This window comes from Bradyrhizobium sp. 195 (genome assembly GCF_023101665.1).
Lineage (GTDB): Bacteria > Pseudomonadota > Alphaproteobacteria > Rhizobiales > Xanthobacteraceae > Bradyrhizobium.
This window is the reverse complement of record NZ_CP082161.1, coordinates 3,770,122-3,882,273: the sequence shown is the minus strand read 5'-3', so window position 1 is coordinate 3,882,273 and position 112,152 is coordinate 3,770,122. Positions and strand designations below refer to the sequence as shown.

The following is a 112,152-nucleotide window of genomic DNA, read 5'->3' as shown; positions in this document are numbered from 1 at the left end:
CCATCGCGCCGACATCTCGCGCAGCGCGCAGCTCGATCTCCTAGGGGATCTCGGCCCCGATCGCATCGTCTCCGAATTCGAGCGGCTCATGGGGACCGTGCCCGAGCCGGCACAGGCCATGCTGCCGCACCTGATCATGCCGGCGCATCACGATGTCAGGCCCAAGGACGTGTTCGCGCGCCGCCTGCACGGCACGCTGGCCGCCGCAGCCGAGCGCAGCCCGGTCGATTTTCCGGAACTGCTGCTGACGCCGGGCGTCGGCGCGCGCACTGTGCGCTCGCTGGCGATGGTCGCCGAGGTCGTGCACGGCGCGCCCTATCGTTTCAAGGATCCCGCGCGTTTCTCGCTCGCCCATGGCGGCAAGGACCGGCATCCCTATCCCGTCCCGATCAAGGTCTATGACGAAACAATCCGCGTGCTGAAGGGCGCAATCCAGAGCGCGAAGCTCGGACGTGACGAGGAGATGCAGGCGATCAAGCGCCTCGACGACCAGGCGCGGCGGCTGGAACGCACGGCGCGCGGGCCGTCGGTCGAGGCCTACATCGCCGGCGAGCGCGCGGCGTCGCCAGATCTCGACGGTCGCTCCGTATTCGGCTGGGAGCGCGACCTCGCGCCGACAAAAAAGCGGACCGGCTGAACACCGGTCCGCAAGTTCAGCGGAGAACGCTCTCAGGTTTCGTCAGCCTCCGGCTTCTCGTCGAGCCGGTTGGCTGCGTGGTCCTGATATTGCTCGGTCTGGATGGACTTGCCGTCCATGCCGCGAATATCCGAATGCTGCTTCTTGTCGCGGTTGGACAGCACCATGTTGTCGCCGATCATCTCCTTGGGTATGTTGGTCAATGCGCCGGTGCCGTCGCCTTTGCCATGCATGCCGGATCTGAAGTGCGTTTTGCTGCCGTGCCCACCTGGCATCGGTTTCTCCTCTTACAGTGTTCTTCGTTAGTGCTTCCGTTGCGGGCCTTGCACCAAATCTCCATCACCTGCTTCCGCCCTTGCCGGCCTCATCGTGCGCGTGATGGGAGTCGTGTTCGCCTCCGCCACCCGAGACGCGGCTGTGGCTGCGCTGTGAATCATCCGCAGGCGGCTTCTTCACCTCCAACGGCGCCTTCGCGTTCTCATGTGATGCGCCGGGGCCGCCCTGGCGAATGCTGTTTGGTGTCTTGGTGGATGTCGACATGGAATGTCGCCTCCTCAGCGGTCTTGCTGGTATCCCTGATTGGTCGTGTTCTGCTTGATGTTGCCCTGCTCTCCCTGCTGGTCCGGATTTTCCGCGCGCTGTTGGCCGCGCGGGCCCTGATCAGACGGCATTTGCTTGGGGTCGCCAGTTCCCTTCCGGCTCTGATTGTCCGGCGGAACATTCGGCATTCTGCTGGTCATGATCCAACCTCCGTGAGATCTGGAAACCTCGGGCACGGAGCCTGTTCGGTGGCGCGCCCGCGGTCCCGGTGAACAACAGCAAGCGCTGCGCACCGTTCCTGGCGGAACACAATCAGCGACGATTTGCCGAAGCAGAAAGCTCAGTCCGCCCGCGCGAGGGAACGATCAACTATCATCCCTTCAGGCGCGGTACGTGTCCCGTGAGCCTCTGGCGTGACGGGAAGCTTTGCGATGGCACGAAGGCCCGGCCGCCTGCGCCAGTGGACCTGCGCTGGATCGACGGCGAGGCCGAGTTTCGGCCATCGCGCGAACAGCGCCTCCAGCGCGCAGGCCGCCTCCATTCGCGCCAGCTGATGGCCGAGGCAGAAATGGATTCCTGTTCCGAACGAGAGATGACGGTTCGGCTTGCGTTCGAGATCGAGGATTTCCGGACGATCATGCATCGCCGGATCCATGTTTGCTGCGGCGAGCATCACCATGACGCGATCGCCCTTCTTCAGGCGCACGCCTTCGACTACGACATCCCGCCGCACATAGCGCGGCTTGGAGAATTGCACCGGCGAAACAAAGCGCAGGAACTCCTCCACCGCGAGCCCAACGCGGCTCCAGTCCTGCTCCAACCAGTCGCGCAGGCCGGGACTTCTGAGGAGCTCATAGGCGGAACCGCTGATGAGATGCGTGGTCGTCTCGGAGCCGGCTGCAAGCAGCAGAAACACCATCGAGACCATCTCATCCGGCGTAATCTGGCCGCCCTCGCGCTCGACCTGCACCAGCTCGGCAATCAGGCCTTCGCCGCCCTGCGCACGCGCGATCTGCAATTGCCGTTCGAGATAGGCGCGCATCTTGCGGAACGCGAACAGCAGGCGGAAGAAACTGACGACATTGGTCAGCGAGGACATCGCGTTGGCCCAGGCGATGAATTTTTGACGATCGGCCAAGGGCAGGCCCAGGAGCTCGGAGATCACCGCGAGCGGCAGGATGCGCGCGTAGCGCTGCACGAGATCGGCAGGATCTTCATTCGCGAACAGCTCGCCCGCGAGACCGTCGGCGATGGCCCGTATGCGAGGCTCCATCGCGACGATCGCGCGACGACGAAAGGCCTCGTCCACGATGCTGCGCAGCCTCGTATGATCCGGCTCGTCCATCGTCAGCATGTTATTGGCGATGGTCCTGACATATCTCGGCATCCACCAGCGCAGACCGGCGACGTCGCCGTCCTCCTTGCGCAGCGTGAAGCTCGCGCCGTCCTTCAGAACCTGCGCGGTGGCGTCATGGGTCGTGGTGATCCAGACGTCGCCGACGAGAGGAAATCGTGTCGCGACCACGGGGCCGGACCTGCGCAGTGTCTCAATCGCCTTTGGTGGATCGCGAAAGAAGGCCTCGCTGGTGAAATCGAGGCGCACTGTCATGGGATCACCGGAGTGATTGCTGGTGTTGCGCCCAGATAGTATACGCGGGCCAGCGCACAAGGGGCGGAACTAGCGCGAGAAGACGACGGCCTATCCGCGTCCCGGCGAGCGCTGGCCGGTCTTGCGCTGCTGCTGCGTGTAGGCGTCCCAATGGCTCCAGCTGCCATTGCTGAGGCTTTGCAGGTCGGTGCCGAGTGGTCTGCGCGTGCGCTTGTCGTGATCAGCGACCACGCGCTCGGACTGCGCGATCTTGCGCTTGAGTTCCGCAATCGCCTTCTGGGTCTGGCCGTTCCGCTTCGAGGACGCGATCTCGCCCATCGTGAAGCGCGCAGTCTCGAGCGCCTTCAACTCGGCGCGGTTCTTCTTCAACTGGACCCGGTGCCAGGCGATGTTGCTGTCGCTGTCCGCAACCATGTGGGAACTCCGCTGATTCGTTCCCACATAGTATCGTGTGCCGAATCGACGCCGCAACGGGCGCCCGGTGGCGGAAATGCGGCCTTATTGCGAGACGATTCCGCGCCTAGCGCTCGGCGAAGGCCTTTTCGACGACGAATTGGGCCGGTTCGCCGTGGTTGCCCTCGATAAAGCCGCGCTCGCCCAGCAGCACGCGGGTATCCGCCACCAGCGCCGGGCTGCCGCAGATCATAACGCGGTCGTGGGCGGCTTCCAGGGCCGGCAGGCCGATGTCGGCGAACAGCTTGCCCGAGGTGATGAGATCGGTGATGCGGCCGCGGTTGCGGAAGGGATCGCGCGTCACGGTCGGATAGTAGATGAGCTGCTCGCGGATGTACTCGCCGATCAGCTCGTCCTTCGGCAGCGTCTCGTTGATCATCTCGCCATAGGCAAGCTCTTTGACGTGACGGCAACCGTGCAGCAGCACGACCTTCTCGAACCGCTCGTAGGTCTCGGGGTCCTTGATCACGCTCAGGAACGGCGCCAGGCCCGTGCCGGTGCCGATGAGGTAGAGGTTGCGCCCCTCCTCGAGGTTGTCGATCACCAGCGTGCCGGTCGCCTTGCGGCTGACGATGATCTCGTCGCCTTGCTTCAGATGCTGGAGCCGCGAGGTCAGCGGGCCATCCGGCACCTTGATCGAGAAGAACTCGAGCGTGTCCTCGTAATTGGCACTGGCGACGCTGTAGGCCCGCAGCAGCGGCTTCTCGCCGACCTTGAGCCCGATCATGGTGAATTCGCCGTTGCGGAAGCGGAAGGTCGGGCTGCGGGTGGTCTTGAAGGAGAACAGCGTGTCGGTCCAGTGGTGGACGCTCAAAACGCTTTCCTGATTGAAATTGCTCATCTCACCTATCCGTGTCGCGTCAATTGCGGTTTTCGAGGCGGGCAGCTATGCGTCGTTTGTACACGATCATTCGTGTACTAATGAATAATCCTGCTTGCTCCCGGGGTCAAGGCTGCCCAAGATCGGAAGCGTTGCAGTTAGGAATAAGGAGCTCCTTCCATGGCGCATGACGCACCCCAGGCCACCGGACCTTCGAAGCTCGTGGTCCGGAATATCGGCCTGATCCTGTCCGGCGCCCTGGAAAAGCCGATCCTGGACGGCGACACCATTGTCGCCGAGAACGGCAAGATCACCGCGATCGGCCGCTTCAAGGACCTCAACACCGAAGGCGCGACCACTATCGTCGAGGCGAACGGCACCACGGTCGCGCCCGGCCTGATCGACAGCCACGTCCACCCGGTCGCGGGCGACTGGACGCCCCGGCAGAACCAGATCGGCTGGATCGACAGCAATTTACATGGCGGCGTCACCACGATGATCTCGGCCGGCGAAGTACACATGCCCGGCCGCCCGCGCGACGTCGTCGGTCTCAAGGCAATGGCGATCTTCGCCCAGCGCGCATTCTGGAATCTGCGGCCTGGCGGCGTGAAGGTTCACGCTGGCGCGCCGGTGATCGAATGCGAGATGGTCGAGGAAGATTTCAAGGAGCTCGCCGCCGCCGGCGTCAAGCTGCTCGGCGAAGTCGGCCTCGGCGGCGTCAAGGACGGCCCGACCGCGCGAAAGATGGTCGGCTGGGCGCGCAAATATGGCATCCGGAGCACGATCCATACCGGCGGCCCCTCGATCCCCGGCTCCGGCCTGATCGACAAGGACGTGGTGCTGGAGGCCGACACCGACGTCGTCGGCCACATCAACGGCGGCCACACGGCGCTGCCGGACGACCAGATCCGCTGCATCTGCGAGGGCTGCAAGCGTGGCCTCGAGCTCGTGCACAACGGCAATGAACGCTCGGCGCTGTTCACGCTGCGCACCGCGCGCGAGATGGGCGACCTTCACCGGGTCATCCTCGGCACCGATGCGCCCGCCGGCTCCGGCGTGCAGCCGCTCGGCATCTTGCGCATGGTCTCGATGCTGTCCTCGCTCGGCGATCTGCCGGCCGAGATCGCGTTTTGTCTCGCCACCGGCAACACGGCGCGGATGCGCGAGCTCGACTGCGGCCTGATCGAAGTCGGCCGCTCCGCCGATTTCGTCATCATGGACAAGGCCCAGCACTCGCCGGGCAAGAACATCCTGGAGAGCGTCCAGCTCGGCGATCTCCCGGGCATCGGCATGACCATCATCGACGGCATCGTGCGCACCCAGCGCAGCCGCAACACCCCGCCCGCCGGCAAGGTGCCGGAGGTCGTGGCGAAGTGACGCGGCCGGGGCGGCGCGCTGTGGCCGCTCGAAGACGTTGAACTGGTCTCCTGCCTGCTGCGTCTAATGCGGACAGCCCGGCAAGGGCCGTGCGTTGCTGGAGCGTCGAGGAGACATGAAGAGTTCATCGCGGATTGCCGCCGGCGTCGCCGGTGCGGTGGCGGGCTATGTCGCGATCTTTCTGCTGTTTTCTCTCCTCGATCTCGGCAACCGGGCGGACCCCATCACATCGGGCCTGTTGGCCCTGTTCGTGTACTCTCCGATCGGCGCGATCGGCGGCGCGGTGCTCGCCAGCTGGCTGGTATCGCGTCCAGGCAAGAGCGCAAGCAATGGAGGCGTCGCGCGCAACAGCCTGAAGTCGCTCGGCGTCGTCGCCCTCCTCTGCGTCGCAGCTGCCGGCACTTATCTTGTTTACGCATATGCGACAGCAACGCCCTGGCTCAACCCTAACGCGGCTAATCCCCTTCTCGTGTTTGAGGTTCGTCTTCCGCCTGGCATTGCAGCGCCGACCTCACCGCAAACCATTGCCATCGAATTGCAAACCGACATCAACACCATGCCCGCCGAGCTGGCGCCAGCCGGCTTCCGTCGTGATGGCGAGCAAGCGGTCATCACGGGCGAAGTCGAACTCGCCTTTCGAACCTCGCACCGGCAACTCGCCGTGAACATCGAGGGACAGCCAAGCCGGATCTACCCGATCGGATTGTCGGCCAGAGCGCCCCATACGCCGGAATTCGGAACGTGGCGGCGCCTCAGCGATGGAAGCGAGATCCGCTATCGGGCGAAATGGCCCGGAAAAAGCTGATCGACCCGGTCAGCGCCGCCTCGGGATTTCACAACGCACATAGAATTGCCGCTTGGCCTGTCCGACCGGACCGTTCTCGATCACCAGCCGGCCATCCGCAGCGACCGAGATCCTGGGATTGGAGCGAAACTTCTCGCCCTCGCCTTCGCAGGCGAGCCGATCTCACGCGCTTTGGCATCGAGCACGGCGCGGGGTGACTGCGAGCCATTAGCACAAGGCCCGTGATCCACAGCCCTGATGCTGGTTGGCATTGCTAAGCGCTCGCCCACGAAACTGCTCGGGGCTCAGTACTTGGCAACCACTGGACTGCTACCAAACCTGTAGTTCAATCCAACTCGGGCGACATGATCTCGGACATCGCTGACCAACGTGCTAGCGGTGAAGCCTGGAGCAATGACGGTCTGTGAGATCGAGCCGAGATCCAGGTAGAGATACTCGGCCTTGACGCTCCAATTGCCCAGGAGTGCGGCCTCGACGCCACCACCAAGGGTCCAGCCGGCCTTCCTGTTGGTAAACTGCGAGGTGGCGTTTAGCGGGGGACTTTGCTGGTTCACTGTGGTTTTGATTTCACCGAAAGCAGCGCCACCTGTGACGTAGAACAAGGCTGGACCCGACGCGTATCCAAGTCGGCCACGCACCGTGGCGAACCAGGATACTTCCTGGGTGAAGTTCTGATACAAGAAACCCGCCGTGGGCTGACACAGCCGGCAGATAGTGTCGCGCTGGTCGGTCCCCTGGATGTCACCTTCCAGACCGATCACGGCGGCTCCCGATTGCCAATTGTAACCAATCTGGCCGCCACCGAGCACGCCGTCAGGCCCGATGGTAAGGCGGTCCGTGAGAACGCCGGCGAACGCCTGGGTCGTTGCATTGCGCCCGACGCCATAGCCCAAATTTCCGCCGAGATAGACACCTGTCCAGTTGTAAGCCGACGCACTCGCCCCTCCGCCTGACGGGACGTAGCCCTGCCCTCCAAAGCGATAGTTCACACCTACGCGTCCGACATGATTCCGTACATCACCCGACGCCACCTGTGTGGCCGGTCCGCCAAAAGCGACCGGGATAAGCTGGACGTTCGAAACATTGCCGAAGTCCGTGTACAGGTACTCCGCTTTCGCGGTCCAGTTCCCTGCCAGTGCAGCTTCAATCCCGCCGCCTGCGACCCAACCGGTTTTCGTGTTGTTTACGATGGCCGTTGGAGCTCCAAAACAGCAATCGATAATCTGTTTGATCTGGCCGTAGGCGACACCGCCCGTCGCGTAAAACAGCACCGACCCCGCGGCATAGCCGACGCGACCACGCAGGGTACCAAACCATGGAATCTCCTGGCCAACCCCACGGCCGATCGCAACCGCGCAGCTGAAGCAGTAGGTATCGCGCTCATCGGTCCACTGCCAGTCGGCCTCAACGCCCACGACGAGACTGTTGACCTGCCAATTATAACCTCCCTGAACGCCGGCCAGCACGCCGCGGGGCGCGAGTGTCGCACGATCAGTTGGCGGGGCTCCCAGGAATGGTTCGCTCGAATTGTGGCCGACGCCGTATCCGAAATTGCCGCCAACGTAGAAGCCGGTCCAATTGTAGAGGGTCGCCGTTACCGGCGCCTTCACAGGCATCCTCCCCAAATCAGCCGCCTTGGCCGCGCCGACCAAAGACATCGTCAGCGCCGCGCCGATTAGTAGGCCCCTCATGATTCCCCGCTCCGTATTTGAGCGGATTATTATCAGATCTCTACCCAAACATGTGTGACCGCAGAGCAACATCCGAAAGGAGAAACATAGCGCCATTCGGCCACAGGGGCAGCGCCGCAGCGCCCGCGGCAGTCATCTGAGTGGCCGCTCACCGCAGCTTGTTCAACAGCGCCATCAGCGTCTCGCGCTCCTTGGCGTCGAGCGGCGCCAGGGTCTCTCGGGTGATGGCGAGCGCATTCGGCGCGACCTTCTCCGCAACCTGCTGACCGGCACGCGTGAGGCTCACCAGCAGGCGCCGTCCGTCCTCGGGATCCTGGCTGGTCTCGGTCAGGCCGCGCGCCGTCAAGCGGTCGATCACGCCCTTGATGGTGGCGACGTCCATCGCAGTCAGCCGGCCGAGCTGGTTCTGCGAGCACGGCCCGGTCTCGGCGAGTTTCGACAGTGCCGCCCATTGCGTCGGCGTCAAATTGGTGCCGATATCGCGGGCGAAGATCGAACTGTGACGCTGCCAGACCTGGCGCAGGATGAAGCCGACCTGCTCGTCGAGCACGTAAGGCGGCTTTGCCAGCTTGATGCTCTTCTTCGCCGTGACGCTTCTCGCCATCCGCTCGCAGCCCTTCCCTTTGCCGTCACAACGATAGATGCGCGTCGCGGATATCCGGACGCGCGTCGAGCTCGGCCATGGTGCCGCCGAAGCAGACGCGGCCGCGCTCGATGATGTAGGCGCGATCGGAGATCAACCGCGCGAAATGCAGATTCTGCTCGGAGACGACGATGCTGACGCCCTCCTTCTTCATGGTCAGGATGGCATCGACCATCTGTTCCACGATCTTCGGCGACAGGCCTTCCGACGGCTCGTCGAGCAGCACCAGCGACGGATTGCCCATCAGTGTGCGGGCGATGGTGAGCATCTGCTGCTCGCCACCGCTCATGCGGCCGCCCGGACGGCCCCGCATCTCGCCCAGATTCGGAAACAGTGTGAACAGCTTTTCACGGGTCCAGTGCGGAGCGTTCGGACGCTTCGGCTGGCGGCCGACTTCAAGGTTTTCCTCCACCGTCAGGTCGGTGAAGATGCGCCGCTCTTCCGGCACATAGCCCAGTCCCTCGCGGACGATCTCATGGGTCGGTTTTGCCGAGACGTCCTTGCCCTCGAACATGATGCGGCCGGTTCGTTGCGCGACGAGGCCGACGATCGAGCGGAACGTCGTCGACTTTCCGGCGCCGTTGCGCCCGAGCAGCGCCACCACCTCGCCCTCGCCGACCTCGAAGCCGATGTCGAACAGGATATGCGCCGGGCCGTAATGACTGTTGAGCCCCTCGACGGTCAGCTTCATGCCGAGGCTCCCTCGCGGTGGCGGGCATCATAGACGAGGCCTTCGCCGAGATAGACCGCCTGCACCTGCGGATTGCCGCGCACCTCGGCCGGCGTGCCTTCGGCGATCAGCGTGCCGCGATTGAGCACGATGATCCGGTCGGCGTGCTCGAACACCACATCCATGTCGTGCTCGGTGAAGAGCACCCCGATCGACTTTTCGCGGGCGATCTGCGCGGTCAGCCGCATCAGATCGACCCGCTCGCGCGGCGCCATGCCCGCGGTCGGCTCGTCCATCAGGAGCAGCTTCGGCTGGTTGGCGAGCGCCACCGCAAGCTCGAGCCGCTTGAGGTCGCCATAGGCGAGCTCGCCGCACGGACGATCCGCGTAGCCGCCCATGCCGACGAGCTCGAGCAGCCGGCCGGCCTCGCCGCGATCGAAGTTCGGTGCCGAGCCGAGGAGGTTGAACAGCTGCTTCCCGTGCGAGATCAGCGCCACCTGGACGTTCTCGCGCACGGTCATGGTGGCAAAGGTCGCGGTGATCTGGAAGGTTCGCCCGACGCCAAGGCGCCAGACCTCACGCGGCTTCCTGGCCGTAATGTCTTCGCCGAGCAGGCGAACATGGCCGGTATCGGGCTTGTTCTGGCCGTTGAGCATGTCGAAGCAGGTGCTCTTGCCGGCGCCGTTCGGGCCGATCAGCGCCAGGATCTCGCCGGCGCGCAGCGAGAACGACACGCCGCGCACGGCATGAATGCCGCCATAGGATTTGGTCAGACCTTCGACCGCAAGAAGTGGGGGTGCATCGCTCATTCGGCGGACTCGATCGGCTTGGCAAGCAAGGGGGACCCGGGCGGCGATGCTTTCTTGCGACGCTGCGCCAGCATCTCCAGCATGCCGACGATGCCCTTGGGGAAGACGACGACGATCAGCATGATGAAGCCGCCAAGCACGAGCTTCGACAGATCGGTTTGACTGACCAGCCAGATGTTCAGCGCCTTGTAGACGATGGCGCCGATCACCGCGCCCGACACCGTCTCGACGCCGCCGAGCAGCACCATGACCAGTGCATCGACCGACAGCGAGATGCCAAGATTGTCAGGGAAGACGCTGCCCTTGAGATAGGCGAACAGCGCGCCGCCGATGCCGGCTGTCGTGCCGGCGATCACGAAGGCGGTCCATTGGATGCGCTTGGCGTTGATGCCGATCGCTTCAGTGCGCAGGAGCGAGTCGCGCGTGGCCCTGAGCGCATAGCCGAACGGCGAGAACACCATGGCCCGCAGCGCGACGGTCACCAGCGCGGCGACGCCGAGCGCCAGCCAGTAGAAGTTCGACGGGCTTGCCGCCCATTTTTCCGGCCAAACGCCCAGAATGCCGTTGTCGCCGCCAGTGACACTCACCCACTGGAACGCGATCGACCAGACGATCTGCGCGAAAGCGAGCGTCAGCATTGCGAAATAGACGCCGGAGAGCTGCACGGCGAAGAAGCCGAACACGGCGGCGCCCATGCAGCCGAGCAGCGGGCCGAGCAGCAGGCAGACGATCATCGGCAGCCCCGCCATCTTGGCGAGGAAAGCGACGCCATAAGCACCGAGGCCGAAATAAGCGGCGTGGCCGAAGGACGCGAGCCCGCCGACCGACATCAGGAAGTGCAGGCTGACGGCGAAGATGACGAAAATCGCGATCTCCGAGCCGACGGTGAGCAGATAATTGCCGGCGAACAGCGGCAGCGTCGCCGCGATCAGGAGTGCCGCTAGCGCGGCGAGCCGCTCATTCGATGTCAACGGCCGCCAGGGATTGACGGTGAGACCCGGCGTCTTGCGCGCGGGCGCCTCCGGCTTGCCGAACAGGCCCCAGGGTCGCACGATCAGCACCACGGCCATCACCAGGAAGACCAGGATGATGGAAATCTTCGGGAAGATCAGGATGCCGAAGGCGTTGAGCTCGGAGACCAGCACGGCTGCGACGAAGGCGCCGACGATGCTGCCGAGGCCGCCGATCACGACCACGACGAAGACCTCGACGATGATCCGCAGATCCATGGCATGATGCACGGCATCGCGCGGGATCTGGAGCGCACCGCCGAGCGCGGCCAGGAAGACCCCGACCGCGAACACCGACGTGAACAGCCATTTCTGGTTGACGCCGAGCGCTGCGACCATATCGCGGTCCTGCGTCGCCGCGCGCACCAAGACGCCCCACCGCGTGCGCTGGAACAGCAGCCAGAGAATGCCGAGCACGACCGGGCCGAGCACGATCAGGAACAGGTCGTAGCTCGGGATGTTCTGGCCGAAGAAATCGATGGCGCCCTTGAAGCCCGGCGCGCGGCGACCAACGAGATCGTCAGGCCCCCAGATCAGCACGACGAGATCCTCGACCATCAGGGTCAGGCCGAAGGTTGCGAGCAGCTGGAACAGCTCCGGCGCATGATAGATGCGCCGGAGCAGCACCATCTCGACGAGCACGCCGATCAAGGCCACGGCAAACGCGGCCATCACGATCGCGCCCCAGAAACCGAGCGCACCCGACAGGCGCTCCGTCAGCGTGAAGGCGATGTAGGCGCCGATCATGTAGAAGGCGCCATGCGCGAAATTCACGATCCGCGTCACGCCGAAGATGATCGACAGGCCCGAGGCCACCAGAAACAGCGACGCTGCGCTGGCGAGACCGGTCAGAAACTGTACGACATAAAAGGCCATCGGCGGTCCGGGTTGGGTCTGAATTTCAGCTCTCCCCGCTCTTGCGGGGAAAGGCGTCGTGGCTTCGTAGGGTGGGTTACGCCAGCGGACTGCGCTTCGCGCAGCCGCGGGCTAACCCACCCTACGGCAGCGGAGAATCAATCCTTCGGCCGCAGCTTCTCGACTTCGGCATCGCCAGGCAGATAGTCCGCGCCCTTCTTGTAGGACGAGTCCACCATCACGCCCTTGCCGTCCTTCAGCGCGGTCTTGCCGACGAAGGCACCGAGTGTCGACTGGTGATCGATCTTGCGGAAGGTGATCTCGCCGAACGGCGACGGCACGGAGAGGCCTTCTGCCGCGGCGATCAGCTTCTCCGGATCGCTCGAGCCGGCCTTCGCCAGGATCGCAGCCGCCGACTTGATGGTCTGATAGCCGACGATCGAGCCGAGACGCGGATAGTCGTTGTACTTGGCCTGGTAGGCCTTCAGGAACGCGTCATGCTCGGGAGTCTTGATTGAGTACCAGGGATAGCCGGTGACGATCCAGCCCTCGGGCGTCTCGTCCTTGAGCGGATCGAGATATTCGGGCTCGCCGGTCAGGAAGGAGACGACCTCGCGCCCCTTGAACAGGCCGCGGGTGTTGCCTTCGCGCACGAGCTTGACGAGGTCGGCGCCGAAGGTGACGTTGAGGATCGCTTCCGGGTTGGCGGCGGCAACGGCCTGCACCACCGGGCCTGCGTCGATCTTGCCCTGCGGCGGCCATTGCTCGTCGACCCACTGGATGTCCGGGCGCTTCTCCGACATCAGCTTCTTGAACACCGCGACCGCGGACTGGCCGTATTCGTAGTTCGGCGCGATCGTCGCCCAGCGTTTGGCCGGCAGCTTGCTCGCCGCTTCCACCAGCATCGCCGCCTGCATGTAGTTGGAGGGGCGCAGACGGAATGTGTATTTGTTGCCCTTGGACCAGGTGATGGCGTCCGTCAGCGGCTCGGCCGCGAGGAAGAACACCTTCTTCTGGTTGGCGAAGTCGCTGACCGCGAGGCCGATGTTCGACAGGAACGTGCCCGTCAACATCGCAACACCCTCGCTCGACACGAGCTCGTTGGCCGCGGTCTGCGCATCCGCCGGCTTGCCGCCGTCGTCCTTGGAGATGACGACGAGCTTCTTACCATTGATGCCGCCGGCCGCGTTGACCTCCTCGACCGCGAGCTGCCATCCCTTGCGGTAGGGCTCGGTGAAGGCCGGCAGCAGCGAATAGCTGTTGATCTCGCCGATCTTGATATCCTGCGCCATGGCCGAATGAGCCATGCCACCCGCCAACAGCGCAAACGCCGCGCCGACGAAATAGTTCTTTGCTCGCATCCCAACCTCCACCGTTAAAATTATCTTAGACCGTCTTCGCCTTTGATCTCCGCAACCGTCAGCCCGCCGACGCGCGGCAAAGGCCGGCCGCTGTCGGTGACAGCGACCGCGACCATGATCTCATTGGCGCGCGGCGCGTCGTTGATCTGTACTTCCATGCCATCGAAGTGACTACGCACGAAGGCTGCGTCCTTGTGACCGAGGGGAATGTCGAGCGTGGTGCCGGGCCCGCTGCGCTTCTTCGACGACGGAATCAGCGCGGCACCCTTGGTCAGCACCTTGCGTACTGGCGCGCCCATCTTCGGGTGAAGAATTGCAGCGGCATGTTCCAGCTCGCCGTTCTCGCCGACAGCCGCGGCCTTGCCATAGCTCTGCGCCTTGGAACCGTCGATGCCGAGAGCCGCCACCGCGCGCTTCGACAGCAGCTCGCCCAGCTCCTCGCCGATCGTGATTAGCGGCGAAAGGTCTTCGACATATTGCCCCGCGAAGGGATTTTCGATCACGGCGATTGCCGCGGCTCGCCGCGTCGGCGGTGAAACTTGCCGGCCCATCTCCATCTGCGTCTCTTCGACGACGGTGACGATCTTGCGGATGATCGCGCTCATGATTGTGTCCTCAGGCTCTTCCCTGCTCAGGCATGAACCGCGTTCTCCAGCTTACGTGGGCGCGCTTCTTGCCGTTCAATATCTTTCGGTCCGATGACAAGCATATCACCACAAAGCTGCAACACCGCACCCTCGATCAAGCCGCGATCGAACAATTGGCGTGCACATTCCGCGCCAGATTCGAGTGCTGTGGCGATCTCGTCGTGCGACAACGGGCCGACGTCGCGGGTGACGAGGCGTGGACCGAGATCGCTGTCGGGCTGAAGCTCGCTGGCCGGCTGACGGATGATGGCAGGATGTCCCGGCAGATCAACGGCATTGGCGATGACCGTCGCCGCCGCATCGGCTTGCGATGCCGTTGCGGCCAGCACCGTCACCGCGTCGGCAATCCCGAGCGAAAAGCTGCGGCCATGGCGCCCGCTGGTCGCGACGCCCCGCACCGGGTCGTCCGCCTCGACCCGCAAAGCTCGCATCACGCCATCACGATCGGGCCGATCCATCAGGCCAATCGAAAAATGCTCGCTCCGGCCGAGATGAAGGGCGATGTCGCCGCCATTGTTGACATAGGCCTGATTGAGCGTCGCAGCGCCGAGCATTGCGCCGAGAATCTCCTCCGCCACGCTGCCGGCAACGGCGGCCATCGGCGTGATGAAGCAATCAGCGGCAAAGGGCGCCACCGCGGCGTGCATACGGCGCGCCGCAACGCCCCTCAGCGCAGTCCGCCCCCTGGCAGCAGCGCGCAGCTCCGGCAACTCCGCGCAGAGCTCGTCGAGCAGCCCCGTGAACCGCCGCGCCGCAGCCTCATAGGCCGCGCGCACCTCTCCTGCCTCTCCCCTCGCCCCCACGATCAGATCGATCGGTCCATCCTGCAAATGCAGCCGCCGGCCATCAGACAGCAATGCGATTTGCGGGAGCCTTGTCATGCCCGGGGTCCCGGAATTGGATTCTGCCAGGGCAATTGCCGGACATCGTCGCCCCCCTGCACCTCGGACAGCGGCTTCACATAGTCCATGTGCCCGCCGAGCGCAGCGTAGTCCGACAGCTTCATCGTGAACTCGATCGGCGCGACCAGCGCCGGCGTCGGCACATAGCCGAACGCGCCCGCCGGCATCTGCGTGACATCGACCATGTAGGTGATACCCCCGCCCGGCCAGACATAGACCGGCGCGCCGCCGCTGGTGACGCGCGTCAGCGCGTCCTTCACCGAGCGCGTCAGCCGCACCGGGTTGTCGGTCACGCCCGCGCGCAGCGAGCCGCCAGCGCCGGCCATGAACAGCACCGTGCATAGCGCCGGCTCGCAATTCTCCTGGATGCGCTCGACGGAGAATTTCAAGTCGGCAGGCATCTCGGTCTCGACCGGCTTCAGGGCCTCGTCGAGCACGTAATAGGACGAATGCTCGCCGGTGGTGGAAACCATGAGCATGGTCAGACCGGCCTTGGCCTCCTTGGCATCGAACGGCCCAAGGATCGCCAGCGGATCGGAGATGTTGGTGCCGCCCCACCCCGTGCCGGGATCGGCAACCTGGAAATAGCGGCCGGGCGTCGAGCGCCGGCCTTTCATCTTGATGCCGGTGTCGGCGATATCGAGCAGCTTCCCGGCCTGGTGTTCGCTCAGCACGCCGGTGATGTGGTCGTCAACCACGACGACCTCGTCGACCTTGCCGTGCCATTGCTTGGCGAACATGCCGATCGTCGCCGAGCCGCAGCCGACGCGCATGCGCTCTTCTTTCACGCCGTTGACGATCGGCGGCTGGCCGGCCTGCACCACCACGCTCGCGCCACCGTCGATGGTCAGCTCCACCGCCTTGCAATTGGCAAGGTCCATCAGCGTGTCGCAGGTGACGCGGCCCTCCTTCTTGGAGCCGCCGGTCAGATGATGCACGCCGCCGAGCGAGAGCATCTGCGAGCCGTATTCGCTGGTGGTGACATGGCCAACCGCCTCGCCCTGCGCGCGCACCGTCGCGGTTTCGGGGCCGAGATATCGGTCGGTGTCGATCTTCACCTTGATGCCGCAATAGGAGAAGATGCCCTCGGTGACGACAGTCACCATGTCGACGCCGTCGACCTCAGCAGAGACGATGAAGGGCGCCGGCTTGTAATCGGGATAGGTGGTGCCCGCGCCGATCGCAGTGACGAAGGTCGAGGGCTCGTGGACGATCTTGCCGTCCCAATCTTCGGTGCGGCTGAACGGGACCAGCTTGCCGCCATGTGAGACGGTGCGCTCCAGGATCACATGCGGATCGACGCGGACGAGCTTGCCCTCGTGATTGGCGTAGCGGTCGCAGGCACCCGCCGCACCCGGCTTGATGTAGCACATCACCGGACATGCATCGCAGCGGATCTTGTCGATGGCAGCGCTCGTTGTTTCCATCACCATGTGAGAAGCCGGTTATCATTCGTATACGAACGATGGTGCGCGCGCTCCGGATGGCTGTCAAGCGGCGGTGCGGCGCAAAAGATGCGGCTGGCGCATAAAACCTCATTTGCCTATCCGCTCTGTCCACAAAGAAGGCAGTCGCGCTGCAGTGCGGCATGGACGGCTTGCACGTTTGTGTACAAACGGTATCGTCGCGACGTAAATTTGCGAGCACTTGGCCGCGAGCTTGGGAACGAGGATGCCGCAGGCACCGATCCGCCTCACCGTGAACGGCAGGATCCACGAGATCGCTGCGGCGCCAGAGACGCCGCTGCTCTATGTGCTGCGCAACGACCTCGCGCTCAACGGCCCCAAATATGGTTGCGGACTCGGCGAATGCGGCACCTGCACTGTCCTGATCGACGGAGCCGCGGCCCGCTCCTGCGTGATTCCCCTGAGCGGCTGCGCCGGCCGCGACATCGTGACGCTCGAAGGGCTCGGCACGCGCGACAAGCCTGATGTGGTGCAGCAGGCCTTCGTCGACGAACAGGCCGCGCAATGTGGCTATTGTCTCAACGGCATGATCATGACCACCAAGGCGCTCCTCGCGATCAACCCGCGACCGAGCGAACAGGAGGCGCAGGCGGCGCTGCGCTACAATCTCTGCCGTTGCGGCACCCATGTCGAAATCCTGCGCGCCGTGATGCGCGCGTCGGGCCAGCTCGCCGAGGCCGGTGATTGATGACCTCCCCTGTCCCTGATGGAGCTGAGCGGCAATCCGGTTCGCTCGTCGTCGTCCGCACCGTGGACGAGGTCACATCCGAGACTTTCGTGCGCATCACCGCGGACGGATCGGTCACGGCCTATAACGGCCATGTCGATCTCGGCACCGGCATCCGCACCGCCCTCGGCCAGATCGTCGCCGAGGAATTAAATGTGTCCTTTGCGCGCGTCGTCGTGGTGCTCGGCGACACCTCTGTGGTGCCGAACCAGGGTGCGACGATCGCAAGCGAGACGATCCAAATCACCGCCGTGCCGCTGCGCAAAGCGGCCGCGCAAGCGCGTCACTTTTTGATCACGCGCGCGGCCGAGCGGCTGGAGCTGCCGGAGGCCGACCTCAGGATTGAGGACGGCCTCGTACGCGGGCACGACAATCGCAGCGTCAGCTATGGCGAGTTGATCGGCGGCGAGACGATCCGCCTCGAGCTTGCCGACGACGTCGCTGTCAAACCCGTCGGCGACTACGCCATCGTCGGTCAGTCGATGCCGCGCGTCGACCTGCCCGCCAAGGCCACGGGCGAGCTGACTTTTGTGCACGATATCCGGGTGCCCGGCATGCTGCACGGCCGTGTGGTGCGTCCGCCCTATGCCGGTGTCGATGCCGGCCCGTTCGTCGGCACCAGTCTGATCGCGGTCGATGAATCCTCGGTACGCGACGTCCCCGGCGTCATCGCCGTGGTCCGTATCGGTGATTTCGTCGGTGTCGTCGCCGAGCGCGAGGAGAATGCGATCCGCGCGGCAGAACAGCTCAAGGTCGGCTGGAAACCGACGCCCACCCTCACCGATCTCGCCGACGTCGAGACCGCGCTGCGCGCCAATCCGTCGACGCCACGCACGCTGATCGACAAGGGCGATGTCGATGCGGCGATCTCAGGCGCAGCCAAGCCGATGCAGCGCACCTATGTCTGGCCGTATCAGATGCACGCCTCGATCGGCCCGTCCTGCGCGGTCGCGGATTTTCAGGACGGCAACATCCGCGTCTGGTCGGGCACGCAGAACCCGCATGTGCTGCGCAGCGACCTTGCGCTGCTGATCGAGCGTCCTGAGAGCGAGATCGAGGTCATCCGCCTGGAGGCGGCGGGCTGCTACGGCCGCAACTGCGCCGATGACGTTACCGCGGATGCGCTGCTGCTGTCGCGCGCGGTCGGCCGACCCGTGCGCGTGCAGCTGACGCGCGAGCAGGAGCATGCCTGGGAGCCCAAGGGCACTGCGCAGCTCATCGACGTCAATGGCGGGCTCGATGCCCACGGCGGCATCGCTGCTTACGATCTCGCCACGCGCTATCCCTCGAATGCCGCACCGACGCTGGCGCTGCTGCTCACCGGCCGGATCTCGCCCGAACCGGCCGTGCTTCAGATGGGCGACCGCACCGCGATCCCGCCCTATGACTACGACCACATGCGCGTCGTCGCCCACGACATGGCGCCGATCGTGCGCGCGTCCTGGTTTCGCGGCGTCTCGGCGCTGCCGAACACCTTTGCGCATGAATCCTACATCGACGAGGCCGCAACCGAGGCCGGCGTCGACCCGATCGAATATCGCCTGCGTTACCTGAAAGACCAACGCGCGGTCGATCTCGTCAATGCGGTGGCCGAGCGCGCCGGCTGGATACCGCGCCCTGTTCGCGAGGAGAAGGACGGCGAGGTCGTGCATGGACGCGGCTTTGCCTATGCGCTCTACGTCCACAGCAAGTTTCCCGGCTATGGCGCGGCGTGGTCGGCGTGGGTCGCCGACGTCGCCGTGAACAAGTCGACCGGCGACGTCAGCGTCACGCGCGTGGTTGCGGGCCAGGATTCCGGCCTGATGATCAATCCGGACGGCGTGCGCCACCAGATCCACGGCAACGTCATCCAGTCCACGAGCCGCGCGCTGATGGAGGAGGTCTCGTTCGAGCGCGGCGCGGTGGCGGCACGCGAATGGGGCGCCTATCCGATCATCCCCTTCCCTGATGTGCCCAAGATCGACGTGCTGTTGCTGCCGCGTCAGCACCAGCCGCCGCTCGGCGTCGGCGAATCCGCGTCCGTCCCGAGCGCAGCGGCGATTGCGAACGCGATTTTTGATGCCACCGGCGTGCGCTTTCGCGAGCCACCGTTCACACCCGAGCGCATCCTGAAGGGGCTGCACGGCGGGATGCCGGCGACACCGCAAGCGTTGCCCGCGCCAGCCGCGCCGCAGCCGTCCCGCATCTGGGAAAATCCCTTCGCCAAACGCGCCAGCATCTTCACGACGATTGCGGCCGTTTGCACCGCCGCGATCGGTATCGGCGCCGCGCTTCTGCCCGGGCGCGCGATGGCGCCGATCGCACGCCCCGATGCATCAGTTTATTCTGCGGCGACCATCGCGCGCGGCCAGCAGCTTGCCGCGCTCGGCAATTGCGCGGAGTGCCACACCACGATCAATGGTGTGCTCAACGCGGGGGGCCGCGCGCTGGAAACGCCGTTCGGCATCATCCACAGCACCAACATCACGCCGGACGTCGAGACCGGCATCGGTGCCTGGTCCTATCCCGCCTTCGAACGGGCGATGCGCGATGGATTGCATCGCGACGGCCGCCAGCTCTACCCAGCCTTTCCCTACACGCATTTCGCCAAGACCAACGAGGCCGACCTTCAGGCTCTGTACGCCTACCTGATGGCGCAGCCTGCGGTGCGCGCGACGACACCGGCGAATGAACTGGCCTTCCCGTTCAACCTGCGCCCGCTGCTCGCAGGCTGGAACGCGCTGTTTCACCGGACAGAAGAGTTCAAGCCCGACCCCGCCAGATCCGAGCAATGGAATCGCGGCGCCTACCTCGTGGAGGGCCTCGGCCATTGCAGCGGCTGCCACTCGCCGCGCAATGCGCTCGGCGCCGAGCAGCGCGAATCCTATCTGGCCGGCGGCTTCGCCGAGGGCTGGGAAGCGCCGCCGCTGACCTCGCTCTCGCATGCGCCGGTCCCCTGGAGCGAGGACGAACTGTTCACTTATTTGCGCACCGGCCATTCGCGCTATCACGGCGTTGCCGCCGGCCCGATGGCGCCTGTGGTCAGGGACCTCAAAGCCCTGCCCGATCAGGACATCCGCGCGATGGCCGTCTATCTCAACTCGTTCAACGACAGCGCGGCCGAGACGCCGGGCACGCTTGCGGCACGGCTCGAAAGCGCGACCCAAGTCACCGTCGCGCCGTCCAGCGGCGCGCGCCTCTATCAGGGCGCCTGCGCCGTCTGCCACGAGGTCGGCGGTCTGCCGCTGTTCGGCAGCCGGCCCTCGCTCGCGCTCAACAGCAATCTGCACAGCGCCACGTCGGGCAATCTCGTGCAGGTGATCCTGCACGGTGTCATCGAGCCGGTGTCGAGCGATCTCGGCTACATGCCCGCCTTCAAGGGCAGCATGAGCGATGCGCAAATCGAGGAGCTCGTCACCTTCCTGCGCAGGCAGTTCGCGCCGGACAAGCCGGCGTGGACCGATGTGCGCGAAACCATCGCGCGGGTGCGCAGCTCAACCCACTAGTCATTCCGGGGCGACGCGAAGCGGCGAAGCCGGAATCCATTACCCCCGCTGGTGGTTATAGATTCCGGGCTTCCTCGCTACGCTCGGGCCCCGGAATGACACTGAATGAAACGTCGGAGTAACAGCTCTAGCCGTGCTTCTTCACGTCCACCGGCGGCGTGCCGTGGGTGTGGAAAGACTCGATCGTCTTCAGCCCCCATGCCTGGCCCTTCTTGCGCTCCTCCTCGGTCCACACGATCGGCTTCCAGTCGGGTGCGAGGATGAGACGCGCGCCGGCGTTGGCGACTTCGACGCGGTTGCCGCCGGGCTCGTAGACGTAGAGGAAGAAGGTCTGCTGGATCGCGTGCTTGTGCGGGCCGGTCTCGATGTGGATGCCGTTCTCCAGGAAGATGTCGGCGGCGCGCAGAATCTCCTCGCGGCTATCGAGCGCGTAGGTGACGTGGTGGAAGCGGCCGGGCGTGCCTGAATGATCGAGCGAATAGGCGAAATCGTAGCTCTTGTTCGACATCGTCAGCCACATCGCCGCTTCCCTTCCGTCGTTGAGCACGATCTGCTCGGTGAGGCGGCAACCGAGGTAATTCTCGAAGAACTCGCGGTTGGCCTTGATGTCGACGGCGAGGCAGTTGAGATGATCGAGGCGGCGGACGTTGACGCCGCGCGCGGGGAAGCGCTGGGCCTGGTTCTTCAGCGCCGGTTTCAGCTCGGGCGGCGCCTGATACCATTCAGTCTCGTAATAAAGCTCGACGATGTGACCGTCGGGATCGCGGCAGCGGAAGGTCGGCCCTTGCCCCATATCGCCGTCGATCCAGCCAATGTCGAAGCCGGAGCCTTTCAGCGCGGCGACGCGGCGCTCCAGCGCCTGCTGGCTGCGTGCGCGCAGCGCCATGTGCTCCATGCCCGAGGTCTTCGACGCCGTCAGCTTGAGCGAATAGCGCTCGTAATCGTCCCAGCCGCGTAAGTATACCGACTCGCCCTTTTGGCCGCTGACGGTCATGCCCATGACGTTGACGAAGAATTCCAGGCTCTCGTTCGGCTTGGGCGTCAGCAGCTCCATATGGCCGAGATGAGCAAGATCGAGGATCGGTTCGGGCTGCATGCTTTCCTCTAGGCACAGCTAGCGATCCGTCGGACCGGATCGCGCGATCGGGCGCGGGGCCGCAACGCGCCCGATTTGCCCGAAGGCGGCATCGAGCCGCCGTCTCATTTGTACTAATGTACAAATGATTAGGCCTCGTCAACAAATCAAACATGACCTTGATCGACTGACGTCCCTCTCGAAGACCAAATCCCCCGATCGGCGGACCGACTGGCCGGATGGTAAATTATTGCTTAAGTGCTTTTGGCGGCCAACGGTCTTTGGAACCGCAGCATTTTCCCGCCGATTCTGCCCAGACGGATGCAATCGGAACAAACCTCCTGACCGAATTGTCGCGGATTTAACGAAGCGGCCGCGCCTGCCGCTTAACCGTTTGTGCAGCGACGGCCGCGCATAGTCCGGGCAAATCCCTCGCTCTTGCCAGGTTCATTGATCGTGACATCCTTTGGACGCGTGATTTCGGTTCGCGGATCGCTCGCCCGGGTCGGGCTATTGGCTGAAAGCCAGATGCCGATCTCGGAAGTTCGGGCGACCGTCGGCCGCTTCGTCAGTATTCGCAGCGCCAGTTCGGTCATCGTCGCGATGATCACCGAGGTCTCCTGCGAGAACCTGTCGAGCAGCGACAGCTATATCGCGGTCGCCTCGGTCGACCTGCTCGGCGAGATCCTCAATGCCGCCGACAAGCCCAAATTCCAGCGCGGCGTCACCAACTACCCGACCATCGGGGATGCCGTCGATCTGATTACCAGCCAGGAGCTGCGCACGATCTACGCGCCGACCGGGTCGGACCAGATCAATGTCGGTTTTCTCCAGCAGGACCGCTCGGTCATCGCCTATGTCGACGTCGAGGAAATGCTGTCCAAGCATTTTGCAGTGCTGGGATCGACCGGCGTCGGCAAATCCACCGGCGTGTCACTGCTGCTCAACGAGATCCTGAAGGCGCGCCCGAACCTGCGCATCTTCCTGCTCGACGTGCACAACGAATATGGCCGCTGCTTCGGCGACCGCGCGCTGGTGCTCAACCCGCGAAACCTGAAGCTGCCGTTCTGGCTGTTCAATTTCGAGGAAATCGTCGACGTGCTGTTCGGCGGCCGCGCCGGCGTGCCGGAGGAGCTCGACATCCTCGCCGAGGTGATCCCGCTCGCCAAGGGCGTCTATACCCAGTATCAGAACGCCGACCGCATCGGCCTGAAGCGCATCGATCCCAAGCAGATCGGCTACACCATCGACACGCCGGTGCCCTATCGCCTGGTCGACCTGATGTCGTTGATCGACGAGCGCATGGGCAAGCTGGAAAATCGTTCCTCGCGCATCATCTATCACAAGCTGATCTCACGCATCGAGGCCGTGCGCAACGACCCGCGCTATGCCTTCATGTTCGACAACGCCAATGTCGGCGGCGACACCATGGCCGAAGTCATCAGCCATCTGTTCCGCCTCCCGGCGAACGGCAAGCCGATGACGGTGATGCAGCTCGCCGGCTTCCCGGCCGAGGTCATCGACTCCGTCGTCTCGGTGCTCTGCCGCATGGCCTTCGACTTCGGCCTGTGGAGCGACGGCGTCTCGCCGCTGCTGTTCGTGTGCGAGGAAGCGCATCGCTACGCCTCCGCCGACCGCAACATCGGCTTCGGCCCAACCCGCAAGGCGGTGTCGCGCATCGCCAAGGAAGGCCGCAAATACGGCGTCTATCTCGGCCTCATCACTCAGCGTCCGGCCGAGCTCGACGCCACCATCATCTCCCAGTGCAACACGCTGTTCACGATGCGGCTTGCCAACGAGCGCGACCAGGCGCTGCTCCGCGCCGCCGTGTCGGACGCCGCCGCGAACCTGCTCTCCTTCGTACCCTCACTCGGCACGCGCGAAGTGCTGGCCTTCGGCGAAGGCGTCGCGCTGCCGACGCGCCTGCGCTTCAAGGAAGTGCCACCGCATCAATTGCCGCGCGGCGAAGCCACCATCTCGAGCGTACCGTCCGTCACCTCCGGCCACGACATGCATTTCGTCAGCGCCGTGCTCGAGCGCTGGCGCGGCGCCACCTCGCAGCGCGATGTGCCGAACGACCCGGTGTTCTCGGCCCCACCCGCCAAGACGATGTCCAACGTCGAGGCCCCGATGCTGCAACCCTCGATGGGGCTCGATCCGGACCGCTTCTCACTCCTGAAGAAGCCGTTGCGGTAAGGCGCGGACACCGCTTCCACAGATTCCGCTGTCATGCCCCGGCTTGACTGGGGCATCCAGTACACCGTGGCTTCTCGATTCAATCAGTTCTGTCTCTGGAATACTGGATCGCCCGATCAAGTCGGGCGATGACTGCGAGTGCGTGGCGGGCACCTCGGCACATTGAGGCCACAGCCCGCATAGACTATGTTTTGCCGGCTCCAAGCCGAACCCTCGCATGATCACATGGGACAAGTGCCGAAGAAGTGACAGGCAAGACATGACCGAGCTGGACTGGCCCGAAATTCTGCTGCGCCTGGGAGCCGCGACGCTCGCCGGCGGCGCGATCGGCCTGAACCGCGACCTGCACGGCAAGCCGATCGGGCTGAAGACGCTCGGCATCGTCGGGCTCTCCACCGCGACCGTGGTTCTGCTCGCACTGCAGCTTGCCGAACCGACCAAGGTCGCCGACGCCGCCAGCCGTGTCATCCAGGGCATCCTCACCGGGATCGGCTTTCTCGGCGCTGGCGTCATCGTGCACCAAAGCACGGGGTTTCGCGTTCGGGGCCTGACCAGCGCCGCCTGCACCTTCCTCGCCGCCTGCCTCGGCATCGTTTGCGGCGCCGGACAATGGAAGATCGTCATCGTCGCCTTGGCGCTGGCATTCATCCTGCTGACCATCGGCCGCCGCCTCGAGCGCCGGCTGCATCGGATGCTTGGCGGCAAGGACGAGGCGCACGACGTCGAAAGCGGCCCGAAAGAGCAGCACCCATAGCAGCCCGTTAGACGGGTTGCGCCGTCAGTGCGAGCGACCTGAGCGATGCCAGTAGAAGACTGCAAGCGCGACCGGCAACGAAAGTGCCAGCCACGACAGCCCATCCCAGATTCCATCTCCAACGAGTGCCAGACCGAGTCCCGCGGCGCAGACCAAGCCGACGAGGAGCGGAATCCGGAACACGTCCCAGGCACGTCTGTGATTCCGGGCCCGGTTCGGAACGTCCGCCTTCGAAACGGAAGAGAGCATGGACTAGACACCGACTGTTGCGGTCGGGCCTGCGCCGAGCGGCTTGCGGCGGACCGACGACCTTCTTCTTGCCGCCCAGAGGTAGATCCCACTGACGAGGACGATGATCGCAATCACGTCCAGCAGCGCCCAGACGATCTTCAGCGGAAGCCCGCCGTAGTCGCCGAAATGCAGCGGGCGCGAGACCTGAAGCGTCTTCAGATACCACGGCACTTCAGGCGCAACGATCGTCTTGCCGTCGTTGGCGTCGACCAGCATGGGCTGGAGCATGCGCGCCGTGAAGGGCGTGGCGCCCTTGGTCCAGACGACGAGGTGCTGCGGGCTGCCGAAGCGCGCCGACGTCGGCATCGTCACCGAGGTGACCAGGCGATCCGGGAATCTTGCACGGACGAGCTCGACAGCGGCCTGAACTGAAGGGATCGGAGCCACGGGCTTGCCCAGATGCGGCGCCAGCAACACGGGAATGAGTTGCGCCCGCCACAGGTCGAACAGCGGCGTCGCCAGCGTGTTGATCATGCCGGTGAGGCCCACCACCATCGTCCAGGTCACGGTGACGATGCCGAGGAGATTGTGGGTGTCGAGCCATTTGACGCGGGGCGACGATCGCCGGCGGATCGTACCAAAATCGAGCCGGCGCATGAACGGCCAATAGACCACGACACCGGATACGATCGACACAGCGAACACGAGCCCCATTGCCCCGAGAAACAGCTCGCCGGGCAGGCCTGCGAACATATCCTTGTGGATCCGCAACACGACATCCATGACGCCTTGATGCGGTGCCTCCTCTCCAAGCACCGTCGCCGTACGCGCATCGAGAGTCAGACGATGGAAGTTGCCCGGCGCCGGGACAGCGGTCGGAGAGACCGCAGCCGTCACCAGCGGCTCCGTCTGCTTCAGGTTGAGAAGCAGAACGTATTGCCCGGGAAACCGCGCCTGCGCCGCCGCGATCATCCGGTCGAGCGAGAGGCGCGGCGTTCCCTCCGGCATGGCGGGAGCTGCGATCTCGTCCTCGAGCAGATCGTCGATCTCGTCGTGAAAGACCAGCGGAAGGCCTGTCACGCACAGCATCAGCAGGAACAGCATGCATACCAGCGAGGTCCAGGTGTGAATGCGGGACCACAGGCGGATCGTGCGTGCGTGAACCATGGCGTCTACCAGCGATAGCTGAGCGTGCCGGTGACGGTGCGCGGGCTGGTGTACTGGCAGCCGCCCCCCGTCGTGCAAGCGAGAGTGACGCGGTCGGCGATGTTCTTCACGTTCAGCGCCAGGTTCACGCCCTTCGGCTGGCGATAATGCAGGCCGGCGTCGAACACGACGTAGCCCTCGTTGACGATGGTGTTGGTGGTGTCGGCGAAGGTCGGCCCGTTGTAACGGACGCCGCCGCCAAGACCCCAGCCGTCCCAGGTGCCGCCCTGGACCGTGTAGTCGAGATAGGCCGATGCCATCTGGCGGGCCACGAGCGTCGGCACCTTGCCGAGGTCGGCCCCGGTGCTCTGAGTCACCTTGACATCCTGATTGGTGTAGGTCGCCACGAGGTTCAGTCCGGGCACGATCTGCGCCAGCGTCTCGAACTCGATGCCGCGCGAATTGACCTCGCCGAGCTGGACCGAGAAGCCAAGATGTGATGGATCGGCCGTGAGCGAATTTTGCCGCGTCAAATCATACAGCGCCACCGTCATCAACAAGGTGCGCGATGGTTGATACTTGACGCCAACCTCGTGCTGCTGCGCCCTGGTTGGCTTGAAAGGGTTCCCCGCAAAGTCCGTGTTAGGTGTCGGCAGGAAGGACTCCGAGTAGCTGTAATAAGGCGCAACACCGGAATCGAACACGTAGGAGACCGCCCCGCGCTTGGTGAAGGCCGTGTCCTTCGTATCGGTGGTCTTGTTGGCCGCCAAGGCGTAGGTGTTCTGTTCCGAGGCGTCGTACCGTCCACCCAGCGTGAAGATCCAGTTCTGGATCTTCATCTGATCCTGCACATAGACGCCGACCTGGTCGATCGTCTGGTTCGCCGAGGGAGTGGTGAGCACAGTCGGATCGGCGATGGCCTGGTTGTAGACCGGGTTGATTTTGCTGAGCGACGGCGCATTTCCGGAATGGGTCCGGTCCGTCATGTTGAACGTCAGATAGTCGACGCCGGAGACCACCGTATGCTGAAGCGGCCCCGTGCTGAACTTGCTGATGAGGTGGTTGTCGGTCGACAGGGTGTCGATCTGCTCCTGTATGCGCATTGCGCGCCGCGGAAAGACCGTGGTCGTATCGAGCGGAGTTCCGATGAACGTCAGATAGCGATAGTCGAGCTGGGTGTGGCCGTAGCGGGCCTTCGATTCGAAGATCAGATTGTTGCTGAAGCGATGCTCGAACTGGTAGCCGACGCGTTCCTGCTCCTGATCGAACTTGTTGTAGCTGGGGTCACCGAGAAACAGCGGCAACGCAGTGATCCCGGTGACCTTGCCACCAGTCACGTGAGCCATCGACAGTGGAAAGGCATTGCCGGTCAGATCGTGGGTGTAGTCGGCGAGAATGGTCAGCGTCGTATCGTTGGTCGGCTTCCAGGTCACGGCGGGCGCGATATAGGTCCGGTTGTCCTTCACGAAGTTCGAGAAATTGGCGATCTGCGCGTCGGAATCGCGGAATACGCCGGTCAACCGGTAGAGCAGCGTGCCGTCCTTGGTCGCGGGACCACCGACGTCGAATGCACCCTGAAACCGGTCGTAATTGCCGAACTGGCCGACGATCTCGCCGAAGGCTTTTTCCGGCGGCCGCTTGCTGATGACGTCGACGAGGCCGCCCGGTGCGCCCTGCCCGTACATGACGGAGCTCGGTCCCTTGATGACGTCGATGCGTTCGAAGCCGTAGGGCTCGTTGCGGAACAGCGACAAGAAAGCGGGATCGCCGACCTCGCGCAGTCCGTCGCGATAGGCGCCGTAGCCATTGATGTCGAAGCCACGGATGAAGACGTTGTCGAAGCGCGGGTCCTTGCCGCCTGGTTGGATGGCGAGGCCCGCCACGTACTGCAATCCCTCGACCAGCGTCGTGACCGAGCGTGCGTCGAGCTGATCGCGGCTGACCACCGAAACGGATTGAGGTGTTTCGAGAATGGGCACGTCGGACTTCATCGCCGCCGAGCTGACGACAGGCACAAAGCCCCTCACCGGATCAGTACCGCGTTCCGTCGCAGCGATGGCCGATTGAGAAGCTGCCTCAGGCGCCTGTCCTGAAGCGCGCGAAGGCGCATGTCGAGAGCGTGCCGATCGCGAATTGCGCGGCGCCGTGACCTGGCGTTTGCTCTGACGACTTTGCTCGACCACGACGGGCGGAAGATCCGATGCTCCGCTTGCGCTCTGCGCTTGCGCGTTGCCGCCGAAGACGATGGCAGGGGGAAGCGCGAGAAGACCGCACAACATCGAGACGCGCCCGCGCTTCGTTGCGCGTGCGTTAGACACAAATTCCAGCATTCCCAGTCCCCGGATTTACGGGGGCGACCATGCAGAGACTCCGAACGCACAATCAAAGTGTTTTGGACATTCGTGTCGTAGAATCTATGTAGACTAGATCCGTTCTAATAGAACGGTGCCAGCGTCTCGCGCACGCCTTCCCCTGGCTGCACGAATTCCCGAGTCTCTCTCTCGGCCCCACCATGATGATGATCTGCGCGTCACACATCAGAATCGCAACCGCCGCGCCCATATCGGCTTCAGCAGCTCCAGCACCGTGAGCACCAGCAATCCCGCGCCGAGCGTGACCATGAGATCGTCGAGGTGCAGAGGACCAAAACGAAACAGGCTGGACGCCGGCGGCCAGAACAGAGCCGCCGCGAGAACGAGCGCAATCGAGAGGAATATCCAGAGCAATGCCGGGTTTGGGCGGAAGAAGGCCGACATGAAGGAGGCGCTGAAGGACCGGTTGACCAGCACCAGCGCGACGACGCAGACGACGAGCGCAATGAAGGCGAGCGTGCGCGCCTCATCGGGCGGAATGCCGGAACGAAGCGCGAGGACGAAGATCGCGGCAATCAACGCAAATGCCATGGCACCCTGGAGGATGCTCCAGCCGATCAACGCCCACGAGAACAGCTCCGCATCGGCGCGCCGCGGCGGGCGCGTCATGATATCGCGCTCCTCCCGCTCGGCTTCGAACACGAGCGAGCAGACGGGGTCGATGATCAGCTCCAGAAACGCGATGTGAACCGGACCAAGAACCAGCGGCAGCCCGAAAAGCAGGGGAAGTAGGGCAAGCCCCGCGATCGGAACATGGACGGCGAAAATGAAGGCCATCGCCTTGCGGAGATTGTCGTAGATCCGGCGCCCCAGCCGGATCGACGCAACGATGGAGCCGAAATCGTCGTCGAGCAGGACGATCGAGGAGGCCTCGCGGGCGACATCGGTGCCACGGCCACCCATCGCGATCCCGATATGGGCAGCCTTCAGGGACGGCGCGTCGTTGACGCCGTCGCCGGTCATCGCGACGATCTCGCCGTTGCGCTTCATCGCCTGAACGATCCGCAGCTTCTGCTCCGGCAGGACCCGCGCGAAGACGTTCACATTCCTGACGAGGGCTTCCAGCTCGCTGTCGTCCGCGAGCTTGATCTGCTCACCGGTCACGACCTCGTTGACGTCAAGCCCCGCCTGCCCGGCGATCGCCATCGCGGTCGCAGGATAATCGCCCGTGATCATGACGACGCGGATGCCGGCCGAGCGAGATTCGGCCACCGCCTCCGGGACCTGCGGACGAAGCGGATCGGCGAGCCCGACGAGACCAAGGAAGCGAAAAGAGAAGCCTTGCTGCGAGCTCGGCAGGCTCTCGCCATCGCAAGTCGCGGTGGCTACGCCCAACACGCGAAGACCATCCTTCGCCATCGCCGCGACAGAGTCCTGCATCGCCGCCAGCTCCGCACCGTTCAGCTTGCAGAGGCGCGCAATAGCCTCCGGAGCACCTTTCGCAGCGGCAAAGACTTCCTCGCGACGCGGCAACTGCCAAACCTGGGTCATTGCCAGCAGCTCGGGCCGCAGGCCGTAGCTGCGCAACAAGATCCGAGCGCCTCCGGTGTCGTCATCCGGCACACTCGCAAGCACGAACGCGTGCAGCGCCTTCTCCATCGGGTCGAACGGCTCTGGCGAGCTCGCCAGAACGCTGCACCGTGCCAGCTCAAAGAATTCTGCTCCCACGGAAGCCGGCTGCGGCGACGCAAGGCGCAAGCTCGTCCCGTCGCCCAGCCTCAGTTCCGCAACCGACATCCGGTTCTGCGTCAGCGTGCCGGTCTTGTCGGTGCACAGCACCGTGGCGGAGCCGAGCACCTCGATCGCGGCAGCGCGCCGCGTCAGCACGCGCGCCTTCGAGATGCGCCAGGCGCCCATCGCCATGAACACCGTGAGGACGACGGCAAATTCCTCGGGAAGCATGGACATGCCGATTGCGATGCCTCCGAGCAGCGCCTGCAGCCAATCCCCGCGCAATGTTCCGTAAAGCAGGACAGCGGCCAGGCTGATCGCCGCGCCGCCGAGAAAGCAAAGCCGCACGAGCCGTGCGGTCTGCTGTTGCAGCCGCGGCGGCTCTGTCTGCAAGCCATGCAGCGACAATCCGATCTTGCCGATCTCGCTGCGAGGGCCGGTGGCTTCGACCTCGGCCAGGCCCTCGCCTCGCACCACCAGCGAACCGGAATACACGAAGGGCAGATCATCGCCGCCCGGGCGATGCTCAGCCAAGACGGTGTCGGTGGCTGGCGTCTTGACGGCCTGCTTGCGAACCGGGACGGATTCTCCGGTCAGCAGCGACTCGTCGACCGCCAGATCATGCGCGCTGACGAGCAGCGCATCGGCCGGAATCCGATCGCCTTCGGCCAGGACGAGGAGATCGCCGCGAACGACGTCCCGGCCCGCGATCCGCCGCCGCTCCCCGTCCCTGACCACGAGCGCGCGCGGACTGGTCAGCTCTCGCAACGCTTCCAGCACACGTTCGGTGCGGGTTTCCTGCACGATCGTGATCACGACGGAGATGGCGCCGAATGCCAGGAGGAGCAGGGCCTCGCGGAGGTCGCCGAGCAGGAGATAGACCAGCCCGCCGCACAGGAGCAGCGCGAGCATCGGCTCGCGCACCACTTCTAGAACGATACGCAGCGGCGTGCGCCGTTCGGGCCGAGGCAGTTCGTTGTAGCCTTCCTGTTGCAGCCTCAGCCGAGCCTCGGTTTCGCTCAGCCCGGCCGAACCGGCGCGTTCTATCTTGCTCACGTCTTCCGCCGTAGGCTCCAGAGACTTCCAGCCCCCACGATGGCCGTCACGAGCAGGACGGCGACGAAGGTCTGGATGATGGTGAAGTTCAGGGCATCACGCGCGACGAACAGCGCGGTGACCGCGCCGGCGATGATAAAGACGATGCGAAAGAGGATGCTCATGGTCATTCTCCGATCAGCATGACCTGAAGCCCACCTCACCCTCGACACCCGGGCGCAACGCTCTTCGGCATTCATGCAGGCGGACAGTACCGGCCGGCGCCTACACGCATTTGCGGCAGGTCAAGGCGCGCCTGGGACGCGATGTCGCTGGCCCGAAAATTCCGCCGCCCTTGCGTGCTTCGAGACATGTCTGCGCACAGCACGACCGAAGATATCCGGCGAGTGACTCATCTGTGAACATGACGCCGGCGGAGAAATAAGGTTCCCGTTAGACGGGAACCTGGACGATTTCACAATCGAACACGATTTATTAAGAGTCTCACCCCCTACTGGCGCAAACACTTCGGCACAACCTCCATGACCTCCGTCGCATCCACGAACGGGGGCACGGACGAGTCGTGCCTGCTAGAGGGCGCCATCTCGTGAACCTGCGTGCATCCATCATCGCGACGTGCATCGGCACAGCATTCTTCGGGATTGGCTACGCCTGGAACTTTCAGCCCGACGTCATCAATCCCGATGAAGTATGGAGCATGTTTCAATCCGAGCATCGCAAGGCCCGAGCTGCGGTCTCTCGCATGCTAATCGAGCCGGGTTCGGCTCACTTCAGCAGCCTGCGAACGGTCGAGGCAGACGCTGCGCGATACGTATGCGGCGCCGTGAAAGCGAAGGACAAGGCCGGCCACGCCATCGATGCCGCGTTCGTTTACACCGTCGCCAGCGATTTCGCCCGGGTCGACGACAATGGCCGGATTACGTCCCAGCACTCTCCCTACACATCATGCCCAAGCGCGACCGACGTCAGGACTGCCGAACAACAATTGCCGATAGCACCCGGCGCGCTGGCGGTGGCCAAGGTCGTCGGAAAGGTCATCCCCCAATCCAGCGGCGGGACAATGGAGCAACAGCTTGGCCAGCTCGCCGCGCAGACAGCGGCTGTCGCGCCGGGATCGGGACTCTCGTCGGGCCCGGCCGGGACGGGACCGGCACTGACGCTGGCAGGGCGGCCTTCAGGCGCGGAGGTGAAGGCCGCACCGGAGAGCGAACTCACCTGGCAGGCCGATCGGCCCCCGGTCGCATGGCCGGCGCTCGCCTCGGGCCAATGCCCGGTGAAATCGGCGCAGGAGCGAACGGCCGCTGAAGCCTTGGCGCTTGCGAAGGATATCGAGGCCCGCTGGGAGCAGTCGAGAAAATTGCAGGCTGCGACGAAGCGTGTGTCATCGGAAGAGATCAAGCAAGCACGCTGCGCGCTGCTTGCGATCGATCCCGCCGACAAGGAGTATCCGCAGGCCTGGGCAGCCTTCGTGCGACTGCGGACCATCGATCGAGAACAGGCCGGTTGAAGCCATAGGCTCGCGCGGAGCAATGCAATCGCCGCGCGGCGGCGAACGCTCTAATCATCGTCCGCCGGACCGCACCTGAGAGGCGCTTTGCCGCTAGCGCTTCGCCAGCAACTCGAGTGCCGGAGCAAAGCGATCCGCGAACGTCAACGACTTGGCGTGGTGAACGGCGGCAAACGATGCCGAGATTCCCGCCGAAGCAACCGCGAGCAAGGCAATTACGAAAACCAGACGGCGCATATTCGCCTCCTGTGTGAGCTCGACTACCCGATAGAGATGGGACGGCTCTGTTTCAGGACGGTTTCGTGGACGCGGAATTTGATTTCACTCAAGCGGCTGTGATGGGATTCGGCTTATCTGGGCACGTGCCGCAACCAACTAACAATGGTCGACGTATTTTGCAGCGGATCGCCGGCCATGTCGTGAATTCTACCGCCGCGGCCCCAATCCTAAAGCGCAGCGGCGACAAGCAGCGTTCGCTGGAACGGGAGTTATCAAGGAATACTCAAATGAAAGTCGTGATCCAGAAGCTCAATGGCCTGTGGCACCTCATCGTCGGGTCGTGCCAGATCCGAACGCCCTTCCTGGACACCCAGGACCGCGCGCTGGTGATCACCTACGCCCGCCGCGCCTACCCCGGCGCCAGGATCTTCCAGCGCGACTGACGCGAGCGGCCGCGCATGATGGTCAGCTCACCAGAGGCGCGGGGTGAAGCACAACGCTATTCCTGATACCTCTAATCCTCGTCCGCCGGACCGCACCAGCCGGGCAGATAGATCGCATCCTTGCTCTTGGCCGCGGACATCCCCTTCTCGATGGCCTTGTCGAAATCGGCGTCCACCACCTTCCGCGAGAGCTTCCGGCGCAGGAAGTCGGCCCACAGAAATTCGGAGAACGGCGTGGTGTCCTTGGCGAAGCCGCCCATGCGGCGCAGTTCCCCGGCAAGGCTGCGGAACGGATCGTCCTTGAGATCGGCGATCGATTTCGGCAGGTCGCGGAACCCCCGCCGCTCGCCCTTGGCGTCGTAAGGGTAGACCCAGCGCTTGTTGTCCATGACGCCCCAGAACGCCTCGCGCTCGACCATGCGGAGGTCGCCGACGACGGTCACCAGCACCTCCTTGACGCCTTCATCATGCAGCGCGCGGCCGAGATGATGATGGTCGATCACGTAGTAGCGCTCGTCCGGACCGTAGACGACGGGGATCATGTGCTTGCCGAGCAGATCGGCCTGCTTCTTCTTGTCATGCCCGCGCCAGCGCTTGCGCTTCTCCTTGACCTCGCGCATGCCGACCGTCATCTGCGTCGGCCGGAGCAACAGGATCGGGACCGGATGCACTCTCGGCTCGCGCGCGTTCGTCGTGGTCATGGTCGAAGGCCCCTCGCATGGTTGCAACTGGCGGTCCAGGTTCCCTCGACTATGACACGGGCGTTGCGGCGACAACACGTGCTCGGAACGACGCGGAGATCACAAGCCGATGTAGACGGGAACGAAGGCGGGAAGCCCTCGGCCTCGCGATGCCCGTTATTGCAACGCAAGCCTTGGGTTTTGCCGTCGGCATGACGGCTGGTTCCGCGGTCGCTCCATACCGGCCATGCACAAATAGTGCGAGCGCACGAATGCACGCAGGCATTGAGAAGATTTTCTGCCACGCGTTCACCACCTATGCTATCTAAAACCGCTGCTTCGGAGTGATCCCCGCCCCATGAATAGCCAGCGGCCCATAAGCTCTGACGACGAGCACCGGGTGCTCCAGTTCAGGCCGCGCAACTCCCCTTCCCCGACGGCCCACCGCGGCAGCGGCACCGTGCAGCCGTTGCGCGTCGCGCCGGAACCGCTGGACCTGTCACGCTACGAGCAGCCCCGCGCCGACGACTTCCGCCATCGCATGCTCGCCAACATCGCGGCGCTGGCCTTTACCATCGCGCTGACCGCAATCGGAATTTGGCTCGCGGTCAGCATCGCCGACCTGCGCCGGACTCAGGATTGCGTGCTGATGGGCCGTCGCGACTGCGTCAAGATCACGACGCCTCATATCTAGGCCCGGTCTGCCGCCGGCCCCCGGCGAAAAGGGCTCCGGCGGGCATCCCCAGCCCCGTCTCCTCGCCTGCCCGGCTCCATTGAACTCAGGGCGGCGCTCCGATATACGGGCTTTCGACCCGGCCAGAGGGGGGTTTGAGGCGTCATCAGGGGCGCGATGCCCACCCACCGTGCCACTCTGGATAACCTGACAAATATCCGCAATATATCAAAGGCTTAGTGATGTCTTCCACATTCGATCAGGTCGCCACGATCATCGCTGAAACCTGCGACATCCCGCGCGACACGATCACGCCGGATAGTCATGCCATCGATGATCTCGGCATCGACAGCCTCGATTTCCTGGACATCGCGTTCGCGATCGACAAGCAGTTCGGCATCAAGCTGCCGCTGGAAAAGTGGACCCAGGAGGTCAACGACGGCAAAGCGACCACCGAGCAGTATTTCGTGCTGAAAAACCTGTGCGCCCGCATCGACGAACTGGTTGCGGCCAAGGGCGCGAGCGCCTAAGCGCGCGGTCATGCAACTCGAATACTTCCACATGATCGATCGCATCGTCGACCTCAAGGTCGACGAGAAGACGATCGTCGTCGAAGCCCTGGTCCCGAAGGAGAGCACCATCTTCGAGGGGCACTTCCCGGGCTACCCCTTGATGCCCGGCGTGCTCCTGATCGAATCGATGGCGCAGGCCTCGGGCTGGCTTCAGCTCGGCGTGTTCAAGTTCGAGCGCATGCCGATCCTTGCCGCCGTGAAGGAGGCCAAGGTCCGCGGCTCGGTCTATCCGGGCGATCTCATGAGCATCGAGGCGAGCCTCACGCATGAAGGCTCCGGCTACGCCATGACCGAAGCCAAGATCAGGGTCGGCGGCAAGCTGCGCGCCAACTCGGCGCTGACCTTCACGCTGATTCCCTTCCCCAATGCGGATATGCGCGGGTACATGGCGAAGGTCGCCGAGCGCGTCGGCTTTCCGCAACAGGCCCTATCGCCATGACTGACACTTCCGCGACGAAGCCAGGCCAGACCGAGGTCTGGATCACCGGCATTGGACTGGCCACCTCGCTCGGCGAGGGCCTGGACGCCAATTGGGCCGCGCTTCAGGAGAAGCGCATCAATGTCGACGAGAAGGGTTTTGCACCCTACGTCGTGCATCCCTTGATGCCTGTTACCTTCGACAGCCAGATCCCGAAGAAGGGCGACCAGCGCCAGATGGAAGCCTGGCAGCGCATCGGCACCTATGCCGCTGGCCTTGCGCTCGATTCCGCCGGGATCAAGGGCAACAAGGATATCCTGTCGAAGATCGACATGGTGGTGGCCGCCGGCGGCGGCGAGCGCGATCTCAATGTCGACACCGGCGTGCTTACCGCCGAGGCCAAGGGGGCGAACGCGCCCGGCTTCCTCAACGAACGGCTGATGAGCGATTTGCGCCCCACTTTGTTCCTGGCGCAGCTCTCCAACCTGCTCGCCGGCAACATCGCCATCGTGCATGGACTTGGCGGCACCTCGCGCACCTTCATGGGCGAAGAGGTTGCCGGCGCCGATGCCGCCCGTATCGCGCTGTCGCGCATCGCCTCGGGCGAGAGCGACATCGCGCTGATCGGCGGCTCGCACAATGGCGAGCGCAAGGACTTGCTCGTCCTCTACGAATTCGGCGACTTCAACCTGAAGGACAAGTTCGCCCCCGTGTGGGCGCGCAAGGATCATCCCGGCTTCGCGCTTGGTTCGGCCGGCGCGTTCCTGGTGCTGGAGTCGCGGGCACATGCGGAAGCGCGCGGTGCAAAGCCGTACGCGAAGCTGTCGAGCGTCGTTGCCGATCTCGCCCGGCGCAAGCAAGGTGGCGACATGACCGCGACGCTGGAGAAGCTTTGGGCCAAGTTGCCGAAGCGCGAGGGTAAGGGCGCGATCATCACGGGGGCAACCGGTGCTGAGCCGGCCACGAGCGAGGAGCGCGGTTTCCTGAAGAACCATGCGGATCTCCCGGTGCGCTCCACCGGTACGATGTTCGGCCACACCATGGAGACGCAATTCCCGCTCGGCATCGCGCTCGCCGCGATGTCGATCTCGCGCGGTGCGCTGTTCCCGCCGAACGATTCCACCGGGACCGAGATTGAAATGCAGGGAGCGCCCACCCAGATTGTGGTGGTGGGAGCCGGACACTGGCGCGGCGAAGGCATGGCGCTGGTCGAGGCAGTTAGCTAGCTCACTCGGGGGATCGACATGACTGCACCACGCGACAAACTCGGGCGCCCCGTCGTCGTCGTCACCGGCATGGGCATCATGACCTCGCTCGGCGCCGGCAAGGCCGACAATTGGGCGAAACTCGTCGCCGGAGAATCCGGCATCCGCACCATCACGCGCTTTCCGGTCGACGGGCTGAAGACCACGATGGCCGGCACTGTCGATTTCGTCAGCGTCGATCCGTTCTCCTCCACCGGCCTGTCCGAGCGGATGGCTGAGCTGGTGACCGAGGAAGCGCTCGCGCAGGCCGGCATCGGTGCCAAGGCCGACTTCCCGGGTCCCCTCTTCCTCGCGGTCGCACCGGTCGAGGTGGAATGGCCGCAGCGCCGCGAACTCGGCCGCGCCGTCGGTGCGCCCGATTTCAATTACGACGATCTGCTGCGCATCTCCGGCGGCGGCAAATACAGCGCCTATCACCACCGCTTCATGTTCGGCTCGGTGGCCGCACACCTCGCCGAGACCTTCGGCACCAAGGGCTCGCCGATCTCGCTGTCGACGGCCTGCGCCTCGGGCGCGACCTCGATCCAGCTCGGCGTCGAGGCGATCCGCCGCGGCGAGACCGATGCAGCGCTGTGTGTTGCGACCGACGGCACCGTGAATCCGGAAGCTCTGGTGCGCTTCTCGCTGCTCTCGGCGCTGTCGACCCAGAACGATCTGCCGCAGGCGGCCTCCCGCCCCTTCTCCAAGAACCGCGACGGCTTCGTCATGGCCGAAGGCGCCGGCGCCCTCGTGCTGGAGAGCTATGAGGCCGCTGTCGCGCGCGGCGCAAAAATCCTCGGCGTGATCGCTGGCTGCGGTGAGCTCACCGATTCCTTCCATCGCACCCGCTCCTCGCCCGACGGCAAGCCGATCATCGGCTGCATGAACAAGACTCTGGCCGATGCCGGCATGACGCCGGATCAGATCGACCACATCAACGCGCACGGCACTGCGACGCCTGAGAACGACAAGATGGAGTTCAACACGACCTCGGCCGTGTTCGGCGAGCTCGCGCAGAAGATTCCGGTCACCTCCAACAAGTCGATGGTCGGCCACACCATCTCGGCGGCCGGTGCAGTCGAGGCGATCTTCTCGCTACTCACGCTCGAGCATCAGCGCATCCCGCCGACGATCAACTACGAGACCCCGGATCCCACGATCCTGTTCAACGTGGTCGGCAACACGGCGCGCGACGCCCGCGTCACCGCGGTGATGTCAAATTCGTTCGGCTTCGGCGGCCAGAACGCCTCGCTGATCCTGACCCGCGAACCGGCCTGACCGGACGCATGGCGCTGATTCCCATCAGCACGAAGATTCGCGCCCGGAATGCAGCCAAGTCGGTCAGCGGAGGCCTGATCGGCGCCGCCACCGTCGGCATGCTGCGGACCACGCGCTATTTCGATCCGGTCAAGACCTCGGACTTTTTCGCGCGCGTCACCAAGACGATCGGTCCGCGCCTACGCGAGCACCGCATCGGTCGCGCCAATCTCACCGCCGCCTTCCCCGAGAAGTCGCCGGAGGAGATCGAACAGATCCTGATGGGCGTGTGGGACAATCTCGGCCGCGTCGGCGCCGAGTTCGCCCATATGGACCATGTCTGGGACTACGACCGCGACCATCCGGAGAAGAGCCGGATCGAATTGCCCACGCGCAGCATCGAGCTGTTCGACCAGATCCGTGACGACGGCAAACCGGCGCTGATCTTCGCCGCGCACCTCGCCAATTGGGAATTGCCGGCGCTCGCCGCGGTCGCGCACGGGCTGGATGCCGCGATCCTCTACCGCCGGCCGAACATCGCCTCGGCCGACCGCATCATCCAGGAGATGCGCCAGGTCAATATGGGGACGCTGATCCCGGCAGGGCGTGATGCGCCGTTGCGACTCGCGCAGGCGCTGAAGGACGGCAAGCACGTCGCCATGCTGATCGACCAGTACCTGACCGGCGGCGTCGAGGTCACCTTCTTCGGCCGAAAGACCCGCGCCAATCCGATGCTGGCGCGCCTCTTGCGCCAGATCGAATGCCCAATCCACGGCGCCCGCATCATCCGCCTGCCCGGCGGCCGCTTCACCGCCGAGCTGACCGAGGAAGTCCAGCCGGTGCGCGATGCGGACGGCAAGATCGACATCCAGGGCACGACGCAGGCGATCACGAGCGTGGTGGAAAGCTGGGTGCGCGAGCATCCCGAGCAGTGGCTCTGGCTGCATAGAAGGTGGCGGTAGTTACGTCGTCATTGCGAGGAGCCCGCGACAAAATTGCGAAGCAATTTTGCGCTGGCGACGAAGCAATCCAAAGTGCCCCCGCGGTGAGATTCTGGATTGCTTCGCTTCGCTCGCAATGACGAGTGCGATCGCTCAGCGCCCCGTCTTCACCTTGGTCCAGAGCCGATTGATGATCCGCTGCGTCGCCGGCTCGCGCGCGGTGATGACGAACAATTTTGCGAGTGTCGCCTCGTCCGGATAGATGTTCTTGTCGTTCAAAATTTTCGGATCGACCAGCTTCTGGCTGGCGAGGTTGCCGCTGGCGTAGGACAGGAAGTCCGAGTTCTTGGCGGCGACATCAGGCCGATAGAGATAGTTGATCAGCTCGTAGGCTTCCTTGACGTTCTTGGCATCCGCGGGGATCGCGAGATTGTCGAAGAACATCTGCGCGCCCTCCTTCGGGATCGCATAGCCGATCTCGATGCCGCTGCTGTTGCCCTTCTTGGCTTCGGCGGCGCGGGCGCGGGCCTGCATGATGTCGCCGGACCAGCCGACCACGAAGCAGATCTCGCCGGTGGCGAGCGCGCTGAGATATTCAGACGAGTGAAACTTGCGCACGGACGGGCGAACTTTTGCGACGATATCGGCGGCCTTCTCGAGGTCCGCCTGTTTGGTCGAGTTCGGATCGAGCCCGAGATAGTTCAGCGCCGCCGGGAAGATGTCGTCGGCGGAGTCGAGCATGTGGACGCCGCAGTCTTTGAACTTGGCGAGGTTTTCCGGCTTGAAGACGATGTCCCAGCTGTCGATCTTCGCGTCCGGCCCGAGGATCTGCTTCCGCTTGGCGACGTTGTAGCCGATGCCCGTCGTGCCCCACATGTAGTTCGCGGCGTAGTCATTGCCGGGATCGTAGGTCGCAAGATGCTTTGTCACCATCGGCCAGGCGTTGGTGAGGTTCGGCAGCTTCGACTTGTCGAGCTTCTGGAAGATGTTGGCCTTGATCTGGCGCTGCAGGAAGTATGCGGTGGGCACCACGACGTCATAGCCGGACTTGCCGGCCATCAGGCGAGTCTCCAGCGTCTCGTTGGCATCGAACGTGTCGTAGACCACCTTGATGCCGGTCTCCTTGGTGAAGGACTCCAGGACATCCGGCGCCATGTAGTTGGACCAGTTGTAGAAGTTGACGACCCGCTCCTCGGCGGTCGCCGCTTGTGAAAGGAACGTCAGCGCTGCCGCGATCGAGAGACCAAGGCCGAAACCAGAGCGGCTGACGTTCATCATCTACCTCTTGCGTCCGCGCACCGCATCCGACAGCCGCTCCAGCGCGGTGTCGAGCGTCTCGTCCTTCTTGGCGAAGCAGAAGCGCACCACCGAGGTCACGGGGTCCTGCTCATAGAAGGCCGAGACCGGGATCGCCGCCACCTTGTAGTCCTTCACGATCCGCCAGCAGAACTCGGTGTCGCTCTCGTTGAGGCCGAGCGGCGACAGATCGACGGTGAGGAAGTAGGTGCCTTGTGACTTCAGCACGGGGAAGCCGAGGCTCTCCAGCCCCTTGGCCAGGCGGTCCCTGCTTCGCGCCAGGTCCTTGCGCATCGACAGGAAGTAGTCGTCCTCCTTGCCGAGGCCGTAGGCGACAGCGGCCTGCAGGTTCGGCGCAGTGGTGAAGGTCAGGAACTGGTGCACCTTGGCGGCGACGCGCAGCAACGGCGGTGCGGCGCAGACGAAGCCGATCTTCCACCCGGTCAGCGAGAAGATCTTGCCGGCCGAGCCGACCTTGATGGTGCGATCGCGCATGCCCGGGATGGTGATCAGCGGGATGTGCTTGTGCTCGTCAAAGGTGACATGCTCCCAGACCTCGTCGCAGATCGCGATGACGTCGAACTCCTGGCAGTAGCGCGCGAGCAGCTCGAGATCCTCGCGCGGATAGACCACCGCGGACGGATTCAAGGGATTGTTGAAGAGCACCGCCTTGGTCTTTGAATTGAAGACGCTTTTCAGCATGTCCTCATTCAGACGCCAATGCGGCGGCTCGAGCCGCACCAGGCGCGGAATGCCGCCGGCCTGGCGGATAATCGGCAGGTAGGAATCATAGACCGGCTGGAAGCACACCACCTCGTCGCCGGGCTGGACCACCGCGAGGATGGCCGAGGTCAGCGCCTCAGTGCCGCCGGAGGTGACCATCACCTCGCTCATCGGATCGAGCTTGAGGCCGTGCCAATGTCCGTAATGGGTCGCGATGGCCTGGCGCAGCTCCGGCAGGCCCATCATCGAGGGATACTGGTTATAGCCGTTCAGCGAGGCGTCGGCCGCGGCGCGGCGGATGTCCTCGGGGCCGGGATCGTCCGGAAAGCCCTGGCCGAGATTAATAGCGGCATTGTCGCGCGCGGCCTGCGACATCGCCTCGAAGATGGTGACGGGAAGGTCGGCAAAAACCTTGTTCAGGGAAGCGCTTTTGGACATGGGGCCGATCAGCCGCCGACCTTGCTGGGAAGACCCGCCGCCTTCCAGCCTAGCATGCCGCCGGCCAGATGCTTGTCGTAAGGCAGGCCCGCGGCCTGCGCCGCGAGCGAGGCGGTCACCGAGCGCTTGCCTGAGCGGCAGGCGAACACGACCTCCTTGCCTTGGGGATCGGGGATCGCCTTTGGATCGAAGGTCGAGAGCGGCACCACAACGCCGTAGGGATAGGCCTCGGCTTCGACCTCGTTCGGCTCGCGCACGTCGACCAGCAGATAGCGCCCTTCCGCGACACCCTTGGAGACCTCGTCCGGGGTCAGATCCTGTACCTGGTTTGCCACATCATCCTCCAACATCGCGAGCCGTAGGCCGGGGCGTCCCCGGCGGCGGCAACCTCGCCTCTCGGCTTGTGAAAATCAAGCGCTACAAAGGCTTGAGCCGCCCGGCGCAAGTTAAAGCTAAATCGCAGCGACTTGAAGCGCGGCTTTCGGGCCCCTGCCTGGGAGACCCACTTCACCTCTCACCGCGCGTTTGGTGTCATTCCCCGCCTTGTGCGCAATTGCGCACTGGAGCGGGGAATCCAGTACGCTGCGGCTCCTCGGTTCTAGCCGCGCCGTCTCTGGAATACTGGGTCGCCCGGTCAAGCCGGGCGACGACAGCGGCGCTAGATCGTCACCTGCGTTCCAACCTCGACCACACGGCCCGAGGGTATCTGGAAATAGTCCGTGGCGTCGTTGGCGGAGCGGCTGAGCGAGATGAACAGGCGGTCCTGCCAGCGCGGCATGCCGGAATGGGCGGCTGGTTTCAGCGCCCTCCGCGACAGGAAGAACGAGGTCGACATGATGTCGAACTGCCAGCCGAGCTTGCGGGCGATCGCCAGCGCCTTCGGCACGTTGGGCGATTCCATGAAGCCGAATTTCAGCGTCACCTTGGAGAAGGTCGGTGAGATCTGCTCCAGCTTCACGCGCTCGGCCGGATCGATCCGCGGGGTCTGCGCCGTCTCGATGGTGAGAATGACATTCTTCTCATGCAGCACTTTGTAGTGCTTCAGACTATGCATCAGCGCGGTCGGCGCGCTGAGCGGGTCCGAGGTCAGGAACACGGCGGTGCCGGGCACCCGCTGCGGCGGCCGCTTCTCCAGCATCGCCACGAGGTCCGCGAGCGGGAACTCGAGCTTGCGCGACTTCTCGAACAGCAGCCGGCTGCCGCGGCGCCACGTGTACATCAGGATGATCATGAGCGCGCCGAGCGCGAGCGGCACCCAGCCACCCTCGAACACCTTGAGCAGGTTGGCCGCCAGGAAGGTCAGGTCGAGGAACAGGAACGGGGCAATCAGCGCGGCGGCCGCGAGCGGCGACCACCGCCAGACCTTCCAGATCACCACGAAGCCCATCATCGCCGTGACCACCATGGTCCCGGTCACGGAGATGCCATAGGCCGAGGCCAGCGCGCTGGAGGAGCGGAACAGCAGCACCAGCAGCACCACGGCGAGCAGCAAGAGCTGGTTGATGCGCGGGATGAAGATCTGGCCGGAATGGGCTTCAGAGGTATGACGAATTTCGAAGCGCGGCAGCAGCCCAAGCTGAATCGCCTGGCGCGTCAGCGAATAGGCGCCGGTAATGACCGCCTGGCTCGCGATGACGGTCGCCATGGTGGCGAGCACGACCATGCTGCCGCGGAAGAAACCTTGCGGGAAGAGCTGGAAGAATGGGCTGACGATCGCGCCGGGATCGCTGAGGACGAGCGCGCCCTGCCCGAGATAGTTCAGCGCCAGCGATGGCAGCACGATCGACAGCCACGCAATCTGGATCGGCCGTTTGCCGAAATGGCCGAGGTCGGCATAGAGCGCCTCGGCGCCGGTAACCGCCAGGAACACGGCGCCCAGCGTGACAAAGCCGATGATGCCGTGATGGATCATGAAGGACACGGCGTAGAGCGGGTTCAGCGCGTACAGGACTTGCGGCTGCTGGATGATGGGATGGATCGCCGCCGCCGCAATGACCGCGAACCAGACGCACATGATCGGGCCGAAGAAGGCGGCGACGCGGGCGGTTCCGCGCGACTGCACCGCGAACAGGCAGACCAGGATCACAACCGTCAGCGGCACGATATAGGGCTCGAACCGGAGCGTGACGTCCTTCATGCCCTCGATCGCCGACAGCACCGAGAGCGCCGGCGTGATCACGGCATCGCCGTAGAACAACGCGCCGGAGATGATGCCGAGCAGGACGATGGTCGTCCCGCCGGTGCCGACGGCGCGCTGGGCCAGCGCCATCAGTGCCAACGTGCCGCCCTCGCCATTGTTGTCGGCACGGAGCAGGATCACGACGTATTTGAGCGTCACCACGACGATGAGCGCCCACAGGATCAGGGAGAGCACGCCGAGCACCGCTGCCGGCGTCGGCAACCCCTCTGCGCCCGAGGCGGCCATCACCGCTTCACGGAACGCATAGAGCGGGCTGGTGCCGATATCGCCGTAGACGACGCCGATGCTGCCGAGCGTCAGCGCGCCGAAACGGGCGGTGGTGTGGGCCTCGCCATGCCCATTGGCCGCCGCCGTTTCCGGGGCGGAAATCGCTACATCGCTTGTCATGGGAGAGCCCAGTGGCCTCTAAAAATGCTTCACTGCACAATGGCGGAAGCGCGCGCGGCTTATAGTCCTGCGCTGCCGGCATAGCCTAGCCCGATTTCGGAGCTTAGCCATGCAAATTCGCATGGCTCAGGCACGGCGCGTTCTAGATGGTGACCTGGGTTCCGACTTCAACCACCCGGCCGGTGGGGATTTGGAAGTAATCCGTGGCGTCGTTGGCGGACCGGCTGAGCGCGATGAACAGATGGTCCTGCCACAGCGGCATGCCCGACTGCGCCGACGCTTTCAGCGACCTTCGCGACACGAAGAACGACGTCGACATGATGTCGAACTGCCAGCCCTGCTTGCGCGCGATCGCGAGGGCCTTGGGCACGTTCGGCTGCTCCATGTAGCCGAAGCGCAGCCGGACCTTGGAGAATTTCTCGCTGATCTTTTCCATCCGGAACCGCTCGGACAGGTCCACCCGCGGCGTGTGCGCGGTCTCGATGGTCAGGATCACGTTGTGCTCATGCAGCACCTTGTTGTGCTTGAGATTGTGCAGCAGCGCGGTCGGCACGAACGAGGGATCGCTGGTCAGGAACACAGCGGTGCCCTTGACAATATGCGGGGGCCGCTTCTCGAGGCTCCGGATCAGATCGTCGAGCGGCACCTCGATCCGGCGCGTCTTCTGGATCAGAATCCCGGAGCCCTTCCGCCAGGTCCAGATCGTCCCCGCCATGGCCACGCCGAACAGCAGTGGCACCCAGGCGCCCTCGAGCAGCTTCAGAAGATTGGCGCTGAAGAAGCTCAGGTCGACGACAACGAAGGGCACGATCACGGCAGCAGCCGTGGCGGCGCGCCAGTTCCACAATTTCCAGATCACGACGAAGCCCATGATGCCGTCGGCGACCATGGTGGTGGAGACCGCGATGCCGTAGGCCGAGGCCAGATTGCTGGGGGTGTGAAACAGCAGGACCAGCAGCATCACGCCGATCAGCAGCAGCCGGTTCACCCGCGGAAGGTAGATCTGGCCGGCATGGGTCTCGGACGTATAACGGACCTCGAAACGCGGCAGCAGGCCGAGTTGCACCGCCTGATAGACCAGCGAATAGGCACCGGTGATCACCGCCTGGCTCGCGATCACGGTCGCTGCGGTCGCAAGCCCGACCAGCGGCAGCACCAGGCCTTCGGGCACCATGCGATAGAAGGAATGCTCGATGGCGCTCGGATCGGACAGCACCAGCGCGCCCTGCCCGAAATAATTGATCAAAAGCGCGGGAAGTACGAAGAACATCCAGGCCAATTGGATCGGCTTGCGGCCGAAATGGCCGAGATCGGCATAGAGCGCCTCGCCCCCCGTCACCGCCAGGAACACCGCGCCGAGCGTCACAAGGCCGATCGTGCCGTGCGACAGCACGAACTGCACCGCGTAATAGGGATTGATCGCCGCCAGCACGGTCGGGTCGTCGGCGATATGGACCGCCCCCATCACCGCGATGACGGCGAACCAGACCACCATCACCGGCCCGAAGGCCGAGGCCACCAGCGCGGTCCCCTTGCTCTGGACCGCGAACAGCAGCACCAGGATGAGCACGGTGAGCGGCACCACGTAATGCTCGAGCGCGGGGGTTGCGAGCTTCAGGCCTTCGACCGCCGACAGCACCGAGATCGCCGGCGTGATCATGGAATCGCCGATGAACATGGAGGCGCCGACCACGCCGAGCGCGAGCAGAACCCAGCTTCGCCGCCCGAGCGCGCGCTGGCCGAGCGCCATCAGAGAAAGCGTGCCGCCCTCCCCGTTATTGTCGGCGCGCAGCAGCAGCAGAACGTATTTGGCGGTGACGACGATCAACAGCGCCCACAGGATCAGCGAGAGCACGCCCAGCACGATGACCCGCGAGACCGGCTCGCCATGGGCCGCGGCCTTGACGGCCTCGTGGAATGCATAGAGGGGCGAGGTACCGATATCGCCGAAGACGACGCCGATGCTCCCGAGCGTAAGGGCCCAAAAACCTGAGGTGACCGGTTGCCCATCCTGGGTCTCGGCCTGTGTGATGCTCGCCGTCATGAAGGTGGAAAACGCTTCTTCCCTGGAATTGATCCGGCGCCTTTCGACGCTTCCGGCGCGCCTGTCAATCAGCCCATCACCATAGCAGGCGCCCAGGCAGAAGCTGTGACACCGCAGCAACGTTCGTCGCCCGCGCGACGACATGCCTCAGGTAAAATGGTAACGCAAGAGGACATATTTTCCGAGCATGATCTGTCGGAAAACCGGTGCCCACTTTACCGGATCATGCTTAGGGCTTCAGATTCGGCGGCAGCGGCGGATCTTCGCGCATCAGGGTGATGGTCACCCGCCGGTTGGCCGCGAGCGAAGGATCGTCCGGAAACAGCGGCTGGGTGTCCGCCTTTCCGGAGACGGCGAAGATGTGCGACGGCGGCAGGCCTTCGCGTTCGAGGATCTGGCGCACGGCATTGGCGCGATCGGCCGACAGATCGAAGGCGCCGTACTCGCTGCGGGTCGGCACGAAGCCCGCCGCGGTGTGGCCGGCGATGGAGACGCGGAGCGGCGTGGCCTTGAGCGGGATCGCGAGCTTTTCGACCAGACGGCGGGTGCGGTCATAGGGCACCTTGGAGCCGTCGGCGAACATCGAGCGGCCGTCCTGGTCGACGATCTCCAGGTTGAGACCCTGCTTGGTCTCCTCAAACATGATGTGCTTGGACATCTCGGTCAGTTCCGGCATGTCCTGCAGCGCCTGGCGCAGCGAGGCCGCGGCGAGCGCGAAATTGCGGTCGACCTTGATCTTCGCCCCCGACGTGCGGTCGCGATCCTCCTGATCCGGCGTCGGCGTGTTGGAGGCGTCCTCGGGCTGGATATGGTCGACGTTCTTCAGCCGTGGGCGGGTCGGCAAACCGTCGGACTCGACGATGCCGGCATAGCGCGCTTCGCTCTGCACACCGAAGGCGTCGCGCATCGATCCTGCGACGATCTTCAGCTTGTTGGCGTCCTGCGTCGAGAATGCGACGAGCATCACGAAGAAGCTCATCATCAGGCCCATCAGGTCGGCGAAGGTCACGAACCAGCCGTGACCGCCTCCGTGCGCATCGCCGCGTTTCTTCTTGGCCATGGCTGAAAATCCCGGCGGGCGGTCTTACGCCGGCACCGGCTCGCCCTCGGCGTGACGATGCTTCTCCGGCAGGTAGGCCAGCAGCATTTCGCGCACGAGCGTCGGGCTCTTGGAGTCGCGGATCATCAGGATGCCGTCGATGATCAGGGTACGGTTGGTCTCCTCGTCCAGCAGCTTGCCGTGCAGCTTGTCGGCGATCGGCAGACAGAACAGGTTCGCAACCAGCGCGCCGTAAAGCGTGGCGAGCAGCGCGGTCGCCATGAACGGGCCGAGCTTGGACGGGTCGGTCATGTTGGCGAACATCTGCACCATGCCGATCAGGGTGCCGATCATGCCGAACGCCGGGGCGCAGTCGCCGATGGCGCGGTAGATCTTGCTGCCCTCGTCCAGGTGCATGAGGAAGTTGTCGCGGTCGCGCTCGAGATTGTCGCGGATGAAGTCAAGGTCGTAGCCGTCGGCGACGTAGCGGATGCCTTTGGCAAGGAACGGCTCGTCAGTCTCGACCTTTTCGAGACCGACAGGACCCTGCTTGCGGGCGATCTCGGCGATGCGGGCGAGCTCGTCGACGAGGTCGTGCGCCGACAGGCGGCTCATGGTGAAGGCGAACTTGGCGCCGAGCGGAAGGCCGTGCAGGAGTGCCGAGAGCGGAAAGCGGATCATGGTGGCGGAGATCGAGCCGCCGAAGATGATGATCATCGCATGTTCGGAGATGAACATGTGGAGGTCGCCGCCCATGAAGATCATCGCAGTGATGACGATGATGCCCGCCGTGAGCCCGACGCTCGTCATGATATCCATGGGATACTCCAACGCGTACGCAACAACGGCCGTCCTGGCCGCTGGCGCGGCCCAACCCCGAACCGCATCGGAAACCCTAGAGCGCCGCCCTTAAAGCCGCGTAAAGGTTAAGTTGAGCCGGCCTGCCAAACCGGGCGCAGTGCGCTCGGAGGATGCGGGCTTTGCCGATCACCGACAGGATTCTCAACGTTTTGCTAACCATGATTGGGCTGCGACGAGGCGATGAAGGCACGGCGTCCAGTTGAACAGCTGCGAGACGGTTTGCTCGTGCTCCGGATGGAGCGCTGCGGCCCTGCGCCACGGGCAAAACGATGGATGGATCTGCTATCCTGCAGCTCTGCGGCATGCTCGATCGCGGGAGCGATTTGCAATGTTGACGCTGTTCAGTCTTCTCACCGCGCTGCCTGCGGTGTTGGCGTTCCATCTGCTCGAGCCGGAACTCGTCCTGCCGGCGTTCAGCGCCCTGCTCTTTGTCGAGGCCGCCTTCGCCGTCATTGCAGCGCGGTTGATTCACGCCACCGACAGCGCAGACGACATCACCCTGTGGGACTTCGCCGGCGGCTTCACCCTCATCGGATGCGCCGCCGCCGTGTTTGGAGAACCGGATCAGGCTGCCCTGTTCCTGAGCGAACAAGGCAGCCCACGACCGGCGTCGTCGCCGTAAGCTCAGTGAATCTCCGCCGAGCGCTTCAGCGCGGCCTTCAGCTTCTCCAGCGAGAAGTCGGGGCTGCGGGCGATCTCCAGGATCGGCGTCTCGCGGCGGCCACAGAGTTCGGCGGCCTCGGGTAGCTTGGCGGCGATGTCGTGCGGGATCACGATGGCGCCGTGCAGGTCGGCGTGAATCAGGTCATCCGACTTCACGGTCATGCCGGCAACGCGCACCTCGCCGCCAAAGCTCTCGGCATGCACCCAGGCATGGGACGGGCCGATCGAGCCGGCCAGCGCCTGGAAGCCAGGGGCCCATTGCGGGATGTCGCGGATCGAACCGTCGGTGATGACGCCGAGGCAGCCGAGCGCCTTATGCACGTTGCTCTGCACCTCGCCCCAGAACGCGCCGTAGCCGACGTCAGGACCGTCGATGTCCTGGATCACCGAGATGCGCGGGCCATGGCCAGTGCCGACATATTCGTAATATTCGATGCGGCGCTGGGACTGCTCTTCCGCCGGAAGCGATGACTTCAGCACCGAGCGGATCGCGACCGTGCGGGCATAGCCGACGATCGGCGGCAAATCGGGGAACGGGCAGACCAATTGCTTGGTGGTGTAGCCGATCAGCCGACGCTCGGGCGCCACGATCTCCATGGCATTGCAGATCGTCGGCGTGTCGTAGCGGCCCAGCGCTTCGAGGACGGAAGCGGGCAGCGGCCCGGTCGCGGTATTGGTCACGGCGTTCTCTCCCAGATTAGCGGCCGCTGTTGGCGCGGTGCCGCCGGCACAGGGCGATATAGCCGAGATCGAGCCTCGACCCAACTCAGCTCGCCTTCATGGCAGATATCCGTAAGAACCGCTCAGTGCAGCCGTCCGGGCCGGTCGTCTTCCGGCGGCGGTTCCGACAAATTCGCCAGCGTCGGCGCCGAAGGTGGTGACGAGACTTCGCCTTCCGCCGGCGCCGCAGCTTCCATCGCGCGCGCCTGGTCGCGGTAGGATTTGTAGCCGAGCGGCAGGCAGAGCAGATACAGCACCGTGCCGATCGACAGCACGTGCCAGGGATAGGCGATCAGCAATGCGATGAAGACGATCACGGCGACGAACGCCGGCAGCACCAGCTCCGGCGGCACGCGCATGCGCTTGGTCTTGCCGGAGAACACCGGCAGGCGCGACACCATCAGGAAGGCGATGAGGAGCGTATAGGCCGCCGTCACCGCCGCGGGAGTGCGGCCGAGATCGAGGAACGCAACGTAGATCGGCAGCAGCACGGTGATAGCGCCGGCCGGCGCCGGCACGCCGGTGAAGAAATTGGCGGCGAAGGCCGGCTTGTTCGGATCGTCCATGGTGGCGTTGAAGCGCGCCAGACGCAGACCGCCGGAGATCGCGAACACCATCGCGGCGATCCAGCCGGCATTGCCGAGCTCATGGAGCTGCCAGAAATACAACATCAGGCCGGGCGCCACACCGAAATTGACGAAGTCAGCGAGGCTGTCGAGTTCGGCGCCGAACTTGGATTGACCCTTGATCATGCGCGCGATGCGGCCGTCGATGCCGTCGAGCGCCGCCGCGAACACGATGGCGTAGACGGCGAGCGACATCCGTCCCTCGATCGACAAGCGGATCGAGGTCAGGCCGGCGCAGATCGCCAGCAGCGTGATGACGTTGGGCACCAGCATCCGCACCGGAATCGGACGGAACCGGCGGCGGCGCGTATCGGGGTATTTGAAGTCATAGGGCGTCATCGCTGGTCCTCACCTCAAGGCGAGATATAGCAAGTCGCGTCTCCCTCCGCCATTGCGGCGGAAGCCCCCCACAGACCGACTTATTGGTTAATTGGCGCGGTAGACGCGGCTGGGGTCGTCGCCCGCAAGATCGGCCAAAATCGTCTCGCCGGCGATGGCGGTCTGCCCTTCCGAGACCAGCGCCTTGGTTCCCACAGGCAGGTAGACGTCGAGCCGCGAGCCGAAGCGGATCAGACCGAAACGCTCGCCGGTGCCGATCGCCTGGCCCTCCCTGACGAAGCAGACGATGCGCTTGGCGACAAGCCCTGCAATCTGGACCACGCCGATCCGCGCCGTCGGTGTCGAGATCACGAGCGAATTGCGCTCATTGTCCTCGCTCGCCTTGTCGAGCTCGGCATTGATGAAGAGGCCGGGGCGGTAGGCGATGCGGTCCACCCTGCCCGCGACGGGAGCGCGGTTCACGTGGCAATTGAAGACGCTCATGAAAACCGAGATGCGCGGCAACGGCCGATCGCCGAGCCCGAGTTCGGCCGGCGGCAGCGCCATGGTGATCATCGAGACGCGGCCGTCGGCCGGCGACACGACCAGCCCCTCGCGCACCGGCGTCACGCGCACGGGATCGCGGAAGAACAGCGCGCACCACACGGTCAGGATCGTGCCGATCCAGCCCAGAGGCGACCACAGCCAGAACAGGATCAGGCTTGCCAGCGCAAAGCCGCCGATGAAGGGATAGCCCTCCTTGTGGATCGGTGGGATCTGACGCTGGATCGAATCGAGAATGGACATCGCTATCTGCCGGTCGGAGTTAATGGCACGGGTCGTCGCGCGGGCTTGTTTAGGCCAGAGTTGGGACCGGAGACAAGGTCACTCCGCCGCCGCAGGCGCCGTCAGGGCGTCATTGACCGCCGGCGGCTCCCGGTTGGGAGCGTCGCCGGTGTCGGCCATCTTGGCCAGTTTCTCGCGCGCCGCCTCCGCCTCGCGCTGCCTGTTCCACATGCTGGCATAGAGGCCGCCGTGGGCGAGCAGCTTGGCGTGGGTCCCGCGCTCGGCGATGCGGCCCTGATCCAGCACGATGATCTCGTCGGCCCCAACGATAGTCGAAAGCCGGTGCGCGATCACCAGCGAGGTGCGGTTCTTCGCCACCCGGTCGAGCGCGCCCTGGATCTCGTGCTCGGTGTGGGTGTCGAGCGCCGAGGTGGCCTCGTCCAGCACCAGGATCGGCGGCGCCTTCAGGACAGTGCGCGCGATCGCGACGCGCTGCTTCTCGCCGCCGGACAGTTTGAGCCCGCGCTCGCCGACCTGGGTCTCGTAACCCTTCGGCGACAGGCGGATGAAATGGTCGATCTGCGCGAGCCGCGCCGCTTCTTCGACTTCGGCATCGCTGGCGTCCCAGCGGCCGTAGCGGATGTTGTAGCGGATGGTGTCGTTGAACAGCACGGTATCCTGCGGCACCATGCCGATCGAGGCCCGAAGTGAATCCTGCGTCACCGCGCGGATGTCCTGGCCGTCGATCAGGATCTTGCCGCCGGAGACGTCGTAGAGGCGGAACAGCAGACGCGAGATGGTCGACTTGCCCGCCCCGGACGGGCCGACGATCGCGACGGTCTTGCCGGCCGGCACCTCGAAGCTGATGCCCTTGAGGATCGGGCGCGGTGCCTCATAGGCAAAGCGCACGTCCTCGAAGCGCACGGTGCCGGCGGAGATGACCAGCGGCTGCGCATCGGGCGCGTCCTTGATCTCGGCCTCGCGGCCCAGCACATTGAACATCTTCTCGATGTCGATGATCGCCTGCTTGATCTCGCGATAGACCATGCCCATGAAGTTCAGGGGCTGATAGAGCTGGATCATCATGGCGTTGACCAGCACGAAATCGCCGACGGTGTTGGTGCCGTTGCGCACGCCGATCGCGCACATCAGCATGGTTGCGGTCAGCCCCAGCGTGAAGATCACCGCCTGGCCGGTGTTAAGCACCGCGAGTGAGGTGTAGGTGTGGACGCTCGCCTCCTCGTAGCGCGCCACCGACTTGTCGTAGCGCTGGGCCTCGCGCGCCTCGGCGCCGAAGTATTTCACGGTCTCGTAGTTGAGCAGCGAGTCGATCGCCTTGGTGTTCGCCTCGGTATCGGAATCGTTCATCTTGCGGCGGATGCCGATCCGCCACTCGGTCGCGATGTAAGTGTAGTACATGTAGAGCGTGACCGTGATCAGCGTTGCGACCACGTAGCGCCAGTCGAACTGCCAGAGCAGCACGGCCATCAGCAGCGAAACCTCGACGATGGTCGGGATCAGCTGCAGGATCACCATGCGCACGATGACCTCGATGCCCTCGCGGCCGCGCTCGAGCACGCGCGTCAGACCGCCGGTCTTGCGCTCGAGGTGGAAGCGCAGCGACAGCTCGTGCATATGGATGAAGGTGATGGTGGCGAGCTTGCGCACCGCATGCATGGCGACGCGCGCAAAGATGCCATCGCGCCATTGCGTCAGCAGCGCCATCAGGATGCGCATCGTGCCGTAGCTCACGGTCAGCAACAACGGCGAGGCGATCACCCAGAGGTGCCAATTATCAGCCTGCAGCGGCGCCGAGTTGGCGCCAGTCAGCGCGTCCGTCGCCCATTTGAAGCTGAACGGTACCGTCAACGTGATCAGCTTGGCAGCGAGCAGCAGCACAAGCGACCACACCACGCGCATCTTCAGATCGAAGCGGTCGCCCGGCCAGATATAGGGCCACAGATGCGCCAGCGTGCCCATCAACGTGGCCCGCTCCGCCGGGCCGCCGGCAGGATTGGGAACGTCGGCGCCGTCGAACGATTGAGGTTGGTCCATCAAAAAGCCTGAAATCCCGCCGGGTGCGGGCGTCACCGTGATTTACCATTTTCGCCTGTCATATAGAGCCTTCCCGATGTCAACGCACCCCGCCAGATGGCGAATCTTCGATTGTTTGTCGCCATTTACCGGTAGATTTCCGGGAGTATCGAATCACCTGAAGGGCTTGACGCCTCTTCGCTGCAATGCATCATGGTGACAATGAGCACGATCAAAACCGTCTGTGTCTATTGCGGCTCCGGCCCAGGAACCAATCCCCGCTTCACCGAAGGCGCCAAGGCGTTCGGCAAGGCGCTCGCCGAAAACGACATCCGCCTCGTCTATGGCGGCGGCTCGCTTGGCCTGATGGGTTCGGTCGCGACCTCCGTGCTCGATCACGGCGGCACCGTCACCGGGATCATCCCCGACTTCCTGCGGATGCGCGAGAACGCGCTGACGCGCGTGCAGGAGATGATCGTCACCCCCGACATGCACGAGCGCAAGCGCTTGATGTTCGAACGCTCCGACGCCTTCGTGGCGCTGCCGGGCGGCGTCGGCACGCTGGAAGAGCTGGTCGAGCAGTTGACCTGGAAACAGCTCGGCCGCCACGCCAAGCCGGTGTTGCTCGCCAACATCGACAATTTCTGGGAGCCGCTGTTCTCGCTGCTGTCGCACATGCGCCAGACCGAGTTCATCCGCGCCGGTCTTTCGGTCGACATCCTCAAGGCCGATCGCGTCGAGGAGATTCTGCCGAAGCTGAAAGCGGCCGCGGCCCAGATCGACGAGGCCGAGAAGAAGCTTGCGCCGGAAGTGGCGCGCAAGCTCTAGGGCTCTTTGTTTCGGGCAGGATCCGGAAAGCCGCTGCACGCTTTCCGGATCCTGCTCTACTCTGCCGGAAACGCCACCGCCTCGATGCGGTTGCCGTCGGGGTCGACGACGAAGGCCGCGTAGTAGCGCACGCGATCGTGCGGGCGGATGCCGGGCGCACCGTCGGAGGCCCCGCCCGCCGCGATGGCGGCGGCATGAAACGCATCGACCTCATCCGTCGTCTTCGCCCGCAGGCAGATGTGGACGCCGCTTTCCGCCGGCACACGCGCCATGGTCTCGCGCAGATTGATCCAGAACTCGGGATAGGCCTTGCCGAAGCCGACCGTCCGCGGCCGCGTGACGAGGCGTGCGAGGCCGAGGGCCGCGAGCGTGGCCTCGTAGAATTTTGCGGCGCGATCGAGATCGCTGACACCGACGGAGATGTGGTCGATCATGCCCTGCTCTCTCCTCAAATTCCGCCGTCATCGCCCGGCTTGACCGGGCGATCCAGTATTCCGAGACGCCCGAGAGCTACCGAGAAGCCGCGGCGTACTGGATACCCCGCTTTCGCGGGGTTTGACAGTCGTCGTGGGACTTACGCCGGCGCCCCCGACTTCACGAGCTTGTAGATCACCGAATCCATCAGCGCCTGGAACGAGGCGTCGATGATGTTCGGAGAGACCCCGACCGTGGTCCAGCTGTCGCCGTTCTCGTCCTCGCTCTCGATCAGAACGCGCGTGACCGCGCCGGTGCCGCCGTTGAGGATGCGCACGCGGTAGTCGATCAGCTTCAGCCCATCGATGTATTTCTGGTACTTGCCGAGGTCCTTGCGCAAGGCGACGTCGAGCGCGTTGACGGGACCGTTGCCTTCGGCGGCCGAGATCAGATGCTCACCGGCGACGTCGACCTTCACCACCGCGAGCGCCACGGTCACGCGCTCGCCGAGCGCGTTGTAGCGCTGCTCGACGTTGACGTCGAACTGTTCGACCTCGAAATAATGCGGCACCTTGCCGAGCGTGCGCCGCGCCAGCAGCTCGAACGACGCGTTGGCGGATTCATAGGCGTAGCCTTGCGCCTCGCGCTCCTTCAACTCCTCGACAAGCCGCGTCAGCTTCGGATCGCTCTTCTCGTAAGGAATGCCGGCACGGTCGAGCTCGGCGATGACGTTGGAACGGCCGGCTTGGTCTGAGACCAAGACCTTGCGGTGGTTGCCGACGGTCTCCGGCAGCACGTGCTCATAGGTCTGCGGATCCTTCAACACCGCTGAAGCATGGATGCCGGTCTTGGTGACGAAGGCACTTTCGCCGACATAAGCCGCATGCCGGTTCGGCACGCGGTTGAGCATGTCGTCGAGCGTGCGCGAGACCTTGACCAGGGTTGCGAGCTTCTCGGCGGTAACCCCGATCTCGAAAGCGTCGGCAAAATCCTTCTTCAATTTCAGCGTCGGGATCAGCGAGCAGAGATTGGCGTTGCCGCAGCGCTCGCCGAGACCGTTCAGCGTGCCCTGGATCTGCCGCGCGCCGGCGCGTACCGCGGCGAGCGAGTTGGCGACCGCCTGCTCGGTGTCGTTATGGGCGTGGATGCCGACGTGATCGCCGGGGATGTGCTTCGTCACCTCGGTGACGATGGCCTCGACCTCGTCAGGCATGGTGCCGCCATTGGTGTCGCACAACACCACCCAGCGCGCCCCGGCGTCATAAGCGGCCTTGGCGCAGGCGAGCGCAAAGCTCGAATCTTCCTTGTAGCCGTCGAAGAAATGCTCGCAGTCGAGCATGACCTCACGACCGGCGGCCTTTGCCGCCGCGACGCTGTCCCGGATCGAGGCGAGGTTTTCCTCCTTCGTCGTCTCCAGCGCCACGCGCACCTGATAAGCGGAAGACTTCGCCACGAAGCAGATCGCATCTGCCTTTGCTTCAAGGAGCCCGGCGACACCAGGGTCGTTGGAGACTGAGCGCCCGGCTCGCCGCGTCATACCGAAGGCGGTAAAGCGCGCATGATTGAGCTTCGGCTTGCTGCCGAAGAACTCGGTGTCGGTCGGATTGGCGCCGGGATAGCCGCCCTCGACATAGTCGATGCCGAGGTCGTCGAGCATCGCGGCGATGACCTGCTTGTCGGTCAGCGTGAAGTCGACGCCATTGGTCTGCGCGCCGTCGCGCAGCGTGGTGTCGAACAGATAAAGGCGCTCCTTGCTCATTGCCCCGCTCCGAGCGTCTTCTTCATGGTGGTGTTGGCGAGCCACTCATCATTCATGGTGACGCTGTTGCGCTGCTGAGCAGTGTAGCCGCGCTTGGCGAAAAAGCCCTGCGCGGTGTCGCTGGCATCGACAGAAAGGCTTGTCGCACCGCGGCCGCCGGCAAGCTTCTCCAGCGCGTCGACCAGCAGGGTCGCGATGCCCTGCCCGCTGACGGCCGGATGCACATAGAGCATGCGGATGTGGTCGTTGCCACGCAGCGAGGCGAAGCCGATGGGCGAGCCATCGAGCGTCGCAATCAGCGTCAGGTCGGAGGCGAGGTGCTTGCCGAACTCCTCGTCCTCGGCGGCCTCCATCCAGGCCTGCTGCTGCGCCTCGCTATAGTCGTCGCCGGTCAGTTCCTCGATGCTCGCGGTGAAGATCGCGGCGAGCACCGGCACGTCATCAGGCAGGAACGGCCGCAATCCGGGCTTTGGGTGTTCTTGTGCCATCCTCTTCACCACATCCCATAGAGCTTGAGCACGATCGCCACGGCGGCGCCGAGCAGCAGGATCTTCAGCGCGATGTAATAGAGCCAGTGCCGCGGGAACGGCGTGTCGGGCCGCTTCATCGCGCAACCTCCCACGTCGTCCCGTCCTTCGAGTCCTTGATCGCAACGCCCATCGCAGCGAGCAGATCGCGGATGCGGTCGGACTCCCCAAAATCCTTGCGGCTACGGGCAGCCGTCCGCTCCGCGATCAGGCGCTCGACTTCCCCGGCATCGACGCCGCTCGCCTGCTGCTTGCGGCTTTCCCACTGCCCGGCACTCTCGGACAGGAAGCCGAGCAGCCGCAACGAGCCCGCCAGAGCAGCCACATCACCACGCAGGCCGTGCAGCGCCGCAATCGCCAGCGGCGTGTTGAGATCGTCGAGCAGCGGCTCGACCACGGACGCGGCCGGCTTGCCGGGTTCGACATCCGCCGCGAGGCGATACCAGTCGTCGAGCGTCTTGGCGCTCTCCTCCAGCGACTTCATGGTCCAGTCGATCGGCGAGCGGTAATGCGTCTTGAGCATGTTCAGGCGCAGCACTTCGCCGGGCCAGTCCGCGAGCAGCTCATGGATGGTGATGAAGTTGCCGAGGCTCTTCGACATCTTCTCGCTCTCGACCTGGAGGAAGCCGTTGTGCATCCAGTAGTTCGCCATGCGCTGCTGGTGGAAGGCGCAGCAGGTCTGCGCGACCTCGTTCTCGTGATGGGGAAACACGAGATCGATGCCGCCTCCATGGATGTCGAAATGCTCGCCGAGATGCTTCCAGGCCATGGCCGAGCACTCGATGTGCCAGCCCGGACGCCCCTCAGCCTTGATGCCGGCCGGAGACGGCCATGACGGCTCGCCCGGCTTGGACGGCTTCCACAGCACGAAATCGGTGTTGCCCTTCTTGTAGGGCGCGACATCGACGCGGGCGCCGGCGACCATCTCGTCGAGCGAGCGATTGGACAGTGCGCCGTAGCGTGGCAACCCGGTCTTGTCGGCGTTCATCGCCTGCGGCGAGAACAGCACGTGGTCCTCGGCAACATAGGCAAAGCCGCCCTTGACCAACCGTTCGATGATCTCGCGCATCTCGCCGATATGCTCGGTCGCACGCGGCTCGACGCTCGGCCGCAGTGCACCGAGCGCGTCGACATCGGCGTGAAATTGCTGTCCCGTTTGCTCGGTGACCTTGCGGATCGCCTCGTTCAGCGGCAGGCCGGGAAAATCCCGCGCCGCACGGTCGTTGATCTTGTCGTCGACGTCGGTGATGTTGCGGACATATTTGACATGCGCCTCGCCATAGAGATGGCGCAGCAACCGAAACAGCACGTCGAACACGATCACCGGCCGCGCATTGCCGATATGGGCGAAGTCATAGACCGTCGGTCCGCAGACATACATGCGGACGTTCTTGGCATCGAGCGGCACAAAGGGCCGCTTTTCCCGGCTCAGCGTATCGTGAAGACGCAATTCCATGACAAACCCATCCCTTGCGGCCGGGCGTCCGAGGCTCTCAATGTTTTGAGAAAAGACGGCTCCAGCCAGCGAATCGCTAGCTCGTAATCTCGCGGCAAATGGCGCAAATGGCGAGGAGACCGTTCATGTGGAACATATGGGCTATGAGGCGCCCCCGCGTCAAGAGAGCCGCGAAACACCGTTTTATCTCCGCAAAGCGCGCTGCCCGTCATGATGGTTCATGATCCCCTAACCATTTGAGCCCATTTTGGAACCGGCGGTTCCCCTTTTTGCCCCCGGTGCTTTTTCATGCGATTCTTGCCCGCGCTCATTTTCGGCGCTTCCATCTTTGCGGCCTCCAGCGCCTTCGCCGAGAGCCGCGTCTTCATCATCGCCAACCAGGCAGACGGCTACGGCATCGACCAGTGCCTGGCCAAAAGCGACAAATGCGGCGCCTCCGCCGCCCGCACCTATTGCCAGTCACGAGATTTTGCCCAGGCATCGAGCTATCGCCGGGTCGATCCCGACGAAATTACCGGCTCTGTCCCCAAATCCGGCACAAATTGCTCCCATGGCCGTTGCGACGAATATGTCGCAATCACCTGCCAGCGCTGAATTCGCTCGGAGCTGGCGTAGCTTAGGCCCGGTGCTTTGGCACCCGAAACGACGTGACGATGCCGCAGGAAGCGGCTATGGGAGGGCGCGCTTCGGCCCTCCAAAGTCATGCCGGGCCGTGACCTCGCTAGAATGGCGGATATGCCTGAATTTTTGTCCCTGTCCCGTGCCCGCTTCCTCCTTGCCTGCACCGTGCTTTTGAGCACCGTCGTGCTCGCCGCCGGCGCTTTCGCGCAGGCCGGCCCGCCCGGACCGCCGCCTCAGCCCGGCCAGAACGGGCTCGGACCCAATCCGATGTGCGTGCGACTGGAGGGCCAGCTCGCGGCACTGGACCGTGGCGGCGGTGGTGACCCCGCGCGCGAGGAGCAGATCCGCCGTTACCAGGATTCCCAGGCCAAGCAGCAGGCCGAGCTCGATCGCGTCACCATGCAAGCCAAGCGCATGGGCTGCGATTCCTCCGGCTTCTTCTCGCTGTTCAACGGCCAGTCAGCCCAATGCGGCCCGGTCAACACCCAGATCCAGCAGATGCGCGCCAATCTGGACCAGATCACCGGCAATCTTGAGCGGCTGCGTGGCGGTGGCCCCGGCGGCTTCAGCCCGGAACGCGACAATCAGCGCCGCTCGGTGCTTGCGGCGCTGGCGCAGAACAATTGCGGCCCGCAATACGCCAACGCCGCGCAGTCGCAAGGCGGCGGCAACTTCCTGAGCAATCTGTTCGGCGGCAACAACGCGGGCAATCCGCAAGCCGTGCCGCCGTCCGATCTCGGGCCGCAATCCGGCACCTACCGCACCGTGTGCGTGCGCACCTGCGACGGCGCTTATTTCCCGGTCTCGTTTGCGACGGTGCCGGCGCGCTTCCCCGACGACGAGAAGACCTGCAAGGCGTTGTGCCCGGCCGCGGAAGCCGTGCTCTACACCCATCGCAATCCCGGCGAAGACATGAACTCCGCGGTCTCGATCGGCGGCCAGCCCTACACGGCGCTGCCGACCGCGTTCAAATTCCGCAGCGAGTTCAACCCGTCCTGCTCCTGCAAGGCCGCAGGACAGACCTGGGCAGACGCGCTGAAATCGGCCGACGACAAGGCGACCGCCGAACAGCAGGGCGACATCATCGTCACCGAGGAGAGCGCCAAGAAGATGCAGCAGCAGCGGCTCAACAAGGGCACGCCTGCCGCCAATGGCAAGAAGGGTGCAGCCTCGGCGCCGACGACAGCCACCGCGCCGGCCCCAACACCGCCGGCGGACACCGGCACGGCTGCGACGAGCTCGGAGAACAAGCCGATCCGCTCGGTCGGGCCGACCTTCCTGCCCCAGCAGCAGAAGTAGGTCGTTATTCGTTGTCATGTCCCGCGAAGGCGGCCGCCACGCGCGGCCGTTTCGCTGTTACTGCTCGCCCTCGCGGCTCCACGGAAAGAGATTGGCCGGGAAGTCCGCAGCATAGCGCTTTCCCTTCGGCGGGGGCGGCGGTTCATCCGGAGGATTCGGATTCGGCTCGACCACCCTCCGATAAAGATGCCAGGTGGCATGACCGAGCACCGGCAGGACGAGAGCGAGACCGACGAAGAGCGGCAGCGAGCCGATCACCAGCAGCGCCGCGACGATCAGCCCCCACCCCGCCATCGCAACCGGATTGGCAGCCACCGCCCGCAGCGACGTTCGGATCGCATCGATCGCCGTCGCATGCCGATCGAGCATCAACGGAAACGATACGACGCTGACGCATAGGGCCGCGACCGCAAACAGGAAGCCGACACCGCAACCGACGATGATGAGCGACCATCCTTCCGGTGTCGTCAGCACGCGGGTTGCGAAGTCAGGAATGCTTGCAGCCGCCGCGTGACCGAAGATGGCGACATAGATTGCGTTCGCGACGCCGATCCAGGCCCCGAACAGGACGAGCAGGAGCACGCCGAGCTCGAGCATGGCGCCGAACGACGGTGCACGCAGGACCTTGATCGCGTCCCATGCCTCGACCTCTTCGCCGCGCTCGCGGCGACGGCTGAGCTCGTAGAGACCGATCGCGGCAAAGGGACCGATCAAGGCAAACCCGGCCGCCAGCGGAAACAGCAGCGGAAGGACCGAATAGCCGAGGACCATCCTGAACAGGACGAGACCGAGAACGGGATAAATCAGGCATACAACGAGCGCGTGACTCGGCATCGCCTGGAAATCGTCCCAGCCCAGGCGGAGCGCCTCTCTCAGGTCGGACAAGCCGATCTTGCGAATGGGATAAGAGGCGGCCTCGCCGAACAGGTGCCGCTTTACGATGTTGTCGGAATAAAGAGTGGCCATGGACACACCCTCCTCTGCTGAAAGTCGCGGCGGCGATCGGCGCGCTTTCCGGCCACGCGTATCCGCCCTTAGGTGCGGGAGACGCGATCAAGCCGAGTACGGCAGTTCCAAGCTCAACGAGGAAGGAGCTTAGCCGGACGAAACCCGTCGCGACCTGCGCCCCAAGCTTAGCGCGCGCGAGCTGGAATGACCAGCACTCCCGGCTGAGTGAATTGTGCGGCGCATATGTTGTGCGATGCATCACATCGAGACTGCGACCGACGCGCGCCAGCTCGCACGACAACATCGCCCACGCCGTCTAAGCGCGTTGACATGCTATTGACGCCGGGTTCGCGGGGGATCATTTTAAAAGCCTGGACGCCCCCCAGCGGTCGCGACGTTTCTCTTGGATATCGCGACCGGTTGAATGGGCGAGGCAAGAGGCGCGGCGATGGCGTGCAGGCCAACGCAGCCATCGCGACAGACGTGAGCTCCGCCCCGGATTCGTATCCGCAGCCTTTGATGGCAAGGATGGATCAGGATGGCTGTCGCATTGATACTGCTCTTGGTCGCAATCGGCTCGGTGCTGTTTCACATCTACAGCCCGTGGTGGTGGACGCCGATCGCCACCAACTGGGAATATATCGACCATACCATCAACATCACGTTCTGGATCACGGGCTTCGTTTTCGTCGCCGTCATTGCGTTCATGGCCTATTGCGTCTTCCGCTTTCGCCACAAGGAGGGAAGACGGGCTGACTACAATCCCGAAAACAAAAGGCTCGAATGGTGGCTCAGTGTCGGGACCGGCGTCGGCGTCGCCGCCATGCTCGCACCCGGCCTGGTCGTCTGGCACCAGTTCGTGACTGTGCCCGCGGACGCCACCGAGATCGAAGTCATGGGCCAGCAATGGCAATGGAGCTTCCGCCTTCCCGGAAAGGATGGTCGGTTGGGCACGTCCGACGTCCGCAACATCGGCGCCGACAATCCAATGGGACTCAATCGCGACGATCCGCATGCGCAGGACGACGTCGTGATCGAGAACGGCGACCTGCACCTTCAAATCGGCAAGCCGGTCAAGGTTCTCCTCCGCTCGGTCGATGTCCTGCACGATTTCTACGTGCCCGAATTCCGGGCCAAGATGGACATGGTTCCAGGCATGGTGACCTATTTCTGGATAAAGCCGATCCGAACCGGGACGTTCGATGTTCTCTGTGCGGAGCTTTGTGGCGCTGCTCATTATCAGATGCGGGCCAAGGTCATCATCGACGAAGAACGTGAATATCACGCTTGGCTTGAGCAACAGAAGACGTTTGCAGAATTGTCGCCGGCAAAAGCCGTCGTGAAGGCGACGTACCAATCCGGCGGCAAGTAAGAAGGTGCCGCTGCGAAAATAGATCGGGTGCGTGAGACCAACTCATCGTCCCCGAAGGAAACGACCGAGGAGGTATTCTATGGTCGATGTTCCATATGATGGGATCACAGGCATTCCGCCTGCCGAAGTACCTGAAGTCGAGCTTTACCATCCCAAAAGCTGGTGGACGCGGTACGTCTTTTCGCAGGATGCCAAAGTCATCGCCATCCAGTACTCGCTGACAGCCTCCGCCATCGGGCTCGTGGCCCTGGTGCTGTCGTGGCTGATGCGGCTGCAACTGGGATTTCCAGGCACTTTCTCCTTTATCGATGCCAACCAATACCTCCAGTTCATCACCATGCACGGCATGATCATGGTGATCTATCTGCTCACCGCATTGTTCCTCGGAGGCTTCGGCAACTACCTGATCCCGCTGATGGTCGGCGCACGGGACATGGTCTTCCCCTATGTGAACATGCTGAGCTACTGGATCTATCTGCTCGCAGTCCTGGTGCTGGCTTCGACCTTCTTCGTGCCCGGCGGCCCCACCGGCGCCGGCTGGACGCTGTACCCGCCGCAAGCGATCCTCTCCGGAACGCCCGGGCAGGATTGGGGCATCATTCTCATGATGTCGTCCCTGATCCTGTTCATCATCGGCTTCACCATGGGCGGGCTGAATTATGTAGTCACGGTGCTCCAGGCGCGCACCCGCGGCATGACGTTGATGCGCCTGCCCCTGACGGTATGGGGCATTTTCACGGCGACGGTCATGGCGTTGCTGGCATTCCCTGCACTCTTCGTTGCCTCGGTCATGCTGCTGCTCGACCGTCTCCTGGGAACCAGCTTCTTCATGCCCTCGCTCGTCGAGATGGGCACGCTGTCGAAATATGGCGGCGGCAGCCCGCTGCTGTTCCAGCACCTGTTCTGGTTCTTCGGCCACCCCGAGGTCTACATCGTCGCCCTGCCCGCCTTCGGCATCGTCTCCGATCTGATCAGCACGCACGCGCGCAAGAACATCTTTGGTTACCGCATGATGGTCTGGGCGATCGTGGCCATCGGCGCGCTCAGCTTCATCGTATGGGCGCACCACATGTATGTGAGCGGCATGTTCCCGCAATTCGGGTACTTCTTCGCCACCACGACGCTCATCATCGCCATCCCCACCGCGATCAAGGTCTACAATTGGGTGCTGACCCTGTGGCGCGGCGACATTCATCTCAGGGTGCCGATGCTGTTCGCCCTCGGCTTCATCATCACCTTCGTGAACGGCGGGCTCACCGGCCTCTTCCTCGGCAACGTTGTCGTGGACGTTCCGCTCTCGGATACCATGTTCGTGGTCGCGCATTTCCACATGGTGATGGGCGTGGCGCCGATCATGGTCGTGCTCGGCGCGATCTATCATTGGTACCCCAAGGTCACCGGGCGGATGCTGAACGACGTCCTGGGCAAGTTTCACTTCTGGGTCACCTTCCTCGGCGCCTACCTGATCTTCTTCCCCATGCACTATCTCGGACTGCTCGGCGTTCCGCGCCGGTATTTCGAACTCGGGGATACGTCGTTCATCCCGCCCTCGGCCCATTCACTGAACGCCTTCATCTCCGTGGTGGCCTTGACCGTCGGCTTCAGCCAGATGGTGTTCCTGTTCAATCTTGCCTGGAGCCTGTTCAAAGGTGAGGCCTCAGGTGGCAATCCGTGGCAGGCGACGACGCTGGAGTGGCAGACACCGGAGACACCGCCCGGGCACGGCAACTGGGGCAAGGAGCTCCCGATCGTCTACCGCTGGGCCTATGACTACAGCGTCCCGGGCGCGGAGGAGGACTTCATTCCGCAGAACCAGCCACCGCGCGCGACGCAGGTCGTTCAGGGAGCAGCTTCGTGAGTGCCGTCATCCTGTTCCTGGCTGTGCTCGCGGTCATCGCCGGATGGTGGCTCTCGCAGCAGCGGCTCACGGCCAAGCCGTGGCTGGAGGAAGGCCCGATCGGTGACTTCCCCGGCGGCGATGCCATGACCTGGCCGGCAGCTAAGGTCGGACTTGGCGTGTTTCTCGCTGTCGCGAGCGTATTGTTCGTCCTCTTCATCAGCGCGTACTCGATGCGTATGAACGTGGTGGACTGGCGGGCGCTGCCGGTGCCGCGGCTGCTGTGGTTCAACACGGGCGTCCTGGTCCTGAGCAGCGTCGCGCTGCAATGGTCCTACGTTGCCGCGCGCCGCCACGATGCTGAAAGCGTCATGATCGGCCTTCTCGCGGGCGGCGCGGCTGCCGTGATCTTCCTCGGCGGACAGCTCCTGGCCTGGCAACAGCTCGGCGCGGCCGGATACTTCGTGGCATCGAATCCGGCGAACTCCTTCTTCTACCTGTTGACCGCAGTGCACGGACTGCATCTGACGGGCGGCCTGGTGGCGCTTGGCAGAACCACGACCAAGATGTGGCGTGGCGCCGGGATCGCCGACATGCGCTTGAGCGTGGAGCTGTGCGCCATCTACTGGCACTTCCTGCTCTTGGTCTGGCTTGTCCTGCTCGGGCTTCTCACGGGCTGGACCGACGATTTCGTCAACATCTGTCGCCAATTGCTGAGCTAGGGAGACGAGACCAGATGGCAGAGACTGCACTGACAAGTTCGGGCCAATCGCCTGCACGGCTTGAAGGTTGGCGGGGCATCGCCGCCGACTGGGCGTCCGATCAGCGCGCCTTCAAGAACGTGTCCTGGGGCAAGGCCATGATGTGGATCTTCCTCCTCAGCGACACCTTCATCTTCAGTTGCTTCCTGCTCTCCTACATGACGGCGCGCATGTCGACGACCGTGCCGTGGCCCAACCCGAGCGAAGTCTTCGCCCTCACCATCGCCGGCAAGCACGTTCCACTGATCCTGATCGCCATCATGACCTTCATCCTGATCAGCAGCAGCGGCACGATGGCGATGGCCGTCAATTTCGGCTACCGCCGTGATCGCGTCAGAACCGCAATCCTGATGCTGGTCACAGCGGCATTCGGCGCAACCTTCGTCGGAATGCAGGCCTTCGAATGGACCAAGCTGATCATGGAGGGCGTGCGTCCCTGGGGCAATCCGTGGGGCGCAGCGCAGTTCGGTTCAAGCTTCTTCATGATCACCGGCTTCCACGGCACCCATGTGACGATCGGTGTGATCTTCCTCATCGCGATCGCGCGAAAGGTCTGGCGGGGAGACTTCGATGTCGAAAGGCGCGGCTTTTTCACGAGCCGCAAGGGCTATTATGAGATCGTCGAGATCACCGGGCTGTACTGGCACTTCGTCGACCTCGTGTGGGTGTTCATCTTTGCATTGTTCTATCTTTGGTGAGGTCGGGCATGACAAACGCAGCTATACACATGGAAGGCCAGCTCCACGCTGCGGCGCACGGCGCAGTCGCAACAGAAGCTGTGCACGCCAAGGGGCAACAACACCCGATCAAGCTCTACCTCGTGGTCTGGGGCTGGCTGTTTGTCCTCAGCACTTGCTCCTACCTCGTCGACTACTTTGGCCTGCAAGGCTATCTCAGGTGGTCACTGATCCTGCTGTTCATGATGTTGAAGGCAGGCCTGATCGTCGCCGTCTTCATGCACATGGCCTGGGAGCGGCTGGCTCTCTCCTATGCCATCCTGCTGCCTCCGATCGCAGTGCTGGTGTTTGTGACCATCATGGTGCTCGAATCCGAGTACACGCACTTTCTTCGGGTGCTGTTCTTCGCAGCCCCGTCGTAGCACTGCGTGGGCGCAATCCCTCACCTCGCTGTCATGCCCCGCGCAGGCGGGGCATCCAGTACGCCGCGGCAGGAGTCGGTTTCAATAAAATCCGCCACGGAGTACTGGATCATCCGCCTTCGCGGATGATGACCGCGGAATGTTCGGCAAGATCGCCCGCCATGCCAAATGGCTCTAACCATCAGCCCTCGAACGCATCGATCGAGGCGCCGCTCCCGCGCGAGACCAGTGTCTCGTCCGGGGCCGGCAGAGGCTCGCCCTTGTAGCGAAAGCGGTTGGTGATGGGATATCGCCGGTCGCGGCCGAAATTCCTGGGTGTCACCTTGACGCCAGGCGCGGCCTGGCGGCGCTTGTATTCGGCGACGTTGAGCAGATGGTCGATGCGGGTGACGATGTCGCGATCGAAGCCGGCGGTAATGATCTGATCCAGCGGCTGCTCGCGCTCGACAAGCCGCTCCAGGATAGCATCGAGCACCTCGTAAGGCGGCAGCGAGTCCTCATCACGCTGGTTCTCGCGCAGCTCCGCGGTCGGCGGCCGCGTGACGATGTCGGGCGGGATCACCTCGCCGGCAGGCCCGAGCGCGCCGTCGGGCTTCCAGCCGTTGCGCAAGCTCGCCAGCCGAAACACCTGCGTCTTGTAGATATCCTTGATCGGGTTGAAGCCGCCATTCATGTCGCCATAGAGCGTGGCGTAGCCGACCGACATTTCCGACTTGTTGCCTGTGGTCACCACCATCAGGCCGGTCTTGTTGGAGATCGCCATCAGCAGCGTGCCGCGGGTGCGGGCCTGGAGATTCTCCTCGGTGATATCAGGCGGCAGATTCTTGAACAGCCCTGAGAGGATGGTCTCGAACCCGCTTACGGCTTCCGCGATCGGCAGGACCTCGTAACGGATGCCGAGATGGCCGGCGAGTTCGCCGGCGTCCGCGATCGAGTGTGCTGCCGTGTAGCGATAAGGCAGCATCACGCCGTGCACCTGATCGGCGCCGAGCGCATCGACCGCGATCGCCGCGCACAGCGCGGAATCGATGCCGCCGGAGATGCCGAGCAGCACACCGGGAAAGCCGTTCTTGGCGACGTAGTCGCGCAAGCCCAGCACGCATGCGGCGTAATCGGCCTTGTCGCCTTCGACCTGCTCCGCAATCGGCCCCGCGCAGCGCCAATCGTCGCCGTTCCGGGTAAAACGCAATGTGACGATGCTCTCTTCAAATGCCGGCAGTTGCGCCGCCAGCGAGAGGTCGCCGTTGAGCACGAAGGAAGCGCCGTCGAATACCAGCTCGTCCTGGCCGCCGACCTGGTTGAGATAGACCAGCGGTAGCCCGCTCTCGGTCACGCGCGCGACTGCAACCGACAAGCGCACATCGTTCTTGTCGCGGGCGTAAGGCGAGCCGTTCGGGACCAGAATGATCTCGGCGCCGGTCTCGGCCAGCGTCTCGACCACGTTCTCGTAGTCCTCGGACTCCTCCAGCCAGATGTCCTCGCAGATCGGCACGCCGATGCGCACGCCGCGCACGGTCACGGGACCAGCGGCAGGGCCACGTGAAAACAGCCGCTTTTCGTCGAACACGCCGTAGTTCGGCAGATTGCATTTGAAGCGCAAGCTCGCGATACGGCCGCCGTCGAGCAGTGCACAGGCATTGTAGAGCTTGCCGTCCTCGACCCAGGGGGTGCCGACCAGCATCGCCGGGCCGCCATCGGCAGTCTCGCGCGCCAGCGCCTCGATCGCGGCGCGGCAGGCAGCCTGGAAAGCCGGCTTCTGCACGAGGTCTTCCGGTGGATAGCCGGCGATGTACAATTCCGGAAACAGCACGAGATCGGCGCCGTCGGTGATAGCTCGCGCGCGCGCCGCGCGTGCCTTGGCAGCGTTGCCCTCGATGTCGCCCATGGTCGGATTGAGCTGGGCGAGCGTGACCGCGAATGCGTTGAGACGTTCGGTCATGGCGCTCCGATCCCCAAGCTAGAGGAAACCTAGGCTAGAGGAACCCCAGCCGCTCGATAATGGCGATGATCCAGAACGCGCCGGCCATCAACAGCGCCACGCCGACGGCCGCCGAACCCATGTCCTTGACCCGGCCGATCTGCTTGTCGTGGTCCATGGTCAGGCGGTCGGCGAGTTTTTCGATCGCGGTGTTAAGCAGCTCGACCGTCAGCACGAAGGCGACGGCACAGACCAGCTCGACCGCCCGCATTGCGGTCGCGCCGACCAACCAGGCGAGCGGCACCGACAGCAGGAGCGCAAAGATCTCCTCGCGGACGGCCTGCTCCGACCGAAACGCAAAGGCCAGACCGTTACGGGAATTGATCGTGGCCTTCCAGATCCGCAGCAAGGTCTTAAAGCCCCGCTGCGACCGGCATCGGCTTGGGCTTGCCGGCGCGCTCCTGCTTGAGGAGCTCCGCGACCAGGAAAGCCATGTCGATGGATTGCTCGGCATTGAGACGGGGATCGCAGACCGTGTGGTAGCGGTCGTTGAGGTCCTCGTCCGTGATCGCGCGGGCGCCGCCGAGGCACTCGGTGACGTCCTGGCCGGTCATCTCCAGATGCACGCCGCCGGCATGGGTGCCTTCGGCGGCATGGATCGCGAAGAACGACTTCACTTCGGACAGGATGCGGTCGAACGGCCGCGTCTTGTAGCCCGACGTCGATGTGATGGTGTTGCCGTGCATGGGATCGCAGGACCAGACCACTACCCGGCCCTCGCGCTTCACGGCGCGGACCATGTTCGGCAGATGCTCGCCGACCTTGTCGGAGCCGAAGCGGCCGATCAGCGTCAGCCGGCCCGGCTCGTTGTCGGGGTTGAGCACGTCGATCAGCTTCAGCAGTTCGTCCGGCTTGAGCGACGGGCCGCACTTCAGCCCGATCGGATTCTTGATGCCGCGGAAATATTCGATGTGGCCGTGATCGAGCTGGCGGGTGCGGTCGCCGATCCAGATCATGTGGCCCGAGGTCGCATACCAGTCGCCGGTGGTGGAATCGACGCGGGTCATGGCCTGCTCGTAGCCGAGCAGCAGCGCCTCGTGGCTGGTGTAGAAATCGGTGGCGCGCAGCTCGGGATGAGCCTCGAGATCGAGGCCGCAGGCGCGCATGAAGTTGAGCGCGTCCGAGATGCGGTCGGCCAGCTCCTTGTAGCGGCGGGACTGCGGTGAATCCTTGAGGAAGCCGAGCATCCATTGATGCACGCTGCCGAGGTTGGCGTAGCCGCCGGTGGCGAACGCGCGGAGCAGGTTCAGCGTCGCGGCCGACTGGCGATAGGCCATCAGCTGGCGCTGCGGATCCGGCACGCGCGCTTCCTTGGTGAAGGCGATGTCGTTGACGATGTCGCCGCGATAGCTCGGCAGCTCGACGCCATCAACCTTCTCGGTCGAGGACGACCGCGGCTTTGCGAACTGGCCGGCGATGCGGCCGACCTTCACCACCGGGACGGCGCCGGCATAGGTCAGCACCACCGCCATCTGCAGCAGCACGCGGAAGAAATCGCGGATGTTGTTGGCGCCGTGCTCGGCAAAGCTCTCGGCGCAGTCGCCGCCCTGGAGCAGGAACGCTTCGCCCGCCGCAACGCGGCCCAAAGCCTTCTTCAGATTGCGCGCCTCCCCCGCGAACACCAGCGGCGGAAAGGTCGCAAGCTGCGCCTCGACGTCGTTGAGGGCCTTGGCGTCGGGATAGTCGGGCACCTGTAGCACCGGCTTGCTGCGCCAGGACTCGGGCGTCCACCGCTCGGACATCGCAATCTCTCCGTGAAGCAAAAAGTGCAACCTGATCTGTGGGTTGCGAGGGCCGCCTTATACACAGGCTGGCCCCGCCCCGCCAGTTGTAAATCCATTTGGCACTGCAAACCCTTGCGGGGAAAGCCAAATTCGCATTTGTTGGCCGGGCGAGGAAACTGGCAGGATACCTTGCGCCCATGGACGCGGCACTGGACGACGTTTTCATCGACGAGATCAGCTTCCCGGCGACCGACGGGTATGCGCTGACCGGCACCCTGTTCCTGCCACGCGGCACCAAGCGCCATGCCGTTCTGATCAATTCGGCCACCGCGGTCCCGCGCAAAATCTACCGCGGCTTTGCCTCCTATCTCGCCCATCGCGGCTGCGCGGTCCTGACCTACGACTATCGCGGCATCGGCGATTCCCGGCTGCCGGCGATGGTCGGCTACAACCAGCCGAAATCACTGGTCGGCTTCAAAGCCTCGATGTCGGACTGGGCCGCGCTCGACGTCACCGCCGCGGTGCGCTGGATGCGAGAGCGGTATCACGCTCTGCCGCTGGCCTATGTCGGCCATTCCTTCGGCGGCCAGGCGCTGGGGCTGATCGCGAACAACACGGACATCTCACGCGCCGCGTTCGTGGCCTCGCAGGCCGCAACCTGGCGGCTGATGACGTCGCCGGAAAAATACCGCGTCTTCGCCTTCATGAATTTTGTCGGCGTGCCGCTGGCCCACGCGCTCGGTTATGCGCCGGGCTGGGCCGGCGTCGGCGAGGATCTGCCCAAGGGCGTCTTCCTGCAATGGGCCGAGTGGGTCTCGAACCCCCGCTATCTCTTCGATTCAAAGCTGCCGGCGCTGGATAATTTCGCCAAGTTCAAGGGCGAGCTGCGGGCGCTGTGCTTTTCCGACGATCCCTGGGCGACGCGACCGGCGGTCGAGCTGCTCGCGAGCGGGTTCACTGCGATCAAGCCGGAGGTGCTCAACGTCAAGCCGTCCGACGTCGGGGCCAAGACGATCGGCCATTTCGGCTTCTTCCGCCCCGACCACCGCGACACGCTGTGGCGCGGCGTGGCGGAATGGATTCAGGGCGACTAGGACACACCCTCGCGTCCTCGCGGCGCATATCGTCAGGGCTTCCGGAATGCCTTCGCGGAGACAGTCTGGATTGCTTCGTCGCAAGGGCCCCTCGCAATGACGGAGTGTGTGGCGATCGCGCGCGTCTCTCTCGTGTCCCGGACGCGCTGCAACGCCCTTCGCGTTGCTGCGCAGAGCCGGGACCCAGCAGGCCGCGCACTCGCTGATGCGTGGGCCCCGGCTCTGCAGCGCATGACTTCGTACTGCGCTGCGTCCGGGGCACGAGAGCATTGTTTGAACACGCACTATCTCAACATCGTCATTGCGAGCGCAGCGAAGCAATCTAGGAATGCACCCGCGGAGGCAGTCTGGATTGCTTCGTCGCAAGGGCCCCTCGCAATGACGGAGTGTGTGGCGATCGCGCGCGTCTCTCTCGTGTCCCGGAACGCGCTGCAACGCCCTTCGCGTTGCTGCGCAGAGCCGGGACCCAGCAGGCCGCGCACTCGCTGATGCGTGGGCCCCGACTCTGCAGCGCATCACTTCGTGCTGCGCTGCGTCCGGGGCACGAGAGCATCGTTTGAACACGCACTGTCTCAACATCGTCATTGCGAGCGCAGCGAAGCAGTCCAGGAATGCATCCGCGGAGGCAGTCTGGATTGCTTCGTCGCAAGGGCTCCTCGCAATGACGGAGCGTGTGGGGACGGCGTCGCTCATCATTCGCACTTCACCTGCTGACACACCTTCTCATCCGCAGACACAGCTTCGCATCCTCGCGGCGCATTTCGCCCGAGCTTTGCTTGGCCGCCTCACCCTCTCTTGAAAGAGGGCGCAGGGAAGACCGGAAGCCGGTTGGCTCCCATGGACCGCCATGCCAAGAGCAGACTGCGTGTGCTTCATGCATAGCGGAAAACAGGGCAACCGGGGCATCCCGGCCTTCCCTGCGCAGTGGTTGGAACGGCTTATGTCGTGCTCTCCCCGGGGAGCGATGCACTATTGCCCCCGTCACCTTGCGGATGGCTGATGCGTGTGCCCGGTCGGGCAGCCCACATCACCGCAACGCTTGACGCACAGACCCCGGGCGTCAGGACCACACGATTTCGCCGTACGCCAATTACACCGGTCGTGTGCGCGAGGTGTTTCGCTCACGGTTGCCCGCCCTGCAAAATCCTTCGCGCCGATGTCATCGGCGCCCACCGCGGCCCGGCCCGCGTTTCGTGACGATCGCGATACGCCCCTCTTCGTTGGGCCGGATTGCGGCGACACATACGCTCTTTCCGAATTTCGGTAAAGCGGAATATTTTCGCCGGCGCGCGTTGACCTACTGGTCGCGTGTTTTGCCCGTCGGGCAACACAAGGCCTTGTACCCCCGATGAGCGCCGGCCCGGGCGGCTTGAATTAACGGATGATCGTCGTCAGCGACGAGTAACGCTTGTTCGTCTTGGCCTCGCCCGCCGAGAACTGCGCAAACGCATCGCTGACGCGTGCAGCCGGCGAGGTCCCGTCTGCGAAGCGGAATTCCTTCGACCGCGGCGCGTAGAAGCTGGCGCGGTAGTAGTTGTCGTCGAACCGTACCTCGCCGACGCCGAACAATGCGTCGCAGACGAACAGGAGCGCGTAGACTCCCGCGACCGCAGCGACGACCTCCTTGAGAACAGACATTTTGATGCCCCACCCTTTTGCAGGCAGGATGCACGCTGGTTCCAAAGTCCCGGTTTAACGCCGGGCAGTTCTTGTCCGCAGGGTTTGCCGCCACTGAGCGGATTGCAGACAATTTTATCGATCTCGAACAGAGAGCCCGCCTGAACGGATCAGGCGGGCCCCAGGCTTGGCCGCTCGGAAGGTCTCAAACGGCCAGATTCATTTAGCGGTGGCCGGCCTCCTTGCGGTGGCCGCCGTCGCTGAGGCGGTCGACCCAGGCGATGCCGATTGCCGAGATGATGAAGGTCATGTGGATCAGCACCTGCCACATCACCCCGGTCTCGGTGAAATTGCTGCGCGTGGTGCCGAGATTGCCGGCCTCGATGAACGTCCTGAGCAACGAGATCGAGGAAATGCCGATGATCGCCATCGCAAGCTTGATCTTGAGCACGCTGGCATTGACGTGGCTGAGCCATTCCGGCTCGTCGGGATGGCCGCTCAGGTTCAGTCGCGAAACGAAGGTCTCATAGCCGCCGACGATCACCATGATCAGAAGGTTCGAGATCATGACGACGTCGATCAGCCCGAGCACGACCAGCATGATCTGCTGCTCGCTGGCATCGAACGAGTGCGCAACCAGGTGCCAGAGCTCTTTCAGGAACAGCAGCACATAGACGGCTTGCGCGACGATCAGGCCGACATAGAGCGGAACCTGCAGCCAGCGCGAGCCGAAGATGAGCTGGGCGAACAGGCCGAGCCGTGGCGGCACGGCCTCCGCCGAAGGTGCTTTGGGTTCGGGCGTCATGAATCACTCCGGATTGCGGAAAGAGTTGTCGCGTCAGAGACTCGCGATGACGGGAGCGAGTTCCAGCGAGCCCCGATAGATCATCTCGAACGCGACGTAAATGATGATGGCGAGACCGACATAGGCAATCCAGCGCTGTTTTTGGAGCACGCGGCCGAGCAGATCGGCGGCGACGCCCATCATGGCGACCGACAGCAACAGGCCGAAGGCGAGGATGTAGGGATGCTCGCGCGCGGCGCCCGCAACCGCAAGCACGTTGTCGAGCGACATCGAGACGTCGGCAGCGACGATCTGAACCGCGGCCTGGCCGAAGGTCTTTTGCTTCACGGGCGCGGCATCCGCGCCGCCGCCATGGTTGAACGCGAGTTGCCGCGAATGCGCCGCCTGCTCGCGCAGCTCGCGCCACATCTTCCAGCACACCCAGAGCAGCAGCACGCCGCCGGCGAGCAGCAGGCCGATCACCTGCAGGAGCTGGGTCGCGACGCCGGCGAAGACGATGCGGAGCGCAGTAGCGGCGGCGATGCCGACGATGATGGCACGGCGACGCTGCTCGGCCGGCAACCCCGCCGCGGCAAGACCGATGACGACGGCGTTGTCGCCGGCGAGCACAAGGTCGATCAGGATGACCTGAACCAGCGCGGTCAGGGCGTCGGAGGTGATGAATTCAGTCATGATTGATCATTTTTCGGTGCAGACGGCTCGAGCCATTGCGGCTTCTTCCGCTCGATCCAATCCAGGACCTTCGAACGCGAGGAGCGCAGCGCAGGCACGTCCTCGGCAAGCAGCGCGAGACCGAGCGGCAGCATCCAGACGCCGAGAATCGGCAAGAAGGAAAGCACGCCGCCGACGATCAGCAGCGTGCCCGAGGGGATTCTCACCCAGCGACTGGACGGCTTGAGCAGATAGGTGAAGGTGTCGCCCATGCGTGGCGGCAGGCGGTGGACGAGCTTGTCGAGACGCGGGTCACCGCCGGCCATCTGGCCTGTGTTGCCCTCGGTTTTCGTCGCGCGCTCGTCCGAAACTGTGCTCATGCTCACTCCTTCAAGGCGGCCTGCCGTTCGGCGCCCGCTGCACTCGGCACGACCGGCTTCGCGCGCGGCAGCACCAACGTCAGCAAGCGCAACAATTTGATCGCCTGCACTTCATGGGGATGGACGTCCTCATCCGCCGCAGCAACGCGCTCCGACAGCTCAATCAGATGGGACGAGAGCGGCAGATTCGAAACCGGCCGAAGCGTGTCGATCACGACATTGGCAAAGTCCGGCTCCTCGAGCCGTTCCGCGAGTTCATCGAATATCGCATAGAGCCGTTCATCCGGAATGTGCGGCGCCAGCTTGCGATCCCTGATGAAACGGATCACCTCGTCGCGCTCGACCGGCGAAACGCGCCGGTCGGCAACTGCAACCAGCGCCCCGACGATCACCAACGCGACCGCGGCCTGCTCGTTCAGGCTGGACGGTTCCGTGATCTCGATCTCGATCGGATTTGAGGATTTGACGGCAGACATCGTTGCTCCCTTAACTTGCGAAATGGCCGCACGGAGCTGCGATGGGGACGAATGGTCGGAGAGAACGAACAGGGGCCCGACGATCGGCCAATCCATCGCATTCGCGCGGGACAGGTCATCCGACATCACGAGGTTTGCCGACATCGTCGGCGTCCTCGCCAGAGGGGCCCGGATTCTTGTTCGCTCCAGAAATAGAGGCGGGTCTGTCGGAATCAAGGCGCCACGACTGCGACCAGCCGCCGCATCGGTTCCTTCGCGTTGCTGCACGGAGTCGGGGCACAGAAAGCACGCGAATCCGCCGCTAGATGGCCCCCGGCTCTGCAGCCGCACCGCCAAGTGGCATTGCGCGGTGTCCGGGGCACGAGGCCACCAATTCGGCGCAACTGCATCAATGCGCGACTTACCCCACCCGCTCGACCAGATGCGCACGTGATGGAGCGGGATCGAAGCGGTCGCCGAAATATTGCGTCTCGTGCGCCACCAAGCCGTCGCGGAATTCCATGATGCTCACAACATACGACGGCACCCCGTCATAGCTCAGCACGAATTCACTCACCCAGAGATCGCCGCCGCCAACGATCCGTCGAACCGTAAAGCGCTTCTGGCTCGGCTGCACCAATCGGCTCTCCTGAATGTTCCTGCGACCGCGGATGCGCTCGCCGGACTGCGGATAATCGAGCACCGCATCCTCGCGATAGATGTCATGCTCGGCCTCGAAATCATTGGCGTCCGAGACGTCCCAATGGCGCTGAAGCGCGGCCAATATGGCTTGATCGTTCATCTCGGTCTCCGATCTCGACGTCCCGCATCTTAACACCGAAGTCGCTCTGGTGGTGATCACTGCTTCGCGGCGGGAACCACGAGGCCGGCACGTCGGTTGGTGCAACTCACGACCCACCCGCCGTCTACAGGAACCTCATGTGCCGCTGGATCGCATACCGAGGCGAGACCACCTCGTTCGAACCTTACGTCACCGAACCCGAGCATTCTCTGGTCGCGCAGAGCATCCGCTCGCTTCAGTCGACGGCGGGCTCGAACGGTGACGGCTTTGGTCTGGGCTGGTACGGCGAGCATCCGGAACCGGGCCTTTATCGCGAGACGCGCCCGGCGTGGTCGGACGAGAATTTGCGCTATCTCTGCCGCCATCTGCGCTCGCATTTGTTCTTCGCCCATGTGCGCGCCGCCACGGGCACGGCGGTGACGCGGCAGAATTGCCATCCCTTTGCCTGCGGTCACTGGATGTTCATGCACAACGGATTCGTCGGCAGCTGGAACAGGCTGCGGCGCAAGGTCGAGGCGCTCATCCCCGATGCCTTTTATCCATCGCGGCTGGGCACGACCGATTCGGAAGCCGTGTTCCTGGCGATGATGGGGGCTGGCCTCGACGGCGACCCGCTCGGCGCGACGCGGCGCGTGCTGCAAGCCCTCGTCGGCCTGGTCAATGTAGGCCAGCTCCGCGAGCGGCTGCGCTTCACCAGTGCGATCGCCAACGGCAGGGATCTCTACGCCTTCCGTGTTGCGGTCAACGATGCCGCGAACACACTCTATTTCCGCGAGGACGGCGGCCAAGTCATCGTCGTGTCCGAACCCTACGACAAGGAATCGGACTGGACCGAAGTGCCGCCAAATTACGCGCTGATCGCGCGCGCATCCGAAAGCGTGAAGATTGTTCCCTTCGACCTTGCAAGTTCCGGTGAGTGGGACGCGGAACCCGCTGCGGTCAGACGGATTATCGCCCGCAGGTAGTGCCTTGCCGGGTGGCCAATGACAATTGCTTCGGACGTTTTGAAACTGCTGCGCCTTGATTCCTCTCACGACAAGCAGCACCTCGTCATTCGCTCTGCCGGCGGCGGAGGCAAGGCGGCTGAATATTCCTTCGGCATCGAGGAGGAGTACTTCCTGGCTGATCGCCGCAGCTTCGAGGTCGCGATTCAGACTCCCAACGAGCTTTTCGAATCGGCGAACTGGTCGACCGGCGGTCAGGCCATGCGCGAGATGCTGCAATCCCAGCTCGAGGTCGCCACCAACGTTCACATCGACGTCAACGACGCCCGCGAAGAGCTACGCTTCCTGCGGCGCGAAGTCGCGAACGTCGCTGCGCAATATGGGTTCGTGATCATGGCCTGCGGCACGCACCCGACAGCGGTCTGGCGTATGTCGCAGCCGAGCCCGAAGCCGCGCTATGAGGAGATGATCGAGGATCTGCGCAGCATCGGCCATCGCAACATGATGTGCGGCATGCATGTGCATGTCCAGTTGCCCGATCCCGAGAAGCGCATGGCAGTGATGCGAGCGATGCTGCCGCATCTGCCACTGTTCATCGCGCTGTCGGCATCCTCCCCGTTCTGGAATTCGCACAAGACCGGGCTGAAGGGCTACCGGCTCGCCGCCTATTCCGAGCTGCCGCGCACCGGCCTGCCGGAATTGTTCGAGACCAGGCAGGACTACGACGAATATGTCGGCGCTTTGCAGCGCTCCGGCGTGATACCCGACGAGAGCCACATCTGGTGGGCGATGCGTCCTTCGATGCGGCACCCGACACTCGAGCTTCGTGCGCCCGACACCTGCACCTTGGTCGAGGACGCCGTCGCCATCGCTTCGCTCTATCGCTGCCTGACGCGCCACCTCCATCTGCGACCTCATTTGTCGAAGGAGGTCACGGTGGTCGAACGCGCAATAGCGGTGGAGAATAAATGGCGCGCCCAGCGCTACGGAACCGATTGCATCTTTGCCTCCAAAGACGGACCGGTCACGATTTCGGAGATGCTGTCCCGAATCATCGACGACACCGCCGAGGATGCGGACGCACTGGGCTGCGCCGCCGAGATCGAGCACTGCCGGACCATTGTGGATCGCGGCAGCTCGGCGGAATTCCAGCTTCGTGCCTATCGCGAAAACGGCGACGACATCGCAGCCGTGTCACGATGGATCGCTACATCAACGATCTCAGGAACGAGCGCGCCCATCGGGCGCAGTGCCCCAGCGCCGTCATAGCGCCCGCGCAAGCTTCGCGAACGAGAACGTCATTTCTGGATTTGATACGCCGTAGAGGAATGCATGACTGACATCGCCTGGTGCGCCGGTTGCGGCCACAGCCTGGTCCCGATCCTGTCCGAGAACCGCCGCGCGCGGCCGAATTGCTTCCGGTGCGAGGGCGTCGACGCGCGGACCATGGACATGGCAAAGTGGGCGGACAGCCCGGCCGGCAAGCCGGATCGGGCCGCGCCTCACACGTTTGATTGAGACGCCCTCCCCGTCAAACCCGCGCCACCACACGCGGACGGAACACGGATTCGGCGGTGAGCGCCGCGACCGGTTTTCGCGTTGGCCGTCGCCGCGGGATGAAGAAACTGTTCACGAGGATTGGCTCCTGATCGCCGAGCGCAGTCCGCTCCTTCACGAGCAGGCTCATGACCTGGCGCATCTTGATGACCTCCTGCGCCACGAAGCTGCAGTCCTCATCACGGTTGATCTGCTCATGCACGATCGCTTCAGCTTCGCGCATGCTGACGCGGAGCGCTCTGATGGTTCTGCGGATTTCGTTGATGCGGTTGTCCATGGCTGCCTCCATCTCGGTCGCAGCATAAGAACAAAACATGAACAATCTGTCAATCGCCGCCCCGCCCCATCGCGACGTTATCGCTCATCCCAGGGACGGCATCCGCCTATCCGCCACCCGCGCCGCTGCACGTGCACTGGCGAGGCTTGCTGACAAATTAGACAGGTCCCGTCGCTGCCTCGGAAAGCGCACGCCTTCCGGCACGCGTCTGTCGGTCAAAACCAGTCATCGATCTAACCTCCCGCGCAACCACCGGATTTTTCCTGAACGGGCAACGCCCGCATCGCGGCGCCGGGCTCGCTTGCCGCTTTGCAAACCAACTGGCCCAAAATTCGCAATGACGTTGTCAGCGAAGCAACGAGGCGGAGCGGAGAACGTCATGAACGTGCATGCTGCGGGCGATCTCAAGACGACCGGCCTCACCCATCCGAACGGCGCGCCGCTTCGCCTCAACACCCAGGACTTCGTCGCAATCGATCGCGACCGGAATGCGAAGTTCGAAGCGACGTATCGCCCGCAAGCCCTTTACAATCGCGCCAACGAAGGCTTTCACGCCAACAACGAAACCTTCCTGCTCCACGAAGTCGCGACCAATCTGCCGATCTACCGTCCCGACACCGGTCCCACCGACTTCCATCTGCATCTGCCACCCGGCGGCTTTCAGCTCGTGCTGGTCACCTCGGGCGCCTTCACCTTCGACTATGACGGGCGCTTCTACAATGTCGGCCCCGGCGCGGTGATGCTGCAAAGCGCGATCGTGCATCGCCAGCTCTTCTACACCTGGTCAGGATTGTCGACCGAAGAGAATCTGAAGACGCCGCAGACGGTGGTGCCGGATCCGATCTCGATGGGCTATTCGGGCAAATTCCTCGAAGCCTTCATCACCGATCCCACGACCTTTCCGAATCCGACCATCGTGGGTCCCGATCAGATCGTTGAAGCCGAAACGCCGCGCATAGCCTGGAGCCATCCGCTGCACGATCGCCAGGCCAATGCCGGCTTCTGGCTTCAGGATCCCCTGGCGCTGGATGCACTGTTCAAGCCGCTCGCGAACGGCTCGATCAAAGCGGCGCTGCCGGTTTACGTCCGCGATGTCGGCATCGAGGCCCCGAGCGGCCAGCTCGTCACCGGCCACATCATCGCAACCGACCCGCGCGGCCAGTCGCTCCTGCCGAAGAGCACATCGGCTGTCGCCGACGCCACCTGTTTTGCCAAGGGCGAAGTTGCGATCTATCGTGTCATCCGCGGCACGGCGGAGTTCAAGAACAAGGCCGGTGAGACGTTTGAGCTTGCGGCTGGTGATGTCGTGACGGCCGGCAAGAATGCGATCAGCCTCATTGGCGTGGGTGACAACACCCAGGTCCTCCGGCTCGGCCTTCTCAAGGGCATGAACGAGTTGCGAAGCTGGACGCCGACGCAGCGCGACGAGATCGACGGTCTCGCCGGCCAGATCATCACGCAGAGGGACATTCGTCCGCTCCGCACCGAAGGCAAGCCGGTCGGATATCTCTACGGTTAGGAGAGGCCCTACTCCGCCGCCTGACGCACATGGCGCGCGGTCGGGGCGCGCATCGTCACCAACTCCTCGGCCGCGGTCGGATGCAGCGCAATCGTCGCGTCGAAATCGGCCTTGGTCGCCTTCATCTTCACCGCGATCGCGACGACTTGCGTGATCTCGGCCGCGGCATCGCCGACGATATGGCAGCCGAGCACGCGATCGGTCGCGCCATCGACGACGAGCTTCATCAGCACGCGGGTGTCGCGGCCGGACATCGTCGCCTTGATCGGGCGGAACGAGGTCTTGTAGATGTCGACGTGGCTGAATTGCGCGCGCGCCTCGGTTTCCGTCAAACCGACCGTGCCGACCTCCGGCTGCGAGAACACGGCGGTCGGAATGTTGGCGTGATCGACCCTGACCTCGCGCTTGCCGAACACGGTGTCGGCGAAGGCGTGGCCCTCGCGGATCGCGACCGGCGTCAGGTTGAAACGATGGGTGACGTCGCCGATCGCGTAAATGCTGTCGACCGAGCTCCTGGAGAAATGGTCGACCGCGATGCCGCCATTCTTCGGGTTGATGGCAACACCGGCCTTCTCCAGCCCGAGATTGGCCACCGCCGGATGGCGACCGATCGCGAACATCACCTGGTCGGAGGCGAGGCTCGATCCGTTCGACAGATGCGTGGTGAATTCCTCGCCGTGGCGGTCGACCTTGCTCACCGTGCAGCCGGTGAGAATGGTGATGCCCTGCTTCTCCATCTCGGCACGAACATGGGTCCGGACATCCTCGTCAAAACCGCGCAAGATGTTGTCACCGCGATAGATCACGGTGACGTCGGAGCCGAAGCCGGCGAAGATGCCGGCGAATTCCAGCGCGATATAGCCGCCGCCCTGGATCACGATCCGCCGCGGCAGCTTTTTCAGGTGGAACGCCTCGTTTGAGGAGATCACGTGCTCGATGCCGGGAATCGAGGCGCCGTGGTTGGGCGCGCCGCCGGTGGCGATCAGGATGTATTTCGCCGTGATCTTCCTGTCGTTCTCGAGCAGGCGGACGGTGTGCTTGTCCTCGATCACCGCGCGGCTCTTGACGATTTGCGCGCCCGACTTCTCGACGTTGGTCGTGTAGGCCGCCTCCAGCCGCGCGATCTCCTTGTCCTTGTTGGCGATCAGCGTCGCCCAGTCGAAGCTGGCGGGCGGAACGGTCCAGCCGAAACCGGCGGCGTCCTCGAGCTCGTGACGGAAATGCGAGCCGATCACGAACAGCTTCTTCGGCACGCAGCCGCGGATCACGCAGGTGCCGCCCATGCGGTACTCTTCCGCGATCGTCACGCGCGCGCCGTATCCGGCCGCGATACGGGCGGCACGCACGCCGCCCGAGCCGCCGCCGATGACGAAGAGGTCGACGTCGAATTCAGCCATTGTCCACTCCGACCTCTTTCAGGAACTATCGATCAGGTAGGATCGATCAGATCTCCTTGCCACGCTTGCGCATCTCGGCGCGGAAGGCCCCCATCACCGTCTCGGCGAAGTTCTGCGCCCAGGAGTTCATGAAGGCCATGCTGAGCCCGATGGCGCGCGGCTCGGCGTCGATCAGCTTCTTGCCCAGCGGCGACTTGTAGAAGACGACGAGGTCCTTGAGCTCCTGCTCGGTGAACTCGCTGGCATAGATCTGCGCCATGCCTTCGCCGATCTCGTTCTGGCGTCCCTGGAGCTGCTGCGCCACGATCGGAGCGACCTCGTTGAGGTCCTTCTGATAGTTCAGGTTCTGCTGGGTCAGCGCGATCTTGGTCTTCTCGACGAGCCCGGGCACGGCGCCGGCATACATCGCATTGGCGTTCTTGATCTGCAAAATCTCCTTGGCTGCCGCGATCGCCGCGGGCGAGGCCTTCGGCTGGGCAGGCGCGGCGGCAGCCTTCGGCTGGGCAGGCTGCTGCGCCACGGCCGGGACGGCCGCGAGGGCCAATCCTGCAGCAAGGGTCGCGGCCGGCAAAAATCTCAAAACACTCTTCATTCCTGGTCTCCTTTCGGCTTGCGCCGTTCAATCACGCGAATTCCCTCGCCACCCGCCAGAACAGCGGAGCTGGCCAAGCCGATGAACAAGCCATGCTCGACCACGCCGGGGATGGCGCTCAACGCCTTGGCGAGACCGGGTGGATCCACAATACGTCCGAGATGGGCATCGAGGATCCAGTGGCCGCCATCGGTGACGAAAACGTGGCCGTCCTTGTCCCCTCCCTTGGCCTTGCGGACCGCCATTTGCCCGGAAACGCCGCATTCGGCAAATGCCTTCTCGATCGCCCGTCGCGTCGCCCCGAGGCCGAACGGGATCACCTCGACCGGCAGCGGAAAGCGGCCGAGCGTCGGTACCCATTTGGTGTCATCGGCAATCACGATCATGCGATCCGAAGCGGCCGCCACGATCTTCTCGCGCAGCAGTGCGCCGCCGCCGCCCTTGATCAAATTGAGGTCCGGATCGATCTCGTCGGCGCCGTCGACGGTGATGTCGAGATGGTCGATCTCATCGAGCGTGGTCAGCGGCACGCCGCAGCGCTCCGCATCCGCCCGCGTCGCTTCCGAAGTGGGCACGCCGATCACCTTGAGGCCGGCGGCGCAGCGCTCGCCGAGCAGCTCGACGAAATGCTTGGCGGTCGAGCCGGTGCCGAGCCCGAGCTGCGTGCCGTCCCGCACCTCCTCGAGCGCGCGCGCCGCGGCCTGCCGCTTCAACTGGTCCATGTTCACCTGTGCGCCCGCCTCTGAATCCGGAAGATGTGCCGCCGATCGTGGCCACTTTCGGCGGCCTATGTAGCCTCGTTTTTCTCGCGGGAACAGGCCTATAAGGTGATCTTATGGGCCCGCCCCTTGCGTGGACACGACCGGGCCGGTAGCGCTTGGACCATGACCTCCCCTCACACCATCGTCTTCGATCTCGACGGCACGCTTGTGGATACGGCGCCCGACCTGATCACCGCCCTGAACTACGTGCTCGACCGCGAAGGGCTGCCGCCCGTGCCGATGGCCTCGGCCCGCAACATGATCGGCGCCGGCGCCCGCAAGCTGATCGAACGGGGGTTGGAAGCGGAGGGCCGCACCGTCACCCCCGCCGACATGGACCGGATGACGGCGGATTTCATCGGCTATTATGCCGATCATATCGCGGTCGAATCCCGCCCCTTCGAGGGGCTCGAGGCCGCGCTCGACCATTTTGCAGCCCAGGGCCATCGCCTCGCGGTATGCACCAACAAGCTGGAATGGCTCTCCAAGCGCCTGCTGGACCAACTCGACCTCAGCCGCCGCTTTGCCGCGATCTGCGGCGCGGACACGTTTGGCGTTCAGAAACCCGACCCGACCATCTTTCGCGAGACCGTGGCGCGCGCCGGCGGCGCGGTCAAAGCCAGCATCATGGTCGGCGACGCCGGAACCGATGTCGGGGTGGCCCGGCGGGCCGGGGTACCGGTGATTGGGGTCAGCTTCGGCTACACGGACGTGCCGATTGTCGAGCTGAAGCCGGACCGGCTGATCCATCACATGCGCGACCTGCCGGCCGCGGCCAGCAGCCTGATGACCGCATAGCGCCTATCAAGCCACTGGAATTGCCTGTTATCCCGCCAATCGCCCGCATTAACCATTCATTAACTATGCGCAGGGCGCCGGTTGCCTGCCCCAAACGACGCCCCTAAGGTCCGCGCGGGTTGATGTGGCGGTTCGTCGCAGTTGAAGTGGATGGGTCATGCGTCGTGGCATCGCGGTTGCGTTAGCGGGAGCGGGTCTGTTGGGAGCGGCAAGTCTTGGTGGCTGCTCTTCGATGTCCTGGGACATGTTCAAATCGGCCCCGCCGACGATCCAGGTCCGGCTCGAATCCAATCCTCCGGGTGCCGACGCCACGACCTCGCTAGGTCAGGGCTGCAAGACCCCCTGCTCCGTCTCGGTTCCCGCCCCTGACGCCCCCTTCACGGTCGCTTTCGCGCTGCCCAAGTTCCAGCCTGCGAGCGTCCCGGTGAATGTGATCAAAAATCCCGGGGATTTCACCACACCCGCCTCGGTGACCACAGACCCGAATCCAGTGTTTGCGGAACTGCAGCCAGCCACCGCGCCAAAACCGGTTCGCAAGCCGCACCGGCCCAGGAAGCCCAAGGCGGCCGCGGTCGCGCCTGCCGCAGCACCGGCTGAGGCCGCCGCTCCGGCCGCGGCCTCGCCGTTCCCCGATCCAAACGCCGGCAGGCGCTGATCTACGTATACCACCCGATTGTCCTCGCCGCGTCCGATGCTTAGATTGCGTCCCGAGCACCGCTGAAGCAAAGGTGCGCCCGTCGCCGCAAGTGACAAGGCCTCTCGCATGAACGGATCCGCCGCGCTGTCCACCCCGATGACCGATCCGTTCGGGCGGACCATCAGTTATTTGCGCGTTTCCGTCACCGATCGCTGCGACCTGCGCTGTTTCTACTGCATGTCGGAAGACATGACGTTCCTGCCCAAGGCGAACCTGTTGACGCTGGAGGAACTCGACCGGCTCTGCTCGGCTTTCATCGCCAAGGGCGTCAGGAAGCTGCGGCTCACCGGCGGCGAGCCGCTGGTCCGGCGCAACGTGATGACGCTGGTGCGCTCGTTGTCGCGGCATCTTTCCAGCGGCGCCCTGCACGAGCTGACGCTGACCACCAATGGCACCCAGCTGGCGAAACACGCCGGCGAGCTCGCCGATTGCGGCGTCCGCCGCATCAACGTTTCGCTCGACACGCTCGATCCCAAGAAGTTTCGCGAGATCACCCGCTGGGGCGAGATCGACAAGGTGCTGGAAGGCATCGAGGCCGCGCGCGCCGCAGGACTTGCCGTGAAGATCAACGCGGTGGCGCTGAAGAACCTCAACGAGGACGAGTTGCCCTCGCTGATGCGCTGGGCCCACGGAAAGGGCATGGGCCTGACGCTGATCGAGGTCATGCCGATGGGCGAGATCGGATCGGGACGGATCGACCAATATCTGCCGCTGTCGCTGGTGCGTGCGCGCCTCGCCCAGCAATTCACGCTGACGGATCTGGCCGAGAGCACCGGCGGTCCCGCCCGCTATGTCAGCGTCGCCGAGACCGGCGGCAAGCTCGGCTTCATCACGCCGATGACGCACAATTTCTGCGAATCCTGCAACCGGGTTCGCATTACCTGCACGGGAACGCTGCACACCTGCCTCGGCCACGAGGATGCCTCGGACTTGCGCAAACCTCTGCGTGCATCCGATGACGACATGCTGCTTGCGGATGCGATCGACCACGCCATCGGCCTCAAGCCCAAGGGCCACGATTTCATCATCGACCGCCGCCACAACCGTCCCAGCGTCTCCAGGCACATGAGCGTCACCGGCGGCTGAGGTCGCCGCGCTGCGGCTTTATTTCCCTGAACTATCAACCAAGTTCCAATTGACGGCCCGCGCGCCCGCTGTTTTGGTGCGACAGCCTCATGCCTGCGCGGCGAGACAAGCCCACGCGCGCGCCCGGCAAGTCCGGGCGGCCGCGGCACAATCGGGGAGGACCCATCGTTGCAAGCGCTCCTGAAGTTGAGCCAAGGGATTGACGCGTTCACGCGCTGGACGGGCAAACGCCTGGCGTGGCTGATCGTGGCCGCCGTCATCATCTCGGCGGTCAATGCGATCGTCCGCAAGACGTTCGATACGTCCTCCAATTCGTGGCTCGAGCTGCAATGGGTGCTCTTCAGCATCGTGTTCCTGCTCTGCTCGCCCTGGACGCTGCTCGACAACGAGCACATCCGCATCGACATCGTGAACAACGCGCTGCCGAAGACGCTCCGCAACGTGATCGACGTGGTCGGCCACCTTTTCTTCCTGATTCCGTTGTGCATCGTCATGATCATCACCGGCGTGCCGTTCTTCCAGCGCTCGTTCCACATCAACGAGCAATCCGGCAATGCCGGCGGTCTGCCGCAATGGCCCGCCAAATCCCTGATCATGATCGGGTTCGCTTTCCTGCTCGTTCAGGGCATCTCCGAGCTGATTAAGCGAATTGCGATCATGCGCGGATTGATGCCGGATCCCCATGAATCGCAGGTGTCGGCGCTGGAGGCGGAAGTCGAGCATCTCGTCGAAGCGATCGAGAAGAAATAGCCGTTGGCGACGGTTCAGGGGGAATCATGACCGCATTCATCATCGCCAATATGGCGCCCATCATGTTCGCGTCGCTGGTCGTCGTGCTGCTGCTCGGCTATCCCGCGGCATTCTCGCTCGGCGCCGTCGGCCTGTTCTACGCCGTGATCGGCGTCGAACTCGGTCAATTCCACCCCGACTTCCTCCAGGCGCTTCCGGAGCGGGTCTACGGCGTGATGAACAATGACACGCTGCTGGCCATTCCCTTCTTCACCTTCATGGGACTGGTGCTGGAGCGGTCGGGCATGGCCGAGGACCTGCTCGACACGATCGGCCAATTGTTCGGCACCATCCGCGGCGGCCTTGCCTATGCCGTGATCTTCGTCGGCGCGCTTCTGGCCGCGACGACGGGCGTGGTCGCGGCATCCGTGATCTCGATGGGTTTGATCTCGCTGCCGATCATGTTGCGTTACGGTTATGATCGCCGCGTGGCATCCGGTGTCATCGCCGCGTCCGGCACGCTCGCGCAGATCATTCCGCCCTCGCTCGTCCTGATCGTGATGGCCGACCAGCTCGGCAAGTCCGTCGGCGACATGTACGAGGGCGCCTTCATCCCGGGCCTCGTACTCGCCGGCCTCTACGCCGTCTACGCTTTCCTCGTCAGCATGATCTTCCCGAAAGCCACGCCCGGCCTGCCGAAGGAAGCCATCGGATTCCGCGAGAACGACGGCAGCCGTGGCCTCGCCTCGCTCGGTGTGCTGTTCCTGGCGAGCTGCGTATTCGGCTGGTTCATGATGCGCAACTCCGAGACGCACGGCGCCGATTACGTCGTGCTCAGCATGTTCTTCGGCATCATCTTCGCGTTCGCCGTCGCCGTGGTGAACTGGGTCATCGACAAGCTGACCGGCTTCCGCTTCCTCTCGAAGATGGCGCAGCAGACCACCTTCGTGATGGTGCCGCCGCTGTTCCTGATCTTCCTGGTTCTCGGCACGATCTTCATCGGCATCGCGACCCCGACCGAAGGCGGCGCGATGGGTGCCGCCGGCGCCCTCATCCTCGGTGCCGCGAAGCGGCGGCTGAGCTGGGACCTGATCCGGCAAGCCACGGAATCAACCGCCAAGCTGTCGGCCTTTGTCGTGTTCATTCTCGTCGGCGCCCGCGTGTTCTCGCTCACCTTCTACGGCGTCAACGGACACGTCTGGGTCGAGCACCTGCTCACCTCCCTGCCCGGCGGCCAGGTCGGCTTCCTGATCTTCGTCAATGCGTTCGTGTTCGTGCTGGCCTTCTTCCTCGACTTCTTCGAGCTGGCCTTCATTGTCATCCCGCTGCTCGGACCTGCCGCCGAGCACCTCGGCATTGACCTGATCTGGTTCGGCGTCATTCTCGGCGTCAACATGCAGACCTCGTTCATGCATCCGCCGTTCGGCTTCGCATTGTTCTATCTCCGGTCGGTCGCGCCGAAGGATCGATACACCGATCGCGTCACCGGCAAGCGGATGGACCCTGTCACCACGGGCCAGATCTATTGGGGCGCGGTGCCATTCGTCGTCATCCAGATCATCATGGTCGCGCTGGTGATCGCGTTCCCGTCGATGGTGATGCACTACAAGGGCGTCCAGTCGAACATCGATCCCAGCACCATCAAGATCGAGGTGCCGCAGATCGAGCTGCCGCCACTGGATCTCGGGCCGCCGCAGAAGTAAGCGGGGCGAGCTTTTTTCCTTCTCCTCTTGTGGGAGAAGGTGGCATAGGCGGCCTTTGGCCGCCGTTCTAACGTGGACGCCGAAGCAAAGCTTCGGCTATGGCGCCGGATGAGGGGTTCTCTCCCCTCGCGATACTGCACATGGGGATAGAGACCCCTCACCCCGCTTCGCTTTCGCGAAGCCACCCTCTTCCACAAGGGGAGATGGTACACCACTCGTGACAAGCACCGGAAACGCAGGCATACCGGGTCATCCTCAACCCTAGGGATGGCCGCTCATGCCCCGATTGCACCCTGCTCCATCGCTCGTCGGCGCGCTGGTCGCCTCACTCTGGCTGACATGCGCCGCAACGATGGTGCACGCCGAACCGATCGCCGATGTCCATACGCTGGCGCAAAAGGAGCAGCAGCCGCTGCTCGACACGCTGCGCGATCTCGTCGACATCGAATCCGGTAGCAAGGACATCGAAGGCCTGAACCAGATTGCCGAGCGCGTTGCCGGCCAGCTCAAGCAGCTCGGCGGCACGGTCGAGATCCTGCAACCCACCGACATCTATCGCCTCGACGACACCCCCGAGAAGATCGGACCGGCCGTGCACGCCGTATTCAAGGGCACGGGCAGCAAGAAGATCATGCTGATCGCCCACATGGACACGGTGTACCTGAAGGGCATGCTGAAGGACCAGCCTTTCCGCATCGACGGCGACAAGGCCTACGGCCTCGGTATTGCCGACGACAAGCAAGGCGTCGCGCTCGTTCTCCATACCGTGGCGTTGCTGCAGAAACTGAGCTTCAGGGATTTCGGCACGCTCACGGTGTTCACCAACGGCGACGAGGAGATCTCCTCGCCGGGCTGGCGCAGCACGATCACCCGCCTCGCCTCGGATCAGGACGCGGTATTCTCGTTCGAAGGCGGCGGGACCGACGGCACGCTGCGCCTCGCCACCAGTGGCATCGGCTCGGCCTATCTCACCGTGCGGGGCAAGTCCTCGCATGCGGGTGCGCGGCCGGAGGGCGGCGTGAATGCGCTGTACGAGCTCTCGCACCAAGTGCTGCAGATGAAGGACCTGTCAAAACCGGAGCAAGGCCTGAAGTTGAACTGGACGGTCTCCAAATCAGGCACCAACCGCAACGTGATCCCTGCGGACGCCACCGCCCAGGCCGATGCGCGTGCGCTCAAGGTGTCAGACTTCGACGAGCTGGAGAAGGTGCTGCAGGACAAAATCAAGAATCGCCTGTTGCCCGACTCCAAGGTCGACCTGAAGTTCGAGGTGCGTCGCCCGCCGCTCGAAGCCAACGAGATCTCGCGCCGCGTAGCGGCCTACGGCAAGACGATCTATGGGGAGATCGGAATGTCCCTCAAGGTCGACGAGAAGGCGACCGGGGGCGGTACTGACGCAGCGTTCGCCGCGCTGAAGGCCAAAGGAGCCGTGGTGGAGGGCATGGGCCTGTCGGGCTTCGGCGCGCATTCCAACGATGCCGAATATGTGCAGCTCGACAGCATCGTGCCGCGGCTGTATCTGGCAACGCGCATGATCATGGACCTGTCGAACGGCAAGCTGAAATAGCGGCGGCACCTTCCCTTCTCCCCTTGTGGGAGAAGGTGGCGCGAAGCGCCGGATGAGGGGTCTCTCTCCGCCCACTCAACTGACATTGGACCCGCGGAGCGAGACCCCTCACCCGTCTCGCCGCTACCGCGGCGAGCCACCCTCTCCCACAAGGGGAGAGGGAAAGGAGACCGTCCTGTCCGCCAGCCGAAACCGCAGCGTGAACTCGGCGCCGCCGCCGGGGAGGTTCGCCACCGCGACCGTGGCCGCATGATCATCCGCCACCGCGCGCACGATCGAGAGCCCCAGCCCCGCGCCGTCGCTGCGCCGGCGGTCGGCACGCCAGAAACGCTGGAAGATCAGCTCGCGCTCGGCCTCAGCGATCCCCGGGCCGCAATCGCGCACGCGCACTGAGCCGTCCTCGTCCACCTCGACGTCGACGGTGGTGTCCTTCGCGGTAAATTTGATGGCATTCTCGGCCAGATTGAAGATCGCACGCTGGAGCATCTCCGAATTGCCGTGGATCTTGACCGGCGCGTCGGTCCCCCTCAGCGCAATGTCCTTGTGCTGGCTGATCGCGAACGGTGCGATCGAGGCGACCACATCGGCACAGACGGCGCGCAAATCCGCGGTCTCGCCGGGATCTAGCACCAGGGTGTCGAGCTCGGCGATCTCCAGGAGCTGGGCGACGAGCCGGCTCATGGCTTCGATGTCGGCATGCAGCGCCTGCCGTGCCGCGCGATCGTCAAGCGTCTCGATCCGCGTGCGCAGGATCGTGAGCGGCGTACGCAATTGATGCGCGGCATCCGCCGTGAACTGCCGTTGCAACCGAAAGCCGTCCTCGAGGCGGTCGAGCGCCTGGTTGACGGCGGTGACGAGCGGCAAGATCTCGCGGGGGATCTGTTCCGTCGGCAAGCGGATATCGGTGCGGGACGGACCGATATTGCTGGCCTCCTCGGAGGCCTTCCACAGCGGCGCGATCGCACGGCGGAAGATGATGATGTCGGTGGCTAGCAGGACCAGCAGGATCGGGATGGTGATCCAACCCACCCGCCGGAAGAAGTTCGAAACGATGTCGTCGATGATGACGTCGCGATGCGCGAGGTCCTCGGCGACCTGGACGCGCACCGTCTTGCCGTCGATGTCCCGGGTGACCGCGGCGCCGGAAATGCTTTCCGACGAGCGCGCTGCAGCCGCGGCGGAGCGCGGGTGCGAGGAGAACAGCAAGCGGCCCTCGGCATCGCGAATGTCGTACTGATAGCGGCCGTAAGCGTCCGAGTAGAGCCCCTTGAGGCTGTCGGGCAGAGTGAACGTCATGAGGCCATCCGGCTGCGCAACGATGCGCTGCGCCAGCACTTCGGCCTGGGCCCGCATGGCATCGCGATGCAGCTGGTCGATCTCGGAATTGAGCAGCCAGAACAGTACCAGCGGCAGGAAGATCGCGACCACCGCCACCGCCAGGATGTGCAGGAACACGATGCGCCAGATCAGCGATTTGAACGTCGGCGACCTGCCATAGGACCCGGCATAGGATCCGACGTTAGATCCGACCCGGGCCACGCTATTTCTCCACGTCCATGAGATAGCCGACGCCGCGGATGGTATGGATCACGACCTTGGCGCCGTGTTCAGCGAGCTGCTTGCGCAACCGCGAGACATAGACCTCGACGGCGTTGGAAGCGACCTCGCCGTCCAGCCCGAAGATGTGGTCCTCGACGTTCTTCTTCGGCACCACCCGCCCCTGCCGGCGCAGCAGGATCTCGAGCACCGAAGTCTCGCGCGCAGAGATGATCCGCGGCTGGTCGTCGACGAAAATCTGGCGGCTCTCGGTGTCGTAGACGAGGTTGGCGAGACTGAGCGAGCGGCCGAGCAGCTGGCCGGGCCGGCGCAGGATCGCCTCCAGCCGCGCCACCAGCTCCTCCATCGCGAACGGCTTTGCGAGATAGTCGTCGGCGCCGCTGCGCAGGCCGCTGACCCGGTCCTGCAGGCCGCCGCGCGCAGTCAGCACCAGCACGGGGAGCGGTTCCATCTTGAGGCGCAGCTCGCGCAACACCGACAGACCGTCGCCGTCGGGCAGCCCGAGGTCGAGGATCATCGCAGCATAGCTGACACTGCTCACCGCCTCGCGCGCCTCGGCCGCGCTGCCCACGATGTCGCTCTGGTAGCCGGCCGCCGCCAGCCCGCCCGCGACGAGCCGCGACAACTCGGCATTGTCCTCGACGATCAGAAGGCGCATCGCATATCTGCCGAACAACTCCGGTGTCACCCTACGGCCCGCGCCGCACTCCGCTCTCTTCCACCATTCGTCCGGTTTCGGCCAGCAAAAAGGCAGGTCTTGCCCGCCTTTCGCGCGCCGTCAGCCTCCTGTAAGCATTGCGCATCGGCCGAACTCCCGCTATCGGCACAATGCGTCTCAGCCAAGTGCCCCTCCGTTTCGCCGCCATCATTGACGCAAATGCGCTTGAGTCCAGCGGATTGCCGCCTTTAGGCCTGTTCATCGGGATACCACCGCGCGATCAGGAACGAGCTGGCCGCTGCGCCGGCGAGCAAGCACGCCATCACGAGAATGCTGGTGGAAGATGAGATCAGACCGCTCTCTTGAGCGCTGATCGCGGCGGTGCCAATTGTCAGGTAGCCCCCGGTCACGACAAAGCTCGATACGGCCCGCAAGACAGCGCACCGCGTCACCGGCCTATAGTTGAGGAATTCAAGGAGCAACGGCCCGCAGGTGACTCCAAGCGCAAGGATCCACCCACAGATCAGCGTCGGTACGTGAAAGAGATCGGTCAGACCGGGAGACAAGGCGCCACCTGGGGCTTCCGGAGTTTGACGTCCTCGACCGAAATCCGGTTCAAATATCTCGGCCCATAAGGGATCGGCAGGCTTTTGGAGACCTGCGTCCGCCAAGAGAACACGACAACGCCCCGGTGCTTTCGCGCCGGGGCGTTGCCTGCGAGAGACGACGTGATCAGCTCTGCGAGCGCCGCGCCATGAAGATGTCGTAGCCGACCTCGGCGACCTGGAACCAGGCGTAGCCGTCGCTCGTGAACTTGGCGAGGGAGTCGTGCACCTTCTTGAAGTTGGGGTTGGTCGCGCCGACCTCGGCGTGCAGCTCCTTGGCGGCCTTGTGGCAGGCATCCATGATCGACGGCGAGAACGGGTGCAGCTTGGTGCCGCCCGCGAGCAGCTTCTTCAACGCCAGCGGATTGGCGGTGTCGTAGCGCGCCATCATGTAGTTGTTGGCGTAGTGGCCGGCCTGCTCCAGCACGCTCTGGTAATATTTCGGCAGCGCGTTCCATTTGTCGAGGTTGACGAAAGCAAGCAGCATCGGTCCGCCTTCCCACCAGCCGGGATAGTAATAGTGCGGCGCGATCTTGTAGAAGCCGAGCTTCTCGTCGTCATAAGGGCCGACCCATTCGGCGGCGTCGATGGTGCCCTTCTCCAGCGCGGGATAGATGTCGCCGCCGGCGAGCTGCTGCGGCACCACACCGAGCCTCTGGAGCACGCGGCCGGCAAAGCCGCCGACACGGAATTTCATGCCCTTGAGATCGTCGGGCGTGTTGACCTCTTTCCTGAACCAGCCGCCCATCTGACAACCGGTGTTGCCCGCGAGCAGCGAGACGACGTTGTAGCTCTTGTAGAACTCATTGAGGACATCGCGCCCGCCGCCCTGCATGTACCAGGCCTGGTTGATGCGCATGTTGGGACCGAACGGCACGGCCGAGCCGAAGGTGAAGGTCGGATCCTTGCCGAAATAGTAGTATGAGGCGGTGTGGCCGATTTCGCAGGTGCCGTTCTGCACGGCGTCGAGCACCTGCAGGCCCGGCACGATTTCGCCGGCCGCGAAGATCTGGATCTGGAATTTGTTGTCGGTCGCCTCAGCGACCATCTTGCACATCATCTCGGCGCCGCCAAACAGCGTGTCGAGCGACTTGGGCCAGCTCGTCGGCATCCGCCATTTGATTTCCGGCATCGATTGCGCGATCGCGGGAGCCGCGAGCGTGGCGGCGCCGGCCGCGCCAAGTCCTGTGACCTTGATGAAGTCTCTTCTCTTCATGATTTCCTGCCCTGATGGATCGTGATTGTGAGCCTTCTTGCCGAGGCTTGGCGCCAGCATGACGCAAGGCGAGACCGAATGCCATCCCGATCGCACTGCGGCAAACAAAAAGCCCGGCCTCCATGGGAGGCCGGGCTTTCCGGTGTTGCGACTTTAGACCTAGGTGATCAGCCGCGCGTGCGCGAGCGGATCATGAAGCTGTCGTAGGTATATTCGGCAACCTGCCACCACAGATATTCGTCGGAGCGGTAGGCCTGCATGGCGTCGATCGACTTCTTGAAGTCGGCGTTCTTGCCCGAGATGTCGGCCCAAAGCTCGTTGGTCGCCTTGAGGCAGGCTTCCAGCACTTCGTTGGTGAAGGGACGAAGCTGGGTGCCGCCGGCAACCAGACGCTTCAGCGCCGCCGGGTTCTGCATGTCGTAGCGCGCGGCCATCCAGGTGTTGGCATTGGCTGTCGCGTTGGTGAGGATCGCCTGGTAGTTCTTCGGCAGCGCATTGAACTTTTCCAGGTTGGCGAAGGCATGGACGGTGGGACCGCCTTCCCAGAAGCCCGGATAATAGTAGTACTTGGCGACCTTGGCGAAGCCGAGCTTCTCGTCATCGTAGGGGCCGACCCACTCGGCCGCATCGATGGTGCCCTTTTCAAGCGCCGGATAGATGTCGCCGCCGGCGAGCTGCTGCGGCACCACGCCGACCTTCTGGAGCACCTGGCCGGCAATGCCGCCGATGCGCATCTTGAGGCCGGAGAGGTCGGCAACGGTCTTGATCTCCTTGCGAAACCAGCCACCCATCTGAGTGCCGGTGTTGCCGCACGGGAAGCCGACCACGTTCGACTTCTTGAAGAACTCGTTGGCGAGCTCGTTGCCGCCGCCCTGATAGAGCCACGAATTCTGCTGGCGCGCATTGAGGCCGAACGGCACCGAGGCGAAGATCGCGAAGGTCGGGTCCTTGCCGACGTAATAATAGGACACCGTATGGCACATCTCGACCGTGCCGCTGGAGGTCGCATCGAGCGCCTGCAGACCGGGAACGAGCTCACCGGCGGCGAACACCTGGATCTGGAATTTGTTGTCGGTCATCTCGGCGACGTATTTCGCCACCTGCTCGGCACCGCCATAGATGGTATCGAGCGACTTCGGGAAGCTCGAAGTCAGGCGCCACTTGATCTCGGGCGAGGACTGCGCGATCGCCGGCGAGGCCACTGCGGTCGCCGCCGCGCCTGCTGCCGACACTTTCAGAAAATCACGACGCTTCATCTTCAGGTCTCTCCTTGCTGGGGCGTTTCCCCTTGACTTCTCTTCTTGCCGCCGCTCATTCCGGCGACGCGTTAGGGCCGCGTCGCCGAAGGGGCTTGACTGCCGTGGCCTTTAACACGGAAGCCCCGCTTGCGGAACGCGACAATGGCATGACGGGGCTCTACGAAAGTCGCATCTCCCCAAAGAAATGAGGAGGCGCGCCGCGGGCGGCCGATTCAGGCCGCCGCGATGACACCCTTGATCTGGTCCCGGACCTGCCCTGCAATGGCGCGGTAGATCGCCGCATGGGGACCGTCCGGCTCGCTATCGACGACGGGATTGCCGGCATCCGAGCTGGCGCGAATCGCCATGTGCAGCGGGATCTCGCCGAGGAACGGTACCTCGAGCTTCTCGGCCTCGTGCCGCGCCCCGCCATGGCCGAAAATGTCCGACTTGGTGCCGCAATGCGGGCACTGGAAGTAGCTCATGTTCTCGACGATGCCGAGCACCGGCACGTTGACCTTCTTGAACATGGCAAGTCCCCGCCGCGCATCGATCAGGGACAGGTCCTGTGGGGTCGAGACGATCACGGCACCCTTCAGCGGCACGTTCTGCGCCAGAGTGAGCTGGGCATCGCCGGTGCCCGGCGGCATGTCGACGACGAGAACGTCGAGCTTGCCCCATTCGACATCGCGCAGCATCTGCGTCACCGCCGACATCACCATCGGACCGCGCCAGATCATCGCGGTCTCCTCCTCCACCAAAAAGCCGATCGACATGATGGCAAGGCCGAAGCGCCGGAGCGGAATCATTTTGCGCTCGTCGTTCAGCTCCGGCTTGTCGTGCAGGCCGGTCAACCGCGGCACCGAGGGGCCGTAGATGTCGGCATCGAGCAACCCGACCTTCAGGCCGAGGTCCCGCAGACCCAGCGCCAGGTTCAGCGCGGTGGTCGACTTGCCGACGCCGCCCTTGCCGGAGGCGACTGCGATCACCGCGGCAACGCCGGGGATCTCCGACTGCCGCGCCATGGGCGATTGGGCGCCGCCCTGCGGTGGCGGCTTGTGGGCATGGACCGGCTGCACACCCGGCGCGCCGCGGCTGGGTTGCGGAGGCGGTGGAGGTGCGGAGCCCGGCTTGCGCTCGGCGGTCAGCGCCACCATGACGGTGGTGACGCCGGGAATGGTGCGCACGGCGGCCTCGGCCTCGGCCCGGATGGATTCCCAGGCCCTGGCCTCGGCGGCGTCGACATTGATCGAGAAGAACACCTTGCCGTCGGACGCGCTGATGGCGCTCAGCACATTGGCATTGGTGAGCGCGACCCCGCGCGGCGACTTGATCCTGGTCAGGATGTCGAGAACCTGTTGCTGCGTCACGCTCAAAGCGCATCTCCTGAACGGAGCCTGATCCGGACCCGGAGGGCTGCGCCAGCGCAAAGCGTGGAGCGGCTTTCCGGCAAGGTCATGCTCGAGACTCTAGGATGCCCCATTAGAGCGGAAACGCCCAAAAGGCTACTGCCTGCCGATATCGTCAGCCATCTCGGCAGGCGCGGCCCCCTGCTCCCTGGCAGCCTCGTAGTTCAGCTCGATCATGACCCCGTTGGGGTCGTGAACGAAGATCTGCCAGAGGTCGCCGCCGGGCACCTGGCGGGAGTCGAACTTCATCCCCTTGGATGTCAGCCGCTGCTTCATGCCGTCAAAGCCGCGGCTGACGAAGGCGACGTGGTGGACAACGCCGGAGTCAGGCTTTTGTGGCTCAGCCGTCGCAGAAATATCGACGAGATGCACCACCGGTTTACCCTCGCTGTACATCCAAGCGCCGGGAAAGGCGAAGTTCGGCCGGGCGCCTTTTTCCAGGCCCAGCACATCCTCGTAGAAGCGGACGGTCTCGGCCAGATTACGGGTCCGGATGTTGAAATGATCGAGGACGCCAACGCTCACGCCGCCCATGCTCTCGCTCCCTTTTTCGAAGTTCTTAGGTCCCGCCATCCTAGCACAGGGGGCCGTCAAACGAAGCCGTTGCCCTCCCGGCTCAACGGTTTATGGTGCGCCTCCGGCCCGCCCTCGCAGCGGAACTCCGAGGATGCCGCCCGGCGCCCTCGCCCGGATACAACCGTAAAACTCAAGCTACGGACAAGGTACCACACATGGCTAAAGTCGCTTTCCTCGGTCTCGGCGTCATGGGCTTCCCCATGGCCGGACACCTCGTCAAAAAAGGGGGCCATGAGGTCACCGTCTACAACCGCACCGCGGCCAAGGCGAAGGAATGGGCGGACAAGTTCGGCGGCAAGACCGCGGTGACCCCGAAGGCCGCCGCCGAAGACCAGGATTTCGTGATGTGCTGCGTCGGCAACGACAACGATCTGCGCGCGGTCACGATCGGCCCCGACGGCGCCTTCGCCGGCATGAAGAAAGGTGCGACCTTCGTCGATCACACCACCGCCTCCGCCGAGGTCGCACGGGAGCTGGACGCAGCCGCCACCAAGGCCGGCTTCAAATTCGTCGATGCGCCGGTCTCCGGCGGCCAGGCCGGCGCCGAGAACGGCGTGCTGACGGTGATGTGCGGCGGCACGCAGGATGCCTATTCCGGCGCCGAGCCGATCATCACAGGCGCCTATGCGCGGATGTGCAAACTGCTCGGGCCCGCAGGAAGCGGCCAACTCACGAAGATGGTCAACCAGATCTGCATCGCCGGTCTGGTGCAGGGTCTCTCCGAGGGTATCCACTTCGCCAAGAAGAGTGGCCTCGACGTCGCCGCAGTGATCGAGACCATCTCCAAGGGCGCGGCGCAGTCCTGGCAGATGGAAAATCGCTACAAGACTATGAACGACGACAAATACGATTTCGGCTTCGCGGTCGAATGGATGCGCAAGGACCTCTCGATCTCGCTGGCTGAAGCCCGCCGCAACGGCGCGACCCTTCCGGTGACCGCACTCGTGGACCAGTTCTACGCCGAGGTCGAGAAGATGGGCGGCAAGCGCTGGGATACGTCGAGCCTGCTCGCGCGCCTGCAACGCTGAGAGCGCGTGACGGTCGCTGCCGGGCAGCCGCGACCGTCACCACCTTGACGCTGCGCGACGCCGCCTCAAGGCCTGACAAGCGCAAATTGAGCCGAAGAACGAATTCCGGGGGGGACCGATTTGCTGAGCGCGATAGCCGCCGTTTTCATCGTTGCGTATGCAGCCATCGCGCTCGAACACCCGCTCGGCGTCAACAAGAGCGCTTCGGCTCTCCTGGGGGCGGGCCTGCTCTGGACCATCTATGCGATGTCCGTCGGCGACGCCTCGCTCGTCAACCACCAGCTCGACGAATCCGTCGCATCGACCGCGCAAATCGTCTTCTTCCTGATCGGCGCCATGACGATCGTCGAGGTGATCGACGCCCACAACGGCTTCGAAGTCATCACCTCGATCATCCGCACCACGAAGCAGACCACTCTGATGTGGATCATCGGCTTCGTGACGTTCTTCCTGAGCTCGATCCTCGACAATCTGACAACCACCATCGTGATGATCTCGCTGATCCAGAAGCTGATCGGCAACAAAAACGACCGCCTGCTGTTTGCGTCCATCATCGTGATTGCCGCCAATGCCGGCGGCGCCTGGACCGTGATCGGCGACGTCACGACGACGATGCTCTGGATCGGGGGCCAGATCACGCCTGTCAGCATCATGAAGGCGGTGTTCCTGCCGTCACTGCTCAATTTGCTGATACCGCTGCTCATCATCGGCTACTCCGTTAGGGGGAAGGACATCGGTCCGCCCCTGCAGCGGGAAGCGCAGGCTCTCAGAGTCGATCTGTTCGAGCGCAACCTGATGTTCTATCTCGGGCTCGGTACACTGGTCGCGGTCCCGGTTTTCAAGGCCGTGACGCACCTTGCCCCCTTCATGGGCATCCTGTTCGGGCTGGGGATCCTCTGGCTGGTCGGCGAGATCGTTCACCGCCACAAGGACGAGGATGCGCGTCGCCCCCTCACCCTCGCCCATGCGCTGACCCGCATCGACATGAGTTCCATCGTGTTCTTCGTCGGCATCCTCATGGCCGTCGCGTGCCTGGAGCACGCCCGCGTCCTCGAGGTGTTGGCCAAATGGCTCGATGCCACGGTCGGTCGTCTCGACATCATCGTCATCCTGCTCGGCCTCTTGAGCGCCATCATCGACAACGTGCCGCTCGTCGCGGCAACGATGGGCATGTACAATCTGACGCAATATCCGCCGGACAGCTTCATCTGGGAGTTCATCGCCTATTGCGCCGGCACTGGCGGCTCGATCCTGATCATCGGCTCGGCCGCGGGCGTTGCCGCCATGGGACTCGAGAAGATCGAGTTCTTCTGGTACGCCCGCCGCATCGCAGGTCCCGCGCTCGTGGGATATCTGGCGGGAGCGGTGGTATACATCGTACAGTATGCGGCGCTGCATTGATCGGCACGGCCGAGATCCAAATTAACGCCGGGTTAACGTAATTCTTTAGCTCCTTAAGTCACCTCTTAAGGATTTCTTGCCAGAGATAGAGAATGCAGAAGGCCCGCGTCCGGCGTGGGCAGGAATCGTGTTGCTTGATGAGTAACCCCGCTGAAAAGCCCGAGGTTGTGGAGCTTCCGGCCGAGCCGGTGAGCGCTCCATCGGCGAGCAGCCGAAGGGCTGCGGCGCAGCGGGTGCGCGAGGCCCGCGACAAGTTAACATCGACCAGCGGAACCCGGCCGGCCTTCGACGCCGAGATGCTGCGCCAATACGCCCAGACGCGGCTATCGGCTTCCTACGTCGTGATGCTGCTGGTGGTCGCAACCGGCGTGCTGTTCGGGCTGTGGATGCAGCCGATCCCGGCCGCAGCCTGGACCGCGGGCATGCTCTGCATCCACAGCGCCATGATCCGCAGTTGCCGGCGGTTCCTGCTCGAGCCCAGCTCTCCTGCCGCAACACGGGCATGGCGGACGCGCTTCGTCGTGCTCGACCTGCTCTATGGCCTGTGCTGGATGGCGATCCTGATCCATCCCGTGCTCGACATGGTCACGGAAACGCTGATGATGTTCCTGATGCTGCTGGTGATCGCAGTATCGAGCATGCTCGCCGCCAATCTGCCGATCGCAGCCCTTGCTGCCACCGCGCCGGTCGCGGTCGCAATGGCGCTGAGCTTTGCGATGACCGGCTCGCTGGACAATTACGTCCTGGCGGCGCTGGCGCTCGCCGCCGAAGGCTACTTCGTGCTGCTGGCGCATCGCCTGCATTCCTCCACCTTCGCCACGCTGGAAGCACGCGCCGAGAAGGACGCGCTGATCGGCGAGCTCGAACAGGCCAAGGCGATCTCGGACGAAGCGCGCCATCGCGCCGAATCCGCCAACGTCGCCAAGTCGCGCTTCCTCGCGCAGATGAGCCACGAGCTGCGCACGCCGCTGAATGCCATCCTCGGTTTCTCCGAGGTGATGAAGAGCGAGATCTTTGGCGCACATGCGGTGCCGGTCTACAAGGAATATTCCGCCGATATCCATAATTCCGGCGTGCACCTGCTCAACCTCATCAACGAGATCCTCGATCTGTCGCGGATCGAGGCCGGCCGCTACGAGCTGAACGAGGAAGCGGTGTCGCTGGTCGGCATCGTCGCCGACTGCCATCATCTGATGAAGCTGCGTGCCTCGAGCCGCGGCATCACCATCCACGAAGTGTTCGAGCAGGCCATGCCGCGGCTCTGGGCCGACGAGCGCGCGATCCGCCAGGTCGTGCTCAATCTGCTATCCAACTCGATCAAGTTCACCCCGCAGGGCGGCGAGATCTGGCTCAAGGCCGGCTGGACCGCTTCGGGCGGACAATATCTCTCTGTAAAGGATTCCGGCTCCGGCATTCCCGAGGACGAGATCCCGGTCGTGCTCGCCTCGTTCGGCCAGGGCTCCAACTCGATCAAGTCGGCCGAACAGGGCGCCGGTCTCGGTCTGCCGATCGCCAAGAATCTGATCGACCTGCATGGCGGCACGTTCACGCTGAAATCCAAGCTGCGCATCGGCACCGAGGTGATCGTCACCTTCCCGCCGGAGCGCGTCATGAGCGCGCTTGCACCGCTGTCGGATGATTCTCCGCCGCTCCAGCCGGAGAGTTCCGTACTGCCCGACGAGAAGCGCCGGCCGCGCCACAAGCCGATCATGAGCGCAGGCACGGGCTCGTAACCAGATGCTTGCAGACATGCCCGACAATCCCCCACTATGTCCGAATGAGCAAAGAAACGCCGTGCGTCGCGGTCTGCATGATCGATCCCAGGACCAAACTATGCTTCGGCTGCGGCCGAACCTTGCCCGAGATCGCGCGCTGGCACGCCATGGAAAGCGCGGACCGGCTCGCGGTCATGGCCCTGCTGCCGACACGCATGACGGAAGCTGGACTTGTGCCGATCGTGGGATCTCCGAAACGCACCTGACCGGCCTGCGCGCCTCCGGAGGCGCGCAATGATCCGCTTCCTGCTCGTTCTCGTCATGCTCGCCGGCACGGCAGGTGCGGTCGTCGCCTATGGCGATCCCGATCAGATCGCGCGCGCCAGCCACAAGGTCTCGCACATTTTTCGCGGGCAGACGGCGACGCCCGCCCCCGCCGTGCAGATCCCACGCGGTCAGGGCGGCGAATTTGCGCTGCGTGCGAAGATCAACGGTGTCGCAGCGCCGATGGTGATCGATACCGGTGCGACATCGGTCGTGCTGACCTGGGAAACCGCGAAAGCAATCGGGCTGCCGCTCGAGATGCTCGAATACGACGTCGATCTCGAAACCGCCGGTGGTCATACCAAGGCAGCTCGCCTCACGCTGGAGCGCCTCTCCGTCGGCCATCTGGTTGAAAAATCGGTGCCGGCCCTCGTCGTTCAGCGCGGGCAGATGAAGACCAATCTGCTCGGCATGAGCTTCCTCGACCGCCTGGAAAGCTGGGGCGTCCGCGCCGACAAGCTGATGCTCACGGGCTATCCCGAGCTTCAGAGCGGCCACCGCCGCTCGCGCACGGCGATCGACTAAAGCGCGATGCGATCAGGATGGATCGCCATCGCGTTTTAGGTTGTTGTTTAAGCATGATCTCCGCGCAAACGCGTTCCGCGTTTGTCGCGAGGGAAAACCGCTGCGCACTTTTCCGCATCATGCTTTAGCCGACTTACGCCGCCTCGGCCGGCACGCGTGCACCGACGCGCGCGATCGCATCGCGCAGCACTTCGAGGCCGGCGCCCGGCTTCACGCCCTGCTCTGCGAGATGGCGACGGAAGGCCCGTGCGCCGGGCACGGCGTGGAATGCGCCGACGAAATGCCGCGTGATCGCATGCAGCCGCGTGCCGCGCGCGAGCTGCTGCTCGATATAGGGCATCATCGCCTCGAGCGCGTCCTGCATGGATCCATGCGGGGCCGCTTCGCCGAAGATATCGGAATCGACAGCGAGCAGCCGCCACGGCTCCTGATAGGCGGCCCGGCCGAGCATCACGCCGTCGACATGTTCCAGATGCGCCTTCGCCTCGTCGAGCCCAGGAATGCCGCCATTGATGATCACGGGCACACCGGGCATTGCGCGCTTGAGGCGATAGACGCGCTCATAGTCGAGCGGCGGGATGTCGCGGTTCTCCTTCGGAGACAAACCGTTGAGCCAAGCCTTGCGGGCATGCACGATCAGCGCGTCGCAGCCGGCGTCGACCACCCCGCGCGCAAGCGCATCGAGCGCAACCTCCGGATCCTGGTCGTCAATGCCGATACGGCACTTCACCGTGACGGGAACGGCGACTGCGCGCTTCATTGCTTCGACGCACCTTGCCACCAGCTCCGGCTCCGCCATGAGGCAGGCGCCGAAGCGGCCGTCCTTCACGCGATCGGACGGGCAACCAACGTTGAGATTGATCTCGTCATAGCCGAACGCCTCGCCGATCGCCGCCGCCTGCGCGAGCTCGCGCGGATCCGAGCCACCAAGCTGAAGTGCGACCGGATGCTCGATCGCGTCGAACCCGAGCAGCCGCTCCCGGTCGCCATGAATGATGGCGCCAGTGGTCAGCATCTCGGTGTAGAGCAGCGCCCGCCGCGTCAGATGACGATGGAACACCCGGCAGTGCCGGTCAGTCCAATCCATCATGGGGGCGACGGAAAAGCGATAGTCCTGCGAATTCAATTTGTTACCGTATATTCTTCAACATCCGCCCCGTTATACTATTTCCGCGAAAATAGTATAGCCGGTGGGCGCGCGCGGTCGTCAAGCCGTCCGTAACCACGGTAACAAGCGATATATGACTTCGCCCTCTCTCCCAATCCACCAACAAGCAGACGGCATTATGGGGGAATCGCAACCGGAAGAGCAGTGTCGATCAGTAGTGAATTGGATTTCGACACCCCTGTCCGGTAATTGAAAAACCTGAGCCTTCGCTCCGATCCATCGTGCGTCAATTTGTGCCAGCCCGCATGTAGCAGCGGCAATTTGGGCAAGCTCCAGGAATTACCAGCACACCGCTCTCGCAGCGCAATTCATGACGGCCCACAACTGCCAGCAATCGCTCTGCAATTGGATCAATCGCTCTGGGGCGGCGCTGCGCCGACCCCCTACCATCACTGTATCGACGTCAACGGTAGATGGAAGGACACGTGATGATCTGGAAGAATCTCGTCAACCAATCTGCGACCCTTGCATCACGGCCTAGAGTCCTCACCACCACCTTCATGTGCGCCCTTTCAGCGACGGTACGCTTCGCTTCGACAGGCGATGAAGGAGCGAAGATCCCGGCGGAGCCGGCTCATAGGCGAAATCTCCTGGTCTCGATCATGACCAGGGACAGTGTTCCGATCTTCTGCATGGGCTGGAGGCCGAAACCCGCCCAGCCGCTTGTGTTTCAACGCCCGAAAGCCTGCCGCGCCTGGCCGCTTTAGCAAGACGCCGGAGGTATCGTCATGATCCGGAACCCAACCGGCGGCGCCACGCCCGGGGCGATCGTCGCTACGCTGAAAGCGATGACCGTTGGCTCGCCAAAAGCACGCGCCAGCTTTGCCAGAGGCCGCTGCGTCCGGGGGACGTATATCCCGTCGGATCGGGCGGAGGAAATCACGAAGTCCCGGAGTTTCACTGCCGCGTCACGCGTGCTGGCGCGCTTCTCCGTGGACGGCGGCAATCCACGCATGCCAGGCGCAGATGATCCCGTGCTGCGCGGGTTTAGCTTCAGGCTCGGAGACATCAACCATCATTCCGACATTCTCACACAGAGCGCTCCCATTCACTATGCGAGGACTGCCGCGCAGATGTTGGCATATTTGAAGGCTCGCGTTCCCGGACCGGACGGACGGCCCGATCCGGAGAAACTCAGGGCATTCTCCGCGGCCAATTCCGAGACGCTGCATCAGGCCACCTACCTGGCCGCCCATCCGCTTCCCGCAAGCTTTGCCGATACCACCTACTGGGCCGTACACGCCTTTCCCGCGACAAATCGGAGTGGCGAGACTCAATTCATCAAATTCAAGGTCGTGCCGGTCGGCAGTCAAGCCGCACCGACCGAAGACACGACCGAAACAAAACCTGAAGGCCTCCTGCAGGACGATTTGGAAAGCCGGATCGCGGCGCGCGACATCCGGTTCAGCCTGATGGCGGTGCTGGGTCGTGCCGGAGACCCTTTACTGGACGTCACGATCCGATGGCCGGAAGAGGACCACCGGGAGACGGTGCGGCTCGGGACAATCGTGATCACGGCAATTGAAGCCAACGAAGCGTGCAATGCATCGGCCTTCAATCCGGCAAACCTCGCCGAGGGCATCGGGTATCCTCCCGACGAGATCTTTGCGGTCCGCCGCGCCGCCTACACGATCTCACGGGCTAGGCGCCGCTGATCGAAGGATCAGCTTTCGCTCTCCCCGGTGCCCTGCGTTTCGCGGCGCCACGCCGCGGGGCTGGCGCCGACTTGCGCCGAAAACACCCGCGTAAAGTGGCTTTGATTGGCAAACCCGGCCGAGATCGCAATTTCGGACAGCGACAGGTCTCGCGCGGTCATCAACTGCTTGGCCGCGTTCACACGCTGGCGCAGCAGCCATTGGTGCGGCGGCAGGCCGGTCGAGATGCGAAACGCGCGCGAAAAATGGCTGACCGAGAGGCCAAACTCGGCCGCGATCTGTGGCAATGAAAGCGTCCCGCCGAGGTCGGAGTCGAGCCGTTCGCAGGCGCGCTTTATCTGCCATGGGGCGAGACCGCCACGAGACAGCGCGCGGATGGTTCGCAGCCCGCCATAGGTTTGCGCGGCATGCGCGGTAAATGCGAGCATCGCGTAATCGATGAAGAGCTGGTTGGTCTCGGCCGGCCGACGCAACGCTTGCAGTAGCGTCCCCCCAATATGACGGATGATCGGATCGTCATGACCGGTACCGAGCTGCGAGGGGAGTTCACCGACGCGCGGCGCGTTGAACTGCTCAGAGATAGAGTTGAGCGCCGAGCGCGGCAGATAGAAAATAAGGAAATGTAACGGTTGGTTGATGATGAAACTCGGATTTTTCTTCATGTCGTACAGATGCGTCGAGCCCGCACGAATATCGATCTTTGTGGCAGGCCCGCCGCGCTCCCAGCGTTCGGCGTTGGGGTAATCGTAAAGTTTCAGGCCGACCATATAAGCATCCTGAATATCCATCTGGCCGGAAGGGCCTTCCACCGGGTTATCATCCAGCACCTCGGTAACCGCGATCTCGGCATTGCGCAGCGAACGCGTGATCAACGAGGACGGTTGACGCTCGAGATGAAGGTACCGTTGAACATTCTGACCGTAGAGACCGTTCTGTTTCATATGGACCGGCTCCTCGAGTAGAGTTGCACCATACGCGCGATCGCGATCGACCAGAGGTCACGACCATTGAGCGGATCACGAAGCAGCCGTCGGGGCGGCCGGTGATCACATTTGATCTTCGGAGCCACCAAGTCTCTCGCGGCGCCACGCCGCCGGGCTTTCGCCGACTTGCGCCGAAAACACCTTCGTAAAGTGGCTTTGATTGGCAAATCCGGCCGATATCGCAATCTCCGACAACGGCAGGTCCCGCACGGTGGTCATCAACCGTTTGGCCGCCTCCACGCGCTGGCGCAGCAGCCATTGGTGCGGCGGCAGGCCGGCCGAGATGCGAAACGCGCGCGAAAAATGACCGACCGAAAGGCCAAACTCGGCCGCGATCTGTTGCAGTGAAAGCGTCCCGCCGAGGTCGGCGTCGAGCTTTTCGCAGGCACGCTTCATCTGCCACGGGGGCAGACCGCCGCGAGCCGGCCCGTTTGTGCTCTGCATCCCGCCATAGGCCTGGGCAATATGCGCGGTGAACGCCAGCATCATGTGATCGATGAAAAGCTGGTTGGCTTCGGCCGGTCGACTGAGCCCTTGCAGCAGCAACGCTCCGATATGACGCATGACCTTGTCATCATGTCCGACGCCGAACTGGCAGGCGAGGTCGCCAACAGGCGGCGTCCCGGATTCCTTGGCGATGCGGTCGAGCGCCGAACGCGGCAGATAGAAGTGGAGAGAATGAAACGGCTTGTCGATGATGAAACCCGGATCGCTCCTGAGATCATACAGATATGTCGTACCCGCTTTGACATCCGCCTTCCCGACGCACTTGCCGTTATCCCAGAGCTCGCAGTCTGGGTAATCGTGAAGCTTCAGGCTGACGAAATAGGCCTCATCGGCCACGGAGCCGGAACGACCCGGTACCGGATTATCAACCTGGGTTTCGGTGACCGCGAGTTCGATGCCGCGCAGTGAACGCGTGATCAGAGAGGGGGGTGCATCCCTCAGATGCAACTGCTGCCTGACCCTCTGCCCGAAGGTGCTCGCCTGTACCATTTGTTCGGACCATTCGCGGGGTTTTATCGGGCCGCCCAACTCGCTGCCGCCACCATCTCGCGGCACATTATCCGGTATCCGAGTGCGGAGGTCTAGATTGGCGCCGGCGCGAAACGCGATTGTGAGCATCGGAGCCGTGACTGTCACAAAGCGATTTTGTGGAGCGATTTCAACATCCAACCCACATGATTGCAGATCTTCGCCTTCCCTCCAATAAATGGCGCGCCGCGACGTTTGAGTAGAATCAGACAAGGTGCGGCCGTTTTGGGAAAGACCCCGTAGTCCTACGCGCCTAGAACGCCGCGGAGAACTCGCGACGCCCCGCGGTACCGGCACAAGCAAACGGTGGCTTTACGCCAGCCGCAGTCACTCCCGGCGACGCGAGTGCACATCTCCTCTGAAGGCGTACCTCCATGAGCGAACCGATCCCGCGTGATTCTGCGCATGAAAATCCGTCGGGCGCTTCCCGTGCGAGCCAAGGCCAATTACGGAATGCCGAACAGCGTTCCGCCGATGTGGAGATGGCGCGCGTCCTCAACACCGAACCGGTCCGCATGGCTTTGGACCCCTCCGGTGCCGCGATCGCCCACTGGAAGCATGACCCGTTGCACGATGTCGTCGAGCCCATGAGCGACCACGTCATCATGGCCTACAATGGCTCGGTGCAGCACGTGGAGCGCCGCTCCGGAAGATCGATCGCGAAGGGAACGTTCCGCGTTGGCGCCGTAATCATCATTCCGGAAGGATCAAGCTCGCGGTGGGATATTCCGAAACCCGTGGATGTCGTTCAGCTCTATCTGCCGACCACAACGCTCGAGCGCGTTGCCCGCGAATCCGACACGGCCACCGCGATCGACCTTCTGGAGCGAACGGGGCACCCTGATCCCGTTACATCCCGATTGCTCCTGAGCGCGGCCGACGGGCTGGAGGGCAACTCCGCCCTCGACACGCTGTTTAGGCATCAGCTCATCGACCTGCTCGCCACGCGTCTCCTGGCTACGCACACCGCCTCGCCGACCGCGTTTCAGCCGACCATCGGCGGGCTTTCGCCAAAGGTTCTGCTTCGCGCCATCGAACGCTTGCGCTCCGACAGCGATGCCGACGTCTCGCTTGCGGCTCTCGCTTCGGACGCCGGCCTGTCGCGGTCCCACTTCTGCCGCGCGTTCAAGGAAAGTACCGGACTCTCCCCTCATGCCTGGCTGCGGCAATACCGCCTCGAGCAAGCCATGAACATGCTGCGCGACACCGACACATCGATCGTGTCGGTGGCGGCCGAGCTTGGCTATGCCTCGCAGACGGCATTCGCGGCCGCCTTCAGGCGGTTGACCGGAGAAACCCCGAGCGATTGGCGACGACACATGCGTTAGCAGCCATCGCTCTGCAGGCAACAAGATGACCAAACATGACGACAGCTCAATGAGCACCCCGACTCTGCACGATGCTGCGCAGGAAGCTAGGCCGCGTCTTTCCCAGGCTCGCCAGCCCACATTGCCGGTCGCCGATCTGCGTCCTGCCGATGTGGAGATGGCGCGTGTCCTCAAGACTGCGCCGCTTCGCATGGCTTCAGACTCGACCAATGGCGCCATCGCGCATTGGAAGCATGGGGCTCTGCACGATGTGGTCGAGCCCATGACTCACCACGTCATCATGACTTATCCTACCGGCGTTCAGCGCCTGGAGCGGCGTACCGGGAAATCGGTCGCGATTGGAACGGCGCGTTCCGGCGTGGTGACGATCATTCCGGCTGGTTCAAGCGCAAGATGGGATATCCCCGGCGCCGTCGACGTCATCCAGCTCTATCTCCCGCAAACCACGCTTGAACGTGTTGGTCGCGAAGCCGACGTGCCCAGTCCCGGCCATCTTCTGGAACGGACGGGGCATCCCGATCCCGTTACATCCGGATTGCTGATGAGTGCGGCCGACGTGCTGGGAGGCAGCGCGCTCCTGGATGCCTTGTTCAGGCAGCAACTGACGGATCTCGTGGCGACGCGAATCCTGGCCGCCCATAGCGGCACGCCAATCATGTTCGAGCCGATCACGGGCGGGCTGTCGGCCCGTGCTCTGCAACGCGCGATTGAACGCCTGCGCTCGGACAGCGACGGTGACATATCTCTGGCCAAGCTTGCGTCGGATGCCGGCCTGTCGCGCTTCCACTTCTGTCGTGCCTTCAAGGAGAGCACCGGCCTCTCGCCGCACGCCTGGCTGCGCCAGCAGCGGCTCGAGCGGGCCATGAACATGCTGCGCGAAACCGACGTGTCGATCGAGTTGGTGGCCGTAGAGCTCGGTTACGCTTCGCAAACGGCATTCGCCGCGGCGTTCAAGAAACTGACCGGCGAAACCCCGAGCGATTGGCGACGGCGCATGCGGTAGCAGCAATCTCTCTGCAATCGCGGCAATCGCGCTGGCGCGGTCGCAGCTTCGATCCCGTAGATTTGCGGTATCGAACATCGACAACGGACGGAGACGAACAATGGCCTGGAAGCACTGTGTCGCCCTCCTTGCAATCATGCCGCGACGTCGGGTCATCGCCACCGCGCTGGTGTACGGACTGTCGCTCAGCGTGCGCTTCACCTCGGCGACGGGGGAGGAAGTCGAAATTCCGGCACCGATAGCAGCGTCGATCATGACCAGAGCCGGGGCCTCCATCTTCCACGATGACTGGCCCTTGAGGCCCAGCGAGTCGATCGCCTTTCAGTTCCGCCGGCCGACGGTTTCCCGCGGCTGTCACGCAGCGTGCGAGCGTCCTTCCATGATAACGCCGGACTGCAGCGCCCCGTAGGCGCTCGACGAATCTATTTTCACGCCTTCGCGTCATCGCCGATTGCGACAAGCCATTCCGGATGCCGGAGCGGCAACGGTGACGCGCGAGTCCGAGAAGTCAAATCAGAGGAGTAGACCCTATGCGACTAGTCATCATCGGCGCCGGCTTCGCCGGCATGTACGCCGCCCTTTCCGCCGCCCGCCTGCGCGACATCCAGGGCGTTTCGCCCGAAGGGCTCGAGATCGCGCTGGTTTCGCCAGAGCCGACGCTCGTCGTCCGCCCGCGGCTCTATGAACCGAAGCCCGAGACCCTGACCGCACCGCTCCTGGATGTCCTCAAGGCCATCGACGTTGCCTATGTGCAGGGCAGCGCAGAGACAATCGACACCCAGTCGCGCGTGGTGGGAATCGTCGCCGCGAAAGGCGCGAAGAAGAGCCTGTCCTACGACCGGCTGGTGGTGGCGACCGGCAGCCGGCTGGCTCGTCCGAATATTCCGGGCCTTGCCGAACATGGTTTCAGCGTCGACCAGCTCGACGATGCGATTGCCCTTGACCGGCATCTGCACGGTCTGGCTGACCGGCCGGCATTGAACGGACGCGACACCGTCGTTGTGGCCGGCGGCGGGTTCACCGGCATCGAGGCGGCGACCGAGTTGCCAACGCGGATTCGCGCCATTTTCGGCAAGGACGTCAAGCCGCGCGTCATCATCGTCGACCGCAACAGCGCGATCGCTCCCGCCATGGGCGAAGGCCCCCGCCCGCTCATCGAGGACGCCCTGCACAAGCGCGGAGTGGAGACTCGGCTCGGTGTCGGTGTCACCTCGCTCGATAAATCGGGCGTCACGTTGACGTCAGGCGAACACATCGAGGCCGAGACCGTGATTTGGGCGGGCGGCATTCGCGCGGCTCCGTTGACCGCACAGGTACCTGCCGAGCGCGACAATTCCGGCCGGCTGCTGGTCGACCGTGATTTGCGCGTGCCGTCGGTACCCGGCGTCTTTGCCACCGGCGATGCCGCCCGCGCCGCCTGCGACGATGACGGCAATTACGCGCTGATGTCGTGCCAGCACGCCACGCGAATGGGCGCCTTTGCCGGTCACAACGCCGCCACAGAACTGCTCGGCGTTCCGACCAAACGCTACCATCAGGAGAAATACGTCACCTGCCTCGACCTCGGCGAAGCCGACGCGGTGTTCACCCGCGGCTGGGAGCGCGAGGTGACGATGGTCGGCGAGACCGCCAAGAAGACCAAGCAGGAGATCAACACCGTCTGGATCTATCCGCCGAAGGCCGAGCGCGCCGCCGCCCTTGCCTCGGCCGATCCGGAGCGTGTCGGCGATGTAAGCGGCTTCTTCTAGACCCTCACGCTAAGCAGGCCGCGCTCCGCGCTGGCTGCACGGCCTGCCCGAACAAGACCAGCCAGCACCCAACCATGTAACAGGAGAGAAACATGAACCTGCACGACCCCTCATACACCGGCAACAAGGCGCCCGATGAATTGGTCCCCTCGCGCTACGCGCTGCGGATCGGCGAGATTGACGTGATGGTGGTCAGCGACGGAGTGCTGACTCTGCCGGGCGCGATGTTGGCGCACAACGCGGCACCGGCCGTCCGCGAGGCCTGGCTGAAAGACAATTTCCTGCCACCGGACGCGTTCGATTGGGCGCTCAACGTGGTCGTCGTGCGCAGCGGCGGCCGGACCATCCTCATCGACGCCGGGATGGGCGCGGAGTTTCCCCTGCCTCGGGCCGGGCAACTGATCCATCGACTGGAAGCGGCCGGCATCGATCTCGCATCCGTGACCGACGTGGTGCTTACCCACATGCACATGGATCACGTCGGCGGGCTGCTTGTCGAAGGCGTGAAGGAGCAACTGCGTCCGGACCTGCAGATCCACGTGGCGGCCGCCGAGATCAAGTTCTGGGAAGCGCCCGATTTCTCTCGCGTCTCGATGCCGGACGGTCTCCCGGATGCGCTTCGCACGACGGCCAAACGGTTCGCGAAAGAGTACCGCAGCCAGCTTCGGCTCTTCGAGGATGAGCACGAAGTGGCGCCGGGCGTGGTCATACATCGCACCGGCGGTCACACCCCCGGGCACAGCATCGTCCGCCTGACATCCGGCGGCGACCGGCTGACGTTCGCTGGCGACCTCGTGTTCGCAGTCGGGTTCGAACACCCCGACTGGCACAACGGCTTCGAACACTACCCGGAGGAAGCGGCTCGCGCCCGCACCAGCCTTTTGCGCGAGCTGGCGGAAACCGGCGGGCTGCTGGTGGCCACGCATATGCCGTTCCCATCCGTGGGCCACGTGGCCGTAGCCGGCGACGCCTTTCGTTGGGTGCCGGCCCTCTGGGACTACTGATCGTTTGTCGGCTTAGCCCCGATAAGCGTGCGCAGCAAGCGCTTCATCCGATACGGGCCGCGTTTCCCGCGCCAGAGCGCGGCCCGCGCAACATCGATCAACCTGGAGCCCGACCGCGATGAAACACGAGACCGTGCGAACGAAGGCCTTCGCCATGCCGCTGACGAATCCGGCTTTTCCACCCGGCCCGTACCGCTTCGTCAACCGCGAATACTTCATCATCCAGTATCGCACCGATCCCGAGGCTTTGCGCCGGATCGTGCCGGAGCCACTCGAACTCACCGAGCCGGTGGTGAATTACGAGTTCATCCGCATGCCCGACTCGACCGGCTTCGGCGACTACACCGAAAGCGGTCAGGTCATCCCGGTGTCCTGGCGAGGCCAGGCCGGCAGCTTCACGCACCAGATGTTTCTCAACGACCATCCGCCCATCGCCGGCGGGCGTGAACTTTGGGGCTTCCCCAAGAAACTTGCGCAGCCAAAACTCGCCGTCGAGACCGATACGCTGGTCGGAACCTTGAACTACGGTTCGGTCCGCGTTGCCACCGGTACCATGGGCTACAAACACCGCACGCTCGACGCTGATCTGGAGGCCCGAAAGCTCGCTGGCCCCAACTTCCTGCTCAAGATCATTCCCCATGTCGACGGCACGGCACGCATCTGCGAACTGGTGCGCTACCACCTCGAAGACATCACCGTGAAAGGCGCATGGACCGGGCCCGCGGCGCTGGACCTGTGTTCGCATGCCCTGGCTCCCGTCGCCGAGCTGCCGGTGCTTCAGGTCCTGTCGGCCAAGCACCTCGTTGCCGACCTGACGCTGGGACT

The 112,152-nt window shown here is 64.0% G+C and carries 107 protein-coding genes and 1 pseudogene (2 of these 108 cut by a window edge); 47 read left to right on the top strand and 61 right to left on the bottom strand.

The window, feature by feature from the left end; genetic code table 11:
* Nucleotides 1-637: the 3' portion of a DUF763 domain-containing protein gene (locus IVB26_RS17730; protein ID WP_247972825.1), read on the top strand. 614 nt of this gene lie to the left of the window's left edge; only the last 637 of its 1,251 coding nucleotides appear in the window; the start codon falls outside the window, past its left edge; its stop codon occupies nucleotides 635-637.
* A gap of 32 nt (nucleotides 638-669) precedes the next feature.
* Here IVB26_RS17730 and IVB26_RS17725 read toward each other — a convergent pair whose 3' ends face one another.
* The 6 genes from IVB26_RS17725 to IVB26_RS17700 all read right to left on the bottom strand — a co-directional run bounded on the left by IVB26_RS17725 (nucleotide 670) and on the right by IVB26_RS17700 (nucleotide 4,080).
* The gene (locus IVB26_RS17725) at nucleotides 670-912 is read right to left on the bottom strand and encodes a hypothetical protein (protein ID WP_247972824.1); all 243 of its coding nucleotides are present in this window, start codon (nucleotides 910-912) and stop codon (nucleotides 670-672) included.
* 64 nt (nucleotides 913-976) lie between these two features.
* On the bottom strand, nucleotides 977-1,177 hold the full coding sequence (locus tag IVB26_RS17720; protein WP_247972823.1) for a hypothetical protein: 201 nt from the start codon (nucleotides 1,175-1,177) through the stop codon (nucleotides 977-979).
* A 14-nt stretch (nucleotides 1,178-1,191) separates the two neighbouring features.
* A complete protein-coding gene (locus IVB26_RS17715; protein WP_247972822.1) occupies nucleotides 1,192-1,377 on the bottom strand; it encodes a hypothetical protein in 186 nt (61 codons plus the stop codon).
* A 140-nt stretch (nucleotides 1,378-1,517) separates the two neighbouring features.
* Nucleotides 1,518-2,786, bottom strand: coding sequence for a cytochrome P450 (locus IVB26_RS17710; RefSeq protein WP_247972821.1), 1,269 nt, complete (start codon nucleotides 2,784-2,786; stop codon nucleotides 1,518-1,520).
* Between the two features lie 90 nt (nucleotides 2,787-2,876).
* Nucleotides 2,877-3,200 carry a hypothetical protein gene (locus tag IVB26_RS17705; protein WP_247972820.1) on the bottom strand — a complete coding sequence of 108 codons (324 nt, stop codon included), beginning with the start codon at nucleotides 3,198-3,200 and terminating at the stop codon, nucleotides 2,877-2,879.
* 106 nt (nucleotides 3,201-3,306) lie between these two features.
* Nucleotides 3,307-4,080 carry a ferredoxin--NADP reductase gene (locus tag IVB26_RS17700; RefSeq protein ID WP_247972819.1) on the bottom strand — a complete coding sequence of 258 codons (774 nt, stop codon included), beginning with the start codon at nucleotides 4,078-4,080 and terminating at the stop codon, nucleotides 3,307-3,309.
* 159 nt (nucleotides 4,081-4,239) lie between these two features.
* On the opposite strand from IVB26_RS17700, the gene IVB26_RS17695 reads away from it, so the two are divergent.
* Complete coding sequence (locus tag IVB26_RS17695) at nucleotides 4,240-5,436, top strand: amidohydrolase family protein (RefSeq protein WP_247972818.1); 1,197 nt, start codon at nucleotides 4,240-4,242, stop codon at nucleotides 5,434-5,436.
* A 157-nt stretch (nucleotides 5,437-5,593) separates the two neighbouring features.
* Nucleotides 5,594-6,241: a hypothetical protein gene (locus tag IVB26_RS17690; protein ID WP_247972817.1), complete on the top strand. Its 648-nt coding sequence runs from the start codon at nucleotides 5,594-5,596 to the stop codon at nucleotides 6,239-6,241.
* 284 nt (nucleotides 6,242-6,525) lie between these two features.
* On the opposite strand, the gene IVB26_RS17685 is transcribed toward IVB26_RS17690, so the two are convergent.
* The 9 genes from IVB26_RS17685 to IVB26_RS17645 form a co-directional block, all read right to left on the bottom strand.
* Entirely contained in the window at nucleotides 6,526-7,899 is a 1,374-nt protein-coding gene (locus IVB26_RS17685) for an outer membrane protein (protein ID WP_247972816.1), read from the bottom strand.
* A gap of 181 nt (nucleotides 7,900-8,080) precedes the next feature.
* Complete coding sequence (locus tag IVB26_RS17680) at nucleotides 8,081-8,536, bottom strand: MarR family winged helix-turn-helix transcriptional regulator (RefSeq protein WP_247972815.1); 456 nt, start codon at nucleotides 8,534-8,536, stop codon at nucleotides 8,081-8,083.
* Between the two features lie 25 nt (nucleotides 8,537-8,561).
* Nucleotides 8,562-9,266, bottom strand: coding sequence for an ABC transporter ATP-binding protein (locus tag IVB26_RS17675; protein ID WP_247972814.1), 705 nt, complete (start codon nucleotides 9,264-9,266; stop codon nucleotides 8,562-8,564).
* The gene (locus tag IVB26_RS17670; protein WP_247972813.1) at nucleotides 9,263-10,054 is read right to left on the bottom strand and encodes an ABC transporter ATP-binding protein; all 792 of its coding nucleotides are present in this window, start codon (nucleotides 10,052-10,054) and stop codon (nucleotides 9,263-9,265) included. The genes IVB26_RS17675 and IVB26_RS17670 overlap by 4 nt, the downstream gene beginning before the upstream one ends.
* Nucleotides 10,051-11,940: an ABC transporter permease gene (locus IVB26_RS17665; RefSeq protein ID WP_247972812.1), complete on the bottom strand. Its 1,890-nt coding sequence runs from the start codon at nucleotides 11,938-11,940 to the stop codon at nucleotides 10,051-10,053. Before IVB26_RS17665 ends, IVB26_RS17670 begins: the two co-directional genes overlap by 4 nt.
* Nucleotides 11,941-12,077: 137 nt before the next feature.
* Complete coding sequence (locus IVB26_RS17660; RefSeq protein WP_247312754.1) at nucleotides 12,078-13,280, bottom strand: ABC transporter substrate-binding protein; 1,203 nt, start codon at nucleotides 13,278-13,280, stop codon at nucleotides 12,078-12,080.
* 20 nt (nucleotides 13,281-13,300) lie between these two features.
* Entirely contained in the window at nucleotides 13,301-13,885 is a 585-nt protein-coding gene (locus IVB26_RS17655; RefSeq protein ID WP_247972811.1) for an amino acid synthesis family protein, read from the bottom strand.
* Between the two features lie 26 nt (nucleotides 13,886-13,911).
* Entirely contained in the window at nucleotides 13,912-14,808 is an 897-nt protein-coding gene (locus IVB26_RS17650; protein ID WP_247972810.1) for a UPF0280 family protein, read from the bottom strand.
* Nucleotides 14,805-16,262, bottom strand: coding sequence for a 6-hydroxynicotinate reductase (locus IVB26_RS17645; protein WP_247972809.1), 1,458 nt, complete (start codon nucleotides 16,260-16,262; stop codon nucleotides 14,805-14,807). The genes IVB26_RS17650 and IVB26_RS17645 overlap by 4 nt, the downstream gene beginning before the upstream one ends.
* A 238-nt stretch (nucleotides 16,263-16,500) precedes the next feature.
* Here IVB26_RS17645 and IVB26_RS17640 point away from each other — a divergent pair, with 238 nt between their 5' ends.
* Both IVB26_RS17640 and IVB26_RS17635 read left to right on the top strand, forming a co-directional pair.
* The gene (locus IVB26_RS17640) at nucleotides 16,501-16,983 is read left to right on the top strand and encodes a (2Fe-2S)-binding protein (protein WP_247972808.1); all 483 of its coding nucleotides are present in this window, start codon (nucleotides 16,501-16,503) and stop codon (nucleotides 16,981-16,983) included.
* On the top strand, nucleotides 16,983-20,507 hold the full coding sequence (locus IVB26_RS17635) for a molybdopterin cofactor-binding domain-containing protein (RefSeq protein WP_247972807.1): 3,525 nt from the start codon (nucleotides 16,983-16,985) through the stop codon (nucleotides 20,505-20,507). The genes IVB26_RS17640 and IVB26_RS17635 overlap by 1 nt, the downstream gene beginning before the upstream one ends.
* Nucleotides 20,508-20,634: 127 nt before the next feature.
* On the opposite strand, the gene IVB26_RS17630 is transcribed toward IVB26_RS17635, so the two are convergent.
* Nucleotides 20,635-21,603: a catechol 2,3-dioxygenase gene (locus IVB26_RS17630; RefSeq protein ID WP_247972806.1), complete on the bottom strand. Its 969-nt coding sequence runs from the start codon at nucleotides 21,601-21,603 to the stop codon at nucleotides 20,635-20,637.
* A gap of 435 nt (nucleotides 21,604-22,038) precedes the next feature.
* Here IVB26_RS17630 and IVB26_RS17625 point away from each other — a divergent pair, with 435 nt between their 5' ends.
* Nucleotides 22,039-23,778, top strand: a complete 1,740-nt coding sequence (locus IVB26_RS17625) for an ATP-binding protein (RefSeq protein ID WP_247972805.1) — start codon at nucleotides 22,039-22,041, stop codon at nucleotides 23,776-23,778.
* 259 nt (nucleotides 23,779-24,037) lie between these two features.
* Nucleotides 24,038-24,532 (top strand): MgtC/SapB family protein, encoded by a 495-nt coding sequence (locus IVB26_RS17620; RefSeq protein WP_247972804.1) that lies wholly within the window; start codon nucleotides 24,038-24,040, stop codon nucleotides 24,530-24,532.
* 252 nt (nucleotides 24,533-24,784) lie between these two features.
* Here the strand turns inward: IVB26_RS17620 and IVB26_RS17615 are convergent, their stop codons facing one another.
* From IVB26_RS17615 to IVB26_RS17600, 4 genes are all read right to left on the bottom strand, one after another.
* Entirely contained in the window at nucleotides 24,785-25,930 is a 1,146-nt protein-coding gene (locus tag IVB26_RS17615; protein ID WP_247972803.1) for a PepSY-associated TM helix domain-containing protein, read from the bottom strand.
* Between the two features lie 5 nt (nucleotides 25,931-25,935).
* On the bottom strand, nucleotides 25,936-27,900 hold the full coding sequence (locus tag IVB26_RS17610) for a TonB-dependent siderophore receptor (protein ID WP_247973196.1): 1,965 nt from the start codon (nucleotides 27,898-27,900) through the stop codon (nucleotides 25,936-25,938).
* A gap of 546 nt (nucleotides 27,901-28,446) precedes the next feature.
* On the bottom strand, nucleotides 28,447-31,008 hold the full coding sequence (locus tag IVB26_RS17605; protein ID WP_247972802.1) for a cation-translocating P-type ATPase: 2,562 nt from the start codon (nucleotides 31,006-31,008) through the stop codon (nucleotides 28,447-28,449).
* Nucleotides 31,005-31,172, bottom strand: coding sequence for a hypothetical protein (locus tag IVB26_RS17600; RefSeq protein WP_247972801.1), 168 nt, complete (start codon nucleotides 31,170-31,172; stop codon nucleotides 31,005-31,007). Before IVB26_RS17600 ends, IVB26_RS17605 begins: the two co-directional genes overlap by 4 nt.
* A gap of 422 nt (nucleotides 31,173-31,594) precedes the next feature.
* Between IVB26_RS17600 and IVB26_RS17595 the strand changes: the two genes are divergently transcribed.
* Nucleotides 31,595-32,515: a hypothetical protein gene (locus IVB26_RS17595; protein WP_247972800.1), complete on the top strand. Its 921-nt coding sequence runs from the start codon at nucleotides 31,595-31,597 to the stop codon at nucleotides 32,513-32,515.
* A 93-nt stretch (nucleotides 32,516-32,608) separates the two neighbouring features.
* Here the strand turns inward: IVB26_RS17595 and IVB26_RS17590 are convergent, their stop codons facing one another.
* Nucleotides 32,609-32,752 carry a hypothetical protein gene (locus tag IVB26_RS17590; protein ID WP_247972799.1) on the bottom strand — a complete coding sequence of 48 codons (144 nt, stop codon included), beginning with the start codon at nucleotides 32,750-32,752 and terminating at the stop codon, nucleotides 32,609-32,611.
* A gap of 65 nt (nucleotides 32,753-32,817) precedes the next feature.
* Between IVB26_RS17590 and IVB26_RS17585 the strand changes: the two genes are divergently transcribed.
* Nucleotides 32,818-33,177 (top strand): hypothetical protein, encoded by a 360-nt coding sequence (locus tag IVB26_RS17585; protein ID WP_247972798.1) that lies wholly within the window; start codon nucleotides 32,818-32,820, stop codon nucleotides 33,175-33,177.
* A 71-nt stretch (nucleotides 33,178-33,248) separates the two neighbouring features.
* Here the strand turns inward: IVB26_RS17585 and IVB26_RS17580 are convergent, their stop codons facing one another.
* The gene (locus tag IVB26_RS17580) at nucleotides 33,249-33,878 is read right to left on the bottom strand and encodes a ParB-like protein (protein ID WP_247972797.1); all 630 of its coding nucleotides are present in this window, start codon (nucleotides 33,876-33,878) and stop codon (nucleotides 33,249-33,251) included.
* A 337-nt stretch (nucleotides 33,879-34,215) separates the two neighbouring features.
* Between IVB26_RS17580 and IVB26_RS17575 the strand changes: the two genes are divergently transcribed.
* The 6 genes from IVB26_RS17575 to IVB26_RS17550 all read left to right on the top strand — a co-directional run bounded on the left by IVB26_RS17575 (nucleotide 34,216) and on the right by IVB26_RS17550 (nucleotide 38,983).
* A complete protein-coding gene (locus IVB26_RS17575; protein WP_247972796.1) occupies nucleotides 34,216-34,551 on the top strand; it encodes a hypothetical protein in 336 nt (111 codons plus the stop codon).
* A gap of 221 nt (nucleotides 34,552-34,772) precedes the next feature.
* Nucleotides 34,773-35,060 (top strand): acyl carrier protein, encoded by a 288-nt coding sequence (locus tag IVB26_RS17570; RefSeq protein WP_007592476.1) that lies wholly within the window; start codon nucleotides 34,773-34,775, stop codon nucleotides 35,058-35,060.
* Nucleotides 35,061-35,070: 10 nt separating this feature from the next.
* A complete protein-coding gene (locus tag IVB26_RS17565; protein ID WP_247972795.1) occupies nucleotides 35,071-35,541 on the top strand; it encodes a 3-hydroxyacyl-ACP dehydratase FabZ family protein in 471 nt (156 codons plus the stop codon).
* Nucleotides 35,538-36,746 carry a beta-ketoacyl-ACP synthase gene (locus tag IVB26_RS17560; protein ID WP_247972794.1) on the top strand — a complete coding sequence of 403 codons (1,209 nt, stop codon included), beginning with the start codon at nucleotides 35,538-35,540 and terminating at the stop codon, nucleotides 36,744-36,746. Before IVB26_RS17565 ends, IVB26_RS17560 begins: the two co-directional genes overlap by 4 nt.
* Nucleotides 36,747-36,764: 18 nt before the next feature.
* Entirely contained in the window at nucleotides 36,765-38,042 is a 1,278-nt protein-coding gene (locus IVB26_RS17555; protein WP_247972793.1) for a beta-ketoacyl-ACP synthase, read from the top strand.
* Nucleotides 38,043-38,050: 8 nt separating this feature from the next.
* Nucleotides 38,051-38,983, top strand: a complete 933-nt coding sequence (locus IVB26_RS17550) for a lipid A biosynthesis lauroyl acyltransferase (protein WP_247972792.1) — start codon at nucleotides 38,051-38,053, stop codon at nucleotides 38,981-38,983.
* A gap of 132 nt (nucleotides 38,984-39,115) precedes the next feature.
* Here IVB26_RS17550 and IVB26_RS17545 read toward each other — a convergent pair whose 3' ends face one another.
* From IVB26_RS17545 to IVB26_RS17515, 7 genes are all read right to left on the bottom strand, one after another.
* Nucleotides 39,116-40,240, bottom strand: a complete 1,125-nt coding sequence (locus IVB26_RS17545; protein ID WP_247972791.1) for a polyamine ABC transporter substrate-binding protein — start codon at nucleotides 40,238-40,240, stop codon at nucleotides 39,116-39,118.
* The gene (locus IVB26_RS17540; protein ID WP_247972790.1) at nucleotides 40,241-41,419 is read right to left on the bottom strand and encodes an aminotransferase; all 1,179 of its coding nucleotides are present in this window, start codon (nucleotides 41,417-41,419) and stop codon (nucleotides 40,241-40,243) included.
* A gap of 8 nt (nucleotides 41,420-41,427) precedes the next feature.
* The gene (locus IVB26_RS17535; protein WP_008139644.1) at nucleotides 41,428-41,754 is read right to left on the bottom strand and encodes a rhodanese-like domain-containing protein; all 327 of its coding nucleotides are present in this window, start codon (nucleotides 41,752-41,754) and stop codon (nucleotides 41,428-41,430) included.
* A 323-nt stretch (nucleotides 41,755-42,077) separates the two neighbouring features.
* Complete coding sequence (locus tag IVB26_RS17530; RefSeq protein WP_247972789.1) at nucleotides 42,078-44,006, bottom strand: potassium transporter Kup; 1,929 nt, start codon at nucleotides 44,004-44,006, stop codon at nucleotides 42,078-42,080.
* A 142-nt stretch (nucleotides 44,007-44,148) separates the two neighbouring features.
* A complete protein-coding gene (locus IVB26_RS17525) occupies nucleotides 44,149-46,050 on the bottom strand; it encodes a potassium transporter Kup (RefSeq protein ID WP_247972788.1) in 1,902 nt (633 codons plus the stop codon).
* A 229-nt stretch (nucleotides 46,051-46,279) separates the two neighbouring features.
* Nucleotides 46,280-47,110 carry an OmpA/MotB family protein gene (locus IVB26_RS17520; RefSeq protein ID WP_246919562.1) on the bottom strand — a complete coding sequence of 277 codons (831 nt, stop codon included), beginning with the start codon at nucleotides 47,108-47,110 and terminating at the stop codon, nucleotides 46,280-46,282.
* Between the two features lie 24 nt (nucleotides 47,111-47,134).
* Nucleotides 47,135-47,908 carry a motility protein A gene (locus IVB26_RS17515; RefSeq protein ID WP_063195489.1) on the bottom strand — a complete coding sequence of 258 codons (774 nt, stop codon included), beginning with the start codon at nucleotides 47,906-47,908 and terminating at the stop codon, nucleotides 47,135-47,137.
* Between the two features lie 370 nt (nucleotides 47,909-48,278).
* On the opposite strand from IVB26_RS17515, the gene IVB26_RS17510 reads away from it, so the two are divergent.
* On the top strand, nucleotides 48,279-48,572 hold the full coding sequence (locus IVB26_RS17510) for a hypothetical protein (protein ID WP_247972787.1): 294 nt from the start codon (nucleotides 48,279-48,281) through the stop codon (nucleotides 48,570-48,572).
* A gap of 2 nt (nucleotides 48,573-48,574) precedes the next feature.
* On the opposite strand, the gene IVB26_RS17505 is transcribed toward IVB26_RS17510, so the two are convergent.
* From IVB26_RS17505 to IVB26_RS17490, 4 genes are all read right to left on the bottom strand, one after another.
* On the bottom strand, nucleotides 48,575-49,294 hold the full coding sequence (locus tag IVB26_RS17505; RefSeq protein ID WP_247972786.1) for an RraA family protein: 720 nt from the start codon (nucleotides 49,292-49,294) through the stop codon (nucleotides 48,575-48,577).
* Nucleotides 49,295-49,416: 122 nt separating this feature from the next.
* Nucleotides 49,417-50,298: a CDP-alcohol phosphatidyltransferase family protein gene (locus tag IVB26_RS17500; RefSeq protein ID WP_247972785.1), complete on the bottom strand. Its 882-nt coding sequence runs from the start codon at nucleotides 50,296-50,298 to the stop codon at nucleotides 49,417-49,419.
* Nucleotides 50,299-50,385: 87 nt separating this feature from the next.
* Complete coding sequence (locus tag IVB26_RS17495) at nucleotides 50,386-51,084, bottom strand: phosphatidylserine decarboxylase (RefSeq protein WP_247972784.1); 699 nt, start codon at nucleotides 51,082-51,084, stop codon at nucleotides 50,386-50,388.
* A 78-nt stretch (nucleotides 51,085-51,162) separates the two neighbouring features.
* On the bottom strand, nucleotides 51,163-53,118 hold the full coding sequence (locus tag IVB26_RS17490) for an ABCB family ABC transporter ATP-binding protein/permease (protein WP_247972783.1): 1,956 nt from the start codon (nucleotides 53,116-53,118) through the stop codon (nucleotides 51,163-51,165).
* Between the two features lie 201 nt (nucleotides 53,119-53,319).
* Between IVB26_RS17490 and IVB26_RS17485 the strand changes: the two genes are divergently transcribed.
* Nucleotides 53,320-53,925 carry an LOG family protein gene (locus IVB26_RS17485; RefSeq protein ID WP_247972782.1) on the top strand — a complete coding sequence of 202 codons (606 nt, stop codon included), beginning with the start codon at nucleotides 53,320-53,322 and terminating at the stop codon, nucleotides 53,923-53,925.
* A 56-nt stretch (nucleotides 53,926-53,981) separates the two neighbouring features.
* Here the strand turns inward: IVB26_RS17485 and IVB26_RS17480 are convergent, their stop codons facing one another.
* From IVB26_RS17480 to cysS, 4 genes are all read right to left on the bottom strand, one after another.
* Nucleotides 53,982-54,359 carry a VOC family protein gene (locus IVB26_RS17480; protein ID WP_247972781.1) on the bottom strand — a complete coding sequence of 126 codons (378 nt, stop codon included), beginning with the start codon at nucleotides 54,357-54,359 and terminating at the stop codon, nucleotides 53,982-53,984.
* Nucleotides 54,360-54,499: 140 nt separating this feature from the next.
* Nucleotides 54,500-56,098 (bottom strand): citramalate synthase, encoded by a 1,599-nt coding sequence (gene cimA, locus IVB26_RS17475; protein ID WP_247972780.1) that lies wholly within the window; start codon nucleotides 56,096-56,098, stop codon nucleotides 54,500-54,502.
* On the bottom strand, nucleotides 56,095-56,586 hold the full coding sequence (locus tag IVB26_RS17470; protein ID WP_247972779.1) for a GNAT family N-acetyltransferase: 492 nt from the start codon (nucleotides 56,584-56,586) through the stop codon (nucleotides 56,095-56,097). Before IVB26_RS17470 ends, cimA begins: the two co-directional genes overlap by 4 nt.
* A 115-nt stretch (nucleotides 56,587-56,701) precedes the next feature.
* A complete protein-coding gene (gene cysS / locus IVB26_RS17465; RefSeq protein WP_247972778.1) occupies nucleotides 56,702-58,081 on the bottom strand; it encodes a cysteine--tRNA ligase in 1,380 nt (459 codons plus the stop codon).
* Nucleotides 58,082-58,369: 288 nt separating this feature from the next.
* On the opposite strand from cysS, the gene IVB26_RS17460 reads away from it, so the two are divergent.
* On the top strand, nucleotides 58,370-58,675 hold the full coding sequence (locus IVB26_RS17460; protein ID WP_247972777.1) for a hypothetical protein: 306 nt from the start codon (nucleotides 58,370-58,372) through the stop codon (nucleotides 58,673-58,675).
* A gap of 132 nt (nucleotides 58,676-58,807) precedes the next feature.
* Nucleotides 58,808-60,001, top strand: a complete 1,194-nt coding sequence (locus IVB26_RS17455; RefSeq protein WP_247972776.1) for a DUF2865 domain-containing protein — start codon at nucleotides 58,808-58,810, stop codon at nucleotides 59,999-60,001.
* Between the two features lie 57 nt (nucleotides 60,002-60,058).
* Here the strand turns inward: IVB26_RS17455 and IVB26_RS17450 are convergent, their stop codons facing one another.
* Entirely contained in the window at nucleotides 60,059-60,967 is a 909-nt protein-coding gene (locus IVB26_RS17450; protein ID WP_247972775.1) for a DUF2189 domain-containing protein, read from the bottom strand.
* Nucleotides 60,968-61,487: 520 nt separating this feature from the next.
* Here IVB26_RS17450 and IVB26_RS17445 point away from each other — a divergent pair.
* The 5 genes from IVB26_RS17445 to IVB26_RS17425 all read left to right on the top strand — a co-directional run bounded on the left by IVB26_RS17445 (nucleotide 61,488) and on the right by IVB26_RS17425 (nucleotide 66,018).
* Nucleotides 61,488-62,321, top strand: a complete 834-nt coding sequence (locus IVB26_RS17445; protein ID WP_247972774.1) for a cytochrome c oxidase subunit II — start codon at nucleotides 61,488-61,490, stop codon at nucleotides 62,319-62,321.
* A gap of 79 nt (nucleotides 62,322-62,400) precedes the next feature.
* Entirely contained in the window at nucleotides 62,401-64,179 is a 1,779-nt protein-coding gene (locus IVB26_RS17440; RefSeq protein ID WP_247972773.1) for a cbb3-type cytochrome c oxidase subunit I, read from the top strand.
* Nucleotides 64,176-64,880, top strand: coding sequence for a cytochrome c oxidase subunit 3 (locus IVB26_RS17435; protein WP_247972772.1), 705 nt, complete (start codon nucleotides 64,176-64,178; stop codon nucleotides 64,878-64,880). The genes IVB26_RS17440 and IVB26_RS17435 overlap by 4 nt, the downstream gene beginning before the upstream one ends.
* A gap of 14 nt (nucleotides 64,881-64,894) precedes the next feature.
* The gene (locus IVB26_RS17430) at nucleotides 64,895-65,617 is read left to right on the top strand and encodes a heme-copper oxidase subunit III family protein (RefSeq protein ID WP_246921521.1); all 723 of its coding nucleotides are present in this window, start codon (nucleotides 64,895-64,897) and stop codon (nucleotides 65,615-65,617) included.
* An 8-nt stretch (nucleotides 65,618-65,625) separates the two neighbouring features.
* Nucleotides 65,626-66,018 (top strand): cytochrome C oxidase subunit IV family protein, encoded by a 393-nt coding sequence (locus tag IVB26_RS17425; protein WP_247972771.1) that lies wholly within the window; start codon nucleotides 65,626-65,628, stop codon nucleotides 66,016-66,018.
* Nucleotides 66,019-66,199: 181 nt separating this feature from the next.
* On the opposite strand, the gene IVB26_RS17420 is transcribed toward IVB26_RS17425, so the two are convergent.
* From IVB26_RS17420 to IVB26_RS17410, 3 genes are read right to left on the bottom strand one after another with little or no spacing between them, the layout of a single operon-like run.
* The gene (locus IVB26_RS17420) at nucleotides 66,200-67,957 is read right to left on the bottom strand and encodes an NAD+ synthase (protein ID WP_247972770.1); all 1,758 of its coding nucleotides are present in this window, start codon (nucleotides 67,955-67,957) and stop codon (nucleotides 66,200-66,202) included.
* Nucleotides 67,958-67,991: 34 nt separating this feature from the next.
* A complete protein-coding gene (locus IVB26_RS17415; protein ID WP_247972769.1) occupies nucleotides 67,992-68,345 on the bottom strand; it encodes a diacylglycerol kinase in 354 nt (117 codons plus the stop codon).
* Between the two features lie 4 nt (nucleotides 68,346-68,349).
* The gene (locus tag IVB26_RS17410; protein ID WP_246921511.1) at nucleotides 68,350-69,738 is read right to left on the bottom strand and encodes a class II 3-deoxy-7-phosphoheptulonate synthase; all 1,389 of its coding nucleotides are present in this window, start codon (nucleotides 69,736-69,738) and stop codon (nucleotides 68,350-68,352) included.
* Between the two features lie 179 nt (nucleotides 69,739-69,917).
* Here IVB26_RS17410 and IVB26_RS17405 point away from each other — a divergent pair, with 179 nt between their 5' ends.
* Nucleotides 69,918-70,814 (top strand): alpha/beta hydrolase family protein, encoded by an 897-nt coding sequence (locus IVB26_RS17405; RefSeq protein ID WP_247972768.1) that lies wholly within the window; start codon nucleotides 69,918-69,920, stop codon nucleotides 70,812-70,814.
* A 1,374-nt stretch (nucleotides 70,815-72,188) separates the two neighbouring features.
* Here the strand turns inward: IVB26_RS17405 and IVB26_RS17400 are convergent.
* From IVB26_RS17400 to IVB26_RS17375, 6 genes are all read right to left on the bottom strand, one after another.
* Nucleotides 72,189-72,452, bottom strand: a complete 264-nt coding sequence (locus IVB26_RS17400) for a hypothetical protein (RefSeq protein WP_247972767.1) — start codon at nucleotides 72,450-72,452, stop codon at nucleotides 72,189-72,191.
* A gap of 202 nt (nucleotides 72,453-72,654) precedes the next feature.
* The gene (locus tag IVB26_RS17395) at nucleotides 72,655-73,236 is read right to left on the bottom strand and encodes a TIGR00645 family protein (RefSeq protein ID WP_247972766.1); all 582 of its coding nucleotides are present in this window, start codon (nucleotides 73,234-73,236) and stop codon (nucleotides 72,655-72,657) included.
* 33 nt (nucleotides 73,237-73,269) lie between these two features.
* A complete protein-coding gene (locus IVB26_RS17390; RefSeq protein ID WP_247972765.1) occupies nucleotides 73,270-73,908 on the bottom strand; it encodes a TerC family protein in 639 nt (212 codons plus the stop codon).
* Entirely contained in the window at nucleotides 73,905-74,267 is a 363-nt protein-coding gene (locus tag IVB26_RS17385) for a hypothetical protein (RefSeq protein WP_247972764.1), read from the bottom strand. Before IVB26_RS17385 ends, IVB26_RS17390 begins: the two co-directional genes overlap by 4 nt.
* A 2-nt stretch (nucleotides 74,268-74,269) precedes the next feature.
* Nucleotides 74,270-74,743, bottom strand: a complete 474-nt coding sequence (locus IVB26_RS17380; RefSeq protein WP_247312606.1) for a TerB family tellurite resistance protein — start codon at nucleotides 74,741-74,743, stop codon at nucleotides 74,270-74,272.
* Between the two features lie 400 nt (nucleotides 74,744-75,143).
* Complete coding sequence (locus tag IVB26_RS17375) at nucleotides 75,144-75,524, bottom strand: nuclear transport factor 2 family protein (RefSeq protein ID WP_247972763.1); 381 nt, start codon at nucleotides 75,522-75,524, stop codon at nucleotides 75,144-75,146.
* A gap of 137 nt (nucleotides 75,525-75,661) precedes the next feature.
* Here IVB26_RS17375 and IVB26_RS17370 point away from each other — a divergent pair, with 137 nt between their 5' ends.
* The 3 genes from IVB26_RS17370 to IVB26_RS17360 all read left to right on the top strand — a co-directional run bounded on the left by IVB26_RS17370 (nucleotide 75,662) and on the right by IVB26_RS17360 (nucleotide 77,986).
* Nucleotides 75,662-76,489, top strand: coding sequence for a class II glutamine amidotransferase (locus IVB26_RS17370; protein WP_247972762.1), 828 nt, complete (start codon nucleotides 75,662-75,664; stop codon nucleotides 76,487-76,489).
* Nucleotides 76,490-76,507: 18 nt separating this feature from the next.
* On the top strand, nucleotides 76,508-77,737 hold the full coding sequence (locus tag IVB26_RS17365; protein WP_247972761.1) for a carboxylate-amine ligase: 1,230 nt from the start codon (nucleotides 76,508-76,510) through the stop codon (nucleotides 77,735-77,737).
* Between the two features lie 63 nt (nucleotides 77,738-77,800).
* Nucleotides 77,801-77,986 carry a hypothetical protein gene (locus tag IVB26_RS17360; protein ID WP_247972760.1) on the top strand — a complete coding sequence of 62 codons (186 nt, stop codon included), beginning with the start codon at nucleotides 77,801-77,803 and terminating at the stop codon, nucleotides 77,984-77,986.
* 13 nt (nucleotides 77,987-77,999) lie between these two features.
* On the opposite strand, the gene IVB26_RS17355 is transcribed toward IVB26_RS17360, so the two are convergent.
* Entirely contained in the window at nucleotides 78,000-78,302 is a 303-nt protein-coding gene (locus IVB26_RS17355; RefSeq protein WP_247972759.1) for a hypothetical protein, read from the bottom strand.
* A 379-nt stretch (nucleotides 78,303-78,681) separates the two neighbouring features.
* Between IVB26_RS17355 and IVB26_RS17350 the strand changes: the two genes are divergently transcribed.
* On the top strand, nucleotides 78,682-79,821 hold the full coding sequence (locus IVB26_RS17350) for a glucuronate isomerase (protein WP_247972758.1): 1,140 nt from the start codon (nucleotides 78,682-78,684) through the stop codon (nucleotides 79,819-79,821).
* 8 nt (nucleotides 79,822-79,829) lie between these two features.
* Here IVB26_RS17350 and gor read toward each other — a convergent pair whose 3' ends face one another.
* Genes gor through rpiA form a run of 3 tightly spaced genes read right to left on the bottom strand, consistent with a single transcriptional unit; the run spans nucleotide 79,830 to nucleotide 82,538 of the window.
* Nucleotides 79,830-81,218: a glutathione-disulfide reductase gene (gor, locus tag IVB26_RS17345; RefSeq protein WP_247972757.1), complete on the bottom strand. Its 1,389-nt coding sequence runs from the start codon at nucleotides 81,216-81,218 to the stop codon at nucleotides 79,830-79,832.
* A 46-nt stretch (nucleotides 81,219-81,264) separates the two neighbouring features.
* On the bottom strand, nucleotides 81,265-81,810 hold the full coding sequence (locus IVB26_RS17340; RefSeq protein ID WP_247972756.1) for a DUF2059 domain-containing protein: 546 nt from the start codon (nucleotides 81,808-81,810) through the stop codon (nucleotides 81,265-81,267).
* Nucleotides 81,807-82,538 (bottom strand): ribose-5-phosphate isomerase RpiA, encoded by a 732-nt coding sequence (rpiA, locus tag IVB26_RS17335; protein WP_247972755.1) that lies wholly within the window; start codon nucleotides 82,536-82,538, stop codon nucleotides 81,807-81,809. Before rpiA ends, IVB26_RS17340 begins: the two co-directional genes overlap by 4 nt.
* Nucleotides 82,539-82,694: 156 nt before the next feature.
* Here rpiA and IVB26_RS17330 point away from each other — a divergent pair, with 156 nt between their 5' ends.
* The 6 genes from IVB26_RS17330 (at nucleotide 82,695) to IVB26_RS17305 (ending at nucleotide 89,151) form a co-directional block, all read left to right on the top strand.
* Complete coding sequence (locus IVB26_RS17330) at nucleotides 82,695-83,369, top strand: HAD family hydrolase (RefSeq protein ID WP_247973195.1); 675 nt, start codon at nucleotides 82,695-82,697, stop codon at nucleotides 83,367-83,369.
* Between the two features lie 157 nt (nucleotides 83,370-83,526).
* A complete protein-coding gene (locus tag IVB26_RS17325) occupies nucleotides 83,527-84,024 on the top strand; it encodes a hypothetical protein (RefSeq protein WP_247972754.1) in 498 nt (165 codons plus the stop codon).
* Between the two features lie 108 nt (nucleotides 84,025-84,132).
* Nucleotides 84,133-85,152: a GTP 3',8-cyclase MoaA gene (moaA, locus tag IVB26_RS17320; protein WP_246930106.1), complete on the top strand. Its 1,020-nt coding sequence runs from the start codon at nucleotides 84,133-84,135 to the stop codon at nucleotides 85,150-85,152.
* Nucleotides 85,153-85,320: 168 nt separating this feature from the next.
* Nucleotides 85,321-85,902 carry a TRAP transporter small permease subunit gene (locus IVB26_RS17315; RefSeq protein ID WP_247972753.1) on the top strand — a complete coding sequence of 194 codons (582 nt, stop codon included), beginning with the start codon at nucleotides 85,321-85,323 and terminating at the stop codon, nucleotides 85,900-85,902.
* A gap of 26 nt (nucleotides 85,903-85,928) precedes the next feature.
* A complete protein-coding gene (locus tag IVB26_RS17310) occupies nucleotides 85,929-87,584 on the top strand; it encodes a TRAP transporter large permease (protein WP_247972752.1) in 1,656 nt (551 codons plus the stop codon).
* A 277-nt stretch (nucleotides 87,585-87,861) separates the two neighbouring features.
* The gene (locus IVB26_RS17305) at nucleotides 87,862-89,151 is read left to right on the top strand and encodes a M20/M25/M40 family metallo-hydrolase (protein WP_247972751.1); all 1,290 of its coding nucleotides are present in this window, start codon (nucleotides 87,862-87,864) and stop codon (nucleotides 89,149-89,151) included.
* Between the two features lie 123 nt (nucleotides 89,152-89,274).
* Here the strand turns inward: IVB26_RS17305 and IVB26_RS17300 are convergent, their stop codons facing one another.
* The 7 genes from IVB26_RS17300 to IVB26_RS17270 form a co-directional block, all read right to left on the bottom strand.
* Nucleotides 89,275-90,690 (bottom strand): sensor histidine kinase, encoded by a 1,416-nt coding sequence (locus IVB26_RS17300; protein ID WP_247972750.1) that lies wholly within the window; start codon nucleotides 90,688-90,690, stop codon nucleotides 89,275-89,277.
* Nucleotide 90,691: 1 nt separating this feature from the next.
* Nucleotides 90,692-91,366, bottom strand: coding sequence for a response regulator (locus tag IVB26_RS17295; protein ID WP_038946264.1), 675 nt, complete (start codon nucleotides 91,364-91,366; stop codon nucleotides 90,692-90,694).
* Between the two features lie 248 nt (nucleotides 91,367-91,614).
* Entirely contained in the window at nucleotides 91,615-91,776 is a 162-nt protein-coding gene (locus tag IVB26_RS17290) for a hypothetical protein (protein ID WP_247972749.1), read from the bottom strand.
* Nucleotides 91,777-92,098: 322 nt separating this feature from the next.
* Nucleotides 92,099-93,187 (bottom strand): TRAP transporter substrate-binding protein, encoded by a 1,089-nt coding sequence (locus tag IVB26_RS17285; RefSeq protein WP_247972748.1) that lies wholly within the window; start codon nucleotides 93,185-93,187, stop codon nucleotides 92,099-92,101.
* A 167-nt stretch (nucleotides 93,188-93,354) separates the two neighbouring features.
* Nucleotides 93,355-94,443, bottom strand: a complete 1,089-nt coding sequence (locus tag IVB26_RS17280) for a TRAP transporter substrate-binding protein (RefSeq protein WP_247312550.1) — start codon at nucleotides 94,441-94,443, stop codon at nucleotides 93,355-93,357.
* A 215-nt stretch (nucleotides 94,444-94,658) separates the two neighbouring features.
* A complete protein-coding gene (locus IVB26_RS17275; RefSeq protein ID WP_247972747.1) occupies nucleotides 94,659-95,801 on the bottom strand; it encodes an Mrp/NBP35 family ATP-binding protein in 1,143 nt (380 codons plus the stop codon).
* 129 nt (nucleotides 95,802-95,930) lie between these two features.
* Entirely contained in the window at nucleotides 95,931-96,368 is a 438-nt protein-coding gene (locus IVB26_RS17270) for a VOC family protein (RefSeq protein ID WP_247972746.1), read from the bottom strand.
* 197 nt (nucleotides 96,369-96,565) lie between these two features.
* Here IVB26_RS17270 and IVB26_RS17265 point away from each other — a divergent pair, with 197 nt between their 5' ends.
* The 5 genes from IVB26_RS17265 (at nucleotide 96,566) to IVB26_RS17245 (ending at nucleotide 101,403) form a co-directional block, all read left to right on the top strand.
* Complete coding sequence (locus IVB26_RS17265) at nucleotides 96,566-97,438, top strand: NAD(P)-dependent oxidoreductase (protein WP_247972745.1); 873 nt, start codon at nucleotides 96,566-96,568, stop codon at nucleotides 97,436-97,438.
* Between the two features lie 120 nt (nucleotides 97,439-97,558).
* Nucleotides 97,559-98,839: a sodium:proton antiporter NhaD gene (gene nhaD / locus IVB26_RS17260; RefSeq protein WP_247972744.1), complete on the top strand. Its 1,281-nt coding sequence runs from the start codon at nucleotides 97,559-97,561 to the stop codon at nucleotides 98,837-98,839.
* 137 nt (nucleotides 98,840-98,976) lie between these two features.
* Nucleotides 98,977-100,572 carry a sensor histidine kinase gene (locus tag IVB26_RS17255; protein ID WP_247972743.1) on the top strand — a complete coding sequence of 532 codons (1,596 nt, stop codon included), beginning with the start codon at nucleotides 98,977-98,979 and terminating at the stop codon, nucleotides 100,570-100,572.
* 44 nt (nucleotides 100,573-100,616) lie between these two features.
* Complete coding sequence (locus tag IVB26_RS17250) at nucleotides 100,617-100,820, top strand: DUF1289 domain-containing protein (protein WP_247972742.1); 204 nt, start codon at nucleotides 100,617-100,619, stop codon at nucleotides 100,818-100,820.
* 28 nt (nucleotides 100,821-100,848) lie between these two features.
* Nucleotides 100,849-101,403 (top strand): TIGR02281 family clan AA aspartic protease, encoded by a 555-nt coding sequence (locus IVB26_RS17245; RefSeq protein WP_247972741.1) that lies wholly within the window; start codon nucleotides 100,849-100,851, stop codon nucleotides 101,401-101,403.
* Between the two features lie 133 nt (nucleotides 101,404-101,536).
* Here IVB26_RS17245 and dusA read toward each other — a convergent pair whose 3' ends face one another.
* Complete coding sequence (dusA, locus tag IVB26_RS17240) at nucleotides 101,537-102,493, bottom strand: tRNA dihydrouridine(20/20a) synthase DusA (protein ID WP_247972740.1); 957 nt, start codon at nucleotides 102,491-102,493, stop codon at nucleotides 101,537-101,539.
* A gap of 806 nt (nucleotides 102,494-103,299) precedes the next feature.
* On the opposite strand from dusA, the gene IVB26_RS17235 reads away from it, so the two are divergent.
* Nucleotides 103,300-104,226 carry a catalase gene (locus tag IVB26_RS17235; RefSeq protein ID WP_247972739.1) on the top strand — a complete coding sequence of 309 codons (927 nt, stop codon included), beginning with the start codon at nucleotides 103,300-103,302 and terminating at the stop codon, nucleotides 104,224-104,226.
* An 8-nt stretch (nucleotides 104,227-104,234) separates the two neighbouring features.
* Here the strand turns inward: IVB26_RS17235 and IVB26_RS17230 are convergent, their stop codons facing one another.
* Both IVB26_RS17230 and IVB26_RS17225 read right to left on the bottom strand, forming a co-directional pair.
* Nucleotides 104,235-105,167 (bottom strand): helix-turn-helix domain-containing protein, encoded by a 933-nt coding sequence (locus IVB26_RS17230; RefSeq protein ID WP_247972738.1) that lies wholly within the window; start codon nucleotides 105,165-105,167, stop codon nucleotides 104,235-104,237.
* Nucleotides 105,168-105,272: 105 nt separating this feature from the next.
* A complete protein-coding gene (locus IVB26_RS17225) occupies nucleotides 105,273-106,457 on the bottom strand; it encodes a helix-turn-helix domain-containing protein (protein WP_346732878.1) in 1,185 nt (394 codons plus the stop codon).
* 263 nt (nucleotides 106,458-106,720) lie between these two features.
* Between IVB26_RS17225 and IVB26_RS17220 the strand changes: the two are divergent.
* The 6 genes and pseudogenes from IVB26_RS17220 to IVB26_RS17195 all read left to right on the top strand — a co-directional run.
* Nucleotides 106,721-107,572: pseudogene (locus IVB26_RS17220) on the top strand (helix-turn-helix domain-containing protein); the annotation flags it as partial.
* 49 nt (nucleotides 107,573-107,621) lie between these two features.
* Nucleotides 107,622-108,575: a helix-turn-helix domain-containing protein gene (locus IVB26_RS17215; RefSeq protein WP_247972736.1), complete on the top strand. Its 954-nt coding sequence runs from the start codon at nucleotides 107,622-107,624 to the stop codon at nucleotides 108,573-108,575.
* A gap of 100 nt (nucleotides 108,576-108,675) precedes the next feature.
* The gene (locus IVB26_RS17210) at nucleotides 108,676-108,984 is read left to right on the top strand and encodes a hypothetical protein (protein ID WP_247972735.1); all 309 of its coding nucleotides are present in this window, start codon (nucleotides 108,676-108,678) and stop codon (nucleotides 108,982-108,984) included.
* 121 nt (nucleotides 108,985-109,105) lie between these two features.
* On the top strand, nucleotides 109,106-110,323 hold the full coding sequence (locus IVB26_RS17205) for an NAD(P)/FAD-dependent oxidoreductase (protein ID WP_247972734.1): 1,218 nt from the start codon (nucleotides 109,106-109,108) through the stop codon (nucleotides 110,321-110,323).
* Nucleotides 110,324-110,415: 92 nt separating this feature from the next.
* A complete protein-coding gene (locus tag IVB26_RS17200; protein ID WP_247972733.1) occupies nucleotides 110,416-111,327 on the top strand; it encodes an MBL fold metallo-hydrolase in 912 nt (303 codons plus the stop codon).
* Nucleotides 111,328-111,445: 118 nt separating this feature from the next.
* On the top strand, nucleotides 111,446-112,152 hold the 5' portion of the coding sequence (locus tag IVB26_RS17195) for an acetoacetate decarboxylase (RefSeq protein WP_247972732.1). 88 nt of this gene lie beyond the right edge of the window; the window shows 707 of its 795 coding nt (coding positions 1-707); it begins with the start codon at nucleotides 111,446-111,448; the stop codon falls past the right edge of the window.

What these genes read in the sequence shown, in the direction of transcription:
- IVB26_RS17725 (WP_247972824.1), bottom strand. Translation starts at nt 912, where the DNA reads ATGCCAGGTGGGCACGGCAGCAAAACGCACTTCAGATCCGGCATGCAT.
- IVB26_RS17720 (WP_247972823.1), bottom strand. Translation starts at nt 1,177, where the DNA reads ATGTCGACATCCACCAAGACACCAAACAGCATTCGCCAGGGCGGCCCC.
- IVB26_RS17715 (WP_247972822.1), bottom strand. Translation starts at nt 1,377, where the DNA reads ATGACCAGCAGAATGCCGAATGTTCCGCCGGACAATCAGAGCCGGAAG.
- IVB26_RS17710 (WP_247972821.1), bottom strand. Translation starts at nt 2,786, where the DNA reads ATGACAGTGCGCCTCGATTTCACCAGCGAGGCCTTCTTTCGCGATCCA.
- IVB26_RS17705 (WP_247972820.1), bottom strand. Translation starts at nt 3,200, where the DNA reads ATGGTTGCGGACAGCGACAGCAACATCGCCTGGCACCGGGTCCAGTTG.
- IVB26_RS17700 (WP_247972819.1), bottom strand. Translation starts at nt 4,080, where the DNA reads ATGAGCAATTTCAATCAGGAAAGCGTTTTGAGCGTCCACCACTGGACC.
- IVB26_RS17695 (WP_247972818.1), top strand. Translation starts at nt 4,240, where the DNA reads ATGGCGCATGACGCACCCCAGGCCACCGGACCTTCGAAGCTCGTGGTC.
- IVB26_RS17685 (WP_247972816.1), bottom strand. Translation starts at nt 7,899, where the DNA reads ATGTCTTTGGTCGGCGCGGCCAAGGCGGCTGATTTGGGGAGGATGCCT.
- IVB26_RS17680 (WP_247972815.1), bottom strand. Translation starts at nt 8,536, where the DNA reads ATGGCGAGAAGCGTCACGGCGAAGAAGAGCATCAAGCTGGCAAAGCCG.
- IVB26_RS17675 (WP_247972814.1), bottom strand. Translation starts at nt 9,266, where the DNA reads ATGAAGCTGACCGTCGAGGGGCTCAACAGTCATTACGGCCCGGCGCAT.
- IVB26_RS17670 (WP_247972813.1), bottom strand. Translation starts at nt 10,054, where the DNA reads ATGAGCGATGCACCCCCACTTCTTGCGGTCGAAGGTCTGACCAAATCC.
- IVB26_RS17665 (WP_247972812.1), bottom strand. Translation starts at nt 11,940, where the DNA reads ATGGCCTTTTATGTCGTACAGTTTCTGACCGGTCTCGCCAGCGCAGCG.
- IVB26_RS17660 (WP_247312754.1), bottom strand. Translation starts at nt 13,280, where the DNA reads ATGCGAGCAAAGAACTATTTCGTCGGCGCGGCGTTTGCGCTGTTGGCG.
- IVB26_RS17655 (WP_247972811.1), bottom strand. Translation starts at nt 13,885, where the DNA reads ATGAGCGCGATCATCCGCAAGATCGTCACCGTCGTCGAAGAGACGCAG.
- IVB26_RS17650 (WP_247972810.1), bottom strand. Translation starts at nt 14,808, where the DNA reads ATGACAAGGCTCCCGCAAATCGCATTGCTGTCTGATGGCCGGCGGCTG.
- IVB26_RS17645 (WP_247972809.1), bottom strand. Translation starts at nt 16,262, where the DNA reads ATGGTGATGGAAACAACGAGCGCTGCCATCGACAAGATCCGCTGCGAT.
- IVB26_RS17640 (WP_247972808.1), top strand. Translation starts at nt 16,501, where the DNA reads ATGCCGCAGGCACCGATCCGCCTCACCGTGAACGGCAGGATCCACGAG.
- IVB26_RS17635 (WP_247972807.1), top strand. Translation starts at nt 16,983, where the DNA reads ATGACCTCCCCTGTCCCTGATGGAGCTGAGCGGCAATCCGGTTCGCTC.
- IVB26_RS17630 (WP_247972806.1), bottom strand. Translation starts at nt 21,603, where the DNA reads ATGCAGCCCGAACCGATCCTCGATCTTGCTCATCTCGGCCATATGGAG.
- IVB26_RS17620 (WP_247972804.1), top strand. Translation starts at nt 24,038, where the DNA reads ATGACCGAGCTGGACTGGCCCGAAATTCTGCTGCGCCTGGGAGCCGCG.
- IVB26_RS17615 (WP_247972803.1), bottom strand. Translation starts at nt 25,930, where the DNA reads ATGGTTCACGCACGCACGATCCGCCTGTGGTCCCGCATTCACACCTGG.
- IVB26_RS17610 (WP_247973196.1), bottom strand. Translation starts at nt 27,900, where the DNA reads ATGAAGTCCGACGTGCCCATTCTCGAAACACCTCAATCCGTTTCGGTG.
- IVB26_RS17600 (WP_247972801.1), bottom strand. Translation starts at nt 31,172, where the DNA reads ATGAGCATCCTCTTTCGCATCGTCTTTATCATCGCCGGCGCGGTCACC.
- IVB26_RS17590 (WP_247972799.1), bottom strand. Translation starts at nt 32,752, where the DNA reads ATGCGCCGTCTGGTTTTCGTAATTGCCTTGCTCGCGGTTGCTTCGGCG.
- IVB26_RS17580 (WP_247972797.1), bottom strand. Translation starts at nt 33,878, where the DNA reads ATGACCACGACGAACGCGCGCGAGCCGAGAGTGCATCCGGTCCCGATC.
- IVB26_RS17575 (WP_247972796.1), top strand. Translation starts at nt 34,216, where the DNA reads ATGAATAGCCAGCGGCCCATAAGCTCTGACGACGAGCACCGGGTGCTC.
- IVB26_RS17570 (WP_007592476.1), top strand. Translation starts at nt 34,773, where the DNA reads ATGTCTTCCACATTCGATCAGGTCGCCACGATCATCGCTGAAACCTGC.
- IVB26_RS17565 (WP_247972795.1), top strand. Translation starts at nt 35,071, where the DNA reads ATGCAACTCGAATACTTCCACATGATCGATCGCATCGTCGACCTCAAG.
- IVB26_RS17560 (WP_247972794.1), top strand. Translation starts at nt 35,538, where the DNA reads ATGACTGACACTTCCGCGACGAAGCCAGGCCAGACCGAGGTCTGGATC.
- IVB26_RS17555 (WP_247972793.1), top strand. Translation starts at nt 36,765, where the DNA reads ATGACTGCACCACGCGACAAACTCGGGCGCCCCGTCGTCGTCGTCACC.
- IVB26_RS17550 (WP_247972792.1), top strand. Translation starts at nt 38,051, where the DNA reads ATGGCGCTGATTCCCATCAGCACGAAGATTCGCGCCCGGAATGCAGCC.
- IVB26_RS17545 (WP_247972791.1), bottom strand. Translation starts at nt 40,240, where the DNA reads ATGATGAACGTCAGCCGCTCTGGTTTCGGCCTTGGTCTCTCGATCGCG.
- IVB26_RS17540 (WP_247972790.1), bottom strand. Translation starts at nt 41,419, where the DNA reads ATGTCCAAAAGCGCTTCCCTGAACAAGGTTTTTGCCGACCTTCCCGTC.
- IVB26_RS17530 (WP_247972789.1), bottom strand. Translation starts at nt 44,006, where the DNA reads ATGACAAGCGATGTAGCGATTTCCGCCCCGGAAACGGCGGCGGCCAAT.
- IVB26_RS17525 (WP_247972788.1), bottom strand. Translation starts at nt 46,050, where the DNA reads ATGACGGCGAGCATCACACAGGCCGAGACCCAGGATGGGCAACCGGTC.
- IVB26_RS17520 (WP_246919562.1), bottom strand. Translation starts at nt 47,110, where the DNA reads ATGGCCAAGAAGAAACGCGGCGATGCGCACGGAGGCGGTCACGGCTGG.
- IVB26_RS17515 (WP_063195489.1), bottom strand. Translation starts at nt 47,908, where the DNA reads ATGGATATCATGACGAGCGTCGGGCTCACGGCGGGCATCATCGTCATC.
- IVB26_RS17510 (WP_247972787.1), top strand. Translation starts at nt 48,279, where the DNA reads ATGTTGACGCTGTTCAGTCTTCTCACCGCGCTGCCTGCGGTGTTGGCG.
- IVB26_RS17500 (WP_247972785.1), bottom strand. Translation starts at nt 50,298, where the DNA reads ATGACGCCCTATGACTTCAAATACCCCGATACGCGCCGCCGCCGGTTC.
- IVB26_RS17495 (WP_247972784.1), bottom strand. Translation starts at nt 51,084, where the DNA reads ATGTCCATTCTCGATTCGATCCAGCGTCAGATCCCACCGATCCACAAG.
- IVB26_RS17490 (WP_247972783.1), bottom strand. Translation starts at nt 53,118, where the DNA reads ATGGACCAACCTCAATCGTTCGACGGCGCCGACGTTCCCAATCCTGCC.
- IVB26_RS17485 (WP_247972782.1), top strand. Translation starts at nt 53,320, where the DNA reads ATGAGCACGATCAAAACCGTCTGTGTCTATTGCGGCTCCGGCCCAGGA.
- IVB26_RS17480 (WP_247972781.1), bottom strand. Translation starts at nt 54,359, where the DNA reads ATGATCGACCACATCTCCGTCGGTGTCAGCGATCTCGATCGCGCCGCA.
- cimA (WP_247972780.1), bottom strand. Translation starts at nt 56,098, where the DNA reads ATGAGCAAGGAGCGCCTTTATCTGTTCGACACCACGCTGCGCGACGGC.
- IVB26_RS17470 (WP_247972779.1), bottom strand. Translation starts at nt 56,586, where the DNA reads ATGGCACAAGAACACCCAAAGCCCGGATTGCGGCCGTTCCTGCCTGAT.
- cysS (WP_247972778.1), bottom strand. Translation starts at nt 58,081, where the DNA reads ATGGAATTGCGTCTTCACGATACGCTGAGCCGGGAAAAGCGGCCCTTT.
- IVB26_RS17460 (WP_247972777.1), top strand. Translation starts at nt 58,370, where the DNA reads ATGCGATTCTTGCCCGCGCTCATTTTCGGCGCTTCCATCTTTGCGGCC.
- IVB26_RS17455 (WP_247972776.1), top strand. Translation starts at nt 58,808, where the DNA reads ATGGCGGATATGCCTGAATTTTTGTCCCTGTCCCGTGCCCGCTTCCTC.
- IVB26_RS17450 (WP_247972775.1), bottom strand. Translation starts at nt 60,967, where the DNA reads ATGGCCACTCTTTATTCCGACAACATCGTAAAGCGGCACCTGTTCGGC.
- IVB26_RS17445 (WP_247972774.1), top strand. Translation starts at nt 61,488, where the DNA reads ATGGCTGTCGCATTGATACTGCTCTTGGTCGCAATCGGCTCGGTGCTG.
- IVB26_RS17440 (WP_247972773.1), top strand. Translation starts at nt 62,401, where the DNA reads ATGGTCGATGTTCCATATGATGGGATCACAGGCATTCCGCCTGCCGAA.
- IVB26_RS17430 (WP_246921521.1), top strand. Translation starts at nt 64,895, where the DNA reads ATGGCAGAGACTGCACTGACAAGTTCGGGCCAATCGCCTGCACGGCTT.
- IVB26_RS17425 (WP_247972771.1), top strand. Translation starts at nt 65,626, where the DNA reads ATGACAAACGCAGCTATACACATGGAAGGCCAGCTCCACGCTGCGGCG.
- IVB26_RS17420 (WP_247972770.1), bottom strand. Translation starts at nt 67,957, where the DNA reads ATGACCGAACGTCTCAACGCATTCGCGGTCACGCTCGCCCAGCTCAAT.
- IVB26_RS17410 (WP_246921511.1), bottom strand. Translation starts at nt 69,738, where the DNA reads ATGTCCGAGCGGTGGACGCCCGAGTCCTGGCGCAGCAAGCCGGTGCTA.
- IVB26_RS17405 (WP_247972768.1), top strand. Translation starts at nt 69,918, where the DNA reads ATGGACGCGGCACTGGACGACGTTTTCATCGACGAGATCAGCTTCCCG.
- IVB26_RS17400 (WP_247972767.1), bottom strand. Translation starts at nt 72,452, where the DNA reads ATGTCTGTTCTCAAGGAGGTCGTCGCTGCGGTCGCGGGAGTCTACGCG.
- IVB26_RS17395 (WP_247972766.1), bottom strand. Translation starts at nt 73,236, where the DNA reads ATGACGCCCGAACCCAAAGCACCTTCGGCGGAGGCCGTGCCGCCACGG.
- IVB26_RS17390 (WP_247972765.1), bottom strand. Translation starts at nt 73,908, where the DNA reads ATGACTGAATTCATCACCTCCGACGCCCTGACCGCGCTGGTTCAGGTC.
- IVB26_RS17385 (WP_247972764.1), bottom strand. Translation starts at nt 74,267, where the DNA reads ATGAGCACAGTTTCGGACGAGCGCGCGACGAAAACCGAGGGCAACACA.
- IVB26_RS17380 (WP_247312606.1), bottom strand. Translation starts at nt 74,743, where the DNA reads ATGTCTGCCGTCAAATCCTCAAATCCGATCGAGATCGAGATCACGGAA.
- IVB26_RS17375 (WP_247972763.1), bottom strand. Translation starts at nt 75,524, where the DNA reads ATGAACGATCAAGCCATATTGGCCGCGCTTCAGCGCCATTGGGACGTC.
- IVB26_RS17370 (WP_247972762.1), top strand. Translation starts at nt 75,662, where the DNA reads ATGTGCCGCTGGATCGCATACCGAGGCGAGACCACCTCGTTCGAACCT.
- IVB26_RS17365 (WP_247972761.1), top strand. Translation starts at nt 76,508, where the DNA reads ATGACAATTGCTTCGGACGTTTTGAAACTGCTGCGCCTTGATTCCTCT.
- IVB26_RS17360 (WP_247972760.1), top strand. Translation starts at nt 77,801, where the DNA reads ATGACTGACATCGCCTGGTGCGCCGGTTGCGGCCACAGCCTGGTCCCG.
- IVB26_RS17355 (WP_247972759.1), bottom strand. Translation starts at nt 78,302, where the DNA reads ATGGACAACCGCATCAACGAAATCCGCAGAACCATCAGAGCGCTCCGC.
- IVB26_RS17350 (WP_247972758.1), top strand. Translation starts at nt 78,682, where the DNA reads ATGAACGTGCATGCTGCGGGCGATCTCAAGACGACCGGCCTCACCCAT.
- gor (WP_247972757.1), bottom strand. Translation starts at nt 81,218, where the DNA reads ATGGCTGAATTCGACGTCGACCTCTTCGTCATCGGCGGCGGCTCGGGC.
- IVB26_RS17340 (WP_247972756.1), bottom strand. Translation starts at nt 81,810, where the DNA reads ATGAAGAGTGTTTTGAGATTTTTGCCGGCCGCGACCCTTGCTGCAGGA.
- IVB26_RS17330 (WP_247973195.1), top strand. Translation starts at nt 82,695, where the DNA reads ATGACCTCCCCTCACACCATCGTCTTCGATCTCGACGGCACGCTTGTG.
- IVB26_RS17325 (WP_247972754.1), top strand. Translation starts at nt 83,527, where the DNA reads ATGCGTCGTGGCATCGCGGTTGCGTTAGCGGGAGCGGGTCTGTTGGGA.
- moaA (WP_246930106.1), top strand. Translation starts at nt 84,133, where the DNA reads ATGAACGGATCCGCCGCGCTGTCCACCCCGATGACCGATCCGTTCGGG.
- IVB26_RS17310 (WP_247972752.1), top strand. Translation starts at nt 85,929, where the DNA reads ATGACCGCATTCATCATCGCCAATATGGCGCCCATCATGTTCGCGTCG.
- IVB26_RS17305 (WP_247972751.1), top strand. Translation starts at nt 87,862, where the DNA reads ATGCCCCGATTGCACCCTGCTCCATCGCTCGTCGGCGCGCTGGTCGCC.
- IVB26_RS17295 (WP_038946264.1), bottom strand. Translation starts at nt 91,366, where the DNA reads ATGCGCCTTCTGATCGTCGAGGACAATGCCGAGTTGTCGCGGCTCGTC.
- IVB26_RS17285 (WP_247972748.1), bottom strand. Translation starts at nt 93,187, where the DNA reads ATGAAGAGAAGAGACTTCATCAAGGTCACAGGACTTGGCGCGGCCGGC.
- IVB26_RS17280 (WP_247312550.1), bottom strand. Translation starts at nt 94,443, where the DNA reads ATGAAGCGTCGTGATTTTCTGAAAGTGTCGGCAGCAGGCGCGGCGGCG.
- IVB26_RS17270 (WP_247972746.1), bottom strand. Translation starts at nt 96,368, where the DNA reads ATGGGCGGCGTGAGCGTTGGCGTCCTCGATCATTTCAACATCCGGACC.
- IVB26_RS17265 (WP_247972745.1), top strand. Translation starts at nt 96,566, where the DNA reads ATGGCTAAAGTCGCTTTCCTCGGTCTCGGCGTCATGGGCTTCCCCATG.
- IVB26_RS17255 (WP_247972743.1), top strand. Translation starts at nt 98,977, where the DNA reads ATGAGTAACCCCGCTGAAAAGCCCGAGGTTGTGGAGCTTCCGGCCGAG.
- IVB26_RS17250 (WP_247972742.1), top strand. Translation starts at nt 100,617, where the DNA reads ATGAGCAAAGAAACGCCGTGCGTCGCGGTCTGCATGATCGATCCCAGG.
- IVB26_RS17245 (WP_247972741.1), top strand. Translation starts at nt 100,849, where the DNA reads ATGATCCGCTTCCTGCTCGTTCTCGTCATGCTCGCCGGCACGGCAGGT.
- dusA (WP_247972740.1), bottom strand. Translation starts at nt 102,493, where the DNA reads ATGATGGATTGGACTGACCGGCACTGCCGGGTGTTCCATCGTCATCTG.
- IVB26_RS17235 (WP_247972739.1), top strand. Translation starts at nt 103,300, where the DNA reads ATGATCCGGAACCCAACCGGCGGCGCCACGCCCGGGGCGATCGTCGCT.
- IVB26_RS17230 (WP_247972738.1), bottom strand. Translation starts at nt 105,167, where the DNA reads ATGAAACAGAACGGTCTCTACGGTCAGAATGTTCAACGGTACCTTCAT.
- IVB26_RS17215 (WP_247972736.1), top strand. Translation starts at nt 107,622, where the DNA reads ATGAGCACCCCGACTCTGCACGATGCTGCGCAGGAAGCTAGGCCGCGT.
- IVB26_RS17210 (WP_247972735.1), top strand. Translation starts at nt 108,676, where the DNA reads ATGGCCTGGAAGCACTGTGTCGCCCTCCTTGCAATCATGCCGCGACGT.
- IVB26_RS17205 (WP_247972734.1), top strand. Translation starts at nt 109,106, where the DNA reads ATGCGACTAGTCATCATCGGCGCCGGCTTCGCCGGCATGTACGCCGCC.
- IVB26_RS17200 (WP_247972733.1), top strand. Translation starts at nt 110,416, where the DNA reads ATGAACCTGCACGACCCCTCATACACCGGCAACAAGGCGCCCGATGAA.